A 113,843-nucleotide genomic window follows, 5' to 3' on the forward strand; every position below is an offset into this window, starting at 1 on the left:
ATCAGCCGCAGCCAGTCCGGCCGCAGCTCCCACAGCGTGGTGCGCTCCAGGGCCCCGCGGAGCCGCTCGTCCGCCGTGACGAACGGGAAACGCTCGGTGTAGAGCCGCCAGCCGGCCGCCCGTTCCGCCTCGGCCAGCGGCCGGCAGTCTCCGCGTCCCTGCAAGCCGGTCAGCGCGCTCCACTCCTGGCCGTCGCGCTGCGCGGTGAACGCCACCCGCGCACCGGGCCCGGCCAGCGCCCGGCCGTGCCGGGTCGTGGTCGCCGTGACGAAGTACAGCGCGGGCCCGTCCGCCGCAGCCGGCGCCCGCGCGTCACTGGCGTACAGCACCGCGCACGCCTGCGGCCCGTCCTCGTCCGTATAGGCGAGGGTCATCGTCGAGTGCGCGGCCAGTGCCCGCCGGATCCCGTCCGGGCAGTTCATCCCAGTCATCCGGGCATCCTCACCCGTCACCGTCGCGGCACACACACCGGCCCGCCCGGGGCCGCGCATGTCCGTGCGGGAACCCGCCCTGAGGCTCGGACGGCCTCCGAACGGGCCGCGTACGGCGCGTCGCGGGCCGCGCCACGCCGTCGGCGTGCGGCGAAAACCCGCTTTTTGCCGTGCTCCGCCGCCGCGCCGGGGTGCTGCGGCCGCCCGCCAGCGCCCGCCCGCAGGTCAGGGGCACGACACCGGTCGCCGTCCGGGGCCGCGGCGTACCGCCGGTAGCCGCCACCCGTAGGTACCCGGCCGTGCTGCGAGCGGGTGGGCGTGCGGCGGCGCGGGCCCGGTACGTTTCCCGGGCGCTCCTCCTCGTGCCAGGATCGGTGTGCCATGACTTCGACGCCTGCCCTCCCCACTGCCACGACCGCCGCCGCCGAGATCGCCTCCTCCGCCGCATCCGCCGTGGAGGCCGCCGACGGGACCGGCCTGCACGGCCCGGTCACCGACTGGTTCGACGAGCATGCCCGCGATCTGCCCTGGCGCCGCCCCGAGGCCGGCGCCTGGGGCGTGATGGTCAGCGAGTTCATGCTCCAGCAGACGCCGGTCAGCAGAGTGCTGCCGGTGTACGAGCAGTGGCTGGCCCGCTGGCCGCGCCCCGCCGACCTGGCCGCCGAGGCGCCGGGCGAGGCAGTGCGCGCCTGGGGCCGGCTCGGCTACCCACGGCGCGCGCTGCGCCTGCACGCCGCCGCGTCCGCCATACAGGAGCGCCACGGCGGTGACGTACCGCGTGAGCACGGCCAGTTGCTGGCGCTGCCCGGTGTCGGCGAGTACACCGCCGCGGCCGTCGCGTCGTTCGCCTACGGGCAGCGGCACGCGGTGCTGGACACCAATGTGCGCCGGGTCTTCGCCCGCGCGGTCGTCGGCCGCCAGTACCCGCCGAACGCCACCACCGCCGCCGAACGCAAGCTCGCCCGCGCGCTACTGCCCGAGGACGAGACCCTCGCGGCGCGCTGGGCGGCGGCCACGATGGAGCTGGGCGCGCTGGTGTGCACGGCGCGCTCACCGGAGTGCGGACGCTGCCCGATCGCCTCGCAGTGCGCCTGGCGGGTGGCCGGATCCCCGGTGCACGAGGGCCCGCCGCGCCGCGTGCAGACGTACGCCGGCACCGACCGGCAGGTACGCGGCAAGCTGCTGGCCGTCCTGCGCGAGGCCGTCTCGCCGGTGCCGCAGGTCGTACTGGACTCGGTGTGGGACGAGCCGGTGCAGCGCGCCCGTGCGCTGGACGGGCTGGTCTCCGACGGCCTGGTGGAGCCGCTGGCCGGCGGCCGCTACCGACTGCCGCTGACCTGACGCAAGGGGCGCGCCCGGCCCGTATGCAGGCCACGCACCGACCGACCGGACGGGGCACGCCGCATGGAGCGTGCCGCCCTCCCATGGGCCGGCCCCTTCACTCCGGGGCCGGCCGGTCGCGGGGTCCGGGGCACGTCTCGGGGTCCGCTGATGACGGATCAGCCGCCGGGCGGGGAGCGTCCACGAGGCCCGGACGGTCCTTCGACTCCGGCCGCCACCAGGCCGGTAGCCCTTGCGACGGGGAGCCTTGTCCGTCCGGAGGATGACCCACCAAGGCCCTGCGTCCGTCCGAGGTATGACCCCCGGCGGGCTGTTACACAACCGAGGGTTTTCCGTGCACTCGCTGTGGGGCCGACGCACATTACGCCGCAACACCCCCTCCGTAGCGTCTTCCTCGTGCTGGAGATGACCACCAGCGCGGTCAACGTGGGGAACGCAAGCGGATCGGAGGCGTCGGAATGGCGACCAGCGGCGGCAAGGTACTGGACTTCGAGGAATACGTACGTACGCGGCAGGAGGCCCTGCTGCGCAGCGCGCGACGGCTGGTACCCGACCCGGTCGACGCCCAGGACCTGCTGCAGACGGCCCTGGTCCGCACGTACGGGCGCTGGGACGGTATAGCGGACAAGTCACTGGCGGACGCCTACCTCCGCCGCGTCATGATCAACACCAGGACCGAGTGGTGGCGCGCCCGCAAGCTGGAGGAAGTGCCCACCGAGCAGCTTCCGGACGCCAGCGTCGACGACGGCACCGAGCAGCGCGCCGACCGCGCCCTGCTGATGGACATCCTCGGCGTACTGGCTCCCAAACAGCGCAGTGTGGTCGTCCTGCGACACTGGGAGCAGATGAGCACCGAGGAGACCGCGGCGGCGCTCGGCATGTCCACGGGTACGGTCAAGAGCACCCTGCACCGCGCGCTGGCGCGGCTGCGTCAGGAGCTGGAGAACCGCGACATCGACGCGCGGATGCTGGAGCGCGGGGAGCAGGAGAGGGACCGGTGCGCGGCCTGAGCGGCGGCTTACGGCACCGGGTACCGGGTGCCTCCCGGCGCACAGCTCGGCGCGCGACAATCACCAGAGGAACAGCGGCGGAATCGGCGGCTGTGCGAGCAGCACGGTGAGCAGGAGCGGATTGACCAGGAACAGGTTGACCAGAAGCGGGTTGACCAAGGGCGGCGCGGCCACGGCGGGGGTGGCCGCCGTCGGCCTTTTGCTGGCCGGATGCAATCCGGGCGGCGAGGGCGTCCGTGCCGAGGGGACGGCGAGCAGCACGCCCGCGCCCAAGGGAGCGGTGTCCTCTCCCGCCCCGACCTCCAGCGCCCAGTACAAGAAGGTCGACGCGGTCGCGCTGGTGAAGTCCGACCCGGAAGTCGGCGCCGATGTGAAGAAGTCCCTCGCCGAGCCCTGCGCGGCCGACGAGTACCCGGTCGAGGTGTCCCACGCGTCACTGACCGGCGGAAAGTCGCCTGACATCATCGTCAACGTCATGACCTGCGCGGACTCCGTCGGCATCGGCGCGTACGTCTACCGCAGGGACGGCGGTTCGCGCAGCGGGTACGACAACGTGTACGCCAATGAGCAGCCCTCGGTCTCCGCCGGGGCCACCAACGGCTACCTGGAGGTCTCGCTGCAGACCTATGACACGGATGACAAGGTGTGCTGTCCTTCCGGTGAGGATGTGATGACCTACCGGTGGGCGGGCGGCCGCTTCACCGAGAACACCGAGCGCCACACCGACTACAGCAAGACCACCACCGACGGCAGCGAGCCGGAGGACAGCACCCAACGGGAGGGTTGAGACAACCGCATGGCCGACACCCATGTGCTCTTCGTCGAGGACGACGACGTCATCCGCGAGGCCACCCAACTCGCGCTGGAGCGGGACGGCTTCGTCGTCACGGCGATGCCCGACGGCCTGGCCGGCCTGGAGGCGTTCCGCGCCGACCGCCCCGACATCGCGCTGCTGGACGTGATGGTGCCCGGGCTCGACGGGGTCAGCCTGTGCCGGCGGATCCGTGACGAGTCCACGGTTCCCGTGATCATGCTGTCGGCCCGCGCCGACTCCATCGACGTGGTGCTCGGCCTGGAAGCCGGTGCCGACGACTACGTCACCAAGCCGTTCGACGGCGCGGTGCTGGTCGCCCGGATCCGCGCGGTGCTGCGCCGCTTCGGGCACGCCGGCGGCGCGGACCGCGCGGCCTCCCCGGGCGCGGCGCCCGCCGAGGCCGTCCTGCGCTTCGGTGACCTGGAGGTGGACACCGAGGGCATGGAGGTCCGCAAGGGCGGCGAGAACGTCGCGCTGACGCCCACCGAGATGCGCCTGCTGCTGGAGTTCTCCGACGCGCCCGGTACGGTCCTCTCCCGCGACCGGCTGCTGGAGCGGGTGTGGGACTACGGCTGGGGCGGGGACACCCGGGTCGTGGACGTCCACGTCCAGCGGCTGCGCGGAAAGATCGGCCAGGACCGGATCGAGACGGTCCGCGGCTTCGGATACAAGCTGAGAGGCTGAGCCCCGCGGTGGTCAGGCTGGCCCTGCGGACGGGTCTGAGATGGAAGCTCAGCGCCGCGATCGCGCTCGTCGGAGCGCTGGTCGCGATCGCGCTGAGCATTGTCGTGCACAACGCCGCCCGCGTCTCGATGCTCGACAACAGCCGCGATGTGCAGGTCGAGCGGCTCAACTTCACCGAGAAGATCTTCGAGTCGACGAACCGGCTGCAGTTCGGCGCGAAGATCGACGACCCCGCCCTGCCGCAGGAGCTGCGCGACGAGGTCGCCAAGAACACCCGGGCCACCTACCTCCAGGACACCGGGCAGACCGCCCCCGAGGTATGGGCCGCCGCGCCGATCGGCAACGGCCGGGTGCTGTCCATGCACGACAGCTTCCCCGACCGGTTCGCCGTGCTGGACGACCTCGACCGCGCGCTGCTCGTCGGCTCCACCGCGGTCGTGGTCGGCGGCTGCGCGCTGGGTGTGCTGGTCGGCGGCCGGCTCTCCCAGCGGCTGCGCAAGGCGGCGGCCGCCGCCGGGAAGCTCGCCGACGGCGACACCTCGGTCCGCATCCGCGACGAGGTCGGCGGCCGGGTCCGGGACGAGACCGACGACCTGGCCTGGGCGGTCGACGCCATGTCCGACGCCCTCCAGCAGCGCATCGAGGCGGAGCGCCGGGTCACCGCCGACATCGCCCATGAACTGCGCACCCCGGTCACCGGCCTGCTGACCGCCGCCGAACTGCTGCCCCCCGGCCGCCCCTCCGAGCTGGTGCGCGACCGGGCGCAAGCGCTGCGCACGCTCGTCGAGGACGTGCTGGAAGTGGCCCGGCTGGACGGCTACGCGGAGCGGGCCGAGCTCCAGGGCGTCACGCTCGGCGAATTCGTCTCCCGCCGGGTCCGGGCCCTCGACCCGGACATCCACATCGATGTCGTACGGGACGCGGAGGTCACCACCGACCCGCGCCGCCTGGAGCGCATCCTGGGCAACCTCATCGCCAACGCCGCCCGGCACGGCAAACCCCCGATCGAGGTCACCGTCGAGGGCCGGGTGCTGCGGGTCCGCGACCACGGGCCGGGCTTCCCCGAGGCGCTGCTGCGGGAAGGGCCGAGCCGCTTCAGGACCGGCAGCAGCGACCGGGCGGGCCGGGGCCACGGCCTGGGCCTGACCATCGCGGCCGGCCAGGCGCGGGTCCTCGGCGCGCGGCTGACATTCCGCAACGCCGACGCGGTCACCGACGGCTCGACAGGCGCCGTCTCCGTGCTGTGGCTGCCGGAGAACGCGCCGACCGATACCGGCAGCTTCCCCGTCCTCCACCTCCCCGACCGCTGAGGGCCGGGCCCGCCGCGCGGGTCAGACCTCGGTCCACTTCTCGTCGACGCAGTCGACCCAGCCCCGGTCCAGGTCGAGCTGCTCGCGCCGCTGGACCAGCGCGAACCGGTTGCCGGAGTCGTCGCGGAAGAGCGCCTCGGTGCCGTACGGCCGCTCCTGCGGCTCCTGGAGGAACTCCACTCCCCTGGCCCTGAGCTCGGTGTACTCGCCGTACACATCGTCGGTGGCCAGCACGCCCGCGCCCAGCACCCCCTTGCCGACCAGCTGCTTGAGGGAGGCGGCGGACTCCGCATCCATGCCGGGCGGCCCAGGCACCATCAGCGTCAGTTCGACCTCGGGCTGGCTCTTGGCGCCGACCGTGAGCAGGCGCGGGCCGCCCGCGCCGCCCATCCGCAGGTCCGTACGGACCTCCATGCCGAGCTTCTCGGTGTAGAACTCCTTGGCCCGGTTCTGGTCGAGCACCCAGACGGTGCTGATGGCGATGCCCTTGATCATGGTCTGCTCCTCACGGTGTCCCGCCCGTGACGGTCCCGGGCTGCGTGCGGACTTCTGCCATGTGCACGTGTGCCCGTTCACCGTAGGCAGGACCGCCCCCGCGGCGCTTCTCCGGCGGGACGTGTTTCCGCGGCGCCGCGCCCCTCCCACCGACAACGCGAGCGGCCCCCGGCGCGTACGCCGGGGGCCGCTCGGCCGTCATGCGGGGAGGCGGGGTCAGACAGACTCCGCCAGCGCCGGACGGTCCACCTGAGTGGTGCCCTCCTCGGGGCTCTCGGCCGGAGTGGCCGGGCCGCCGCGCAGCGGCACCTCCTTGAGGAACCAGGCCGCGGCGAAACCGATGACGCTGACGGCCGCGCCCCACAGGAAGACCTGGTGGGTGCCGGTGGCGACCGCGTGCAGGTAGGCGTCCTTGACCATGGGCGGCAGCTGGGCCAGGCCCTTGGGGTCCATCTGGGCCCCGCCGCTGGTCGCCTTCTCGCCGGCCCGGCCGATCCGCTCGGTCATCGCGGACTGCACCTGGTTGGTGAAGATCGCCCCGAAGATCGCGACGCCGAAGGAGCCGCCGATCGTGCGGAAGAGGGTCGCGGAGGAGGATCCGACGCCCATGTCCTTCATCTCGACGCTGTTCTGCGCGATCAGCATCGTGGTCTGCATCAGGAAGCCCATACCGGCGCCGAGCACCGCCATGTAGGCACCCGAGGTGAAGCGCGTGGTGTCGGTGTCCATCAGCGACAGCAGGGCGAGGCCCGCGGTGATCAGCCCGCCGCCCACCACGACGAAGATCTTGTACCTGCCGGACTGGGTGGTCACCCGGCCCGCGAACAGCGACACCACCATCATCGCCAGCAGCATCGGCAGCAGCAGCAACCCGGAGTTGGTGGCCGAGGCGCCCTGCACGGTCTGCTGGAACAGCGGCAGGAACGTCATCGACCCGAACATCACGAAGCCGACGAGGAAACCGATGAGGGTGACGAGCGAGAAGTTGCCGTTACGGAAGATGTGCAGCGGCAGCACCGGCTCGCTGACCTTGCGCTCCACCAGGACGAACAGCAGCAGCGCGACCACGCCGAGGATGCCGAGCCCGACGATCTGGGTCGAGAGCCAGTCGTACTCGGTGCCGCCCCAGGTGGTGATCAGCACCAGCGAGGTGATCCCGACGGTGAGCAGCGCGGCGCCGACGTAGTCGATCCGGGCCTGCGCCCGCTTCTTCGGCAGATGCAGCACCGCGGTCACCATGACCAGCGCGATCGCCCCGAGCGGGAGGTTGATGTAGAAGCTCCAGCGCCAGCCGAGGTGGTCGGTGATGGTGCCGCCGACCAGCGGTCCGCCGATCATCGCGACGGCCATCACACCGGCCATCATGCCCTGGTACTTACCGCGCTCCCGCGGCGGAATCAGATCGCCGATGATCGCCATGACGCCGACCATCAGACCGCCCGCGCCCAGGCCCTGGACCGCGCGGAAGCCGATCAGCTGGCCCATGTCCTGGGCCATTCCGGACAGCACCGAGCCGATCAGGAAGAGCACGATGGACGTCAGGAAGACGCCCTTGCGCCCGTACATGTCGCCGAGCTTGCCCCAGATCGGGGTCGAAGCGGCGGTGGCGAGCGTGTAGGCGGTGACCACCCATGACAGGTGCTCCAGACCGCCCAGCTCACCGACGATGGTCGGCATCGCGGTGCCGACGATCATGTTGTCCAGCATGGCCAGCAGCATCGCGATCATCAGCGCGAAGAGCACCACCCGCACGCTGGCGGGCTGCTTCCCCGAGGCCGCCGGTTTCTGCTGTTCCCCCGCTGGCGTCGCTTGTTTCTGCGACATCCCCCATCACTCCCACTTACTTGCCGCCCGGCTAGTTCAGTACAGTGATGAAGGTAAGCCGCCAACTAGCCGGTCGTCAAGTAAGTTAATTTGCGTCGCGCCGGACCGGCCACGACAACCGCAGGAGAGCAGCAATGGGCACACCGCAGGCGCGCAGGGGCAACACCCGACAGCGCATCCAGGACGTCGCCCTGGAGCTGTTCTCCGAGCACGGCTACGACAAGACCTCGCTGCGGGAGATCGCCGAGCAGCTGGATGTCACCAAGGCGGCGCTCTACTACCACTTCAAGACCAAGGAAGACATCGTCATCAGCCTGTTCCAGGACCTGGTCAGGCCCATCGACGAGCTGATCACCTGGGCCGAGGGGCAGCCGCGCACCCTGGAGACGAAGCAGGAGGTGATCCGCCGCTACAGCGAGTCGCTGCGGGCGGGCGAGCCCCTCTTCCGCTTCATGCAGGAGAACCAGGCCGCCGTCCGCGACCTCAGCATCGGCGAGACCTTCAAACGGCGGATGCTCTCGCTCTTCGACCTGCTCAAGGAGCCGGAGTCCGAGCTGACGGATCAGGTGCGCTGCATCACGGCGCTGTTCTCGCTGCACGCGGGCATGTTCGCGATGCAGAACGTGGAAGGCGACCCCGAGGAGAAGCGAGATGCACTCCTCGAGGTCGCCACAGAACTGGTCACGGCGGCCAACCCGCCGAGCCGCCGGCCAGCCCGGCCGGACTCAGCTCAGACAGAGTCGCCGTGAGCCCGCAGGAATCCGGTCGGCTCGACGCCCGTCCCGTAGTCGGGACCGGTGCGGACCTCGAAGTGCAGGTGCGGGCCGGAGGAGTTACCGGTGCTGCCGGACAGACCGATCTCCTGACCGGTACCGACCTGCTGCCCCACCTGGACCTTTATCGATGACAGGTGGGCGTACTGGGTGTACGTGCCGCCGTCGTGCTTGATCACGATGGCGTTGCCGTACGCGGGGCCGTCGCCGCCGCCGTTGGGACCGGCCTTGACGACGGTGCCCTTGTGCACGGCCTTGACCGCGGTGCCGCTGGGCACGACGAAGTCCTGGCCGCTGTGCTTGCTCGACCACATGTTGCCGGCCAGGCCGAAGGTCGAGCCCAGCGTGTACTTGTCGACCGGCTTGACCCAGCCGTTGGCCTTCTTCGCGGCGGCGGCCTTGGCCTTCGCCGCGGCCTGCTTGGCCTCGACGGCCGCCTTCGCCTGTGCGTCGGCCTGCGCGGTGACGGCCGAACCGACACCCGAGGTGAGGTTCATCAGGCCGCCGTCGGCCGCGGTGGCGACACCGGCGCCGAGCGCGACGGTGACGCCGACACCGGCGGCCACAACGACGCTGCGATTGCGCAGAGCGGACTTCTTGGCGTTAAAGAGAGTGGCGAACTTCGACATGCGGGTTTACCTCCGATGAGAAATGAACTTTCCGGCTGCGGACCGGGATAGCCATTCCTTGGTAACCCCTCGGCGCCACCTCGCCAAGGCCCCTTTCTACTAACCAATGCCGTACCGGAGGGTCGGGAAATAGACCCACGCCGGTACCGCCACCACCCCCTCACCAAACACCCGAAAACGGGCATACCGACCTGCTGCGGGCACCCCCCATACCCCAATTGAACTGGGCATTTACGCATACGCCCCGCAGACCCAGCCCGCCCGGACGCAACCCGTGCGCCACCCTTGTGCGCCAGGGGTACGGAACACCCCGCCACCTGGCGCCGCATTCTGCTAATTCCTTTAGTAGGGCCCAAATCGCCTGTGCGGCAAGTCACGAATACCTAAGATCCAATCCCTTTTCGCGGGCCTTTTGGGCGTCCGTTTCGGGACCTAAGACCTTTGTGACGTGGGTTACCGAAAGGCCCTGGGCCTTTGTGACGTGGGTTACCGAAAGGCGGAATCCTTTGTGACCCGGGTAACTCGAAAGGCCGAGAAATGTCCAAATTGGTAGGAAATGCGGGCCTCGGCGCCGCGGTCCGGCGTACGTGACCGGATCCGCCCGGCCGGACACCCCCCGGCGGATCCCACACACCCCCGGCGGGCCCGCACGGACACCCGCCCCCACCAGCACCGGCGCACGCCCGCCCCCGGCTCCCGCCCGCCGTACCCACCGGGCCCGGGCGCCCGCCCGGGCCCGTCCACACCTGCCCGCAGGCCCCGCCCTCGCCTAGGCTGAACCCTCAACGACCGTGTCCTGAAAAGCAGTTACGGGGAACGCATGGATCCCACGACCGTCGCCGCCCGCCTCAGCCCGCATGTCATCGATCCACTGATCCGCAAGCTCTTCGCCGAGGACGGCCCCCCGGCCGACCTCGTCGACCGCCCCGTACGCATCTCCCGCCTGGTCTCCTTCGCCGGTGAGAAGCGCACCCTGACCGAGCGGGACCTGGATCACATCGCCGCGGTCCTCGTCGAGCGGGCGCTGGACGGCGACGGGCCCGGCGAGCGCCTCATCGGCGCGCACGAGGACCGTGCCGTCACCGCAGCCCTGGCCCGCACCCTGCGGGCGCTGGACGAGATCGAGATGGACGACCTCCAGGCCGCCCGGCTGCTGCCCGCCGCGTTCGCCGGCCGCCTCCGCGAGACGGTGCCAGGCGTGACGGAAGGGCTCACCGAGCGCGGCGCGCGCCTCTACGGGCTGCTCCTGGACACCGCGGCCCTGCACATCCTGCACTTCTTCACCCGGCGCTCGGCGTTCGTCGCCCGCACCCTCACCGAGCAGAGCCGCACCCTCGCCGAGCTGCTCCACGGCCATGGGGCCCTCACCCCGGCGCCGTCCCGCTGCACCGAGGACGCCGCCTTCGAGGAGCGCTACGCCCACGCCACCGCCGTCCTCCACAACCACCTCACGATCTTCGGCATCGACCTCGCCCACTCCCCCGACAGCTGGCCGCTGGACACCGCCTACCTGGGGCTTCAGTGCGAGCCCGGCGCCCTCGACGACTCCGGCGGCACCGCACCCTGCGCCGACGGCACCCCACGGGACGCCGCCGGACAGGACGAGCCCCCGGTCCCCGCCGAGCAGGCGCTCTCCGGCCGCAGCAAGGTCATGGTCCGCGGCGTCGCCGGATCCGGTAAGACGACCCTGCTGCAGTGGCTGACGGTCGCCACCGCCCGCGACGAGCTGCCCGAGGCGCTGTCCGACCTCCGCGGAAAGATCCCGTTCCTGCTGCCGGTACGCCGCTTCGCCCGCGACGGCTTCCCCTCCCCCGCGACGTTCCTGACCGCCGTCGGCTACCCGCACGCCTCCTCCCAGCCGCCCGGCTGGGCCGAGCGCGTACTGACCGCGGGCCGCGCCCTGCTGCTGATCGACGGCATCGACGAGGCCCCGGAGAGCGACCGCGAGCAGGTACGCCGCAAGCTGCGCGACTGGACCGCCCGCTACCCGGGCAACGTCTGGATCGTCACGTCCCGGCCCTCCGCCGTACGCGACAACTGGCTCGCCGCCGAGGGCTTCACCGAGCTGGCCCTGGCGCCGATGAGCCGCGACGACATCGCCGCGTTCATCCAGCGCTGGCACCGCGCCGCCGCCCAGGAGAACCCCGCCGACCTCGACCGCCTCGGCCAGTACGAGCACACCCTGCTCAATGCCGTCCGCATCACCCGCGACCTCGGCCGGCTCGCCACCAACCCGTTGATGTGCGGCCTGCTGTGCGCCCTGCACCGCGACCGCCGCGGCTACCTCCCCAACGGCCGCAAGGAGCTCTACGACGCCGCGCTGTCGATGCTGCTGGAGCGCCGGGACCGCGAGCGCGCCATGGTCGCCACCGACGGCGTCGACCTGACCCGCCAGCCCAAGATCCAGCTGCTCCAGAAGCTGGCGCAGTGGATGCTGCTCAACGGCCGCTCCGAGATGGACAAGGACGTCGCGATCGCGACGCTCGCGGAGCATCTGCCCGCCATCCCCGACGCGGCCCGCCAGGGCGGACCCGAGGACGTCTTCCGCCACCTCCTCAACCGCACCGGGCTGCTGCGCGAGCCCACCCCCGGCACCGTCGACTTCGTGCACCGGACCTTCCAGGACTACCTCTCCGCCCGCGCCACGGTGCAGCGGCACGACTTCGGGCTGCTCCTGAAGCACGCCCACCACGACGACTGGGAGGACGTCATCCGGATGGCCGTGGCACTCGCCCGCCCGGACGAGTGCGCGGCCCTCCTGGACGGCCTGCTCGCCCCGTACGCCGGCGTACGCGCCGCCGAGGCCAGGCACCGCAAGCTGCTGGCCGCCGCCTGTCTGGAGCACGCCACCGAGCTGGACCCCGCGGTCCGCGCCCGCGTCCAGCGCTTCACCCGCGACATGGTGCGCCCCAGCACACCGTCCGCCGCCCGCGCCCTCGGCTGGATCGGGCCGATCGTGCTGGAAATGCTCCCCGACCCCACCGGCGTCCCCGACGACGAGGCCCATCTCCTCGCCATCACCGCGACCTCCATCGCCGACGACATGGCCATCGACTATCTGACCGGGCTGCGCGACCGGGCGCACCATGACATCCGGGCGCAGCTCGCGGGGGCCTGGCGCCGCTACGACACCGCCCGCTACGCCCGCGAGATCATCGCCCACCTGGAGCCGGCCGAACTGTACTTCCCGGTCTCCGACCTGGAGGAACTGCACGCGCTGCGCCGCCTGGGCGGCCGCCCGCACCTGCGGATCGCCGGGGCCTTCACCCCCGACCAGCTCATCGAGGGCATCGCCCCGGCCGACGGGCTGACCCGGCTGTGGCTCGGCTACGACCTGGGGGTCTCCATGGAGTGGCTGGCCGCCTTCCCCCGGCTGGAGATCCTCATGATCGGCAACCGCATCCGCCCGGTGACCGGCGTCCCCGAAGGCATCCGCGTCATCCAGCTCTAGCGCGCAGCGGCACTCCCCGGCCCGGCAGCCCCGTCAGCCCCTCCTGCCACACAGAACCGCCCCGGAACCGTAGGAAACGGTTCCGGGGCGGTTTCTGTCGTGCGGTGCGCGGACGCGGGTCAGGCGTCCTTGCTCAGGTTCGGACCCGAACCGCCGGCCGCGGACTCGATCGGCGGGGCGTCCGGCAGAGCCGACTTCTCCTCGCCGCGGAAGGTGAACTTGGCGGTGTCACCCTCGCCCTCGACATCGACGACCACGATGTGGCCCGGACGCAGCTCGCTGAAGAGGATCTTCTCCGAGAGGGCGTCCTCGATCTCGCGCTGGATCGTCCGGCGCAGCGGCCGGGCGCCGAGCACCGGGTCGTACCCGCGCTTGGCCAGCAGCGACTTCGCCTCACTGCTGAGCTCCAGACCCATGTCCCGGTCCTTGAGCCGCTCGTCCACCTTGGCGATCATGAGGTCGACGATCTGGATGATGTCTTCCTCGGTCAGCTGGTGGAAGACCACGGTGTCGTCGACACGGTTGAGGAACTCGGGGCGGAAGTGCTGCTTGAGCTCTTCGTTGACCTTGTTCTTCATCCGCTCGTAGGAGGACTTGGTGTCGCCCTGGGCCGCGAAGCCCAGGTTGAAGCCCTTGGAGATGTCCCGGGTGCCGAGGTTGGTCGTCATGATGATGACCGTGTTCTTGAAGTCCACGACCCGGCCCTGCGAGTCGGTCAGGCGACCGTCCTCCAGGATCTGCAGCAGCGAGTTGAAGATGTCCGGGTGGGCCTTCTCGACCTCGTCGAAGAGCACGACGGAGAACGGCTTGCGGCGCACCTTCTCGGTGAGCTGGCCGCCCTCTTCGTAGCCGACGTAGCCGGGAGGCGAACCGAACAGCCGGGAGACCGTGTGCTTCTCGCTGAACTCCGACATGTCGAGGGAGATCAGCGCGTCCTCGTCGCCGAAGAGGAACTCCGCCAGCGTCTTGGACAGCTCGGTCTTACCGACACCGGACGGGCCGGCGAAGATGAACGAGCCACCGGGACGCTTGGGGTCCTTCAGCCCGGCGCGGGTACGGCGGATGGCCTGGGAGAGCGCCTTGATGGCGTCCTTCTGGCCGATGACGCGCTTGTGCAGCTCGTCTTCCATCCGCAGCAGACGCGAGGACTCCTCCTCGGTGAGCTTGAAGACCGGGATGCCGGTGGCCGTCGCCAGAACCTCGGCGATCAGCTCCTCGTCCACCTCGGCGACGACATCCATGTCGCCGGCCTTCCACTCCTTCTCCCGCTTCGCCTTCGCGGCCAGGAGCTGCTTCTCCTTGTCGCGCAGGCCCGCGGCCATCTCGAAGTCCTGCGAATCGATCGCGGACTCCTTCTCCCGGCGCACGTCGGCGATCTTCTCGTCGAACTCGCGCAGGTCCGGCGGCGCGGTCATCCGGCGGATCCGCATCCGGGAGCCGGCCTCGTCGATCAGGTCGATCGCCTTGTCCGGCAGGAAGCGATCGGAGATGTAGCGGTCGGCCAGGGTGGCGGCGGCGACCAGGGCGGAGTCCGTGATGGAGACGCGGTGGTGCGCCTCGTAGCGGTCCCGCAGGCCCTTGAGGATCTCGATGGTGTGCGGCAGCGACGGCTCCGCGACCTGGATCGGCTGGAAGCGGCGCTCGAGAGCCGCGTCCTTCTCCAGGTGCTTGCGGTACTCGTCGAGCGTGGTGGCACCGATGGTCTGCAGCTCGCCTCGCGCCAGCATGGGCTTGAGGATGCTCGCGGCGTCGATCGCGCCCTCGGCGGCACCCGCACCCACCAGGGTGTGGAGCTCGTCGATGAACAGGATGATGTCGCCGCGGGTGCGGATCTCCTTGAGGACCTTCTTCAGGCGCTCCTCGAAGTCACCGCGGTAGCGGGAACCGGCGACCAGGGCACCGAGGTCGAGGGTGTAGAGGTGCTTGTCCTTGAGAGTCTCGGGCACCTCGCCCTTGACGATGGCCTGCGCCAGGCCCTCGACGACCGCCGTCTTGCCGACGCCGGGCTCGCCGATGAGGACCGGGTTGTTCTTGGTACGGCGGGACAGCACCTGCATGACCCGCTCGATCTCCTTCTCGCGCCCGATGACCGGGTCGAGCTTGGTTTCACGAGCGGCCTGGGTGAGGTTGCGGCCGAACTGGTCCAGGACGAGCGAGGTCGAGGGCGTGCCCTCGGCCGGGCCGCCTGCGGTGGCGGCTTCCTTGCCCTGGTAGCCGGAGAGCAGCTGGATGACCTGCTGCCGCACCCGGTTGAGATCGGCGCCCAGCTTCACGAGAACCTGGGCGGCGACGCCCTCACCCTCGCGGATCAGGCCGAGCAGGATGTGCTCCGTACCGATGTAGTTGTGGCCGAGCTGGAGGGCCTCGCGGAGCGAAAGCTCCAGGACCTTCTTGGCACGGGGGGTGAAGGGAATGTGCCCGGACGGAGCCTGCTGGCCCTGCCCGATGATCTCCTCCACCTGCTGGCGGACCGCCTCGAGCGAAATCCCGAGGCTCTCCAGGGCCTTAGCGGCGACACCCTCACCCTCATGGATCAGGCCCAGGAGAATGTGCTCGGTGCCGATGTAGTTGTGGTTGAGCATCCGGGCTTCTTCCTGAGCCAGGACGACAACCCGCCGCGCGCGGTCGGTGAACCTCTCGAACATCGTTAATCGCTCCTCAGAGCGGTCAGGCAGTTAGGGGTCGGTCCCCTCCCTGTCCTTCCGCATGCTAGTCCCGCAGGGCGGGACAGCTCATTCCAACTGCCGACACCCGTCCTTGGCCTCCTGCCCCGAACAGCCGACATCTGCTCCAACCCGATGGTGCGAGACGATGTTCCCGCAGGCCAGGCATATACGCCCTCCGCCACTACGCCCGTGGCGAACGCACCCTTTGTCGACACGCCCGTCGACCCGCCCGCCCTCGGCGCGGGCCCGGCGCATTGCACGCGGTCACACCGTTTCTTCCCACTGGGAATGTCTTACCCGCCGTCACTGACACTCCATGCGGCGTGGGGCCGTTCCATCCGCTACGGGCGAACAACCGCACGCCACTGAATGCGCCACCACACCCCCCTCTACCAGCACGTTACGTATTCAGCCGTCAACCCAGCGTAACTTCCCGGGTATTCGGCAGTTGCACCGGGCATGGCCCGCGCGCTTCCGCGACCCCGCAGCCCTCTCTCCGCCGTACGCCGGTGGTACGAGGAGGAGCTGGGCTGGGCGACCACCGGCACGGAGCCGGTGGAGCTGCTCACGGGGCTGCGCTTCGACGCCCTGGAGATGCCGGCCGACGCGGGCGCCGGCGTACTGCGCAGGCTGCCGCGCACCGGCCCGGTGGCGCTGCTGCGTGACCCGCGCGGCTCCCGCGGTCCGCACGGCCCCCGCCGCGCGGAATGCGGCGGCTGGTGCGCGCGATGCGGACGCGACGGGAAACGCCATGCTGATCGGCCGAAATTACTCATCCTCATCGCGGCGGGTGGCGCGGAGGAACTCCCGGGAATCCTGGAATGGCTGGAGTGGGGCGACCTCGTACCAGATCTCACGGCACGCGGGGCCGGAGACCGGATGCCCGCCCCCTCGCTCCCCAGTCCCGCGTTACGTGCGGCCGGCCCGCCGTCCTGCGGATTCGGCACGCGGGAGGCCGCGGGGTGGCTGCGACCTCCCGAGCCAGGCTGCGAGGCCGGTAATTCCCTGCCCATCACGGGGTTCGGGGCAGGAATCGGGGACGTTGGGGGCGCCCCCGACCTCGTACGACTCGTGGGCGCGGCGGCGACGGAATGCCACCGGGCCCGGTTGCTGCGTGCTCGTAAAGCCCAATCGGATCGCGCGTGCGGCGATCAGCCGTTGGCCTTCTCGTATGCCTCACGAATGTCGGCGGGGACACGGCCACGGTCATTGACGTTGTAGCCGTTCTCCTTCGCCCAGGCGCGCACCTTGGCGGTGTCCTGCGTGCCACCGGCGGCCGCACGGGCCTTGCCGCGGCCCGAGGAGGCACGACCACCGGTACGGCGACCGGCCTTGACGAAGTCGGCGAGCGACTCGCGCAGCTTGGCAGCGTTGGCGGTGGTGAGGTCGATCTCGTAGGACTTGCCGTCGAGAGAGAACGTGACGGTCTCGTCGGCTTCGCCGCCGTCGAGGTCGTCGACAAGAAGAACCTGAACCTTCTGTGCCACCGGGTTTCCCTTTCATCGAATGTGGATTACGACGGAAAGCAAACCGCTTTTCCCGGAAAAACACAAACCCTTGGGTAGGGTTCAGTTGCCCGCAGAGCGGGGAACGCATCCTTCCGTAGCCATGAGATAGGGGAGCGATTCGGACATAGAACACTGTTCACAGGTGCAGAAGCATCCGACTGTTACCCAGGGTGTTCGGCTTCACTCGTTCGAGACCGAGGAACTCGGCAACGCCCTCGTCATAGGAACGCAGCAGCTCGCTGTAGACATCACCGTCAACGGGAGTCTCGCCGATCTCCACGAAGCCGTGCTTGACGAAGAAGTCGACTTCGAAGGTGAGACAGAAAATTCGGCGTACTCCGAGCCAGCTCGCGGTGCTCAGCAGCTTGTCGAGGACTTGGTGTCCCACACCGGAGCCCTTCAGCTGCGGGTCCACGGCGAGAGTGCGCACCTCTGCCAGGTCTTCCCACATCACATGGAGCGCCCCGCAACCGACCACGGCGGCATCTTCGTCCCGCTCGGCCACCCAGAACTCCTGGATGTCCTCGTAAAGGGTCACGGTGGCTTTGTCGAGCAGGATCCCGTCCCGCGAGTAGGAGTCGATGAGGCGGCGTACGGCCGGTACATCGCTGGTCCTGGCGCGGCGGACGGTGAGGCCTTTTGAATGCGGAGGCATGCGGGGACGCTATCGCCCCTTGCCGGCATCGCCCGCTTCGGGTTCATCGCCTTCGGCCGGTGGTCCTTCTTCCGGCGCTTGCGCGGCTTCCGGAGCCGCGGGTTCAACGGGTGCCACGACTTCTGCCGCTTCGGGTGGCTCATCGACCTGGACCATGCGTACGGCATCGCGCAGAGCATGCCGTTGTTCCGGCGACATCATGCCGAAGAAGGCCACGAGAGCGGCCGCCGGGTTGTCACTCGCGGACCATGCTTCGTTCATCAGTGCGGCCGAGTAGGCGGCGCGGGTCGAGACCGCCTCATAGCGATAGGCGCGGCCTTCCGCTTCGCGGCGCACCCAGCCCTTCTGATGGAGGTTGTCCAATACGGTCATGACCGTCGTGTACGCGATCGACCGTTCCTTCTGGAGATCTTCCAGGACTTCTCGAACGGTGACCGGGCGGTTCCACTCCCAGACCCGCGTCATCACCGCGTCTTCCAGATCACCCAAGCGTCTCGGCACACAAGAAGAATAGTGGGAAATGTCGCGAATGACGGTTGATCTCGCAGCGTTGTGCGGGAAAAAGGATGTACGACCCGGGACGATCAATCCCGGGCCGTACGGTGTGTGCGGGCCGCCCGAAAGGCGGCGGGGCGTCAGGCGCCGTGTGCCGTGGGGCCCTGGTGGGCGGCTTCGGCGCGGGTGAGCGCGGCGTCCACGGCGGCGTCTTCCTTGGATTTGTTCGCGCCACCCTGGCTCTTGACGATCGTGACGATCAGCCCGGTGAAGGCCGCCGCCATCACCACGGGCGGAAGCAGCGCTGAGACGTAATCCATGGCGTGGGCCTCCTTGAGACGTGAGGTTTCCAGGGTACGCAGCGCTCAGGCGGTCCGGGTCTCGGGGGGCGGGGCGGGCTTGCGCCGGGGCGGGAAGACCTCTCCCGGCGTGGGGATGGGGCGGCCCGGCTTCGGGGGCTGCGACTGCGGCTTCGGCGCGGGACGCGGCTCCGGCTCGTCGTCGGGGCGCTTCTCGGGCTCGTCGCCCGACCGGCCGCCGGGCAGCGCCCGCAGCCGGGCGCGCACGGAGCGCTCGGCCAGCCGCTCGCAGTGGCGCAGCAGCGCGGTACGGCGCTCGCTCTCCACCGCTCCGGTGCGCCGGGCGTTCAAGGCGCGCAGGGCGGCGAGGTCGTCGGGACCGGGGATGTAACCGGTCGCCAGGACCTCTTGGAGCTGGGCCAGATAGCCGGCCGCGGAGCCCGGCAGGGCTTCGCGGTAGCGGGCGAGGTCGGCGAGCAGAAAGGCGCGCAGCCGGCCGCCTTCGTGGACCGCCTCGTCCACCGCCTCGGCCAGCCGGAGATATTCCTGGATGTCCTCCGTCCGGTCCGGGGCGAAGGCGCCGAACGGGGCGGAGGGGGACGTCGACTGCAGGACATGGGCGAGGGCGCGACGGAGCACACGCAACTCATCGGCACCGAACGCCATGCCGCCGCGGGATCCGTAGGGCATAGGCATGCCGTGACTTTACGGCTGTTTCGGACAAATGCCGCTTAATTCGCATGCTGTGGCGCGGCCGCGAGCCGCGCCACATCGCACGTGGCGGAGGTGCCGGTCGTGCTCCTTCAGATCCTGCCGGTCACGACCGGGCGATGTTCCGTTCGTAGACCAGCCGCAGGCCGATGAGGGTGAGCCATGGCTCGTGCTCGTCGATCACCGAGGACTCGCCCAGCACCATCGGCGCCAGACCGCCGGTGGCGATGACCGTCACCTCGTCCGGATCCTCGGCCAGCTCCCGGGCCATCCGCTGCACGACGCCGTCGACCTGGCCCGCGAAGCCGTAGAGGATGCCGGACTGCATCGCCTCGACGGTGTTCTTGCCGATGACGCTGCGCGGCCGGGCCAGCTCGATCTTGCGCAGCTGGGCGCCCTTGACCCCCAGCGCGTCCACCGAGATCTCGATGCCCGGCGCGATCACCCCGCCGACGTATTCGCCGCGGGCACTGACCGCGTCGAACGTGGTGGCGGTACCGAAGTCGACGACCACTGCGGGCCCGCCGAACAGCTCGACCGCCGCCAGGGCGTTGATGATGCGGTCGGCGCCGACCTCCTTGGGGTTGTCCATGAGGATCGGCACGCCCGTCTTGACGCCCGGCTCCACCAGGACCGCGGGGACGTCGCCGTAGTAGCGGCGGGTGACCTCGCGCAGCTCGTGCAGCACGGAGGGCACCGTGGAGCAGATGGCGATGCCCTCGATGCCGTCGCCCAGCTCCTCGCCGAGGAGCGGGTGCATGCCCATCAGGCCCTGGAGCAGCACCGCGAGTTCGTCGGCGGTGCGCCGGGCGTCGGTGGAGATCCGCCAGTGCTCGACGATCTCCTCGCCGTCGAAGAGGCCCAGAACGGTGTGGGTGTTGCCCACGTCAATGGTCAGCAGCATGGCGGTCAGGCATCCTCGGGCAGGTCGTCGTCGCCCTCGCGCAGGTCGAGGCCGATGTCGAGGATCCGGGAGGAGTGCGTGAGCGCGCCCACCGCGAGGTAGTCGACACCGGTCTCGGCGTACGCCCGGGCGTTGTCCAGGTTCAGCCGGCCCGACGACTCCAGCATCGCGCGGCCCTTGACGAGGGCCACCGCCTCCCGGGTCTCCTCGGGGGTGAAGTTGTCCAGCAGGATCAGATCGGCGCCCTCGGCGAGGATCGGCGGGATCTGGTCGAGGCGGTCGACCTCCACCTCGATCGCCAGACCGGGGAACTCCGACCGTACGGCGGTGAACGCCGCGGCGACGCCGCCCGCCGCGACGACGTGGTTGTCCTTGATCAGTGCCGCGTCCGACAGCGACATCCGGTGGTTGACGCCACCGCCGCAGCGCACCGCGAACTTCTCCAGGGCACGCAGCCCCGGGGTGGTCTTGCGGGTGTCACGGACCTTGGCCCCGGTGCCTTCGAGGGTGTCCGCCCAGGCCCGGGTGGCGGTCGCGATACCCGAGAGCCGGCACAGGATGTTCAGCGCGCTGCGCTCGGCGGTGAGCAGGTCGCGGGTGCGGGTGGTGACGCTCAGCAGGCGGGTGCCGGCCTCCACCCGGTCGCCGTCCTCGACGTGCCGCTCCACCGCGAACTCGTCGGTGCAGACGATGGACAGGACCGCCTCGGCGATGCGCAGCCCGGAGACCGTACCGGCCTCACGGGCGGCGAAGTCGCCGGTGGCCACCGCGTCCTCGGGGACGGTCGCCACGGTCGTGACGTCCACCCCCTGGTCGAGGTCCTCCTCGACGGCCATATGCGCGATGTCCTCGACCTGGACGGGGTCGAGTCCGGCGGCCACCAGGAGGGCGGCCAGGTCGGGGTCGAGGCCGCAGGTGAGCGGGTCCAGCTCGTAGGCGCCGTCGTCGGCGCCGCCGCCGCAGCCGCAGGCGTCGCCGCAGCCGCCACCGGTGGGGGCGCTGCTCGCCTGCCCGCCGATCTGGAGGAGAGGGAGGTCGTCGGGGGTGCTGCTCACGGGGTGGGCTCCGAATCGGGGGAGGTGGTGGGCTGAGGGGTGGTGCGGAGCGGCTGCCGGGCGAGGGTCGCCGGGAAGCCCGCGGTGTCCGTCGTACGGATCGTCAGCGCACGGTCCGCGTCGAGGGTGATGCGGAAGTGGCGGCGCCAGGAGACATCGTCCCGGTCGGGGTGGTCCTCGCGCCAATGGCAGCCGCGGGTCTCCTCGCGGCGCTGCGCGGCGGCGACCAACACCCGGGCCACGCACAGCAGGTTGGTGGCCTCCCACGCCTCCACGCCGGGCGTGGGCGGCTTGCCGACGGCTCCGTCGGCCCCCTGCGCCGCCCCGGCCGCCGCACGGTGGATGCGGTCGAGCGATTCCGCGGCCCGCGCGAGGCTCTCGGCGCTGCGCAGCACGCCGGCGCCCGTCGTCATGATCCGCTGCACCGCGATACGGGTCTCCGGCGGGAGGAGCCGCAGCGTGGCGGGCTCCGGGGCTGGCGCGGACGCCGGGGCGGCGGCCGGCTGCGCGGCGATGTCCGCGGCGATCCGCTCGGCGAAGACCAGGCCCTCCAGAAGGGAGTTGGAGGCGAGACGGTTGGCGCCGTGCACGCCGGTGCACGCCACCTCGCCGCAGGCGTAGAGGCCGGGCACGGTCGTACGGCCGTACAGGTCGGTGCGGACACCACCGGAGGCGTAATGGGCGGCGGGGGCCACCGGTATGGGGTCGGTGACGGGGTCGATGCCGTGGCTGCGGCAGGCGGCGAGGATGGTCGGGAAGCGGCTCTCCCACATCGCGGCGCCGAAGTGGCGGGCGTCCAAGTACATGTGGTCGGCGCCCTGTTCGTGCGCCCGCCGCATGATCTCCTTGGCGACGATGTCGCGCGGCGCCAGCTCGGCGAGTTCGTGCCGGCCGACCATGAAACGGGTGCCGTCGGCGTCGACGAGGTAGGCGCCCTCGCCGCGCACCGCCTCGGAGATGAGCGGCTGCTGGCCCTCGGCGTCCGGCCCCAAATACAGGACGGTGGGGTGGAATTGGACGAATTCGAGGTCGGACACCTCGGCGCCGGCCCGGAGCGCGAGCGCCACCCCGTCGCCGGTGGAGACGGCCGGGTTGGTGGTCGCGGAGAACACCTGCCCCATGCCGCCGGTGGCCAGGACGACCGCCGGGGCGTGCACGGCGCCCACGCCGTCGTGCTGCCCCTCCCCCATGACGTGCAGGGTCACGCCGGACGTACGGCCCTCGGCGTCGGTGAGGAGGTCCAGCACGAGCGCGTTCTCGATGGTGCGCAGCCCGGCGTCGCGGACGGCCTCGACGAGCGCGCGGGAGATCTCGGCCCCGGTGGCGTCGCCTCCGGCGTGCGCGATACGGCGGCGGTGATGGCCGCCTTCACGGGTCAGCGCGATCTCGTCGGTGCCCGGGGCGGTGTCGAAGCGCGCGCCGGTGGTGATCAGTCGCTGGACGGCGTCGGGCCCCTCGGTGACCAGGGCCCGGACGGCTGACTCGTCGCACAGGCCGGCCCCGGCGACGAGGGTGTCGGCGAGGTGCTGCTCGGGGGTGTCGCCCTCCCCGAGCGCAGCGGCGATGCCGCCCTGGGCCCAGCGGGTGGAGCCGTCGTCCAGGCGGGCCTTGGTGACGACGACGGTCCGGCGGCCGGCGGCGGCACAGCGCAGCGCGGCGGTCAGACCCGCCACTCCGGATCCCACGACGACGACATCCGCGGCGATGGACCACCCGGGGGCGGGGGCATTGAGGCGTATGCCGGGGCCGGTGCCTGTTCCGGTGGCGGTCATCGGGTCGCTCCGAGGGGTCCTGGTGTGGTGGTCGGTGACGCGGCGGGATCGCCGGTCCCGGGTGTGCGGTGGTGCGCCGGGGCGGTGCCTGGGGCCGTTCCGGCGGCCTGCTCGGGGTCCTGCTCCGGGGTGGCCTTGCCGAAAGTGAGGCGGATGTTGTCGATGAGGCGGGTGGTACCGACCTTGGCGGCGATCGCGAGCACCGCCTCGCCCTCGTAGCCCTCCGGGACCTCGGTGAAGTCGGACGGGTCGACCAGGGCCACGTAGTCCGGCACGAGCGGCGGGTCGAGGCGGGCCGCGTCCTCCAGGACGGCGCGGGCCGCGGCCAGCGCGACGGACGGGCCGTGCGGCGGCCCCGACGCGGCGTAGGCGACGGCGTGCGCGTCGGCGGCGGCCCGGTCCTCGCCCAGCGCCGCCAGCGCCGCGGACCGGTCCGGTGCGGGGTGACCTGCGAGGGCGGCGCGGACTCGCAGCGCCTCCTCGGCGGCGAGCCGGTCGCGGGCCGCGAAGAGCGCGGCGGACAGCGCCAGCGCGGTGCGCCGCTCCTCGGCGGAGAGGTAGCGGTTGCGGCTGGAGAGGGCCAGGCCGTCGTCCTCGCGGACCGTGGGGACACCGACGATCTCGACGGGGAAGTTGAGGTCGGCCGCCATCCGCGTGATCACCGCGAGCTGCTGGGCGTCCTTCTGCCCGAAGAACGCCACATCCGGGGCGGAGAGGTGCAGCAGCTTGGCGACGACCGTCAGCACGCCGTCGAAGTGCCCGGGGCGGCTGGCGCCCTCCAGAGGGGTGCCCATAGGGCCCGCGGTGATCCGGATCTGCGGCTCGCCGCCCGGATAGACCTCGTCGGCGGACGGCGCGAAGACCACGTCCGCACCCGCCCGGCCGGCCAGCACGACATCGGCGTCAAGGGTGCGCGGATAGCGGTCGAGATCCTCGCCCGCGCCGAACTGCAGCGGGTTGACGAAGACCGTCACCACGACCTGGCCGTCCGCGCCGACGCGCTCGCGGGCCGCGCGGATCAGGGTGCCGTGCCCTTCGTGCAGGGCCCCCATCGTCATCACGACGGCACGCCGGCCACTGCGACGCGGCAGCTCGCGGAGATCCGCGGCGGTGTGCACGAGCCGGGTACGCGGGTCCGGAGCGTCGCCGGTGCCCGGCCGGGCGGCGGTCATCGGTCGTCTCCCTCGGGGGCGTGGCCCGGGGACCCGGGGCCTTCGTCGGAGCCGGGCCCGTCGTCGGCACCGGGGGTGTGCGGGGGGCCGTTCGGGCTCTCGCCGGACGTGGACGTGTCGGGGCCGGGCTCCTGGACGCCGGAGCCCCGGCCGCCCTCGGCGAGCACCTCCAGCAGGTCCTGGGCCAGCTCCGGCTTGAGCAGACCGTGGTCCAGCGCCCGGTCGGCCGTCATACGGGCCATCGCGAGGTATCCGGCGACGCTCTGCGGCGCGTGCGCGCGCAGCTCCTCGACGTGGGCGGCGACGGTGCCGGCGTCACCGCGGGCGACCGGCCCGGTCAGTGCCGCGTCACCGGAGCGCAGGGCGTTGTCCAGGGCCGCGCCGAGCAGCGGGCCGAGCATCCGGTCCGGGGCCGCCACACCCGCCAGGCTCAGCAGCTCCATGGATTGGGCGACCAGCGTGACCAGGTGGTTCGCGCCGATGGCGAGGGCGGCGTGGTAGAGCGGACGGGCCGATTCCGCGATCCACTCGGGCTCGCCGCCCATCTCGATGACCAGGGCCTCGGCGGCCATCCGCAGCTCGACGGGCGAGGTCACGCCGAACGAGCAGCCGGCCAGCCGCTGGACGTCCACGGTGGTGCCGGTGAACGTCATGGCCGGATGCAGGGCCAGCGGCAGCGCACCGGCGCGGGTGGCCGGATCGAGCACCGCCGTGCCGAACCGGCCCGATGTGTGCACCAGCAGCTGGCCCGGCCGGACCGCACCGGTCTCGGCGAGGCCGCTCACCAGGCCGGGGAGGGCGTCGTCGGGGACGGTCAGCAGCACGAGGTCCGCGCGGGCGAGGACCTCGGCGGGGCTGACCAGGGGGACGTCGGGCAGCAGGGCCGCGGCACGTCGTACGGAGGCGTCGGAGACCCCGGACACGGCGACCGGGTGGTGCCCTGCGAGCTGCAGCGACGCGGCGAGGGCGGGACCGACGCGGCCGGCGCCGACGACTCCTACGGAGAGTCGGGCGGGGCGGTCCTGGGCCTCGGTGGGTGGGATTGCATTCACGCGGCGATGGCCTTCCGTTCCAGTCCGCGGGGGGTACCGGACGATTCGTGGCCATGCTACGCGAGTGTTTCGGGCGGACTTCAGAGCTGTACGGAGGGTGAGACGGGCGTTCTCGTCCGGCGGTTATCCACAGGGGTCGCGGAGGCGTGCGGGGGTGGGCCATGCTCGATGCGACGGAGCGAACGGAACGGCAGGTGGGGGCCATGCGGGTAGGGGACGGGCAGGTAGGGGTCGGACGGGTGGGGGTCGGACAGGTGGCGGAGATGAGCGAGAGCGGTCGGGCGCGGGGGCAAGGGCACGGCGGCGGGGCCGCGGAGGGGGCCGACGGCGGAGCGGGAATCCGGCGGCCGGGCGCGCACAGCCCGGACGTGGAGGCGCGGGCCGAGAGCGCGGGGACGCGAGCGGGCCGGGCGGGACCGGCGGGCGGTGCGGAACCAGTAGGCACTGCGGAACCAGCAGGCCCTCCGGGAGCCCTGGGTCGTGACGGCGGCCGGTCGGAGCGGGACCGGTTCCTTGCCGCGCTGCACGGCTCGGAGCGGGTGCTGGCCGACGGCCCCACGGGCGAGACGGTCCGCGAGCGCCTCAGCCGCCTGGTGGCCGAGGCTCCCGCCGCATACGACCTCGACGACTGGACCGATGTCTACGGCAACGACGACGGCGTGGTCGGAGAGCTGGAGCGCAGGACCGCCGAGGCCCTGGGCACCGAGGACGCCGCCTTCTTCCCCACCGGCACGATGGCGCAACAGGTGGCGCTGCGCTGCTGGGCGGGACGGACGGGCAACACCACCGTCGCAGGCCACCCGATGTCCCACATGGAGGTCCATGAACGCGACGCATTCGCGGTGGTCAGCGGGCTGCGCATGGTGCATCCGACGGGCGAGCCACGGCTGCCGACCGCCGCGGAGGTCTACGACCTCCAGGAGCCGTTCGGCACCCTCGCCCTCGAACTGCCGCTGCGCGACGCGGGGTTCGTGCTTCCGGAATGGGGCGAGCTGACCGGGGTGGTCCAGGCGGCGCGCGACCGTGATGCGGTGGTGCACTTCGACGGCGCCCGCCTGTGGGAGTGCACCGCACACTTCGGTCGGCCCCTCCCCGAGATCGCCGCGCTGGCGGACAGCGTCTACGTCTCCTTCTACAAGTCGCTGGACGGCATCTCCGGTGCCGCGCTGGCCGGCTCGGAGGACTTCGTCGAGGAGGCCCGGGCCTGGCGGCACCGGTACGGCGGGCAGCTGTTCCAGCAGTGGCCGGCCGCGCTGGCCGCTCTCGTCGGGCTGGATCGCGAGCTGCCCCGGCTGCCGGAGTACGTCGCGCACGCCAGGGTCGTCGCGCACGCCCTGCGCGACGGTCTGGCCGAAGCCGGTGTGCCGTGGTTCCGGGTGCACCCCGAAGTGCCGCACACCCACCAGTTCCAGATATGGCTGCCGCACCCGGCCCGGATACTCAACGAGGCCGGACTCCGGCAGGCGGAGGAGACAAAGACGACGCTCTTCCGGAAGTGGTTCGAGGCGGGCCCGCCCGGGGTGTCGATGACCGAGGTGACGGTCGCGTCATCCGCAGCGCACTGGCCGACCGGAGAGGTGCGCACCGCTCTCGACGACTTCCTGAGGCGCGTGGGCGGCCAGCCGTGAGTTGGCGGGGTCCGGTGCGCCCGGGGTGGCGGGATCTCCGGAGGGGTTCGATGCGCCCGAGGTGACCGGATCTCCGGAGGGGTTCGATGCGGCAGAGAGGTTCGAAGGGGCAGCGGGGTTCGATGGGGCAGAGGGGTGCGGACCGGTGTGGGGCAGGTCGGTGGGGCGTCCGGTCGGAAGGGGGGAGGTCGGGTCGGTCGGAAGGGCGGCAAGGCGGCCGGTCAGCAGGCGGGCCGTTGCGGTTGCCGCGGCGCGCAGGGCGCGTCGGGTGCGGGCGGGAAGCCGGTCGGCCGGGTCGGTGACAACGGCGTGGAAGCGGCGCCACTCGCGGATGTCGCGGACAGCGCGGACGGTGCCGGCTCCCGGGAGAACAGGCGCCTCCTCGCCTCGTCGGGCGGCGCGGTAGGCATCGAGCAGGTGCTGCTGGCTGGCGTTCATGTCCCTCACTCTGCGGCCGCCGCCCAGCTGTCGGCGCGTCGATTGACGGGAGCCGTCAATCGATAACCGTGCAGGTCCCGGCCTCGCGCATGATGGGCACATGGCCAACGTCATCGACATCACCGGGCTGCCGCCTGAGCGCATCGTCTTCGCCCCTTCCCCCTTGGCGGAGCTGGGCGCCGCGCTGCACGCGCTGTCCGAGCCGGGGCACCACCCCGGGCTGCACGGCTGGGTCACGGCGACCGCCGCGTCGCTGAAGACCGACCTCGCCGACCGGCTGTGCGAGGCGGACTTCCTGTGGCGGTCCGCCCGCTCCGACCTGCTGGTCCCGTCCCGGCCCGAAGCGACGCTGGCCCAGGAACTCGACGCGATGGACACCATCGACGACGAACGCTTCGTGGCCGCCGCGTTCGAGATCACCTGCTCGGCGAGTTACACCCGCTGCACACCCTCTCCCCTGGTCGACGCGGGCGAGCGGGCGAGGGTACGGGAAATGGCCGCCGCTCGCGGGCCACGGCAGGCGGCGTTCACCGACCGGATGCTCACCGACCCGGACGGCATGCGGGTGTGGCTCCGCAGGCTGCTGGAGGACTGCGAGGAGGCGTTCTTCGGGGACATCTGGCAGCGGGTGGGCATCCAACTGGCCGCCGACGCCCGCCACAAGACCGAGCTGCTGCGCCACAAGGGCCTGGCCGAGACACTGTCCGCGACGTCGAGGGCACTGGCCCTGGAGGAGGCCCCGGACGGCGGAAGTCGCATTCTGGTGGACAAGCTCGCCGGAGGACGCACCACGGCCTTCGCGAACCCCGCGGACCCCGGGATCACCTTCCTGCCGACCTCGTTCGGCTGGCCGCACCTGGTGGTCAGCTACGCGCCCGGGTGGCGCCCGGTACTGCAATACCCGGTCGCCGGCCAGGAGTTGCCGGCGCCGGCCGAGCTGGAACTCGTACAACAGCGGTTGGAGGCGCTGGGCCACCCCATGCGGATGCAACTGTGCCGGTCGCTGTCGCGGGGGCCGCACACCACGGGGGAGCTGGCGACGGCCTTCGGGATCACCTCACCCGAGGTGTCCCGTCACATCGCGACCCTGAAGAAGGCGGGCCTCATCCAGACCCGGCGACGGGGACGCTACGTGCTCCACCAGCTGGACCTCCAGGTGGTGGCCCGCCTGGGCAGCGACTTCCTGGAGGGCGTGCTGCGCTGAGGTGGGGGCGGGGAGGGGTGGAGGTGGTGGGCGGGGGGGGGAAGGGCCCCGGGGGAGGAGAAGGGGGGACGGGGCGATGTGCGGCTGGCGGCTGGCGGCTGGCGGCTGGCGGCTGGCGGCTGGCGGCTGGCGGCTGGCCGGATTTACTCCGTCCGTGCTCCCCGCTCGCCGTGCCCGCCGCCCGCGTTCACCCCGTCCCCCGACCGGACTCCTTACGCGCCCGCGCTCCCGGCCCGCACCAGGCCCGTCTCGTAGGCGAGCACCACGGCCTGGACCCGGTCCCGCAGGCTCAACTTGGTGAGGATGCGGCCCACATGGGTCTTGACGGTGGCCTCGGACAGCACCAGCTTCGCCGCGATCTCGCCGTTCGACAGCCCCTGCGCGACCAGCAGCAGCACCTCGCGCTCACGGTCCGTCAGCCGGGCGAGTTCGGGGCGCGCCGGCTCGGCGGACGTCGCGGGCAGCATCGGCGTGAAGCGGTCCAGCAGGCGGCGCGTGGTGGACGGCGCGACCACGGCATCGCCGCTGTGCACCGCCCGGATGGCGGCGAGCAGCTCACTCGGCGGCACATCCTTGAGCATGAAGCCGCTGGCCCCGGCCTTCAGCGCGGAGAAGGCGTACTCGTCCAGGTCGAAGGTGGTCAGGATGAGGACCTTCGGTGCCTCCTCCTTGCGCCCGTCCTCACAGACCCGACGGGTCGCCTCCACACCGTCCAGATGCGGCATCCGCACGTCCATGAGGATCACGTCGACATGGACGGAGCGCAGCACCTCCAGAGCTTGCAACCCGTCGCCCGCTTCGGCGACGACCTCCATGTCGGGCTGCGCGGCCAGCACCATCCGGAAGCCGGTGCGCAGCAGCGCCTGGTCGTCGACGAGCATCACGCGGATCGTCATGGCAGGGGGTCCCTTCGGGAGTCTGACTACAGCGTACGGAGCGGAGGCAACGGGCTGGTCGGGAGAGGAGTGGGGTGAGGTGGGATGCGGGGTGGGGTGGGGGAAGCGGGGGCGATGCGGTTCACTCGCTCGCAGCCGTCACCTCGCCGGCTCCCGGCGCGTCCACACCCATCGGGTCCCGCCCCCCATCAGGACCGCCCCATTCGGTCCGCCCCATCGGGTCCGCCCCATCGGGTCCGCCTGGCCGCATTGACGCCCATCGTGCCCACTTCCGCCCCGGCCCCTTGGCCCCGTCCGCTTGCCTCGTACGCGCTCACCGCGTCCGCGCTCATCCCACCCACGCTCACCCGTCCCGTCCCCACTCACCGCGTCGGTTTCAGGGGCAGTACGGCGCTGACCCGGAAGCCGCCGCCCTGCCGGGGGCCCGCCTCCAGCCTGCCGCCGACCATGCCGACGCGCTCACGCATGCCGATCAGGCCGTGGCCGAGGCCGTCGGCGCCGCCCTCTTCGTACAGCTCGTGCTGCGCGCCCCGCCCGTCGTCCTCGACCAGCAGATCGAGATCTTCGTCCTTGTATTCGAGGCGGACCGTGGCACCGACGTCCGGCCCGCCGTGCTTGCGGGTGTTGGTGAGCGCCTCCTGCACGATGCGGTACGCGGTCAGTTCGACGCTGCTCGGCAGCGGCTGCGGCTCGCCCTCCACCCGGAAATCGACCGGCAGGCCCGCGCCCCGCACCTGGTCGATCAGGTCGGAGAGCTGCTCGACGCCCGGCTGCGGCACGTATTCGCCGCCCTCGGACTTCTCCCCCGTGCGCAGCACCCCCAGCAGCCGGCGCATCTCGGCCAGGGCCTGCCGTCCCGTACCGGAAATCGTCTCCAGTGCCTGTCGGGCCTGTTCGGGCGCGGCGTCGAGAACATAGGCGGCGCCGTCCGCCTGCACCACCATCACCGACACGTTGTGCGCGACGACGTCGTGCAGCTCGCGGGCGATCCGGGCCCGCTCCGCCGCGACCGCGATCCGGGACTGCGCCTCGCGCTCCTTCTCCAACCGGGCCGCCTTCTCCTCCAGTTGCGCCCAGTAGGCGCGGCGGGTGCGGATGGAGTCGCCCAGCACCCACGCGAGGACGAACGGCACGGTCAGCAGGGCGGTATAGGCGCCGACCTCCCAGAGGGGCCTGTCCACGGGGGTGTTGTCGAAGCGCCAGATGGACAGTGCGGGGCCGGTGAGGGCGCCGGCGAGGGCGAAGCGGGAGGCCCAGCGGGTGGCGGAGGTGCCGGATGCGACGGTGTAGATGATCACGAGCATCGCGAAGTCGGCGGGGTTCGTCTCGATGTTGAAGATCAACTGCCCGATGCCGATGGCGGCCGTCAGCAGCAGCATCTTCTCCGGCGCCCGGCGGCGCAGCGCGATGACGAGGCACAGTCCGACGGTGCAGACAGCGCCGTAGATCTGCTGAGCGCTTTCGAGGTCGGAAGCGATCCACAGGCAGTTGAACCCGAGGAGGAGGAGGGCCCAGAAGGAGTCCACTCCTGTCGGGTGCCTGCGAAGGAAATCGTAGAGGCGCTGCACGTAACCCAGCGTAGGCACTCGGATAGGTGTACGGGTCAACCGCTGGAGCGATCCTGCGCGCCGGGACTACTCCCCAAGGTGGAGACGGAGTACGCCGAGCTGCGGGCGGCGCGAGCTGCGGATCAGGGCATGTCGGTGCCGTGCCCCTCCCCGCTTCCCTCCCCGTGCCGGGACCCGTACGGGCGCGCGCCCCGTCCGCCCGTACCGTGGAGCGCGTGACGAACGAGTGGTGCGGCTGGCTGGATGCGACGGAGCGGGCGCTGTACGGCCCGGAGGGTTTCTACACCCGTCCCGGCGGCCGGGGCCCCGCCGACCACTTCCGCACCTCCGTGCACGCCTCCCCTCGCTATGCCGACGCCGTCGCCCAGCTCCTCTGCCGCGTCGACGAGGCCTTGGGCCGGCCGGACGAGCTGGCCCTGCTCGATGTGGGCGCGGGCCGTGGCGAGCTGCTGAAAGGTGTCCTCGGCGCGCTGCCCGACGCGGTGGGCGCGCGCGTCCGCCCGTACGCCGTCGAGCGCGCCGCGCGCCCCGCCGGTCTGGACGCACGTATCGAGTGGCGGGCGGAGCTGCCCGCCCCTGGCTCGCTCACCGGCCTGCTGTTCGCGAACGAGTGGCTGGACAACGTGCCGGTGGACGTCGTCGAGACGGACGCCGAAGGGGTGCCGCGCCGTGTACTGGTCCGCGCCGACGGCACGGAGCGGCTGGGCGAACCCGTCGACGGGCCGGACGCGGAGTGGCTGAACCGCTGGTGGACATCGTCCAAGGCCCCTGGCGCCGCATCCGACACGGCCGGCTCCCCCGGGCTGCGGGCCGAGATCGGCCGGCCTCGCGACGCGGCGTGGGCGCGGGCGGTCCGCACCCTGCGCTCCGGGCTGGCGGTCGCCGTCGATTACGCGCACGACCGGTCCGACCGCCCGCTCTTCGGCACCCTGACCGGCTTCCGGGAAGGCCGCGAGGTGACGCCGGTCCCGGACGGCGGCTGCGACATCACGGCGCATGTCGCGCTGGACGCCTGCGCCGGGCCGACAGCCGAGCTGCTGACCCAGCGCGAGGCGCTGCACGCCCTCGGCGTGGACGGCCGGCGCCCGCCGCTCGCCCTCGCCTCCACGGACCCGGCCGCCTACGTGCGGGCCCTCGGCGCGGCCGGAGCGGCGGCGGAACTGACCGATCCGGCGGGCCTGGGCGCCTTCGGGTGGCTCCTGGAGCCGGTGGGCGGGACGTGCACGGGGCTGCTCACGACGTAAGGCGGCGAACCGGCCGTCGGGCGGCGTCTGGTGCGTACGGCGTGAACGGGGCCCTGCCACCGGACGGCCCCCGGTGCGTACGGCATAAGCGGAGCCCGGCCGTCGGGCTGCCTCTGGTGCGTACGGCGTGAGCGTGACCCGGCCGCCGGGCGGGCGGCTTGAGGTCCGTACGGCGGTGGCGGGACCCGTCCACCTGCCGCGAGCCCGAGTCTCACGACCGCGCCCCGGCCTCCACCCACCACCCGGCCCATGACCACCGGCTTGGCCACCAGCCTCGGCCACCCGTCTTAACCACCAGCCCTCATCCACCCGCCCGCAGCGAACTGCGAGACTGTTCCCATGACGGAGACGACGGTCGGCATCGGCGGCGCGGCGGAGAGCACCGACATGGTGCTGAACATCGGCCCGCAGCACCCCTCCACGCACGGCGTGCTGCGGCTGCGCCTCGTCCTGGACGGCGAGCGCATCGAGCATGCGGAGCCGGTGATCGGCTATATGCACCGCGGCGCCGAGAAGCTCTTCGAGGCGCGCGACTACCGGCAGATCATCATGCTCGCCAACCGTCACGACTGGCTGTCGGCCTTCTCCAACGAGCTGGGCGTGGTGATGGGCGTCGAGCGGATGCTGGGCATGGAGGTCCCTGAGCGTGCGGTGTGGACCCGGACGCTCCTCGCCGAGCTGAACCGCGTCCTCAACCACCTCATGTTCCTCGGCTCGTACCCGCTCGAACTGGGCGGAATCACCCCCGTCTTCCACGCCTTCCGCGAGCGGGAGGAGCTGCAGACCGTCATGGAGGAGATCTCCGGCGGACGCATGCACTACATGTTCAACCGCGTCGGCGGCCTGAAGGAGGACCTGCCGGCCGGCTGGTTGGGCCGTGCCCGGCACGCCATCGCCGAGGTCCGCTCCCGGATGGACGTCTTCGACAACCTGGTCCTCGGCAACGAGATCTTCCGCGGCCGCACCAGGGGCATCGGAGTCCTGTCCCGCGAGGCGGTGCACGCCTACGGCGTCTCCGGGCCCATCGCGCGCGCGTCGGGCGTCGACTTCGATCTTCGCCGTGACGAGCCGTACCTCGCGTACGGCGAGCTGGCCTCCACCCTCAAGGTCGTCACCCGCGAGGAAGGCGACTGCCTGGCGCGGTTCGAGTGCCTGCTGGACCAGAGCCACAACGCCCTCGATCTCGCCGACGCCTGCCTGGACCGCATCGCGGACCTGCCGCCGGGGCCGATCAACCAGCGGCTGCCGAAGGTGCTGAAGGCCCCGGAGGGCACGACCTACGCGTGGACCGAGAACCCCCTCGGCATCAACGGCTACTACCTCGTCTCCAAGGGCGAGAAGACCCCGTACCGCCTCAAGCTGCGGTCGGCGTCCTTCAACAACATCCAGGCGCTGACGGAACTGCTGCCGGGCACGCTGGTCGCCGACATGGTCGCCATCCTCGGCTCGCTGTTCTTCGTCGTCGGCGACATCGACAAGTAGATCGACAAGCGGGCCGAACTCCGGCGGCGCGCAGCGGCGGGCGAGGGGCTGAGCACCCGAGCCGGCCTTGGGCTGCCCATGACTGCCGAGCGGGGCGATGGCGCACACCTCCGCGCCCATGACATCCATCGGGGTCTGGCGACGATTCTCGCGTTCACGCAGTAGCGCGCCGCTGAGGGCGGGGTGGAGTCGCGAGGCCATCCCATCCACACCCTGTGGATAACTTTTCGTCTGTACGCAGCCCCATGGGCGGGCGGCATTGCACATATGGGTCCTCGCCACCTGGACGCCCCCGTCCGCCCCAGGCGGGGCCCCACCACCGCAGCCTCTAACGCGGCGACCGCAACGCATGACACGACCACCGCGTGGTGCGGCAGAGGTGATGGGCGGCCGGCGCACGGGCACGCACCGGCAGAGATACCACCGGTGAGGCGTGCAGTCGGCGAACGCGTGCGGTCGGCACAGCAGCGTCACCCTTCAAGCGGCTCATCCCTGCAAGCGGCCCTGCACGACGCCTCAACCGCCCCTGCGCGACATCGCGGCCCTGCCACGCGAGAACTGCGTAGATCGGTGTAGGTCGGTGTAGGTCGGGACAGATCGGCGTAGAAGGCGCGCGCCGCCGGCCATGGCCCGCCCTGGACCAGGCGCCGCGGTGGGTGTCGGCCGTCGCGCGAAGATCCTCGGGAAACCAGCCCGCCGCCAACTTCAGACGCCCTACGGCTCCTCCGGCTCGACCGGGGCCCTCGGCTCCTCCGGCTCGACCGGGCCTCGCCCCTGCCCCCGCCCTCGTCCCCGCCTCCCGAAGGGGACCGCGATCAAGCGGCCCTCACCTGTCGCCCCTCACCTGTCGCCGAGAGCGCGCATGGGATGCCCTTCGCTTCGTCCGCCGGGCCGGCCGGGCCCGGCATGGACACACGGTCCTTCTGCGCCGCCGCGCCGGGTCCACACCCCGAGCGCCCCTCGTGGTCGTCGAGGCACCTCGTGGACGACGACAGGGCCCTCGTAGCCGTCGACGGGCTGATCGAACCCGAACAACCGGCGAGCGGGACACCGGCGGCGAGCGCCACACGGGGGGCACGGCGACGGGTTCAGCCGATGCCCCACCGCTCCCCGGAACGCACTCGGCCGGGGCGGGGGCCACGCCCTCATCGGACCCGGCCCCGGCACCCCGGCCTGCGCCTAGGAAATCGCGCTGCGCAGCTCGGCGACGTCGAACTGCTCGGTCTCGTCGTGCGCGGTCAGGTCGATGACCGCTCCGACACCGTCGACTCGCCGGCTGTCGCCCGGCTCACCGTCGCCTGCCTCACCGTCCGCTGCCCCACCGTCAGCACCAGCGCCCTCATCTGCAGCACCGCCGACCGCAGCACCATCAGTCGCAGCACCGCCGACCGCAGCACCATCAGTCGCAGCACCGCCGGCCGCAGCTCCGCCGTCGGCATCACCGCCGTTCGCGGCGGCAGCGCTCACCGCGGCATCCTGACGCGGCGCCTCGGGGCTGTTCTCCGTGCGCCCCTGGGCAGAGGCTTCCGCCGCCAGGTGGGCGCGGGCCTGGGCGCGCGCCGACTGCTCGGCGAGGGCCTCGTCGCCGACGACATCGGCCAGATCGTCCTCCAGCGGGGACGTCAGCTGCCGCGGCTGCGAAGCCGCCACCGTGCCGAAGAAGTCGAAGCCGCCCAGGGCGCGGGAGGCAGTGGGGCGGTAGGGCGCGACGGCTGTCGCGGCGGCCGGGACCGGGCGCAGCGCGGGTGCCGCCTCGATGGCCCGACGGGCGTGACGAGCACCGCCCTGGGCGGGTGCGGCGGCCGCGTCGGCATTCCCCCGGTGCCTGTCCCCGTCCTGGCTGCCCTGCTCGTCGCCCGCCGCCTGGCTGCCCTGGGAACCGTCCCGCGGCGCCCGTGCGGCGTTGCGGGCGGTCTCACGCTGCTTGGCGGCGTTACGGGCCAGCTGCCGCAGGGCCTGATCCGCCTGCGCAAACGTGGCGTTCGCCGAAGCCGGCCCGCCGGTCGTCGGGCGCGCGCCCCGCGGAGCGGCGGAGTCGGCCGGAGCCCGTCCGCCCGGAACCCGGTCGGCCGAAGCTCCGTCGGCCGAAGGCCCGTCGGCCGGTGCGCCGCCCGTCTTGGTGGTCGTCGCGGTCGCCGTCGCGGTGGGTTCGTGCCGCGCCGGGCGGTGACCACCGGCGGCCGGCAGCGCCGCCCTTGCCGGGGCCGCGGCCTCGATCGCGAGGAGCCGGCGGCCTTCCAGGGCGGTGGCCCGCTCGGTCTCCGCGGTGGCGTAGCGGCGCAGCAGTTCGGCGTGCTCGCTGCGCAGCCGGGCCAATTCGGCGCGCTTGGCACGCAGTTTGGTGTCCAGCGCGGTACGGATCTCGCGGGATTCCTCGACGTCCGTTTCGAGCTCGGCTATCCGTTCCTCGGTGCGCCACTCGTCGCGCACCCGCGCGCGGGTGAGTTCGGCTACCCGCTTACCGGCCTTACGGTCCCAGGCCCGCAGAAGAACCGCGCCGGTGACCGCGGCACCCGCGGCGCCGGCAGCGAGCACGCGTTGCACCAGGTCGTCGCCGACGAGCCACGTGCTCGCGGCGCACGCGATCGACGCACCGGCGACCGTCGACGGAGGAAGCAGCCGGTGGAGGGGTGGTGAATGGCGGTGGCGTCCTCGTGGCATGGCCAGAAACTTACCGTGCGTGCGGGACCTATGGGGCCCCGCCCGCCAATCCGTTTCTCGGTGGTTACTTCTTCAGCAGCCCCTTGGACTCCAAATATGTCTGCGCGACATCCGCGGGCTTGAGGCGCTCGGCATCGACCTTGCGGTTCAAGTTGATCAAGTCCTGGGTCGTGAGCGTACGCGTGAGCCCGGCGAGGGCGGTCTCGATCTCCTTGTCACCGGCGCTCTTGGCATTCACCACCGGCAGCACATTGTCGGCGTTCTGCAGGTTCTTGTCGTCCTCCAGAAGCACCAGGCCGAAGCTGTCGAGGGTGGCGTCCGTGGTGGTGGTCAGCACCAGTTGGTCGGTGCCGTCCTTGACCGCCTGCTTCGCCGGCGGGGTGCCCACACCCTTCGGGTCGATGGCGGTGATGTCGATGCCGTATGTCTTCTCCAGGCCAGGCTTGCAGAACACCCGTGTCTCGCACTCCTCGCCCGAAGCGAGCCTGATCTTCTCCTTCGACCTGCCGAGGTCGGAGAGCGTCTTCAGCTTGTGCTGAGCGGCGAATTCCTTGGTGACCGCGAAGGCGTTCTGGTCCGTCGCCTCCCCCACCGCCAGCACCTTCAGACCGCGCGGTTCCGCCAGCTTCTTCAGCTCCGTCACCGTCTTGTCGATGTCGCTGGACGCCACCGGCTTCGCCTTGGCGCCGTTCTTCTTGGCGTTGAGAAATTCGGCGAGGGTGGAGGCGTATTCCGGAACGACATCGATCTGCCCCTTCTCCAGGGCCGGTTCATACAGCTCCCGATTGGCGAGCGTCTGCACACGCGCTTCGTAACCGGCGTTGTCGAGGAGCCTGGAATAGATCTCCGCGAGCACCTTCGACTCGGTGAAACCTGCCGAGCCGATGACGATCTCACCCTTCCCGCCGCCCTTGTTCTTGCCACCGCCCTTGGCTTCCAGGCTCTCGCCGCCGCATGCGGCAAGCCCGGCCGCCAGTGCGACGACTGTCCCCGCGACAAGCGCGGTGCGTGCCGCGCGCCTCTTGCTGCTCATGGAATTCACCAATCAGTTCGTTCGGATGGGGTCACGTGCTGGTGTGGGGCGGTTCCGCCGGCGGCTTCCGGGCCCGGAATCCCGAAGCCCGGGTCCAGTGGAAGAGTTGGGGGGTGAGTTGACGTATCCGATGGCGGTCTGTGGTCAGCCCTGCCGCACGGCGCACCGGCACCCGCGCCGTGCGGGCCACGACCGGGTGCCATGGCCGGTGGAGGACTGTGCGAGGCCCCTGCGTGATGTAGCTCGGCGTGATGCAGTTCAGTGCGATGAAGCTCGGTGCGTAAAAGTGCCGGTTCGTGACGATCGTGCTCGAAGGGCTCTGGTACGTGGCGCTCGTGCGTGAAGGGCTCGGTACGTGGCGCCGCGAGGGCTGCGTCCGGGCCGGGGCCTGTGGTCCGCCACGCAGCTTGGCAAGAGCCGCGGTGCCCCGTCAGCTCCGTTTCCCTAACGCGACCGCCTCGTCATCGCGCCCTGACCCCCCGGCCCCGAAGGCACCCGCCTCGGAAGCACCTGATCCGGTTCCGTTCGTGGCTTTCGCCCCCGGCCCCGCCCCGTCCGCTCGCCCCTCCCCCGGCCGCGCGCCCTTCGCCGTACGGGGGCTTCCCCGCCGCCCGCGCATCGGGTCGAACAGCCGGTCGGCCAGGACGAGGAGACCTTCGACCGTCAGCGCGAGCACGGCCACCAATACCGCGCCGGCAACCACCTGCGCGGTGTCGTAGTTGCCGAAGCCCGCGGTGATGATCCGCCCCAGTCCGCCGCCACCCGCGAGGGCGGCAAGCGTCGCCGTCGCCACGACCTGGACCGTCGCCGAACGCACCCCGGTCATGATCAGCGGATAGGCCAGGGGTATCTCGACACGCAGCAGGAGTTGGGGCCCCGACATGCCCATCCCGCGCGCCGCCTCGACCACATCGCGGTCCGCCTCCCGCATGCCCAGATAGGCGTTGGTCAGCAGCGGCGGCACCGCGAACAGCACCAGAGCGATGACCGTCGGCAGGTCCCCCTGCGTCCCCAGCGGGCTGAGCGTCAGCAGCACCAGGACCGCGAAGGTCGGAACGGCACGGCCCACGTTGGAGATGTTGACGGCCAGTGCTCCGCCCTTGCCCAGGTGCCCCAGCCAGAGCGCCGGCGGCAGGGCTATGAGGCAGGAGATGACCAGGCACAACGCGCTCAACTGGATATGTTCGCCGAGGCGGTGCCACACCCCCTTCTCGCCGGCCCAGTTGGCGGCGGTCGTCAGCCACTGCCAGGCACCCGTGATCGCGTCCATCCCTCAGGCCACCACCTTCGCCGTGCGGCCCTCGCGTCGCGCACGTGGCCCTGACCGCGACCGGCCCCGCGTCCAGGGCGTCAGCAGCCGCTGGAGCCCCATCAGCAGCAGGTCGGCCGCCAGGGCCAGCAGCACGCACAGCACGGACGCCGTGAGCACCTCGGCCTTGAAGAAGCCCTCCATGCCGCTGGCTATCAGATTTCCCAGACCGCCGTAGCCGACCACCGAGCCGATGGTCGTCATCGCCACCGTCGAGACCGTCGCGATCCGCAGCCCGGCAACCAACGCGGGCAGCGCGAGCGGGAGTTCCACCTCGAACAGCAGGCGCGCGGTGCCGTAGCCCATCCCCCGGGCCGCCTCCCGCACCTCGGTGGGCACCGCCTCCAGCCCGGCGAGGATGTTGCGCACCAGGATGGTCAGCGAATACATCACCAGGCCGGTGACCACCACCGAGGCCGAGACCCCGAAGAGCGGTGTCAGCAGCGCGAACATCGCCAGCGACGGCACGGTGTAGAGAACCGTCGTCAGCCCGAGGACCGCTCCCGCCGCGCCCCGCCAGCGCCGGGCGACCAGCGCGAGCGGAAAGGCGATCAGCAGCCCGATGACGACGGACACGGCCGTGATGCCGATGTGCTGGATGGTGGCGTCGACCAACTCCGTGCCGCGGGTGCGGACATACTCGGCGCAGATCCAGTCATTGGCCTGCAGACAGCCGGGCCCCGACACCTGCCCGCCGGCCTGCGCCTGCACCGCGACCGCCGCATCCGACACCGCCCGAACGGCGTCCGGCCCGCCCATCGATGCGCTCACCGTCCTCACTTCCCCCGCCCCGGTCGCTCACGATTTCGGTAACTCTCTGCGACCCTAACCCCCAGCACTGACAATCGACCCGGCCCGCAATCCACGCGCAACACCGCGTTCACGGCGGCCCGTCCACAATGGGGAACCATGATCCGCTTCGAGCACGTCACCAAGAGCTACCCCGACGGCACCACAGCCGTCGACGACCTCTCCTTCGAGGTCGCGAAGGGCGAACTGGTCACGCTCGTCGGTCCTTCGGGCTGTGGCAAGACCACGACCATGAAAATGGTGAACCGGCTCATCGAGCCGACCAGCGGCAGCATCCACCTCGACGGCGAGGACATATCCACCCTCGACCCCGTCGCACTGCGCCGCCGCATCGGCTACGTCATCCAGCAGGTCGGGCTGTTCCCGCACAAGACCGTGCTGGACAACACCGCCACGGTTCCGCACCTCCTGGGCCGGCGCCGCGACAAGGCCCGCGCCCGCGCCGCCGAACTCCTCGACCTGGTCGGCCTCGACCCGTCGACGTACGGCGACCGCTACCCCGACCAGCTCTCCGGAGGGCAGCGCCAACGCGTCGGTGTCGCCCGCGCGCTGGCCGCGGACCCGCCCGTGCTGCTGATGGACGAGCCGTTCGGCGCGGTCGACCCTGTCGTGCGCGAGCACCTCCAGAACGAGTTCCTGCGGCTCCAGTCCACGCTGCACAAGACGGTTCTCTTCGTCACCCACGACATCGAGGAAGCGGTCCGCCTCGGCGACCGCATCGCCGTCTACGGCGCCGGCCGCATCGAGCAGTTCGACACTCCCGCAGCGGTGCTGGGCGCCCCGGCGACCCCGTACACCGCCGCGTTCGTCGGCGCGGACCGCGGCCTCAAGAGGCTCTCCGTCACCCCCGTCGAACGCGACGACCTCGAACTGCCCCCGGTGGTCCACCTCGACGACGCCGCGAGCGACGCGGCCGCCCGGCTGTCCGCCGACGGCGCGTCCTGGGCCGTCGTCCTCGACGCCGCCGAGTCGCTCCACGGCTGGGTCTCCGCGGCCACGCTCCAAGGGGCCGGCGACGGCATCGACTCCGATACCGGCGACAACCGGGCCGAAATACCCCACAGCGCCACGAAGGGCGACCCACAAGCCGCCGCGGTCCGTGACGTCGCCCGGCGGATGGACGCTTGGCTCCCACTCGGCGCCCCGCTCAAGCAGGCATTCAGCACGCTGCTACAGCACGACGCAGGCTGGGTGGCCGTCCTCGACGAGAGCGAACGCTTCCTCGGCGTCCTCACCCCGACCCGGCTGCACGCCGCGCTACGCCGCTCCACCACCGCGGACGCGGCGAACGTCGCGCGCGGGGAGGTTTCGCTCGACACCGTCCCCGGCCTCTGACGGAGAGCCGGCCGCGGGACGAGACCACCGCGGGGCACGGAGGGGATGCCGAGCCACCGCCCGCGCCTCACCCTCCGTGGCGCTACGCCGCCGTCGCGCCCGCGTCGTCCTCGTCGTCCGGCAGCTTGCAGACCCGCTCCAGGAAGATCGCGGCGGCGACCACCGCGGCTCCGGCGAGCACCGAGAGTCCGGCATAGATCGCCTGGTCACGACGGGGTTCGACCTCGATGCCCGAGGCCAGCAGGAAGACGCCGACACCGCCGTACAGGCCGGCCACCAGCGACGCCACCAGGGCGCTCGCCTGCCCGAAGACCACCGCGCGGGCCGCCACCAGCGGATCCACGCCCTTCGCCTCCGGCCTGCGCTCGCGCTGCGCGCGCAGCCGCGACCGCATGGAGAACGCGGTGGCGGCCAGCACGGCGGCGATCACCGCCAGCACGATCGGGGCCGCCACCGGCACGCCCGGCAGGGTGCCCAGGGAGTCCCACAGCCGGGCGCCCGCCCAGGCGAGCACACCGGCCACCAGAAACAGCCCGACCAGCACCTTGATGTGTAGCTGCTTCACCGAGCGATCGCCCCTCGCACCGTCATGACTGTCCTGCCGTCCTGGGCCACTGTCCTCATGGCCGCCCTGTCCGTTCCGTACGTATCCATGCCGCAACGGACCGGTTCATAGGCATCCATGCCATACGGGACCATTCCCTACGCAGCACACCGCAGGCAACCGACCCGTACCCCTAACGACTACTCCGGCAGCCGCAGTTCCAGGTCGGCGCGCTCCGTCACACCCTCACGACCGACCGCCGCGAGCAGCTCGGCGACCTCGCCGCGCCCCGGAAGCTCGGCCTCCGGGTCGATGTCGAACCAGGGCACGAGGACGAACGCGCGCTCATGGGCACGCGGATGCGGCAGCGTCAGCTGCGGGTCGTCGGATACCACGTCCTGATAGGCCAGGATGTCGACATCGATCGTGCGCGGACCCCAGCGCTCGTCGCGCACCCGCTCGAAGGCTTCCTCGATCGCGTGCCCGCGCTCCAGGAGGGAGGCCGGCGGCAGCGTCGTCTTGATCAGCACCACGGCGTTGAAATAGGAGGGCTGCGAGCCCGCCTCGACGCCCCACGGCTCGGTCTCGTAGACCGGGGAGACCGCCTTGACCCGCAGGCCGGGCGTGTCCTCCAGCGCGTCGACGGCGCCCTGCAGCGTCTCCAGGCGGTTGCCGAGGTTGCTGCCGAGCGAGATCACGGCGCGTTTGGGGTTGGAGAGCGTCACATCCGCGGCGTCCACTCGCTCCACGACGGAGGCGGGCACCGGCTGTACGGTCGGGTCGCTGCTGGTGTTCATACTCGGCTCCGGGTGATGGTGATGGTCACGTCGTCGAAGGGCACGGTGATCGGGGCATCCGGCTTGTGCACCACCACCTCCACCTCCTGCACGCCCTCGTTCTTCAGGCACTGTGCGGCGATCCGCTCGGCGAGGGTCTCGATGAGGTCGACCGGCTCCCCCTCGACGACGGCCACCACCTCCTCGGCCACGACGCCGTAGTGCACGGTCTTCGCGAGATCGTCCGTCGCCGCTGCCGGCCGGGTGTCCAGGCCCAGCACGAGGTCCACGATGAAGGTCTGGCCCTCCTCGCGCTCACGGGGAAACACCCCGTGGTGCCCTCGGGCCTTCAGCCCGCGCAGCGCGACACGATCCACGCGAATCACTCCCACTGGTCCACTGGCACCTCTGGCGCCACTGCTGATCGGATTCCGGCGCGCGCGCCGGACTTCTCCGGCAACACCGCCCTGTCGTCGAATCTACCTGCGAGCACTGACAGTGCTCCCCCACGGGGGCTATGGACAAGCCCCCGTACTGCTGCTAGACGACCGGGGAGGTCATCCGCGCGGCCTCTTACCCCTGCCCCCGCGCCCCACCCCTACCCCCGCCGGACTTGGCTCGAACGGGTGCGCCTCGGCCACCCCGCTGACGCCCACCGTTTACGCCGGCCGGCGGCCTCCGCCGGAGACGGCCGGCGCCGGCTCCGCGCAGGTGGATCCGCTCACAGGGGCGCGCCTCGGCCTCCCCTAAAGGGGGCGGAACGGGCCGCGCTCGCGCGGCCCGCCCACGCTCAGACCCCGCCGGGCGCCCCTCCGCCTACCGGGCCGTCGTCGTCGCCGTCCTCGTCGTCATCGCCGTCTTCCTCGTCGTCGCGGTCCGCCAGCACCGGCGAGCCGTGGTGCGACCACACCCGCCAGCCGTCCTCCGTCCGCCGGAAGACATTGGTCGCCACGACCAGCTGGCCGATGAGCGGCCCCACCGAGCCGTCCTCCTCGGCCGGTCCGCCGCTGAGGATGTTCTCGGTGCAGGTCACCAGCGCCGTGTCGCCGACGACGTCGATCTCCACATCCGTCAGGAAGAACTGGATGTACTCGGTGTTCGCCATGATCAGGGCGTACGAGCGGAGTACCTCACCGCGCCCGCGCAACACCGGCCACCCCGGGTGGACGACGCTCACCTCGCCGTCCAGCCACAGCTCGGACAGCGCCTCGTGATCGCCTTGCTCGATGGTCTCGTACAGGGTCGTGTTCGCCTGCTCGACCAGCTCGATGTCCGTCCGTGGGCCCAAGCCGCTCACACCGTTCCCGTCGCGTTCGCCGTCATATCGCTCGTTTCTGCCGTATTGCCCGTGGGGCGGGAATCAGTCGTACCGGCCGTACGGCCCGCTTCCTCCACGGCGCGCGCCACCCGCACCGCATCCGCGCTCGCCCTGACCTCGTGCACCCGCACCGCCCAGGCCCCCTCTCGCGCCACCATCGCCGACACCGCTGCCGTCGCGGCGTCCCGCTCCCGGGCCGGCGGCGGGGTGGCTCCCTCGTCCCCTGCCAGCACCCTGCCCAGGAAGCGTTTCCTCGATGCGGCCACCAGCAACGGCCTGCCCAGCGCCCGCAGCCGCGCCAATTGCGCGACCAGCGCCAGATCGTGCGCGGCGCCCTTGGCGAAGCCGAGCCCCGGGTCGATGACGATCCGCGCCGGGTCGACGCCGCCGGACACGGCCCGGTCCATGCTCTGCCCGAGCTCGTCGACGACCTCCGCGACCACGTCGGCGTAGACGGCGCGGTCGTTCATGTCGACGGACTGACCGCGCCAGTGCATCACCACGAACGGCACGTGGGAGGCGGCCACCATCGGCACCATCGCCGGGTCCGCGTTGCCCGCGCTCACGTCGTTGACCAGCCGGGCCCCGGCCTCCACGGCCCGCTCGGCGACCGACGCGCGCATCGTGTCGACGGAGACCACGACACCGGCCGCGGCCAGCTCGCGCACCACCGGGACGACCCGGCGCAGCTCCTCGGCCTCGTCCACCCGTGCGGCGCCCGGGCGGGTCGACTCACCGCCCACGTCCACCACGTCGGCCCCCTGGGCCACGAGGTCGAGCCCGTGCTTGACGGCCAGCTCGGTGTCGAACCACTGACCCCCGTCGGAGAACGAATCAGGCGTGACGTTCACCACGCCCATCACCGCGCAGCGGTCCCAGTCCGGCAGTCCGGCCACCCGGCCACGCAAGGTACTCATGGCACCAGCCTAGGCCGTGTTCCGACTGGCCGGATTGCGGCCACCTGCAGCGGCGAGGCGCCCCCGTACCGGACGGCGGCCGGCGGGCCGGTCCGGGCACGGCGGCCCGCCACGGGGGCCGGACGGGCCGCTGGGTCGGCAGGCTTCGCGGCAGGCTTCCGGGGCGCGTACGACACTCCTTCCCCGGCCCTCAGGCGGCCTTCTCGATCGCTGTCGCCCTGGGGTCCACGGGTGCCGGGCCGTGCGCGCACGGCCGGAGTTCGGCGGGGCGCCCGCGGCGCAGCACGCGCGGCAGACGCAGCTCCAGATAGCCCTCCGCCTGCAGTGCGGCCAGGCCGATCCGCGGGATGTCGCGGCTGTTGCGGAAGACGACGAAGCGGGGCTCCCAACGTGGCCGGAACTTGTCGTTGAACTTGTACAGCGACTCGATCTGGTACCAGCGGGAGAGGAAGATCAGCATGCCGCGCCAGACCCGGAGGACCGGTCCCGCGCCGAGCTTCTCGCCGCGCTCCAGCGAGGAGCGGAACACCGCGAAGTTCAGCGACACCTGTTTGACACTCAGATCCGGAGCCGCCTGCAGAGCGGCCACGATCAGCAGTTCGTTCATCCCCGGGTCGGCGGCACGGTCGCGGCGCATCAGCTCCAGGGAGATCCCGGTATCGCCCCACGGCACGAAGTGCTGCATCGCCTTCAAGTCCCCGTAGGGTCCGGCCTCCTCCCCCTCGGCGGGCGCACGATGCGCCGTCGCGATCACCGCGTCGCCGTCGTCCACGGCGTCGATGCGGCCCAGCGCCATGGAGAAGCCGCGTTCGGTGTCGGTGTCCCGCCAGGCGTTCGCGGCCTGCTGGATCAGCTCCAGCTCCGCGGGCTCCAGATCGCGCACCCGCCGCACCCGGGTCACGTACCCGTTGCGTTCGATGCGCTTGACCATCTGCCGTACGTTGCGCATCGCCCGGCCGGAGAGGGTGAAGTCGGCGACCTCCACGATCGCCTCGTCGCCCAGCTCCAGCGCGTCCATGCCGGTCTCCCGGGTCCACACCTGGCCACCGGTCTCACTGCAGCCGGTCACCGCCGGCGTCCAGGAGTGCGCCCGGGCCTCCTCCATGAAGCGCTCGATGGCCCCAGGCCAGGCCTCGACGTCACCGATCGGATCGCCGCTGGCCAGCATCACACCGGAGATCACCCGGTAGCAGACGGCGGCCTTGCCGGTCGGCGAGAAGACCACGCCCTTGTCGCGGCGGAGCGCGAAATAGCCGAGCGAATCCCGGGCGCCGTGCCTGTCGAGCAGCTCCCGCAGCCGCCGCTCGTCGTCGTCGGTCAGCCGGGCCGCCGGGTGTTCCGGCCGGAAGGCGAGGTAGGCGGTGGTGGCGACGGTCAGCAGGCCGAGCGCGCCGAGGGAGTAGCCGACGGTGTAGTCGACGCGGTGGGTGTAGCCGACCGGGCCCTCGAAGCCGAACAGGCCCCACAGCACGTGCTGCGCCCGGGCCCAGACGGACGGCGAGCCGATGGTCTTGTGGGGGTGGGAGCTGACGACGACCATGCCGATGACGAAGCTCACACCGCCGAGGACGACGAGATTCGCCACCGCCTTCCAGCGGCTCCGGGGGTCCGGGAGGGCGGCGAACTCACGGCGGTGCCACACCAGGAACACCAGCAGCCCGAGCGAGAGCGCCGCCCCGAGAACGGAGTGGCGGTAGACGAGCTGAGCGGCGATACCCACCGGCAGCAGCGCCACCGCCGCCACCCACGCGCGCCGCTTGCGCCGCTTCAGACCGTGGGCCAGCAGCAGAAGCAGGATGCCGACGACGATGGAGGCGGCCGCCGCCAGCGGGCTCACGGCGCCGGGCAGCACCTCCGCCATGGCATGCATGCGGCTGTGCCGGAATCGCGGGAAGACACCGGCCGCGAGGTTCAGCAGGCCGACGACCGCGCCGGCCGTCCCGACGCGCCGCGGCACCGATTCCGGCCGCGGACCACGGAGCCGGCGTGGCGTTCGCCACGCAACCCGCTCCGGCTTTTCGTCATCTTGCCTGTCAGACATCACTTTCCCGTCGCCCCGGTCGAGAGAACATGCGAGCCTTGTCGCAACATCTGGACTTTTTGCGCCCTGTATGACGGCGTTTCAGGGCTCGGGGTTCCCTTAGCGGCACGGATGGGCCGGCCGCCCGGAAGAAAGCACCACATGGGTCTCACCAGCAAGAAAGTGCTGCTTCTTGCCGTCGTCATCGCAGTAGCACTGTTCATCCTCACCATTTGGCTCTGGCCTCGCCTGTCCAAGGGAAACTGGCGCGCCGTTCTGGGCCGGATCGGTCTGCTGCTGGCCACCCAGATCTCCCTTTTCGCTTCGATCGGCCTTTTCGCCAACCATTCCTTCGGGTTCTACGCCTCCTGGGCCGACCTGTTCGGTCAGGAACAGGCGCCCGGCGTGGTCACCGACTACGAGAGCGGCCCGAACGGCACCAAGCTGAAGATGCTGGGCACCCAGCGCGTCAGCGTTCAGGGCGGCTCCGAGCCCGAGGTCGGCGGGCGGATCGACAAGGTCCTGGTCCGCGGCGAGACGTCGAAGATCAACAGCCCGGCGTATGTCTACCTGCCGCCGCAGTACTTCCAGCCGGAGTACGCGCACCGGAAGTTCCCGGCAGCCGTGGTCCTCACCGGCTACCCCGGCACCGCCGAGGCCCTCTACAAGAAGCTGCACTTCCCGCAGACGCAGCACGAGCTCGTCAAGCAGCACAAGACCCAGCCGACCGTGCTGGTGATGATGCGCCCGACCGTCGCACCGCCCCGTGACACGGAGTGCATGGACATACCGCGCGGTCCGCAGACCGAGACCTTCTTCACCCGTGACCTGCGCACGGACATTTCCACGCACTACCGCATAGGGACCGAGGCCAAGAGCTGGGGCATCATCGGCGACTCCACCGGCGGCTACTGCGCGCTGAAGATGACCATGCGCCACCCCGAGGCGTACTCCACCGCCGTCGGCCTCTCCGCCAACTACCGGGCGCCGCTCGACGCCACCACCGGCGATCTGTTCGGCGGTGACCGGCAGCTGGAGCGCGAGAACAACCTGCTGTGGCGCCAGCAGCACCTGCCCGCTCCGCCGGTGAACCTCCTGGTCACGAGCAGCAAGCAGGGGGAGCCGAACTACCGGCACACGCTGAGGTTCATCGAGCAGACGAAGTCGCCCTCGCGCGTCGCGTCGATCATCCTCGACAGCGGCGGCCACAACTTCAACACCTGGCGCCGGGAGATCCCCGCCGCCATGGACTGGCTCGGAGACCACCTCAAGGTCTGACAAGGGCCTCCCGAGGGCCCACGCGGCGGCTCTGAGGGCCTGTGCACGTCCCGGAAGGCCCGGAGCGCGCCCTGCCGGCAACACGCCCCCGCACGGCGACGCGCCCTCTCACAGCGATACGGCGCACGAGCACTCCCGCACGCCGTATTCAGTCCTTCCCGTCGCCGCACCGCCTCCCTGGGCAGGTGCGGCGCCATGGCTCAGCGGCCGATGATCAGGCTCATCGCCTCGGAACGGGTCGCGGCGTCCCGCAGCTGACCGCGGACCGCCGAGGTCAGGGTCTTGGCGCCGGGCTTGCGGATACCGCGCATCGACATGCACATGTGCTCGCACTCGATGACGACGATCACGCCGCGGGGCTCCAGGATCTGCATCAGGGAGTCGGCGATCTGCGTGGTGAGCCGCTCCTGGACCTGCGGGCGGCGGGCGTAGACGTCCACCAGGCGGGCGAGCTTCGACAGGCCGGTGATCTTTCCGTCGGTGGACGGGATGTAGCCGACATGCGCGACGCCGTGGAACGGGACCAGGTGGTGCTCACAGGTGGAGTACACCTCGATGTCCCTGACCAGCACCATTTCGTCATGGCCTATGTCGAATGTGGTGGTCAGGACGTCCTTCGGCTCCTGCCAGAGGCCCGAGAAGATCTCCTTGTACGCCCTCGCCACCCGGGCCGGCGTCTCCTGCAGCCCTTCGCGGTCCGGGTCCTCACCGACGGCGAGGAGCAGCTCGCGCACGGCTTTCTCGGCGCGCTTCTCGTCGAATACGCCGATGGTGCCGTCGCCGGCCAGCGTCACAGGGTCCGTCATGAGGTGCCTCGTTCCTTCTGCGCCCGCACGAATCGCGGAATGCCGCGCCCCCCAGGCTAAAACCTGGGGGGCGCGGCATTCATTCCGGGGCCGGGAAGAACTCCGGGATCAGCTCTCCGAGCGAGGTTCCTCGGGGGCTTCCGTCTTCTCCGTGGAGACGGTCGCGGTCGTCACGGAGCCATTGGCAGGAGCCAGCTCCTTGGGCGACAGCACCGGCGGCCGGGTCGACGGGGTACGACGCGAGGAGCCGGTCCACGCCGGGCGGGCCGGGCGCTTCACGATGTGCTTGAAGACCTCGGCGATCTCTTCCTTGCCCAGGGTCTCCTTCTCCAGGAGCGTCAGCACGAGGTTGTCGAGGACATCGCGGTTCTCGACCAGGATCTCCCACGCCTCGTTGTGCGCGGTCTCGATGAGGGCCTTGACCTCCTCATCGACCAGCGCGGCGACCTCTTCCGAGTAGTCGCGCTGGTGACCCATCTCGCGGCCCAGGAAGGGCTCGGAGTTGTCGGTGCCGAACTTGATCGCGCCGAGCCGCTCCGTCATGCCGTACTGCGTGACCATCGCGCGGGCCGTTGCGGTGGCCTTCTCGATGTCGTTCGCAGCGCCCGTGGTCGGGTCGTGGAAGACCAGCTCCTCCGCCGCGCGCCCGCCCAGCATGTATGCCAGCTGGTCGAGCATCTCGTTGCGGGTGGTGGAGTACTTGTCCTCGTCGGGCAGGACCATGGTGTAGCCCAGGGCCCGGCCGCGGGACAAGATCGTGATCTTGTGCACCGGGTCGGAGTTCGGTGAAGCCGCCGCGACCAGGGCGTGTCCGCCCTCGTGGTACGCGGTGATCTTCTTCTCCTTCTCGGACATGATCCGGGTCCGCTTCTGCGGTCCGGCCACGACACGGTCGATCGCCTCGTCCAGGAAGTGATTGTTGATCAGCTTCGCGTCGCTACGAGCCGTCAGCAGAGCGGCTTCGTTGAGGACGTTGGACAGGTCGGCACCGGTGAAGCCGGGGGTGCGCTTGGCGACGGCCGTGAGGTCGACGTCCGGGGCGACCGGCTTGCCCTTCTGGTGGACCTTGAGGATCTCCAGACGGCCCTGCATGTCCGGGCGGTCGACGGCGATCTGCCGGTCGAAGCGGCCGGGGCGCAGCAGCGCCGGGTCGAGGATGTCCGGACGGTTCGTGGCGGCGATGAGGATCACGCCGCCCTTCACGTCGAAGCCGTCCATCTCGACCAGGAGCTGGTTGAGGGTCTGCTCACGCTCGTCGTGGCCACCACCGAGACCGGCACCGCGGTGCCGGCCGACGGCGTCGATCTCGTCGACGAAGACGATGGCCGGGGCGTTCGCCTTGGCCTGCTCGAAGAGGTCACGCACGCGGGAGGCACCGACACCGACGAACATCTCGACGAAGTCGGAACCGGAGATCGAGTAGAACGGGACGCCGGCCTCACCGGCGACGGCGCGGGCGAGCAGCGTCTTACCCGTTCCGGGCGGGCCGTACAGCAGCACGCCCTTGGGAATCTTGGCGCCGACGGCCTGGAACTTCGCCGGCTCCTGGAGGAACTCCTTGATCTCGTGGAGTTCCTCGACCGCCTCGTCGGCCCCCGCGACGTCGGTGAACGTCGTCTTGGGGGTGTCCTTGGTGATCAGCTTCGCCTTCGACTTCCCGAAGTTCATCACCCGGGAGCCGCCGCCCTGCATCTGATTCATCAGGAACAGGAAGACGACCACGATGAGGACGAAGGGGAGCAGCGACAGCAGCACACCGACGAACGGGTTCTGCTTCGACGGGGAGACGGTGTACCCGTCCTTGATCTCGCCGGTCTGGTATTTGGCCTGCAGGTTCTTCGCCAGATCGACGCCTTGGTCGCCGATGTAGCTCGCCTGGATCTTGTTGGAACCATCGATCTTGTTGTCGCCCGACAACTCGACCTTGATCTTGTTCTCGTCACCGGTCGTCAGCTCGGCGGATTTCACCTTGTTGTCAGCGATCGCCTTGACGACCTGACCGGTGTCCACCGTCTTGTAGCCGCCGGACGAGCCGACGACCTGCATCAACACGACCACGGCGAGGACGGCCAGCACGATCCACATGACCGGCCCACGGAAGTATCGCTTCACGTCCATCCATACGGAGCCGCTGAGGCCCCGTCCCTCCTGCCACAGTGAGGCACAACAGCCCTGTGGAGAGCTGGTCGTGCGTACGGTGTATTACTGGCCCGAAAAAGGACTGCCTTCGGACGGTACCCCAGCATTGTCACCCGACGACGCCGCCCACGGTTAACAATCCCGCGTTCCCCTGCTCCAACGGCGGGAAACCCCGGTGGGTTCCCGTCCGGAGCAGGAGTTCGGTCCGGGCCCTCGTCCGGCCACGGCGGCCGGCGAGCGGGTGGTGCTCCTCAGCCGCCGTAGACGTGCGGCGCGAGGGTGCCGACGAACGGCAGATTGCGGTACTTCTCCGCGAAGTCCAGGCCGTAGCCGACGACGAACTCGTTGGGGATGTCGAAGCCGATCCACTTCACGTCGATGGCGACCTTGGCCGCCTCCGGCTTGCGCAGCAGGGTGCAGACCTCAAGGGAGGCCGGCTCGCGCGAGCCGAGGTTGGACAGCAGCCACGACAGCGTCAGGCCGGAGTCGATGATGTCCTCGACGATCAGGACGTGCTTGCCCTTGATGTCGGTGTCGAGGTCCTTGAGGATGCGGACCACGCCGGAGGACTGGGTGCCCGCGCCATAGGAGGACACGGCCATCCAGTCCATCGTGACGGGGGTGGACAGCGCGCGCGCCAGATCCGCCATCACCATCACGGCGCCCTTCAGGACGCCGACGATGAGCAGGTCCTTGCCCGCGTACTCCGCGTCGATCTTCGCGGCCAGCTCGCCCAGCTTCGCGTCGATCTCTTCTTTGGTGATGAGTACCGACTGAAGGTCGGAGCCCATGTCCTTGTCGTCCACCCGTGCCACTCTCACTCGGTTCGGTGTTCATGTCAGTCGTGAGACTCATGAAGCGGGGCGTCGCCTCGGTGTCCCGCGACTCAGCCCTGCCGAATGACCAGTCTGCCACCCTGCCGTCGCACACCTACTCGCCCGGGGAGGTTGATGGCTCCCTGCCCCCGCCAGGCGGTGATCAGCCGGTCGACTTCTTCGATGTGGCGGGCGAAGAGCGAACCGGCCGGCGCGCCCGCACTGATGGCGGCCCTGCGCAGCACCCGGCGGCGCACCGCGGGGGGCAGTGCGAAGAGCGCGGCGACGTCGAGGGAGCCGCTGTCGTCGAGCACGTTGCCCTCGGCGTCGGCCGCCCAGGCGTCCAGGGCGTCGGCGTCGTCACGGGAGAGCTGGGCGGTGCGGGCGAGCGCCTCGACGACCCCTTTGCCGAGCGCTTTCTCCAGTGCGGGCAGCCCTTCGTGGCGCAGGCGCGAGCGGGTGTAGGCGGGGTCGGTGTTGTGCGGGTCGTCCCAGACGGGCAGCGCCTGGATGAGACATGCCTTGCGGGCGGTCTGGCGGTCCACGTCCAGGAAGGGGCGGCGGTAGCGGCCGTCCCGTCCGGCGGTCGCGGCCATACCGGAGAGCGAGCGGGTGCCGGAACCGCGGGCGAGACCGAGCAGGACGGTCTCCGCCTGGTCGTCGCGGGTGTGGCCGAGCAGGACCGCGGCGGCGCCGTGCTGTTCGGCCACGGCGTCGAGGGCGGCGTAGCGGGCGTCGCGGGCCGCGGCTTCCGGGCCGCCGTCCCGGCCGACGCGTACGGCGACGGTCTCGACGGGGTCCAGCCGCAGGGCCCGCAGCCGGAGCGCGACCTCGGCGGCACGGAGGTCGGAGCCCTCCTGGAGGCCGTGGTCGATGGTGACGCCCCCGGCGCGGACGCCCAGCTTCGGGGCCTCGAAGGCGAGGGCGGAGGCGAGCGCCATGGAGTCGGCGCCGCCGGAGCAGGCGACGAGCACGAGGGGGGAGTCGTGCCGGTCCTGCGCACAGTGGTGGTTCAGTACGTCGTGGAGTACGCGGCGGACCGCCAGGCGTATCGCGGCGACCGCTGGATGGGGACCCATGTCCGTTTCCAATCGTTCAGCTGGGGAGCCTCGGGCCGTGGACGGAAATCGTCACACAGAGTGCCTAGATGGTGACAGAGGCGAGCGGTTCCCCGAGCATTGCACGCCTATCCATGGGCCACGGTCCCTCAGACGGGTGATAGAAGGGGCGCGCTTCTGCCGAGCGGCGTGCCCAGCACACGCCGCTCGCCTACGGTGCCTACTCCGCCTTGCGGTGCACCCGCGCGACCCAGTCCGCCGGTTTGGCGATCTCCTGTTTGGTGGGGAGGGTGTTCGGCGACGTCCAGACGCGGTTGAAACCGTCCATGCCGACCTCGTCGACGACGGCGCTGACGAACCGCTCGCCGTCGCGGTACTGGCGCAGCTTGGCGTCCAGGCCGAGCAGTTTGCGCAGGGCCTGGTCGAGCCGGCCCGCGCCGCTGGCCCGGCGCTTTTGGAACTTCTCGCGGATCTCGGCGACGGACGGCACGACGTCGGGCCCGACGCCGTCCATCACGAAGTCGGCATGGCCTTCGAGCAGCGACATCACGGCGGTGAGGCGGCCGAGGATCTCGCGCTGGGCGGGCGTCTGGACGATGTCGACGAGCGAGCGGCCGCCCTCTTCGCCCTCCTCGCCCTCCGGCTTGGCACCGGCCAGCGACTGGGCGGCCTCGCGCAGCCGCTCCAGCAGGGTGCCGGGGTCGATGTCGGTCTCGCCGAGGAACGACTGGATCTCGCCCTCGATGTGGTCGCGCAGCCACGGGACGGCGGTGAACTGGGTGCGGTGGGTCTCCTCGTGCAGGCACACCCACAGCCGGAAGTCGTGCGGGTCGACCTCCAGTTCCCGCTCGACGTGCACGACGTTCGGCGCGACGAGCAGCAGGCGGCCGCCCTGGGCCGCGGCGGGCAGATCCCGGGAGGCGGGGGCGAACGTCTCGTACTGGCCGAGTACCCGGGAGGACAGGAACGACAGCAGCATGCCCAGTTCGACGCCGGTCACCTTGCCGCCGACCGCGCCGAGCACGGCGCCACCGGGGGTGGAGGAGCGACGGTCCTCCATCTTGGCCAGCAGCGGCTTGAGGACGGCCCGGAAGCCGGCGACATTGGCCTTGATCCAGCCGGGCCGGTCCACGACGAGGACCGGTGTGTCATGCGGCGCCTCGCCCTCCGTGCCGGGCTGCGCCATCCGCGTGAACGCGCGGACGTGTTCCTCGGAGGACTTGGCGTGCTTGCGCAGCTCGGCGACGATCGCCCGCGCCTCGTCCCGGCTCACCTCTGGACCCGGCCGTACAAACCGGGTCGCGGTCGCAACCGCGAGATTCCAGTCGACCATCTCCGCACCACCGATGCTCGTCATGAGTTCACGGTACGTGGGCGGTCCGCTCGGGGGTAGCCGACCAGGCGGATCGCGCACGGTCCGCGTACGACACCGGCGCGGCGTGGCGCGCGCCGCCCGGCCGGAACCCTGCGGACACGGCCTAGCGGCACCCGCAGTTCGCCACCGCCGAGGCGAGCTTGTCGAGGGCCCGTTGGGCGCCCTGCGGGTCCGTGGTGCCGCTCGTCATGAAGGCGAAGACCAGCAGCCGACCGTCGGCGTCGACGACGCTCCCGGCCAGCGTGTTCACGCCGGTGAGGGTGCCGGTCTTGGCGCGCACCGCGCCCGCGCCCGCCGTCTCGTCGGCATAACGGCCCCGGAGCGTGCCCGTGAAGGCGGCCACCGGCAGGCCGGTGACGACCGGTCGCAGGCCGGGGTGGTCCGGTGCGGAGGCGCGCAGCAGGAGCTGCGAGAGCAGGGCCGCGGAGACCCGGTCGTCGCGGTCCAGGCCGCTGCCGTCGTCGAAGACGGCGCCGTCAAGCGGCAGCTGCTGCGCCGCGAGAGCCTTGTGGACGGCCTCGCCCGCGCCGGCGAAGCTGGCCGGCTTCCCGGTGGCGAGCGCCGTCTGCCGGGCGAGCCCTTCGGCGATGTCGTTGTCGCTGTAGGTGAGCATCCGTTCGACGAGGGCGGAGAGCGGCAGGGAGCGGACCCGGGCGACGCGGTCGGCCTTCTTCTGGGCCTTGGCTCCCTCGGGCTTACCGTCGACGTCGATGCCGCGCTCGCGCAGCAGTCCGGCGAAGGCGCGGGCGGCGGCTCCCGCCGGGTCGGCGTCGCGCGGCGCGGTGCCGTGCTCGCTGTCGTCGAGGCGGGCCTCGTCGGCCATCAGGGCGCTGACGGGAGCGATGTTCTCGTTCACGCCGATGGGGTGCCGGGCCGGCCCCGAGTACGCCGAGTTGTCGAACCCGAGCGTGATCTTGGTGTTCCGGCTCTTCTTGAGGACGCGGGCGGTGTCGTCGGCCAGGGCGCGCAGGCTCGCGGGCTGCTCTCCGGCTCCCGGTTGCGTCGCGCGGGCGGTGAGGGTCGGGTCCCCGCCACCGACCAGGACGACGCGGTCCTCGCCGTCGCGTACGACCGTGGTGTCGATGCGGTGGTCCGCGCCGAGGACGGACAGAGCGGCCACGGCGGTGGCGAGCTTGACCGTCGACGCGGGGGTGGCGGCCTCCTTCTGCTTGGCCCCGAAGACCTCGCGCCCTGCCGCGACGTCCACGACGGACGCGGTGCGCAGGGGGCCTAGCGCGGGGTCCTTGAGCAGCGGCGCGAGGGCGTCGGCCAGGCCGGCTCCGGTGGGGACGGGCGCGGCGCCACGGCCGGAGGCACCGTGCCCCGGCCCGCCGAGCGCGGGCAGCACGGGCGGTGCGCTGGGCACGGGCCCTGCGCGACCCGGGCTCCCCGGGCTGCCGTGATGCTCACCACCTGTGCCCGCTTCCGCGGCCGCTCGGGCTCGCTCGGCCGTACGCTGACCCGAGTCCCACGGACCGGTCGCCGCCACCGCGACGACCGCGACCGTCAGCCCGGTGGCGGCGGACACCGCTGTCAGCCGCCAGGTCTGCCTCGTACTGCCCGGTGCGGACCGCCACGCGAGCAGCGCAGCATCCGCCGCCGCCCGCGCGGATTGCTGCGCCGACTGCCATCTGACCTGCCATGTTCTGGTCTCCGGCACCTCGGACCAGCCCCTTTCGCCACCACACACCTGCGTGGGGGACACTTAATCACCAGACGTATGTGTTGATCATGGAGGAGCCACCCGTGGAGTTCGACGTCACCATCGAGATCCCGAAGGGTTCGCGGAACAAGTACGAGGTGGACCACGAGACCGGTCGGATCCGCCTGGACCGTCGACTCTTCACCTCGACCAGTTACCCGGCCGACTACGGTTTTGTCGAGAACACCCTGGGCGAGGACGGCGACCCGCTGGACGCCCTGGTCATCCTGGACGAGCCGACTTTCCCCGGCTGCCTCATCAAGTGCCGCGCCATCGGCATGTTCCGGATGACGGACGAGGCCGGCGGCGACGACAAGCTGCTGTGCGTGCCGGCGTCCGACCCGCGTGTGGAGCACCTTCGGGACATCCACCACGTGTCGGAGTTCGACCGCCTGGAGATCCAGCACTTCTTCGAGGTCTACAAGGACCTGGAGCCCGGCAAGTCCGTCGAGGGCGCCAACTGGGTCGGCCGCACCGAGGCCGAGGCCGAGATCGAGGCCTCGTACAAGCGCCTCGAGGCGCAGGGCGGCGCGCACTGACCCAGCGGTTCCGCGGCGGTCCGCACTGATCGCCGCGCGCTGAGTCGCGCACACCTCGCGCACTACGATTTTCGTACGCGAACGGGCGGCACCCACTTGGGGGTGCCGCCCGTTCGCGTGTCGCGGCCGGTGGGCCGGGCGGGTGTCGGTGCGGACACCCCCTAGAACCCTCGGGTGCGCTTGGCGGCGCGGCGACCGCCGGCCAACTCGACGCCCGGAGCCCGCAGGAACAGCCGTGCGACCTCGCTTCCGAGGTTGACCCCGACGGCGATGGCGAGCGCCAGCGAGACCGCCTTGATCAGCGACGAGATGCCGTCGAGCAGGTTGCCCTGGGCGAAGTTGAGCAGCCCGAAGTACGTGGCACTACCCGGCAGCAGCGGGCCGATGGCCGCGGTGACGTAGGGCAGCGCCGAGGCGTAGCGGTAGCGGGAGAGCAACTGGCCGAAGAGGCCGACCAGGCCGGCCGCGATGGCGGTGGCGGGCACCGCGTTGAGCCCGGCGACGTTGTCGAGGGCGCCGTAGACGACCCAGGCGACACCGCCGTTCAACGTCGCGAAGGCCACGGTGTGACGTTCCTGCTGGAGCAGTACGCAGAACGCCAGCGCCAGCAGCATCGAGGCGCCGATCTGCACCAGCGGCTCGTTGTACGCCGCCAGCGCCTGCTCCGGGTTGAGCCGCTGCAGCCCGGGATTCAGCTGGAGGCCGATGTAGAGCACGCTGAGCACGCCGACGACGATGCCGACGATGAGGTAGCCGACCTCCAGCAGACGGGCGGCCGCGGTGATGTAGTAGCCGGTCAGGCCGTCCTGGACGCCGGCGACCAGCGCCCGCCCCGGGATCAGGGCGAACAGCCCACCGGTGATCACCGCGGACGCCTGCACATTGGCGTGCAGCAGGCCGAAGGCGACGCCCATCGCGGCCGGCGGCATCGCCGCGACCACGAACTGGTAGAACTCCGGCAGCCCGCGGCCGGACGCGAGCCAGGCGAGCCGGTCGCCCAGCATCGAGCCGACCGCCGCGGCGATGAAGACCAGCAGCCCGCCGCCGACCAGCATGCTCGCGCCGCCGGAGAGGAGCCCGGAGGCGAGCGTCAGCCCCCAGCTGGGGTACGGGTGACGGTTACGGCGGATCTCGGCGAGACCGCGGTAGGCCTCTTCGAGGGTGATGCCCTCGGAGGTGATCTCGTCGACGAGCCGGAACACCGCGGAGAGGCGGTTGTAGTCGACGCCGCGGCGCCGGACGGTCCTGCTGGCCGTGACCGGGTCGTCGACCAGCGACGGCTGGTAGGAGATCGAGAGCAGCGTGAAGGTGACGGTCGGCTCGACCCGCTCCAGCGCGTAGGCGTGCGCGACACCGAACATCGCGGCCTCGACGTCCTCGGCCCCCTCACCGCCGGCCAGCAGGATCTCGCCGATACGCAGGGTGAGGTCGAGCACGCGCGGTACCGCGGGCCCCGACTCGTCGGTGCGCTCGACCCGCTCGGGAACCGGCCGCTCCCCGATCGGCATCCGGAGCATGGTGCGCATCCGGTCCTGCCAGGGGACTTCCTTGGTGAGACTGACGATCGGGATGCCGTGCGGCGGGGTGAAGGCGAAGCCCGCGGTGGTCGAGCCGGTCTGGCTCGGCTGCGGCGTCTGGCCCGTGGTGCCCGCGGGGGCCGTGAACGCCGAGCCCTCCTGCTCGGTCGACGTCTCCGGGCGCAGCCCTTCGGGCAGCGCGAATTCGGAGGTGGGGTGCTCTTCCTCGGGCACGGGGGGATACGGCACGCCCAGTGGCGGGGTGAAGGCGCTGTGGGCCTCGTCCGACTGGGACTTGCGTTCTTCGGGGGTGCCGGCCGGGTCCGAGGAACCCTCGCCGGGCTTACCGGTGTTGCTGATGGCGCTGCTGCCGTTCTTCGCGCTCTTCGAGCCTTTGCTGGGGGACTTCTGGTCGTTCGTGCCGTTGGTGCCGCGCTGGCCGCGCTTTGGATCCGACGCCACGTCTCCTCGCTCCTCGTACGCCTCCTGCCGACCGTCAAGGACACGATGCCCGATGACCGATCGCCGCGCTTGCTCGGGGCGCGCGTTTTCCGGTGCGGCGTTCTGCCGCCCGAGCCGGGCGGGGAACACCGATGACACGGTCCGTCGTGTGCCCTGGAGAGACGCCTGTGACACGCGGCCGCAGGCGGGGCGGAGACAGGGGGGTGACGGTGAGGGTGGTGAGAGGCAGGGAGCGCGGGAGGCGGGCCCCGGCGTCAGCGCTTGGCGTGCCGCCCGCGGCGGCCGTCGGCAGGGCTCTGCGGCCGCTCGACCGCCGGGTCCACCGGGCGGGCCGCGGCCTCCTTCTTGGACTTGCCGCGCGATCGGAGGTACTCGATGGCGATCGGCACCACGGAGATCAGCACGATCAGGATCAGGATGGCTTCGATGTTCTTGTGGACGAACTCGATGTTGCCCAGAGACGCGCCGAGCAGCGTCACACCGGCGCCCCACAGGGTGCCGCCGATGACGTTGAAGGTGATGAAGGAGCGGTAGTTCATCCGGCTCACGCCCGCGATGATCGGCGTGAACGTCCGCACGATCGGGACGAAGCGGGCCAGGATCAGCGACTTCGGGCCGTGCTTCTCGAAGAACTCGTGCGCCTTCTCGACGTTCTCCTGCTTGAAGAGCTTGGAGTCCGGGCGGGTGAAGAGCGCGGGGCCCACCTTGCGGCCGAAGAGATAGCCCGCCTGGTCGCCCAGGACCGCGGCCAGCACGATCAGGGCGCACACCAGCCACAGCGGCTTGTCCAGCTTGTTCGTCGTCACCAGCAGACCGGTGGTGAACAGGAGCGAGTCGCCCGGCAGGAAGAATCCGATCAGCAGGCCGGACTCCGCGAAGACGATGACCAGCACGCCGATCAGGCCGAACGTCGCGATCAGGTAGTCCGGGTCCAGCCACTGGGGGCCGAGCGCGAGAGTATTCACGGGGTGAAGGCTCCTGGGTCGAGGGCGCCGGATCGTGCGGTGCGACGGGTGCAGGCGCAGTGTGCGGCCCAAAGCTATCAACGCCGGGCGACGCGCCATGGTTCCAGTCGGCTCCCGCGCCGTGGCAGCTGCGCGGGTGTCGTACGCCACTCGGGCGTGCCCCGGCCCGCTCCCCGCCTGCCGGGCGACGCCACCCGCTCGCCGCCGGCCGCTGGCCGGGCCCGCCGGTCCGGGTGATCCTGGCGCCAAGGAGGTGCGCCATGAGCATCGAGGACTACGGCGGCGGGCAGTCCCGGTCCGACGTCCTGGTGGTGACCACGAACGACGTACCCGGCCATGCGGTCCAGCAGGTGATCGGAGAGGTCTTCGGCCTCACGGTGCGCTCCCGGCACGTCGGCAGCCAGATCGGCGCGGGCCTGAAGTCGATGATCGGCGGGGAGCTGAAGGGCCTGACCAAGACGCTGGTGGAGACCCGCAACCAGGCGATGGACCGGCTCGTCGAGCAGGCCCGCTCGCGCGGTGCGAACGCGGTGCTGATGTTCCGCTTCGACGTCACCGAGGCGGCCGACATCGGCACCGAGGTGTGCGCCTACGGCACGGCCGTGGTGATCGCCCCCAAGAGCTGAGCCGTCCCGGCGCGGCGGTACGGGCCGAAGGCGCGCCCCCGGCCCGTACCGGATCACACACGGCGCACGGCATTGGCCAGGATCGCGTCGCGCAGGTAGCCGGCCAGGCCCGTCCTGATCTCCTCGTAGGTGGCCGTGAACCGCTCGTCCGCGACGTACATCTCGCCGAGCCCGGTGTGCATCTCGTAGGTGCAGTCGTAGTAGGCGCCGCAGAGGAACCGCCGGTGCTCCTCGGCGACGTCCGTCGCCGCCTCGGAGTCCGCCGCCACGCCCTGATCGAGCAGGTCCGCCATGCGGTGGTGGATGGCCTCGAGTTCCGCCGTCAGCCGCTGCCAGTCCTCCTTGCGGTACCCCGCCGTGCGGCGCTGCGACTCCTGGTAGGCGTCGGTGCCGCCCCAGCGGCGCTCGGCCTCCTCCGCGTACTGGTCGGGGTCGAAGTCGCCGAAGACCTCGAACTTCTCCTCGGGTGTGAGCCGAACCTTCATCCTTCGTGCCTCCATCGCTCGTTCGACGGCGGCGGCCATCTCCTGGAGCCTGCCGATCCGGGCGCTCAGCAGCTCGTGCTGATGCCGCAGGTGCTCCTGCGGGTCCGCGTCGGGGTCGTCCAGAAGTGCCGCGACCTCATCGAGCGGAAAGCCCAGCTCCCGGTAGAACAGGATCTGCTGCAGCCGGTCCAGATCGGCCTCGGCGTAGCGCCGGTGACCTGCGTGGTTGCGTGCGCCGGGCGCCAGCAGCCCGATCTCGTCGTAGTGGTGCAGGGTGCGCACCGTGACGCCGGAGAACCCGGCGACCTGCCCTACCGAATAGCTCACTTCCGCTCCTTCCGGTACGCACGCCACGATGTGTCCTCACGTCACGTGAGGTGCAAGTCCGGATGCTGAAAGCCCGGTGAAGGGGGCGGGCCCGGGATGACATCCTGCCGCCCATGCTGGGAATAACCGATCTGTCCACCTACCTGGTGGGGCTCGCGCTGATCATTCTGCTGCCGGGCCCGAACTCGCTGTATGTCGTCTCGGTGGCCGCGCGGCGCGGTCCGCGGGTGGCGTACCGGGCGGCGGCGGGTGTGCTGTGCGGTGACACCGTGCTCATGACGCTCTCCGCGGGCGGGGTGGCGTCGCTGCTGCAGACCAGCCCGGTTCTCTTCGCGATCGTGAAGTTTGCCGGGGCGGGTTATCTGACGTGGCTGGCGGTCGGGATGCTGCGCGGCGCCTGGGCGCTGTGGCGCGGCCGCGAGGCGCGCCGGGCCGCTCGCGACGGCGAGGACGCCGCCGCGGAGGCGAAGGAGACCGTCGAGCGGCCCTACCGCAGGGCGCTGGTGGTCTCGCTGCTCAACCCGAAGGCGATCCTCTTCTTCATCTCGTTCTTCGTGCAGTTCGTGGACCCGTCCTACGCGCACCCGGTGCTGTCGTTCCTGACGCTGGGCGCCTGGGCGCAGCTGTTCAGCCTCACGTACCTGTCGATCCTGATCTTCAGCGGGACGTTCCTGGCGGCGACCTTCCGGCGCCGCCGCCGGCTGTCGGCCGGCCTGTCGGCGGGCGCCGGCGCGGCGTTCCTCGGTTTCGCGGCGAAGCTGTCGATGGCCGGACCGGGCTGAGCCCGACCCGTCGGTCGCCCACGGGCGGGGACGCGCGGCCCCATGGGCCCGCTCCCCGCCCGTTTGCCTTCCCCCGGCCGCCCTCTGGAGGCTCCACCCTCTTTGTCCCCTTATCGTCGGGATCCAGGAGGTGTGCCGATGCCCGTGCATGACGTGAACGTCGCCGTCATCTACTACTCGTCGACGGGCACCGTGGCCGAGCTCGCCCGGCTCATCGCGGACACCGCCGAGCACGCGGGCGCCGACGTACGGCTGCGCAGGACCGCAGAACTCGCTCCGCAGGCCGTCGTCGACGCCTATCCGGCCTGGGCCGCGAACGCCGCCGCGACCGCCGACATCATGGAGGCCGTCCCGGAGGACATGCTCTGGGCGGACGCCGTGATCTTCGGCTCCCCCACCCGCTTCGGCAATGTGTCCGCCCAGCTCAAGCAGTTCCTCGACACCCTGGGCGGCCTCTGGAGGCACGGCCAACTGGCCGACAAGGTCTACAGCGGCTTCACCGCGAGCGCCACCGCGCACGGCGGCCAGGAGTCCACCCTGCTGGCGCTCTACCAGACGATCCACCACTTCGGCGGCATCCTCGTCACGCCCGGCTACACCGACCCGGCGAAGTACACCGACGGCAATCCCTACGGCACCTCGCACACCGGCGGCCCCGACGCGCCGGTCGACGACGACGCGCGCACCGCTGCCCGCATCCAGGCGGCACGCGTGGTGAAGTTCACCAAAGCCATCAAATCCGGCCTCACGCAGGTCGGCTGAGGAGTAGGCGGCCAGATGACTCTCCACAAAGGCGGTTCCGGCGCCGGCCGGCCGGGCACCGGACGCTCGGTCAATCCCTTCTACGGCGAGGCCGATCCGGTATCCGGCATGACCGAGGCGCCCCCGTGGCACAAGCTGCCCGACGGCCCGGTCTCCCCGCACACCGCCTATCAGTTCGTGCACGACGAGCTGATGCTCGACGGCAACTCCCGGCTCAACCTGGCGACCTTCGTCACCACCTGGATGGAGCCGCAGGCGGGCGTCGTGATGGCCGAGTGCCGGGACAAGAACATGATCGACAAGGACGAGTACCCGCGCACCGCGGAGCTGGAGAAGCGCTGCGTGTCGATGCTCGCCGACCTGTGGCACGCGCCCGACCCGGCAACGACCGTCGGCTGCTCCACCACCGGCTCCAGCGAGGCGTGCATGCTCGCGGGGATGGCGCTCAAGCGCCGCTGGACGCAGCGCAACCAGGACCGCTATCCCGCGACCGCCCGGCCGAATCTCGTGATGGGCGCCAACGTCCAGGTCTGCTGGGAGAAGTTCTGCAACTTCTGGGAGGTCGAGGCACGCCAGGTCCCGATGGACGGCGACCGCTTCCACCTCGACGCGGCGACCGCCGCCGAGCTGTGCGACGAGAACACCATCGGCGTGGTGGCGATCCTCGGCTCGACCTTCGACGGCTCCTACGAGCCGGTGGCCGAGATCTGCGCGGCCCTGGACGAGATCCAGGAGCGCAGCGGCTGGGACATCCCCGTCCACGTCGACGGCGCGTCCGGCGCCATGATCGCGCCGTTCCTCGACCCCGATCTGGAGTGGGACTTCCGGCTGCCGCGGGTCGCCTCCATCAACACCTCGGGGCACAAGTACGGCCTGGTCTACCCGGGAGTCGGCTGGGCCCTGTGGCGCGACCAGGAGGCGCTGCCCGAGGAGCTGGTCTTCCGCGTCAACTACCTGGGCGGCGACATGCCGACCTTCGCGCTCAACTTCTCCCGCCCCGGCGCCCAGGTCGCCGCCCAGTACTACACCTTCCTGCGGCTGGGCCGGGACGGCTACCGGGCCGTCCAGCAGGTCACCCGTGACGTGGCTCGCTCGATGGCCGAGCGGATCGCCGCCCTGGGTGACTTCCGGCTGCTCACCCACGGCGATCAGCTGCCGGTCTTCGCCTTCACCACCGCGGACGACGTCACCGCCTTCGACGTCTTCGACGTGTCCCGGCGGATGAAGGAGCGGGGCTGGCTGATTCCCGCCTACACCTTCCCGCCGCACCGCGAGGACCTGTCCGTGCTGCGGGTGGTCTGCCGCAACGGCTTCTCCCACGACCTCGCCGACATGTTCTTGAAGGACCTGGAGGAGCTGCTGACGGAACTCCGGCGCCAGACCGGTCCGTTGGAGCGTCCGGCGAACGTGGCCACCGCCTTCCACCACTGACCTCCCGCCGCAACCGCGCGCGTGCGCGGAGCCGTACGCATTCCCAGATCCCGCGCGGCCCGGACCTCAGCGCCCCGGCCGTCGGTCCTGCGCCGCGCCGCGGCTCAACGCGCCTGCTCACCGGGCTCGGCGCCCGCCTCCGCGCGGCCGTTCCGTTCCTCGCAGGTCTGCTCACCGTCCGGCGAACCGGAACGCCGCGGCGCGTACGGGTTCGCCACCCCGTCCGGGAGCACGCCGACGAACGGCTCCCCCTCGCCCGCGAAGACGTACGCCCCGCCCTCGATCCGCTCGATCAGGCCACGCGTCCACGCGGCTCCGCTGTCCGCGGAGTGCACCCACATGTCCATGATCTCGCCGATGTGACCGAGCTGCCCCGGCCCGCCCTCGGGCGTGTAGTACTCGGTGACCGTGCCCCGCCACTCCTCGAATGCCCGCACCCGCTCCCTGAGCAGCGCGACCGCCTCGGCGCGCGGCAGGTCGACCAGGAAGCCGATGCCCGCGCTGAGCACATCGACCTTCTGGTCGTGCTGGGAGAGCGCCGCGCGCAGCAGCGTGAAGAACTCGGCCTCCCCCGCCGCGGTCAGCTCGTACTCGGTGCGCGGCGGACCGCCGGCCGTGCTCGGCGCGATGTCGTGGGCGAGCAGCAGGCCGTGCTTCGCCATCTGCTTGAGCGCGTGGTAGATCGAACCCGGCTTGGCGTTGGACCATTCGTCGGCGCCCCAGTACTCCAGGTCGTTGCGCACCTGGTAGCCGTGCGCCCGCCCGTGCTGCCGCACGGCACCGAGGACCAACAGCCGGATCGCCGACATCGTCCGCTCAACCCCTCACGCGCGCCGCCGCACCCGTTTGCGGCCGGTGCCGTCAGCCTAGACGGGTGCGGCTATTCAACTTTGACCAAGCCCCGCCCGGCATCCCGGTCCGGCAGCGGGAAGCCCCTGCGGGACCGGGATGTCGGGCGGCCGCCCGCGCGACGCCGGCCGCGCGCCCTACTCCTGCCCGCCCTGCCGCGCCTGCTGCTCCTCGTCGACCAGGGCGAACGCGGTCTTGCCGTCCAGCGACTCGCGGATGATGTCGCCGTGCCCGGCGTGCCGGGCCGTCTCCTCGATCAGGTGCAGGACCAGCCAGCGCATCGACTGCTGCGCCTCCGGCGGGTACCAGGGCGCCGATGGGAGCGGGAAGGTGTCGTTCAGGCTGGGCACGGACCGCACGAACTTCTCGGTCCGCCGGGCGACGGCCTCGTAGAACTCCAGCACGCTGCCCAGCGTCTCGCCGTCCTCCAGCCGGAAGCTCAGGTGCCAGGTGTCCTCGTCCCGCGCGATGGAGTGCGGCAGCTCCTGCGCGGTCTCCACCCAGCCCTGCTCGGTCTCCGCGACGTGCTTGACGAGGCCCGCGAGCGACAGCTCGCTGGCGCTCGGCCGCTGCGCCGCCTGCTCGTCGGTCAGTCCGAGCACCGCGCGCCGCAGGCCGCCCCGCTGCGCCTCCAGGAAGGCCAGGAGCGCGCCGCGCTCGTCGCCATGGGCCTCTGCAACAACGTGAGTGGGCATGGGTCCACCTTTCGTGACATCCCCGGGCGGACCGGCTTCGCGCCACCCGCCTTCCGACATCACTCAACGTACGAGCCCTTGCGGTCAGATCCTGTCCTCAACGGCCGCGCGGCAGGCTGATCCTGAAGTTCTCAGAACGGGAAGGTCGACCGCCCGTGCTGAATGGAGATCCACTTGGTGGTGGTGAAGGCCTCCACCATGGCGTCGCCGTTCAGCCGGCCGACCCCGGAGCTCTTCTCGCCGCCGAACGGCACGATCGGCTCGTCGTGCACCGTGCCGTCGTTGATGTGAATCATCCCGGTCTCGATGCGCTTGGCGAACCGCACCCCGCGCTCGATGTCCCCGGTGTGCACCGCGCCGCTGAGTCCGTACGGCGTGGCGTTGGTGAGCCGTACCGCCTCGTCGTCGCCGTCAAAGGGGATCAGCAGCACCACCGGGCCGAAGATCTCCTGGGTGAGGATCGAGGAGTCCTCCGCCAGCCCGCTCAGCACGCTCGGCGCGACGAGCGTGCCCCGGGTCTCGCCGTGCAGGAGCGCGCTGGCCCCCTCGGCGAGGGCCCGGTCCACCACCGAGGAGACGGCCTCGGCCTGGCCTTCGTTGATCAGCGGGCCGATGTGGGTCTGCGGGTCCGCGGGATCGCCGACCTTCAGGGACGCGACCTTGGCGACGAACTTCTCGGTGAACTCGCGCTCCACCGCGCGGTCCACGAGCACCCGGTTCGCGGCCATGCAGACCTGGCCCTGGTGCACGAATCGGCTGAAGACCGCGGCGTCCACGGCGTAGTCGATATCGGCGTCCTCCAGCACGACGAGCGCGCTGTTCCCGCCCAGCTCCAGCACCGCGTGCTTGAAGTGCGAGGCGGCGACGGTCGCGACATGCCGGCCGACCTTCTCCGACCCGGTGAAGGAGATCGTCTTGGGCACCGGGTGCTCGATGAGCGCGTCGCCGATCTCGGCGATGTCGGTGACGACGACGTTGAGGACGCCCGGCGGCAGCCCGGCCTCCTCGAAGATCTTGGCGACCAGCCCACCGCCGCAGATCGGGGTGTTCTGGTGCGGCTTGAGGACCACGGCGTTACCGAGCGCGATGGCCGGCGCGACGGACTTCATCGACAGCAGGAACGGGAAGTTGAAGGGGCTGATGACGCCGACGACACCGACCGGCAGGCGGTAGAGACGGTTCTCCTTGCCGTCCACCGGCGACGGCAGGATACGGCCCTCGGCGCGCAGCGCCAGCTGGATCGCCTCCCGCAGGAACTCCCTGGCGAGATGCAGTTCGAAGCCCACCTTGGCGCGCGTCCCGCCGACCTCCGCGGCGATCGCCTCGCCCAGCTCCGCCTCGCGGTCGTCGATGATCCGCAGCGCGCGCTCGAAGACGAGCCGCCGGCTGTAGGGGTTGACGGCACCCCACTCGCGCTGCGCCCGCTCGGCGGCGCGGTATGCCTGGTCTATCTCCTCGACGGTGGCGACGGGTATGGACGTCAGCTTCTCGCCGTTGTACGGATTGAAATCGACGATGTCCCACGAGCCACTGCCGGATCGCCACTCGCCGTCGATGAACTGATACGCCAACTCGTCGAAGTAGGACATGCCATCCCGATCTGGAGAACAGGGCACACAGGGCGCCGCGTTGGGGGGTGCTGACTCCTGATGGCTGGTCATCCTACCGGTGCGTCACATCAGTTGGAGTAGACCACGCAAGAGGTCCCGGCTCTCGGCCGGATTCGGCCCCTCCTCCTGGAGGCGGTCCATCGCCCGCGCGTACAGGGCCACCTCTTCGGGCTTGTCCACATACAGCGCGCTGGTCAGCTGCTCCAGATAGACGACGTCCGGCAGACCCGTCTCCGGGAAGCCCAGCATGGTGAAGGCGCCGCTTTCTGCCGCGTGCCCGCCATAGCTGAACGGCATGACCTGCAGGCGCACGTTCGGCCGCTCGGACATCTCGATCAGATGCCGCAGCTGGTCGCGCATGACCTCGCGCTCGCCGTACGGACGGCGCAGCGCGGACTCGTCCAGCACGCAGTGGAACTGCGGCGGGCGCTCCGCGAGCAGCAGCTTCTGGCGCTCCACGCGCAGCGCGACGCGGCGCTCCACATCGGCGGTCGTGGCGTCGGGCATGCCGCGTCTGACCACGGCGTGGGCATAGCTCTCGGTCTGCAACAGGCCGTGCACGAACTGCACTTCATAGGTGCGGATGGCGGAAGTGGCGCCTTCCAGGCCGACATAGGTCTGGAACCAGCCGGGCAGGACATCGGTGTAACTGTGCCACCACCCCGTGACGTTGGCCTCGCGCGCGAGGGAGAGGAGGGCTTCGCGCTCCTGCTGGTCGCCGACCCCGTACAGCGTGAGCAGGTCCTCGACGTCCCGCGCCTTGAAGCTCACCCTGCCCAGCTCCATGCGGCTGATCTTCGACTCCGACGCGCGGATCGAGTAGCCGGCCGCTTCCCGGGTTATGCCACGGGATTCACGCAGCCGGCGAAGCTGCGATCCGAGCAGGATGCGCCGTACCACCGACCCGCTCGACTCGTTAGCGGACACCTCTCGGACCTTCCTGTGACCACACCCCGTCCAACAACGCGCCGCAGTCTGCCACGTTCGCGCTTCGTTGAGTGCTCATCCGGTTACTGATATGTGAGGCCACCGCAAGCTCTCCACAGAAAGCCACGAGAAGAATTGCCCGCGAATCCGTCCGTCCTGGCGCAATCACGGCACGTGCACGTGCATCTGCCCTTGCATCTGTCGTGCCCATTGGGAACCATGGGCGTCGCACGCATGCACGCTCGTGAAAGATCCGCCAGATCCGGCTGACCGGCCAGGGTCATGACGTCCGCGAACGCCAGGAGTGCCTCGCATGGGGACCAAGGTTTTGACCATGCTCGAGCCGTTATGGCAGGGCCTTCCTCCCGTCGACCCCTTGGCCGTCTCCGGATCCGCGTCCTGCACGCTCCCGCCGCGGTACGAATCGGTCGGCGGTGCACGGAAGTTCACCCGCGACACCCTGCACGGCTGGGAGCTGGACGAGCTCTTCGACGGAGTCGCCCTGGTGGTCTCCGAACTCGTCACCAACGCCCTGCGGCACGCGATCCTCGCCGCTCCCGAACGCGCCGATGACACCCCGCCGGCCCGCCTGCACCTGATGCGCTGGTCCTCCCGGCTGATCTGCGCCGTCCGGGACCCCAGCGACTGCTCCCCGGTCGCCGGCGAGGCCGACGAGGCCGCGGAGTCGGGGCGCGGGCTGTATCTCGTGGAAGCCTTCAGCGACAGCTGGGGCTGGCAGCCGCTGTCCGGCGCCGCCCCCGGCAAGATCGTGTGGGCCCTCTTCCGGCTGCCGTAACGGGCTTCATCCCACCGGGCTTCGCCCGCCCTCAGGGCGGCGGGCCCGGCCGTCCGCGTGCGCGCACACCGGTGCGGCGCAGGCGCCGCGGCCGCCCTTCGCGCTCTAGTCGGCCACGAGGTGGTCGAACTCCCCGCCCTTGACGCCGATGAGCATCGACTCGATCTCGGCCGGCGTGTAGACCAGCGCCGGGCCGTCCGGGAAGCGGGAGTTGCGCACCGCGATCTCGCCCCCGGGCAGCTTCGCGAACTCCACGCACGAGCCCTGCGAGTTGCTGTGCCGGCTCTTCTGCCAGACCACGTCACGGAGATCCGTTGCGGCCATGCCGTTGTGTGCGTGAGGCACAGAGGTCTCCCGGGGATAACAGATGGCAACTGCCCGGGATCATAGCTGCGTTCATATGCAGATGCATGCGCAGATGCACGTGCACGACAGCCGGTGCCGAAACGGTCACAGCTCGTCGCATACCGGCCCCACGCCCCGCCGCCGTCGGCCCCCGATGCGGGAGAGCGCGGGCAGGCCCCCTCGGGACCGGCCGCTCCACGCAGCTGGGACGGCCGCCGCGGCGTTCGGGTTCCACCGCGAGCGACCGCCCCGTTCGGCCCCCGCCCTCACCGCGAGGCATACGGCAGCAGCGCCATCTCCCTCGCGTTCTTGACGGCGCGGGCCAGCTGCCGCTGCTGCTGCGCCGTGACGCGGGTGATCCTCCGGCTGCGGATCTTGCCCCGGTCGGAGAGGAACTTCCGCAGCAGAGTGGTGTCCTTGTAGTCGATATAGGTGATCCCGGCCGCATCGAGCGGATTGGGGCGGGGTGCGGGCTTACGACGAGGGTCGTGCCGACGGGTCATGGTGGGGGTTTTCCTTACGGGGTACGGGCAAGGCCGGCCGCTGCCGACGGGGCGCGCCTCGGCGGGCCGCCCCGGTGCGGGAGGCGACCGGGCTACGAAACGGGATCGAGGAGCGCGTCGAAGGCGGGCGGCAGGCTCTTCCATGCCTCCGGTCCGCCCGCGTACTCGGCGTCGGTGAGCACACAGGACCGCAGCAGGGACGCGAGCCCCTCACGGTCCAGGCCGGGCGAGGTGAAGACCAGATGCTGGGCGCGGTCACCGTGCTCTGGGTGCCAGTCCAGCGCGGCGGCGGCCCGCCGCACCGGCGGGACCATCTCCCAGGCGGCGTCCGGCAGCGAAGCCAGCCAGGGACCGGCGTTCTCCACGCAGAGCGCGCCGCCGGCGGCGTCCCAGGACAGCAGGGTGTCCGGGCGGTCGGCCAGCCAGAAGCGGCCCCGGCTGCGCGCGGCCGCACAGGTGAGGTCCTCCAGCGCCGCGTAGAGCCGCTCGGGGTGGAAGGGCCGGGTGTGCTGCCAGACGAGCGTGGCGACGCCCTCCGCATCGGCGTCCTGCGGCAGGAGAGCGCAGGCCGGGTGCTGTCGCGCCGCGGCCGCCTCGACATCGAAGCCGGCCATCGCGACGGGGGCCAACTCGCCCGAATCCACCGCGACCTGATGCGCCGTGGGGTGCAGTTGCGCGAGCAGCGCCAGATCGGCGCCGTCCGCCTCCTCCTCCCCCGGGGCGAGCGCCAGCACCGGCGCGTACTCCAGCTGGCGGGCCCAGGTGTCGGCGACGGTGCGCTGGTCGGAGGCCGCGGCGGCGAGCCCCGCCTCGGCGAGGTCGTCGCCGCAGCCGAGGTAGGGCAGCAGCAGCGCGGGGTCGACGGCGGTGATCACTCCGGTCAGCGCCAGGTTGTCGCTGCCGCAGCCGGTGACCACCTCGGCCATCGCCTTCGGCTCGACCGAGTCCCACAGCTCCACGATCGCCAGCCGGCAGGTGCGGCCCGCGGCCAGCCGCTCCAGCTCGGGCACCAGGTCCTCGCGCAGCGCGCAGCAGGCGCAGTCGTTCACCAGCGGCGCCTCGCCGGTGTCGAGGACACCGCCGCCGTCGCGGACCGTGCGCCGGACGGTGCCGTCCGCGGCCGAGGCGAGGTCGTGGTGGAGGGCGACGCTGCCGGGGACGGTGCGCAGCAGCCGCTCGACGGCGGCCTGCCGCGCCGTTGCGTGCAGGCCGCCCACCAGCACGACGTTGAGCCGCTCCATCAGCGGGCCTCGCGATTGCCGTAGCGGCGCTCGAACCGCTCGACGCGTCCCGCGGTGTCCAGCACCCGGGCGGTGCCGGTGTAGAAGGGGTGGCTCGCCGAGGAGATCTCGACGTCGATGACGGGGTAGGTCCGGCCGTCCTCCCACTCGACGGTCTTGTCACCAGTGGCGGTCGAGCGGGTCAGGAAGGCGAAGCCGGCGGCCCGGTCGCGGAAGACGACGGGCCCGTACGCGGGGTGGATTCCAGGTTTCACGGTGCTCAGCGCTCCTCTCGGAAGGCGACGTGACGGCCGGCGACGGGGTCGTACTTGCGCAGCACGAGGCGGTCGGGGTCGTTACGGCGGTTCTTGCGGGTGACGTACGTGTAGCCGGTACCGGCGGTGGACCGGAGCTTGACGACCGGGCGTAGTTCGTTGCGGGCCATGTGGTTAGTATACGGAAATGGTTTCCATTTTCAATAGGCCCTCCAGGGCCGCGACCGAAGGGACCGCACCTTGTCCGCCCACTGCCAGCTGACCGGACGCAAGCCCGGCTTCGGCAACGCCGTCTCCCACTCGCACCGCCGCACCGCGCGCCGGTTCGACCCGAACATCCAGCGCAAGCGCTACTGGCTGCAGAGCGAGGGCCGGCACATCCGGCTGACGCTGAGCGCCAAGGGCATCAAGACCGTGAGCACGATCGGGATCGAGGCGGCCGTCGCCCGCATCCGGGCACGAGGGGGGAAGGTCTGATGGCGAAGCAGAGCAAGATCGTCAAGAACGAGAAGCGGCGGGCGACCGTCGCGCGCTACGCGGCCCGGCGGGCCCTCCTGAAGGCCGTCATCCGCAATCCGCAGACCCCGCAGGCGGAGCGCGACGCCGCCCGGCACGAGCTGGCCCGCCAGCCCCGGGACGCCAGCCCCACCCGGGTCCGCAACCGCGACAGCGTCGACGGCCGCCCGCGCGGCTACCTCCGCGCCTTCGGCCTCTCCCGCGTACGGCTGCGCGAGCAGGCCCACGCGGGCTACCTGCCGGGCGTACGCAAGTCCAGCTGGTAGGGCCGGCGAGCCACTGCCCGGGCCGGGGCACCCCCGGCCCGGGCAGTGGGACCGTTCGGGTGATACTGGACAGAACGTCCACAGCCACCCCCCGACGAAAGCGAGCCCGCGATGCTCCGGAACGCCTTCGAACCCTGGCACCTGGTCCTGATCATCCTGGCCTTCGTGCTGCTCTTCGGCTCGAAGAAACTGCCCGACATGGCACGCGGCCTCGGCCGCTCGATGCGCATCCTCAAGTCCGAGGCCAAGGCCCTCCAGGACGACGGCCCCGCGGACGCGCCCGGCCAGGAAACCGCCGCGAAGCCCGCCACGGAGCCGCACCCGGAGCCCTCCGCCCGGCACTGACGCCGGGACACCCGGCCCGTCGGCAGCCGCCGGCGCGGCCTAGTGGTCGCCGCCCTCGTCGATCAGCCGCCGTACCTCGCGGTCGATCAGCCCGAGCCTCGCCTCGGCCACCAGCGGCACGGCACGGCGCTGCCGGCGTGCCTCCGCCAGATCGATGTCGACGGTGACCAGCGCGGGCTCCCACTTCGGCGCCTGCGCCACCACCGCGCCCCGCGGATCCACCACCCGCGAGCCGCCCCAGAAGGCCGCGCCGTGCTCGTTGCCGACCCGGTTCACGAAGACCACCCAGCACTGCAGCATCCGCGCCGTGTACGACAGCAGCGTGTCCCAGTAGAGCCCGGTGTCCATCGCCTCCGGGTCCAGACTCGCCGCACTGTTCGTCGGCACGAACAGCACCTCTGCGCCGTCCTGCACCGCCAGCCACGGCAGCACCGGCTGCCATGCGTCATTGCACACCAGCGTCGCGCCCCGGCCCCCGCTCGCCGACTTGCTGAGGTCGTACGCCCGCAGCGACTGCCCGGGGCTGACGTGCTTGCGTTCCTCCCACGCAAGGTAGTTGGGGAGGTAGAGCTTGCGGTGCGCGTGCAGCAGCGCACCGGCCGAGTAGTGCCCCGCGGTGTTGTACGCGCGCAGGCTGGTGTACTCGTGGAAGCCGACCACCACGTCGGGGCCGAGGATGCTCAGTTCCAGCAGCCGGGGGTCGCGTACCTCGACCGAGGAGTCCCGTTCGAGCGCACCCAAGTGGTAGCCGTGCAGGCTGAGTTCGGGGAAGACGACGAGGTCGGCGCTCTGCGCCGCGGCCTGCTCGATCTGCTCGCGGGCCACATCGAGGTTCTCCGCCACATCGCCCAGCACACAGTCCGTCTGCGCCAGCGCCACGCGCATCGCCCACACCTCCCCGATTCATCACCATTTGCGGCTTTCATCAAGTCTGCCAGAGCCGACGCCGCACCGAGCGATGGCGGCCGAGCAGTGACCTTCGGACACCCCCCACGGGTACCCGCCACCCGGTTCGGCGGCGCACACCCCCGCCACTCGGCGCGAACGGAGATCCCGTCGGCGGTCCACCCGGAGCGCCCGGCGTTCGCACCGTCCCAGCGATGCATTCCGGCCGAGTTCAAACCCCCGGAGTGGCAGGTACCACCAATGAGCGAAAGAACGATCCTTCCCGTGCCGCACACCGTTTTCGCGCGTTGATCCCCACGATCCGCCAGACGCCCCGCCGGACGGCTTCCAGCCGCAGCCCCCCGGCGGCAGGGGCGCAGCGGTACACGGTGGAGTCGTCCGGCGATGCCGACGGCCGGCTCGACCGGGTGGTCAAGGCCGAGCGGCCCGCCGGACCCGCTCGGCCGGCCGCCGAGACCACTCCGCGGGCCACGACCGAGCGCGACCGTTGCCGGCCGCCCCGGCACACAACTGCCGCCCACCCCAGGCCCGGCAGCCGTCTCCCCTCCCCCGCGTACGGGTGCCGCACAACACCCGTCGCCCGCCGAGGGCCATCCTCCGGCGCCACGGCCGGACTCCCCTCTCCTTACCGGCACTTGCGCCCTCCCCACCGGGAGAATGGGCACGAAGAGAAACAGAAGACCCCTGAAGACATCGGACACCCGCGGAAAGTTTCGAGTGCGTCGGCACACCTGCATATGCGGCCGGAATTATCGGTAGGGATCGAGTGGCCGGTCAGTTGTGCGTGTGGCTCATAACCGGGCTCGAATATCGGTCGACACCGACGTGCTCACCGGTTCTCAATCATGACCTGCATGCCAATGCCCGGGCAACCCCATCAATTTCGCCGGGGCATTGGCATGCATCCCTCCACACACTCTGCTAACGACCGATTCCACCCGCAGCAGTCACAACCGAATAACAATGCCGTGCACGGAAGGCAAAGGCCCGGGCCACCCAGAAGAAGGAGGTCTGGGTGACCCGGGCTTCGAAAGGCCGCTACACGTCTGCCGACGCCGGTACCGAATCCGGAGAGGACCCGGATGTCGTCCCGAATGCGCGAGGCGACAAGGAGCGGGCCGAGGTTCGCCACCCTCGCTCGGGGGCACCTGGATATCGGCCAAAGGGCGAAAGTGACGCGACACCAGGTGTCTCACTGCCGGGCGGCTTCGCGATCCGCCGCCCGGCAGGAGATTTCACACACCGGGAATTACTGCCCGATCTGCACCCCGCCGAGCAGCGGCGACTTCTTGGTGGCCCCCGTGGTGCCACCGAGAAGCCGATCGGGGTCGGACTTCGCCTTGTCGGCGGCACCCTTGACGGTGTCGACCAGCGGCGCGATCTGGTGGCCGTCCAGGTCCTTGCTCTTCAGCGCGTCCGTCAGTCCGCCGTTGACGCTCATCTTCGAGCCAGTGGCACCGGCGGGACGGGCCGGGCCCGCGGCGAAGGAGGGTGCGGCCGCTCCCAGCGCCATGACCGAACCGACAACAATCGCGGCAGACTTCGCGTACTTCACTTCAACTGTCCCTTCTCGGGCGGTGCTTGAGGGATCCGCGACACCAGATCCGCATGAGCATTCACATCGCTGCTCGGATCACCGCATTCCCTCTGACTAACGAGTACCGCCCCGCGGGGAAACTCCGCCGGGCCCGGTTCCTGGACGCGCCGCTCAAAAAAGATTCCCGGAGTCAACACCCCGCTCCGGACCACCCGGACGCCGATCGGCCCCGGCGCACAAGCTGTGCACCGGGGCCGATCAGAAAGAATTGACTCAGCTGGTGGTGAGTCAGTCGTTGACGCACTTGTTGCCGAACGCGGGGTTCAGCAGCGCGAGGGCGTTCACGGTGTTGCCGCAAACGTTGACCGGCACGTGGACCGGCACCTGGACGACGTTGCCGGAGATGACACCGGGCGACTTCTTCGCAGAAGCCTTGGCACCCGAGTCGGCGAACGCCGGCGCAGCGGCACCCACTGCCATGAGCGTGCCAGCAGTGACCGCAGCGACCTTTGCGTACTTCACTTTCAGCCCTTCCTGCAGCGGGTCCGTAGCGAACACGACCATCGTGCCGCACGGGCGTCGTGACTGCTCGCCCGTAACTCCGCTGCCATGATTGGTAACGACGTCCCGTCGCCCGCGAAACTATTGCGGGGCGGACTTTGTGAAGGATCACCCGAATGACGCAAGGCCATCTCCGGGGGATTTGCCATCTGCCTACGGCTCGGGATAACCACCACCCGCCCGAACGGAGGGCGGCCCCGCCGAATGCGAATTCTCATCCGAGGGGAAACGCAGAATGCGCGAGATGCTGCCGCTGCGCCCGATACGGAGGATCCGTAGGCAAGTACCACTACTTGACGGTGCCGACCGCCCGCGAGCGGTCGCGGGCACGGCAAGGGCCGGTGCGGAGAACCCGTACCGGCCCTGGAGGCCTACCGGACAGCAGACGGCCTCGATCGCTGAAGGAGAATCAGCGGTTGGTGCACTTGTTGCCGAACGCCGGGTTGAGGGCCCCGACGAGGTTGGCGGTGTTGCCGCAGACGTTGACCGGCACCGAGATCGGGACCTGGACGACGTTGCCGGAGATCACACCAGGAGAGTGCGAAGCACCGCCCACCGCGCTGGCACCGCTTTTGCCGGTGGTGGCGCCGGCGATGCCCGCCCCGCCCACGACAGCGATGCCCGCGACGGCGGACATGACGACGGCCTTGGAGACAAACTTCACGGCGAACCTCTTCACTGAGCAGCTTCAGGGTCTGTACATGCCGCTTGGAGCGACGATCTGCCCAACGCATGAATCAGTAGGAGGTAGCGGTTGCATTCGGGTGAACATGCTTCTCGTGTGCTGGAAGGGGCAAAAGGCTCTTTTGTCGTGACCTTGCCGCCTACACGTTCCACGCCGCTCGCGTGAATTCGGACGAGCGCTCGCCTCATGTGTCAGTCGTGTGCTGTGCAATGACGCCATGAAAGACGTCGTGAAGGTGACGCACGCACAGGTGCTGGCCTGGCGGCTGCGGCAGCAGAGCCTGGTGCCGCGTACGGCCGCCTCGACCGAGCGGCTGGTGGGACAGCTGGCCGGTGTGCAGGCACAGGTCGCCTCGGCCGCCGAACTGGCCGTCGGGACACGGCGGAAGAGTCCGTCCGCCGATGCCGTGCGGCGTGCCCTGGAGGCGCGTTCCGTGGTCAAGACCTGGGCCATGCGCGGCACCCTGCATGTGCTGCCTGCCGACGGGGTGGCCGCGTACCTCGCGCTCCTGGGAGCCGCGCGGAGCTGGGAGAAGCCGTCCTGGCAGAAGACCTTCGGGGTGAGCCCGCGGAAGATGGAGGCGCTCGGCGAGGCTGTGGACGGCATCCTGGACGGCCGCGTCCTGACCCGTCAGGAGCTGATCGACGCGGTGGCCGCGCACCGCGGTCTGGAGGGGCTCGGAGAACAGCTGGCCTCCGGGTGGAGCGCCGTGCTGAAGCCGCTGGCGTGGAACGGGAGGCTGTGCCAGGGGCCGCCCCAGGGGCAGAAGGTGACCTTCACCTCGCCGCGATCGTGGGTCCCCGGGTGGCGTGGCGTTCCGGACGCGGAGGAGGCGGCGGCCGACGTGATCGGCGCCTATCTCGGGGCGCACGGCCCTGCCGATCCGTTGGCGTTCGACGCCTGGCTGCTGCGCGGCGCGACCCGTAAGGCCACGCTGCGCGGCTGGTTCGCGTCGCTCGGGGACCGGCTGACGCCGGTCGAGGTCGACGGCGTGAGCGGCGCGTTCGTGCGGAGCGAGGATGCCGAGGCGCTGGCGCTGGCGAAACCGTCGCGGGAGGTACGGCTGTTGGCCGGCTTCGATCAGTACGTCCTGGGGCCCGGCACGGGCGACACCCGGCTGATCGCGGCCGGGCGGCGCGCGGCGGTGAGCCGGACGGGGGGCTGGATCTCGCCGGTGGTGGTGCACAAGGGCCGAGTGGCCGGAGTGTGGGAGTTCACCGAGGAGAGCGTCGCGGTGACGTTGTTCGCCGAGCACGGCGCGGTGCCGCGGGCCGGCCTGGAGGCGGAGGCCGCGCATCTGGCCCGCTGTACGGGGCGGGAGCGGTCGCTCGCCGTACGAACGGAGTGAGATCGGGGTGGGGCGCGGCCCCGGCGCCGGGGCCGCGGAGGCGTGTCGAAGGTGCTGGTCAGGGGCATTGTCAGACCCTGGTGGAAGACTCAGGGACATGAGATGGGCGGTGGCGGAGACGGGCGACGGGGGTGCCCGTCTCTGCCCGCTCGCCCCGGACGGCCGGCCCGCGGGACCGGTGCTGGAGGAACCGTCGCTCGCCGAGGCCGTCCGGGCGCGCCCGGAGGTCGAGCGGTGGGTGTGGCGGTCCACCGCGGAGATCTACCGGCGGCTGCTGGCTGCGGGGGTGCGCGTCGAGCGCTGCTACGACGTCGAGGCCGCCGAGTCGCTGCTGATCGGACACGAGGAGGGGCAGTCGGGTCAGCCGCGGTCGCTGGCCGCCGCCTGGGCGCGGCTCCACTCGCTGCCCGTGCCGCAGGACGCTCCCGCGCGGGCCGCCGAGACCCAGCCGTCGCTGTTCGCGCCCGGTCCTGTGCCGCTGCCGCCGGGTACGGACGAACTCACGGCCCTGCTGGAGGTGTACGCCGGGCAGTTGGCCCGCACAGCCGGGACGGAGCACCCCGAGCGGATGCGACTGCTGCTGGCCTCCGAGTCGGCGGGGATGCTGGTAGCGGCGGAGATGAACCGGTCCGGGGTGCCGTGGCGGGCGGATGTGCACCGCAAGCTGCTGGACGGGCTGCTGGGTGAGCGCTATCCGGGCGGTCTGGAGCCGCGGAGGATGGCGGAGCTCGCCGAGAGGGTGTCCCGGGCCTTCGGGCCGGGCGCGCGGGTGCGTCCCGATCTGCCGAACGACATCATCAGGGCCTTCGCCGGCGCCGGCTTTTCTCTCGCCTCGACGCGGAAATGGGAACTGCAGCAGATCGACCACCCGGCGGTGGCACCGCTGCTGGAGTACAAGACGCTCTACCGTCTGCACACCGCCCATGGGTGGGCGTGGCTCCAGCAGTGGGTGCACGACGGCCGGTTCCGCCCCGAGTACCTCCCCGGCGGCACGGTCTCCGGCCGCTGGACGACGAACGGCGGCGGCGCGCTGCAGATCCCGAAGGTGATCCGGCAGGCCGTGCTCGCCGACCCGGGGTGGCGGCTGGTGGTCGCGGACGCCGATCAGATGGAGCCGCGGGTGCTGGCGGCCGTGTCCCGCGACCGTGGCCTGATGGACGTCGCGGGCAGCGGCGAGGACCTCTACGCGGATCTGGCGGCCCGTGCCTTCGGCGGCGACCGCGCCCAGGCCAAACTCGCGCTGCTCGGTGCGATTTACGGCCAGACCTCGGGCGACGCCCTCAAGCACATGGCGGATCTGCGCCGCCGCTATCCGGCCGCGGTGGCCTACGTGGACGACGCGGCGCGGGCAGGCGAGGAGGGGCGGCTGGTGCGCACCTGGCTGGGGCGCACCTGCCCGCCGGCGTCCGTGGCGGCACCCGACGAGGCCGGCCTGCCGCAGGAGGAGGACCCTCCGACGGGATACGGCAGCAGTTCGGCGGCCCGGGCCCGCGGGCGCTTCACCCGCAACTTCGTCGTCCAGGGCAGTGCGGCCGACTGGGCACTGCTGGTGCTGGCGGCGCTGCGTCGCTCGCTGTCCGAGTCCGGTCTCCGTGCCGAGCTGGTCTTCTTCCAGCACGACGAGGTGATCGTGCACTGCCCCGAGGAGGAGGCGGAGACGGTGTCCGAGGCGATCGGGGCGGCGGCCGCGACCGCGGGCCGGATCGCCTTCGGGGAAACGCCGGTCCGGTTCCCGTTCACCACCGCGGTGGTGGGCTGTTACGCGGAGGCGAAGTGAGGCGGGTGGGGGCGGTTGAGGGCTGGTTGGGGTCGGTGCGGGGGCGCCATCGGGGCTTCGCGTTGCCGGGGCGCGTTGGCTGTCGGCGTCCTTGGCCGGTCGCGGTGCGCGGCGCCCAGGGGCGTCGTGTGGCAGCTCGGGGCGGCCGGCCCTCCGCGTGGCGGGGGACACAGGAGAGGAGTCTGTGCCTGGTGGTGCTTGTGCGACGCGGGGGTACGCGTCAGGAGACACCGACGGGCCACGCGTCCTCGGTGCACACCGACGGGGACGGTGGGGGTAGCGGTAGCGGTGGGGACAGCGGAAGCGGTAATGCCGTGGAAGCGACGCCTCACGCGCGACCGGCACCGCACCGGCACGGCACCACGCCGGCACCCCTGATGACCAGGAGGGGATTCGCATGACCAACCCGCCCGCACGGCAGGTGCATCCCGAACTCGCCGAGATCTTCGAGGCGTTGCCGCCGTCCGCCGATCCTTATGAGGACATCGAGGGGACCCGCGAGGGGTTCAGAGCGATGCTCGCCGCGCACCCGGCGGACCGTACCGGCGTGCGCAGCGAGCGGTTCGACATTCCACGGGCGGACGGCAGCGCGCTGACGGTCGAGGTGTACCGGCCGGACGTGGCCTCCTCTCCAGGGGAGCCGTTGCCCGCCGTGCTGCACTTCCACGGCGGCGGGTATGCGATCGGGCGTTCGCTGCCGGGCCAGGACCGTGCGGCCATCGCGCTCTGCCGTCAACTGCCCGCCGTCGCCATCGCGGTGGAATACCGGCTCGCGCCCGAGCACCGCTACCCGGCCGGCTTGGAGGACTGCTATCTCGCCCTCGAATGGACCGCGCGGCGGGCGGACGCCCTCGGTATCGACCCCGAGCGGATCGCCGTCACGGGGAAGTCCGCGGGCGGCGGCCTCAGCGCGGCCGTCGCCCTGATGGCCCGCGATCACGGCGGCCCGGCACTCGCCTATCAGTCGCTGTGCGTCCCCGACCTGGACGACCGCGTGGGCGCCGAGGCGGCGACGGAGCAGCCGGGGGCGGACTCCGCGCAGGAATCGGCAGCGGGCCCGGAGCCGGATTCGCGGGTGTCGAGTCCGCGGAGCGTTCAGGCGGTGTGGGAGCACTACCTTCCCGAGGGCGTCAAGGCGGACGCGTACGCCGCGCCGTCCCGGGCCACCGATCTGTCGGGCCTGCCGCCGGCCTATGTCCTGGTCTGCGATCTCGATCCGCTGCGCGATGCCGGACTGGCCTACGCCCGGCGCCTGATGGACGCGGGCGTCGCCGTCACGGTCCGCAATGTGCCCGGCGCCTGGCACGGCTTCGAGCTGTACGCCCCCGACACCCGGGTGGCGAGGGAGATGACGGCGCACTGGACGGGGCAGCTGCGGACGGCGCTGTACCCGGCGGCAGCCGAACAGGAGGTGGAGTAGCGGGCGGGGCGGAGGGCGCGGCCCGGTGCACCCCAGGAGGGTGATGGGGAGTGTGCGGTGATGACCGGTCACGCGAACGGCTCCGCGAAGCCGCGGGCCGCGCCGGGCTGCCGGGCGCTCCAGGAACCGGCATCGCCGACGGGCTCCGATCCCGTCATCTCCGGCGAACCGCTTCCCCGGGAGGATCAGGACACGCTTGAATCCCTCGGAGTGCGATACGACTTGGCGACAGAGGGGACTCATCGGCCATGAGCACGCAGAACGGCGCGGGGAACACGGGCCACCCGGGCGGCACCGGCGGGACGCCTGCCGGGCAGAGCGCGCCCGACGACCACGGCGGCCCCGAGGGCTCCCGGCCGGGCACCGGCACTCCCCCGGGCCCGCACCCCGCTCTGGAGCGCATCAACCCGCCCCATCTGGCGCCGCCGACGGGGTTCAGCCACGCCGTGCGCGCCACCTCCGGCACCATGGTCCTCCTCGCCGGTCAGACGGCCCTCGACGGATCAGGCCGGATCGTCGGCGCAGGCATCGTCGAGCAGTTCGAGCGGGCCCTGAGCAACCTCTTGGACGTGGCGGCCGCCTCCGGCGCCGGCCCCTCCGACCTCGCCAAACTCACCGTCTTCGCCGTGGATATCGCCGACTACCGCCGGCACGCGGCGGACATCGGCCGGGTGTGGAAGCGCCTGGTCGGCGGTGACTATCCGGCCATGGCCGTCATCGGTGCGACGCGGCTGTGGGACGAGACGGCACTCGTCGAACTCGAAGGGATCGCCGTCGTCCGCTGAGGCCGTCCGGCGGGCCGACGCACGAACGACCAGGGGCACTCGCTCCACCGGCTCCCCGGTGGGGCGAGTGCCCCTGGCACTGCTCGAACGCTCACTCACGCGCGCATGGGATTCAGCTCCGGCCGCGTGCCGCCCCGACCGGGTCCTTCTTGAACGCCCAGGTCATCTTGGGTTCCATCGCGAACCGGAAGGCGCGCTGCACCGGTGGTGTGCACAACACCGTGACGACGGTGCCCGCGATCAGCGTCAGCAGGACCGCGCCCCAGGGCGTGTGCATCCACGGGTTGTCGTACCAGTCCCAGAAGCGGGAGCCCTTGGCGAGGAAGCCGTGCAGCAGGTAGCCGTAGAGGGTGCCCGCGCCGAGCGCCGTGCACCACATCGTGCGGCCCGGGATCCAGGCGAAGAAGCAGGCCACCAGCACCAGGGAGCAGCCGAACATGGCGAGGGTCATCACCGCGCCGCTCCACCAGGGAGCAGCCAGCTCCTGCGCGCTGTCGCGGTGATAGAACCACGCGGCGTTCATCCGCGGCGCGGCCCAGTACGCGAAGAGCAGGGCGAGAGCGAAGACCGGCACCGCCAGGATCCGCGCCTTGCGGCGGCGGACCAGCTTGAAGTGCTCCGGCCGCAGGCACAGGCCGATCACGAAGAACGGCAGGAACTGCAGCGTGCGCTGGAGGTCCATGTCGTCCCCGATGTCGGGTGACACGGAGGCGAGTACCGCGATGGCCAGCGCCAGCGGAACCGGCCAGCGCACGATCTTCCACAGCGGGGTGGTCAGCCGCCAGACGAACAGCGCCAGCAGGAACCACGTGAGGTACCAGGGGTCGGTGAGACTGATGGGGTAGCCCGGATCGTCGTCCGCCCACCTCTTGAAGAGCGTGTAGGCCACTTCGAAGAGGACGTACGGGACGGCGACGCCGGTGACCAGCCGCTGCAACCGGTCCTTGCGCATATCGAAACTGCGCGAGAAATATCCGGAGATGATGATGAACGCCGGCATGTGGAAGGCGTAGACGGTGATGTAGAGCGCCGCCGCCGACCGGCTGCCGTCGCGCAGCGGCTCCCAGCTGTGCCCCATCGCCACCAGCACGATGGCCAGGTACTTGGCGTTGTCGAAGAACGCGTCGCGGGGCTTGGCCTTGGCGTCGGTCCCGGCGGCCGCCTTGGCGCGTCCTCTGCCGTGGCCCTTGGGCTTGGCGTGGGAAGCGCCGCCCCGGTTCGCCTGCGCCGGTGGCCGGTCGGCCTTGGTGACGTCCGCGGCCACGGCCGTCATCGTGGCCGTCGCGGTCGCCCCGGCCGGCTGCTGCGCGCCGGGCATCGCGCCCGACGGACTCAATGCGTCATGGGGTACCTGCCGCGGCGGGGGAAGGGGCACCCGCCGCTCGCCGTACGCCGGAAAATCGTTCTTCACGGACCCTCCCGGAACGAACCCAGGGGAGGGGCTGAGCGCGGGCCCGCACCGGGCCTCAAAACGGAACCCAAAAGCCAAATCCTGCGTCTTAGTTCTTCTACGGGGAGTGTGGCGGCGTCGAACATCTCAGGCACCTTAGCCCCGCCACGGGAATCCCGTAAATCCCCGCCCTGCGGAGCCCACACGCCACTCGTGTGGCGCACACACATCCTTCACGCGGCGCGTCCCGGAAACGAAGTACGGGTCAATATGCCTGTCCGAAACACGTGACCCGCGAGATCTAGACAATCAGTCCTTCGATACCCCGGCCCAACGCCAGCCGCGTGCCGGCACGGTTGCCGACGTCCCACGCGTAGACCTCCAACGGCCTTCCGTGGGGCCCCCGCAGCCGGTGCACGGCCGCGATCCAGCGCGAACTCACCTTCGACAGAGGCGGGTTGATCTGGTCGGCGAACCGCGCGTAGCGAGGCAGGCGGTCCACGGACGGGGCGCCGAGAATCCCGGTACGGACCTGTGGCGCCAGTCTGTGCACGGTTTCCACGCAGCGCACGCAGAAGCTCTGGACCACCAGCCGGTTTCTCACATGGGTACGATCAAGCCACCCGGTCCGCCGCAGTTCACGGACGACCTGGGCCTCCATTCCCGGGTACCGGCGGGGCGTTTTCAGTTCCAGCAACAACCGCTGACGGTTGTGATCCATCCGGCGCAAAAAAGCCGTCATCGTCGGCACCCGCTCCCCCGCGAACCGCTTCCCGAACCAGCTGCCCGCGTCCAGTCGGGCGATCTCCGCGGCCGTGAAATCAGCCACTCGCCAGGGCGCCCGGCGCGGGAACAGCTTTTCGACGTTCGTGGTCCGCGCCAGCGTCGCGTCGTGCATCACGACCAGAGCGCCGTCCTTGGTGCGCTGCACGTCGTTCTCGACCCAGAGGAGCTTGCGGGCGTGCGCCGCGTCGACCGCGGCGAGGGTGTTCTCCGGCGCGTACCGGGACGCGCCGCGGTGCGCGATCATCCGGGGCGTCCCCACCGCCGGGCGGTATCCCTCGCCGCTCATCACGCCGGCGAAGGCGCCGTCCTCCGCGGCCGCGACGGCCGAGGACGGCACCGCGGCGGCGACGAGGAACGCGACCCCTGCAGCGGCGCACCGCATCGACCCTCGAACCATGCGGCAGCCTCCTGGTCGCTCCACGGCAGACGCGGCGGCCTGCGTCCCGTACGTCTCCTCAGGCCCTTCCCGCGTCCAGGAGTGCGCTGTCAGCTCACGATGCCTCCATCCAGCCGCCCCCGCCACGCGGACATGCCCCGGCCGGCGGTCCGCCGAACGCCTCAGCTGCCGCTTCTTCGCAGGTCAGCGCGGTCTGGTGGCGAGCGCGGCGGCTGCCGCCCATCCGAGTACGCCGTGTCCGGGCGTCGCGACGGGGCACAGGCGGACACTGTCGGTAAATTGTCGCTATCGCTGCGTCACCGGCGAGGACCGGTCGCCCCTTCGCCGGTGACGCACGGCCATGCCAGGAGAACCGATGGTCTGTCCTTCCGTACGCCCCTTCCGCCCCGGTGACGGACCCTCGCTGCTGACCGCCTGGTGCCGCAGCGCCCCGGGCGATCCGATCACCGCGGCCCGCTTCCGCGCCCAGGTGCTGCTCGACCCCAATTTCGACCCGGACGGGCTGCGGGTGGCCGTCCACGACGGGCGGGTGGTGGGCGCCGCCTACGCCGTCCGCCGCCTCGTCCCGATGGCGGGGACCGATCTGGAGCCGGACCAGGGCTGGCTCCCGTTCTTCTTCGTGGACCCGTCGGTGCGCGGCAACGGCGTCGGCCGCCGTCTGCTCACCGACGCCCTCGACTGGCTGCGCGGGCACGGCCGCCGCCGCGTCGACTTCGCCGCCTACGCCCCTCATTACGTGCTGCCCGGCCTGGACCGCGAGGCGTACCCGCAGGCGGCCGGGCTCCTGGAGAGCCTCGGCTTCACGGTCCACTACGAGGCGGCCGCCATGGACCGCACCCTGGTCGGCTACCGCGTCCCGGAGGAAGTGCGGCGGCACGAGGAGAGCCTGGTGGCGCGGGGCTACCGCTTCGGCACACCCTCCGACGACGACCTGGTGGACCTGGTCCGCCTGGCGGCCACCGAGTTCAACCCCGACTGGGCGCGCACGATCCGACGGTGCCTGTCCACCGGGACGCCGCTCGACCACGTGGTCATCGCGCGTGAGCCGGGCGGCCAGCTGGCGGGCTGGGCCATGCACGGCGCGTACGACGCGCTGGCCGAGCGGTTCGGCCCGTTCGGAGTACGGCCGGAGCAGCGCGGTACGGGACTGGGAAAGGTCCTTCTGCACCGGACGCTGGAGCGGATGCGGGCGCACGGCGCCCACGGGGCGTGGTTTCTGTGGACCGGCGAGCAGAGTCCCGCGGGCCACCTCTACCGCGCGGCCGGATTCCGTACGACCCGCACGTTCGAGGTGATGAGGCGTGAGGCCACGTGAGACCACATGAGGCGGCCCGGGACGAGGACGCGGCCCCGGGCGACGGGCAGGGCGCGGCGGGCGGCGCGTTGAGGCGCCGGACGTTCGCCGCGGGCGCCGCGGGCGGGCTGCTTGCCGCGGCCGGGTGCGGTGCGCCGGACGACTCCGCGTCGGGTGCCGGCGGCGGCTTCGGGCGCGCCGCGCACGGCAGGACCGGCAAGCCGGTCGTGCTGACGGTCCTTTCGCACTACGCGAGCGATCCGCTGAAGTCGGCCCTGCAAGGGGCGGTCGACGCATGGAACGCCACGCACGACCGGGTGAAGGTCCGGACCACCGCGGTGAAATTCACCGACCTGCTGACCACGTACATGGTCCGTCAGGCCGCGGGCCAGGGGGCCGACATCCTTCATCCGTACTGCCTGTGGACGGGGCAGCTGGCACAGGCGCGGGTGCTGCGGCCGGCACCGCCCGACGCCGCGCGGCAGATCCGCCGGGAGTTCTCCCCGGCCGCCGTCACGGCCTCGTCGGTGAACGGCACGGTCTACGGCTATCCCACCGAGGTGCAGACGTACGCGCTCTACTACAACAAGCGGCTGCTGCGGAAGGCCGGTCTCCACGGGCCGCCGCGCACGTTGCGGGAGCTGGAGGAGATGGCGTACCGCACCGCCCGGCGGGACCGCCACGGCAACACCCTGGTGCAGGGCTTCGGGCTGTCCCGGGCCGACGACTCGACGGTCGTGGGGCAGACGCTGGCGATGCTGGCCGCCCGCGGGGGCACCTTCCTCACCCCGGACGGCAGGCGGGCCGCCATCGGCTCCGTGGTCGGGCGGGAGGTGCTCGACCTGGAGCGGCGGCTGATCGCCCGTCGGGCCAGTGACTCCGCCATCGCGCTCTTCAAGGCGTTCCCGTCCGGGCAGGTGGCGATGGCGATCAACGGGGGCTGGTGGACGGGCAGCCTGCGCAGCGTGATGGGCGACGGGTACCGCGACATCGGGACCGCCCCGGTGCCGGGCCGCACCCCGGCGGACCGAGGCACCCTCGCCACCGGCTTCCTGCTCGGCGTGAACACCCGGAGCAGGCACCCGGACGAGGCCTGGGAGTTCCTGCGCTGGCTCAACACCGGCACCGCGCCCGCCCGGGCCGGCGGTGGCACGTCCCGGCACGTCGCGGTGACGCGGATGAGCGCGCTCCAGGTGTCGGTGGGCTCGATGACCGGGCGCGCGGACGACATGCAGGCCCTGCTGGGGAAGGGCAGCGGCAGCGACCCGAACCTCGCGCCGTTCCTGGACGCGCTGCACTACGCCGTCCCGGAGCCGAACGGCCCGCGCGCGCAGAAGGCGAAATCGCTGCTGCGGAAGAACATCGAGGCGGTGTGGACGGGCCACCGGTCCGTCGACGAGGCCCTGCGGATCACCTCCCGGCAGGTCGACCAGGAGCTTTCCCGGCCCGGCTGACCGGTGCCGCACGGCTGTCGGCTGTCGGCTGTCGGCCGAGACATCCTGCTGGTGCCCGCCCCGCCCCGGCCCCGACCTCACCACCCGCGAACACCGACGCTCCAGAGAGGTGATGCCGTATGGCTTCCGCCGAAGGCGGTCCGGTCCGGGCGGCACGGCGGCGGCAGACCGTCGTCGCCTACCTGTTCCTGACTCCGACCCTGCTGTTCTTCACGGTCTTCCTCGCCCTGCCGCTGCTGTTCGCCGTCCTGCTCTCGCAGTCGCGGTGGGCCGGCTTCGACCTCACCGACATCGACCCCGTCGGCCTGGACAACTTCACCGACCTCTTCGCCCGCGGCTCGACCTTCCTCACGCCCATCCTGACCAACACCCTGCTGTACGCGCTCGGCACCGTGACGATCGCCCTCTCCGGCTCGCTCCTGGTCGCCAACTGCATCAACAACCTGCGTTTCCAGGGGCTGTGGCGCACCCTGTATTTCCTGCCGATCGTGACGACGGTGGTCGCCGTCGGAAACGTGTGGAAGTACATGTACGAACCCGGCGGGCTCATCAACGGCGTACTCAACGGGCTCGGCATGCCGTCCTTCGCCTTTCTGCAGGACCCCGACACCGCCCTGCCGTCCGTCGTCGTGGTCCAGGCGTGGGCGTCCATCGGCACCGCGATCCTCATTCTCACCGCGGGCCTGAAATCGATTCCCGAGGTCTATTACGAGGCCGCGGAGCTGGACGGCGCGGACAAGTTCACGCTCTTCCGGAAGATCACGCTACCGCTGCTCCGCCCGTCGCTGCTGTTCGTGTGCATCACCCAATTCATCACCGGATTGCAGTCGTTCGCCCTGATCAACGTCATGACCGGGGACGGCGGACCGGGAGATGCCACCAACGTCGCGGCGCTGGAGATGTATCAGCAGGCATTCCAGTACGGCGACTGGGGACTGGCCGGCGCGGCGGCGTTCGTCCTGTTCCTGGTGATCGCGGTCAGCACCGTGGTGCAACTGTGGCTGTTCCGCCGGAAAGGGGCGGAGGCATGAGCCCGCGAACGGCCCGGGTGCGCTTCCCCTGGGCGTCCTACACGCTGGTGGCCATCGGCGCGGTGCTGACCGTCGTGCCGTTCCTGGACATGCTGCTGACCTCCTTCAAAGGCCCGGGAGAATACGGCAGGCTGCCCTACCGATTCCTCCCCGAAGCCTTCGAATTCTCCAACTACCGGGCCGCCATGCGGCAATTGAACCTGCCGCTGCTGTTCCGCAACAGCGTCATCGCCACCGCGCTGATCACCGGCTCCATCCTCATGACGTCCTCACTCGCCGGATACGCCCTGGCCAAGCTGCGCTTTCCGGGCCGTGAGCTGATCTTCCGGGTGGTCCTGTCGACGATGATGTTTCCGCCGTTCATCTTCTTCATCCCGCATTTCCTGATCCTGGTGCACTGGCCGGGAGCCGGCGGGAACGACGTGCTCGGCCGCGGCGGCGCGGGACTCACCGTCAGCCTCGCCGCACTCGTCATGCCCTTTCTGGTCTCCGGATTCGGGATCTTCCTGATGCGGCAGTTCATGATCTCCATTCCGGACGAGATGCTGGAGGCGGCCCGGATCGACGGCGCCGGGGAATTCGCCGTGTGGTGGCGGATTGTCGCCCCGCAGACCAAACCCGTCGCCGTCACCCTCGCGCTGCTCACCTTCGTCAACGCCTGGAACGAATACATCTGGGCGCTGCTGGTCTCCACCGCGAACCCGCAGCTGATGACGCTGCCCGTCGGCATCCAGATGCTGCAGAGCTACCTCGACCCCGATCGCATGGTGCCGGTCATGATGGCCGGGCTCGTGCTGAGCATCCTGCCGATCCTGATGCTCTTCCTGCTGCTTCAGAAGCACTACATCCGGGGGGTCATGCTCAGCGGGCTCAAGTGATCCCGGGGCGCCGCGTCCGCACGCCCCGGGAGGGCTCAGCGCGGCACCCGCCAGCGGTTGCCGCGCGCCGTCGACACCAGCTGGCGGACCGTGGCCAGTTTGACGCGCGGGCGGCCGTCGCTGCGTCCTCGAGCCACCTCGGCCCGGTTGATCGCGGCCAGGCCACGGGCGTCGACGAGACGGCGGTTGCGGCGCCGCGCGAGCCGGCGGAACGCGTTCGACGCGCCGGTCGGCGCGGGCAGCGAGCCCGCGACGGCGTCGGCGAGCAACGTGCCGACCGTCTCGGCGGCGCAGGTCCGGTTGGCACCGATGCCGCCCGAGGGACCACGCTTGATCCAGCCCACGACGTACGTCCCGGGCCGGCCGGTCACCCGGCCCCGCTCGTGCGGGACGGTGCCGGTGGCCTCGTCGAACGGCAACCCGGCCACCGGCGCGCCGCGGTACCCGATCGCCCGCAGCAGCAGGCCGGTCGGCAGCTCCACCTCCCCCGCGGCGCCCGTGACGCGTACGGCACTCACGGGTCCTGCGCCGAGCACCTCGACGGGCGTGGAATGGAAGCGGAACACGATGCGCCGCCCGGACTCGGGGGGCTCGGCCGACCAGTTCGACCGGGCACGCGTCACACCTTGCAGGACCGCGGCTTTGTCCTTCGGCCCGGCCGCGTCGATCGCCGCACCGATCCGCGGATCGTGGTCGTCCACGACCAGTTGCACGCCGGCCAGGTGCTTGAGGGCGAGGAGTTCGGGCCTGGTGTACGCCGCGTCCTCGGGGCCGCGCCGGCCGAGCAGCACCACCTCGCGCACCTTGCTCGCGCGCAGCGCCGCCAGGGCGTGGTCGGCGATGTCGGTGCCGGCCAGGGTCTCGGGGTCCGAGACCAGGATGCGGGCGACGTCGAGAGCGACGTTGCCGTTGCCGACCACGACCACCCGCTCCGTCGACAGGTCGATCGCGTCCGGCGCGACCTCCGGGTGGGCGTTGTACCAGGAGACGAACGCCGTCGCCGAGATGCTGCCGGCCAGGCCCTCCCCCGGAATCCCGAGCCGGCGGTCCGCGGAGGCACCCACGGCGTAGATGACCGCGTCATGATGCGCGGAGAGCTCCTCGGCGGTGATGTCCCGGCCCACCTCCAGCCCCAGATGCATCCGCACCCGGGGATGCGTGTGGAACCGCGCGAAGGTGTCACCGACCTTCTTGGTCGCCGGATGGTCCGGCGCCACGCCGTACCGTACGAGACCGCCCGCCACCGGCAGCCGGTCGACCAGCGTCACCTCGGCGTTGGTGTGCAGCAGCAGATCCTCCGCGGCGTACATGCCGGCCGGGCCGGTACCGACCACCGCGACCCTGATCGGTGCGAAGTCGGACGGCAGGCTGCGCTCGAACGTCGGCTCACTCCAGGTGTGGAAGTTCGGGCCGTCTTCGACCGGCTCGGGTTCCGCGTCGTCGAAATACGCCGCGTTGATCTCGGCGTACTCCTTCTGCGCGCCGAACAGGCTGTCGACCGGGAAGATCGCGTCCACCGGGCAGGCATCCGCGCAGGCCCCGCAGTCGATGCAGGTCTTCGGGTCGACGTAGAGCATCTCCGTACTGCCGAACGCCCGCTCCTGCGGCGTCGGGTGGATGCAGTTCACCGGGCAGACGGAGACGCAGGTGGCGTCGCTGCAGCAGGTCTGGGTGATGGCGTAGGTCATGGCCCCGGCTCAGATCAGGTTCGCGCGCTTGTAGAACAGCAGCGCGGGCTTGGTCAGCAGACGGGCCGAGGCCAGGAAGTCCATCAGGCCCGAACAGCTCGACCGCATCATCGACTTGTGGTGTTCGTTGGTCCGCGCCTCGTCGAGGGCGCGCCTGCGGTCGAGACCGGCGTTGGCGTAGACGCCCTTGTTCACCATGCTGGTGACGATGACGTACGAGGCGATCGCGACCACGAAGGCGTGGATCTGACGGCGCACCCAGCCGGCCTTCTTCAGCCGCTTGAGCGTCTCGTCGCGGGCGAACTTCATGTGCCGGGACTCCTCGACGACATGAATGTTGTTGATGGTGCGGACGAAGGGCACGACCCGGTCGTCGCGCATCCAGTCGCGCTGCATCACGTCGAGGACCTCCTCGGCGACCAGGATCGCCGCGTAGGCGGCCTCGCCGAACGCAACTGTCTTGAAGGCACGGCCGAGTTCGATCGCGAAGCGGTGCGGGCGGTAGGCCGGCGCGCCGAGCTTCCGGGCACCCCGGGCGAACATGATCGAGTGCCGGCACTCCTCGGCGACCTCCGTGAGCGCCCACTGGAACTCGGCCTCGGTCGGGTCCTTCGCGTAGATGTCACGCAGCACCATCTGCTGGAGGATCATCTCGAACCAGATACCGGTGCTGGCGACCGAAGCGGCCTCCTGACGCGTCAGCTCCTTGCGCTGCGCCTCGGTCAGCTCACCCCAGTACGCCGTGCCGTACAGCGTGCTCCACTCCGGGCTCGCGCCGTGGAAGTCCTTGTCCAGCGGCGTCTCCCAGTCCACCTCGGTGGCCGGGTCGTACGACAGCGTGGCGGCCGAGTCGAGCAACCGCTGGGCGACGACGTGCTCGTGAAGCCGGTCCTGCGTCTCCGGCCGAACGGGGCTGCTTGCCATGGTGCGGCTCCTCGAATCGAGTGGGATGATCCTTGTTCTCTGTGCGGTGTGCTTTGTGTTGCGCGCTGTGTGCGTTGTGCCGGTGCGCTGAAGCAGTGCGCCGTTGCGTGGGGGGTGTGTTGCGGGGCGCGCCTTGCTCGGGGGTGTGCTGCGGCGCCCGGCGGTCGCGACCCGGAAGGTGGACGGCTCGTGGCCGCGGCCGTCAGGCTTTTTGTGCCCGCCCGACCGGATCGACGCCGGCCGCGCTCGTCACGACGCGCGGCGGCATCAGGCCACGGTCAGGGCGTACCGGGCCTCACGGGTGCTGCGAACAGACGTGGTGGAGCATCCTCATCCGCCGTAACGCTGCAGGTCAGCGCAGGCGTCTTCGTGACCGCCATGATCGACACCTCCGGTGGATCACTGAGAGGCCAACCACCCGCCCTCTCTTGTTAGACGGACCGTATAACAAGCGCCCCGGGTGGGCCTACCCCTCAGTAAGAATTTCGCGTTCCACTCCACGGTCTCCGCGCGTTGAACGGCGGTTCGGAGGCCCGCGGGGCCCGTATCGGCCTCAGATCGGCAGGTGCGGGCGCAGGCGGCGCGCCCCGGCGGACACGGCGGCCCCGACCGCGAGCACGGCGCTGCCCATCAGCAGGAAGTAGAGGGGCAGGGGGAGCACCGCGGTCAGTCGGTAGAGCTGGCCGCCCAGGACCACGCCGACCGCCGCGAACATCCCGTTGAGTCCGAGGAATCGGCTCGTGAAACCTGCCGGGGCGACCGCCGCGGCGAGGGCGAGCCCGGCCGGGGCAAGGACGATCTCGCCGAGCGAGTAGAGCAGATAGACCGCGATCAACCACGCCGTGGAGACCGGTCCTTCCTGGGCCCGCAGAGCCGCTGCGGCCATGATGACGAAGCTCAGGCCCGCCACACCCAGCGCGCCCGCGACCTTCGTGACCACAGCGGCACGCAACCGCGTCACGAACGGGGCCAGCAGCAACACGAACAGGGGGTGGACCGACTGGAGCCAGCTCGCCGGCACGTCGAAGCCGAGGACATGGCGATCGGTATGGCGCTCCGCGAAGAGAGCGAGCGCGGAACCGCTCTGGGCGAAGATCATCCAGAAGGCGGCCGAGGCGGCCATCACGATCATGAACGCGGAGAGCGGCTTGCCGTCGACGGGCATGCGGCGACGCAGCGTGCGCAGGTAGACGAACGGCATGGTGAGGGTGGCCAGGCCCAGCAGCGCCAGCACGGCGGTCAGCGGCAGCACCCCGAGGGCGACGGTGGTGGACGCGAGGACCACGACCGCCAGGACCCCGGCCGCTCGGTTGACCGCGATCCGGACCTCGGTACGGGCGAGCGGGCGTATCGGGGCACGGCCGACACGCTCGAAGGCACGCAGACCGACGGCGAACTGCGCCAGGCCGGCCGCCATACCGAACGCGGCCGCGGCGAAGCCCAGATGCCAGGCGACCTTCTCGGCGAGCAGCCCGGTGACGAGGGGGGCGAGCAGCGCGGAGACCTGAATGCACATGTAGAAGCGGCGGAACGCCTCTTCGCGCTTCTCACCGCCGCTCACCGCGGCCACCATCGCGGCCAGCGACGGCTTGGCCAGACCCGTGCCCATGACGACGAGTCCGAGCCCGGCGTAGAGCGCCGGCACGGACGCGAGGGAGAGAACCACGTGCCCCACCGCGATGAGCGCACCGCCGAAGAGCACGGCCCGACGCGCGCCGAGAACCCGGTCGGCCAGCCAGCCGCCGGGCAGTCCGGCCATGAAGGTCAGGGACATGTACGTGGCGAACAGCGCGGTGGCCGTCCCTGGGGCCATCCCCAGACCGCCGTCGGCCGGGGCCGCGGTGAGGTACAGGACCAGGATCGCGCTCATCCCGAAGAAGCTGAACCGCTCCCAGAGATCGACGCCGAGCAAGGTGAGGAACCCGCGCCGCGGCCCCGGGCCCGGAGCGTCACCGCCCAGCGGTGGCGGCACGTTCGTCCCCCCACCGGACCGCTTCTCCCCGGTCTGCAGGCGCAGCACGGCGTCACCGCCGCGGTCATGCGGTTGGCTCGGGGCGTCCACGCCCGTCTCCTTCGTAGGGCCCTGGTGGAGCAGGGGTCAGACGGCGGCTATGTCGTGGACGCGCAGCGGCTCCCACCAGGCCCTGTTCTCGCGGTACCAGGCGACGGTCTCGGCCAGGGCCTCGTCGAAGTCCCGCTCCGGGCGGTAACCGAGCTCCGTGCGGATCTTGGTGAAGTCGACGGAGTAGCGCCTGTCGTGCCCCTTGCGGTCCGGGACGAAATCGACCCTCTCCCAGTCGACGCCGCAGGCGGTGAGCAGCCGCTGGGTCAGCTCGCGGTTCGACAGCTCCGTGCCGCCGCCGATGTTGTAGGTCTCGCCCGGCCTGCCCTGGGCCCGCACGAGTTCGATGCCTCGTACGTGGTCATCGATGTGCAGCCATTCCCGGACGTTGAGCCCGTCACCGTAGAGCGGCACCTTGCGGCGCTGGAGGAGGTTGGTGATGAAGAGCGGGATGACCTTCTCCGGGAACTGGTGGTGCCCGAAGTTGTTGGTGCAGCGCAGGATCCGCGTGTCCAGGCCGTGGGTGTGGTGGTAGGCGAGGACGAGCAGATCGGCGGCGGCCTTCGAGGCCGAGTACGGGGACGTCGGGTGCAGCGGCTCCGTTTCGAGGCAGGCGTGGTCCACGGAGCCGTACACCTCGTCCGTGGAGATGTGGACGAAGGTGCTGCCGTGTCGGGCGGCCGCGTCGAGGAGGACTTGCGTGCCCACGGCGTTCGTCCGCACGAAGGGGTCGGCTCCGGTGATCGACCGGTCCACGTGGGTCTCGGCCGCGAAGTGGACGATCTGGTCGTGTCCGGCGACCAGATCGTCCACAAGGACGCCGTCGCAGATGTCGCCGTGCCGGAAGGTGAACCCGGAGTGGTCGCGCACCGCGTCGAGATTGGCCGGGTTCCCCGCGTAGGTGAGCTTGTCGAGAACGGTGACGCGGACGTCGCCGGGGCCGGTCGCGCCGAGCAGCGTGCGGACGTAGTGCGAGCCGATGAAGCCGGCTCCTCCGGTTACCAGGATCCTGTTCGTCATGAGGAGATCTGCACCTTGCTGTTGTCGCCGAGGATGAGACGGTGCGCCGCACGGGTCCGAGGCGCCGGGGTGACCTGCACGTTCCTGCCCACGAGGGAGGACTCCAGTCGGCGGACACCGGTGATGGAGGAGTCGCCCAGCACGATCGAGAACTCGATTTCGCTGTCCTCCACACGGCAGTTGTCGGAGATCGAGGTGAACGGGCCGACGTAGGAGTTGATGATCGAGGTGCCGGCTCCGATCACGGCGGGTCCGACGATGCGCGAGCCTCGGACCACGGCGCCTTCGGCGATCTCCACCCGCCCGGTGATCTCGCTGGTGTCATCCAGGTCGCCGTCGATCCGGGTGGCCAGGGTCTCCAGAACGGTCCGGTTGGCCTCCAGCATGTCCTCGACCCCGCCGGTGTCCTTCCAGTAGCCGGAGATCGTCGTGGAACGTATCTCCTTGCCCCGGGCCATCAGCCACTCGATGGCATGGGTGATCTCCAGCTCGTCGCGCCATGAGGGCTTGATCGCCCGGACCGCCTCGTGGACGGCCGGGGTGAAGAGGTAGACGCCGACCAGGGCGAGGTCGCTCTTGGGGTGTGTCGGCTTCTCCTCCAGGCCGATCACCCGGCCGGCAGCGTCGAGTTCGGCCACCCCGAAGGCCCGCGGGTCGGGGACCTGGGTCAGGAGAATCTGCACGTCGGGCCGCTCCCGGCGGAACGCGTCGACGAGCCCGGTGATGCCGCCGAGGATGAAGTTGTCGCCGAGGTACATCACGAAATCGTCGTCGCCGAGGAACTCCCGCGCGATCAGCACCGCGTGGGCGAGACCGAGCGGCTGCTCCTGAGGGATGTAGGTGACGCGAAGCCCCATCTTCGAGCCGTCCCCCACCGCTTCCTGGATCTCCTTGGCGGTGTCCCCGACGATGATGCCGACCTCTTCGATGCCGGCGTCGGCGATGGCTTCCAGGCCGTAGAAGAGGACCGGCTTGTTCGCCACCGGGACCATCTGCTTCGCCGAGGTGTGGGTGATCGGCCTGAGCCGCGTCCCCGAACCTCCGGACAGCACGAGTGCCTTCACGTGTTCGCTCCGTGGGTTTGCGGCGCTACGCCGGCAGGTGGGTGGGAGAGGCTCGGGCTCACCGTGCGCGGTGCTGGGCGGTGAGGCGTTCGAGGATCGGGACCGTCTCGTTCGGGGAGGGCTCGGCCAGCGCTTCGCGGCGCAGGCGCTCCGCCGCGTCACGGAAGGACGGCTCCTCCAGCACCCGGACGAGCTTCTCCCGCAGTCGGTCCGGCTTCAGCTCCCCCGCCGGGATGTAGAGTCCCGCGCCGACTCGCTCCAGGTGTTGGCCCTTGACCGGAGTGTCCCAGGTCGCGGCGATCACGATCTGGGGGACGCCGCACAGCATGGCCGTGCCCCAGGTGCCGGAACCGCCGTGGTGCACGATCGCCGAGCAGCTCGGCAGGAGGGCCTGCAGCGGAATGAAGTCCACCAGCCGGGCGTTGTCCGGCACGCTCCGGAGATTCTCGCGCTGGAGGCTGTCCATCGTGGCGACGATGTCGATGTCGAGGTCGGCCACCGCATCGAGCAGGTCGGCCTGCGAGATGTAGTCCAGGCCGCGCTCCCGCCCGGCCACCCCGAGCGTGAGGCAGACACGGGGGCGCTCGACGGGTTCGAACACCCACTCCGGCACGACCGAGGGGCCGTTGTACGGCACGTACCGGCTGGGGACGATCTTGAGGCCGGACTTCAGCCGTGCGCTCTCGGGCAGCAGGTCCACCGTCCACTGACCGGTGACGAGTTCCTCGTCGAAGGTGTCGCCGAAGCGGGCGGCGACACCGCCCAGCCAGTCGGCGAGCGGATCACTCTGCTGGTCCGCCGGGCGCGCCCGGTTGAGCGCGAGGAACTCCTCCCGCGCCCGCATCGTCACGTCCTGGCCCCAGACGATGCGGGCGTGCGCCGCGCCGACAGCCCGCGCGGCGATGGCGCCGGCGTAGGTGCCGAGCTCCCACAGCACCAGCTCGGGCTGCCAGGTACGGGCGAAGTTCACCATCCCGTCCACGAAGGTGTCGTTGTTCAGCGTGGTGTGGAACCGGTCGACCAGCGATTCATGCAGTTCGTGGAGGTAGTCCCAGGTCAGGGTCTCCGGGGTGGAGAAGGTGAAGTCCCACTCGCGGCTGTAGGAGGTCGCGCCGGTCGGTGAGGGGGCGAACATGGCGTGATCGGTGCCGACGGCGACGGCGGGCAGGCCGGCCTGGATGACGTCGTCGACCAGCACCGGATGGCCGGCGACCAGCACCTCGTGCCCCGCGTTCTGCAGCGCCCAGGCGGTGCTGACCACCTTGTAGAAGTGCGTCTTGATGCCGACGCAGGCCAGGAGTACTCGCATGATCAACCTCTCGATTCAACGGCCCGGTCGGCCATCAGTTGCAATACGCCGACAAGGGTGGCTGCCGCCACGAGCTGCCGTTTCGCGATCAGCTCCGGCATGTCCCGCAGCGGGATCCACGCCAGCGAGTCGGATTCGTGGGGGTCGGTGGGCGGGCCCACGTGGGTGGCCCCGGTGGCCCGGAAGACATGCTGCTCGGCGTTGGAGATGCCGGTGATCGGCTGCACGTAGCCGAGCGGGCGCACCTCGGTCGGACGCCAGCCGGTCTCCTCCACCGCCTCACGCACCGCGGCCCCCGCGGGGGTCTCACCCGCTTCCACCGCGCCACCGGGCAGCTCCCAGCTCCAGGTGTCCGTGGTGAAGCGATGCCGCCAGAGCATCAGCACCCGGTCGCTGTCGTCCGTCATCGCCACGGCCACGGACGGCGGGATCCTGACGAGGTGGTGCTCCCGCCGCGTACGGTCGGGGAATTCGATGTCGGCGAGCAGCAGATCCACCCACTCGCTTTCGTAGAGCGGGCGTGTGCCGTGCACGGTCCATCTCATCGGATCCCCTCACACCCGGCCGGGCGGCGTGCGGGCGGCCACCTCGGCGACCAGGGCGGGCAGCGCGACGGATCGGTCCGCGACCGGCCGCCAGCCGGTGATCCGGGTGAAGGCGGACGCGTCCACCTCCATGCCCTGCAGGTCGGTGGCCTCGGCCTCGGCCGGCGGCGGGACCTCGACGACCGGAACGGCGGCCGTCTCCTGATGGTCCGCCACGGCCGCGGCGATCGCGGTGAACATGTCGCCGAGCGGCTCGCTCTGCCCGGTACCGATGAGCCAGTGGTGGCCGCCGAGCGCGCCGACGTGGTCGAGCGCGGCGGCGAAGGCCCGGGCGACGTCCGTCACATGGATCATCTCCCGGCGCACGGTCCGGTCCCACAGCTCCAGTCGCCTGCCTTCCAGGGCCCGCCGGATCATGGTGACGACCACGCCGCGGTCGGCGCCCGTCTCCTGCGGTCCCGGGCCGAAGATGGTCGGCATTCGCAGGGAGACGGCCGTGAGCAGGCCCTCGTCGTGGGCGGCCTTCAGCGCGAGCTCGGCTTCGAGTTTCTGCCGGGGGTAGGCGCTCTTGGGGGCATCCGGCTCCGACCCGTCGATACGGACCTTGCCGGGGACACCGACCGACGCCACGGAGCCGGCGAACAGCACAGCGGGGCGACGGCCGGGCACGGCGTCCTTCCGCAGCGCGTCGACGAGGTCGTGCACCAGGCCGACGTTGACCCGCTCGACGAGCGGATCGACACCCGCACCACGCCACGAGGTCGCACTGGCGATCCTCGCGACCAGGTGGACGATGACGTCCGCGCCCTCGACAGCGGCCGCGAGCTGCTCCGGTCGCATCAGGTCGGCGGTCACCGGCTCCACCACGGCACGGGTGCCTTCGGGTACGGACGCCGGGCGGCGGGAGACCAGGCGCAGCCGGATGTCACGCCCGGCGAGCTCGCGGGTGACGGCGGTGCCCAGGTAGCCGGACGCCCCGAGGACAACGACCAGCGGCCTGCCGGCGGGGGCCGTCACAGCGCCGCGTCCAGGGCGAGACTGGCCTGGTAGTCGGGCAGGATGCCCAGTTCGAGCGCCTGGGCCAGGGTGGGGGCCACGACGTCGCGCTCGGACAGGACCGGTTCGATGCCGTCCAGCGTGACGGGCAGCCCGAGTGCCGGGTCGAGCGGGGAAATGGCGTGCTCGTTCTCCGTCACGAACGGCCCGGACATCAGGTAGACCATCGCGGTGTCGTCCTCCAGCGCGACGAACGCGTGGCCCACGCCTACGGGCAGATACGTCGACCGGAAGTGCTCCTGGTCGAGCAGGACCGAGTCCCATCGGCCGAAGGTCGGCGATCCGACCCTGAGGTCGACGACGAGGTCGAGTGCCCGGCCCCGCGCGCAGTAGACGTACTTCGCCGTGCCCGGCGGGGTCGAGGTGAAGTGCACACCTCGTACGACGCCCTGGCGGGAGTGACTCTGGCTGGCCTGGAAGACCGGAAAGGGGTGCCCGGTCGCGTCGGCGAACAACGGCCGCTGATACGTGGCCACGAACAGGCCACGGTCGTCCGGGAACACCTTCGGGGTGAACTCGAAGGCGCCCTCGACGGCGAGTTCGCGGGCGGTCGCGGCTGTCGTCCTGCCGGTCTGTTGGGTCGTCATCAATGGGTCCCTGGGTCGTCACAACTCGACGGCGTGTGAATTGAGAAGGGCCATGAGCGTGCGGGCCTGCACGTTCACGTAGCGGCCGTAACGCAGCAACGTGTTCAGCTGACCGGCCGTGAACCACCGGTAGCCCGGCGGCGGTTCATCGGGCGCCTCCGCCTCGTCTGCCTCGACGATCAGGTAGCGCGCCTGCGCGTTGAGGAAGCGCCCGCCTTCCTCCGAGTGAACGGCCTCGTAGCGGATCCGGTCGGGGCCGGCAGCGAGCACCGCGTCGAGGAAGGGGGGCCGCGCGTCCCCGGTGAGGTGGGCGTAGTGCCGGGGTGTGTACTGGACGGTCGGCGCGAGCTCGATCGAGTCGATGAAGCCGGCCTCCACCCGGGCGTGCGCCAGCAGGTGCGGGACACCGCCGATCTTCCGGGTGACGAACGCGATCACGCCGGAGTCCCGGGGCTCGAACAGTGGCTGCGTCCACGCGCCGACCTCGCGGTTCGACGCCTGGACCCGGACGGCGACCACACGGAAGTACCAGTCCAGATCGTGGTCGATGGAGTCCTCGCCGCACCGCCAGCCGGACACCCCGACCAGCGGGATGCGGCGCACGTCGACGGAGTGCCGGGAGCGCTCCGCCGCGTACCAGGACAGCAGCTCGGCATCGGAGTGCAGGGCACCGCGCTCCTCGAAGGGGACGGGCAGGCAGGCGAGCACGGTCCGTGAGTCCATGTTGACCACGTCGTCGCGGCGCAGCAGCTCGCCGATCTGGCCGAGCGTCAGCCAGCAGAAGTCGTCGTCGAGCACGACGTCCCCTGTCGTCTCGACGACCACGTTGCGGTTGAACTTCCGGTAGAACCAGGCGCCGTGCTCGGACTGCAGCACATCGACCAGAACGGTCGCACCGGCCGCACCGGTGAAGTAGTCGAGGTACTTCACATCGGCGCCCTTGTGCGCCTTGGTGTAGTTGCTGCGGGTGGCCTGCACCGTCGGCGACAGCTGGATCAGATTGGTGTTGCCGGGCTCCATCTTGGCCTGCATCAGGAAATGCAGGACGCCGTCGAACTCCTTGGCGAGAATGCCGAGGATGCCGATCTCGGGCTGGTTGATGATCGGTTGCTGCCACTCCGGGAAGGGGCCCTCCCCCACGGTGACCTGCAGACCTTCGACACTGAAGAACCGGCGCGTGTCATGGAGCAGGTTTCCCGTCTCCGGGTCGAACGACCAGGCGTCCATGTCCGCGAACGGGATCCGCTCCACCCGGAAGCTGTTCGCGGCGGTCCGGTGGGCGAGCCAGCCCGTGAAGTCGGCGACGGACATCCACGATCCGTCGCCGGCGGCGGCTGACCGTGCCAGCCGCGCCGGCAGCCCGACATCCTCACGTGCGCTGAGCGTTGCTGTGGTCGGCATCAGCTCGTCCTCGTCCGTCGTCCGCTCACTCGCCCCACTTCATGTAGATGACCGGCGGCTCGCGGCCGGGCAGCTGACGGAGCGGGGCGTGGTCGAGGCCGAAGACCTCGCGCAGGGCCGTGGTCTCACCGGGCCACTTGGGGTGGGCCAGCTCGTCGAACGCGAGGACGCTTCCCTTGGTCAGATGCGGCCGTATCGCCTCGAGGAGTTCCTTGGTCGGCTGATAGAGGTCCAGGTCGAAGTAGGCCATCGCGATGACCGTCTCCGGGTTGTCCTCCAGATACTGCGGAACGGTCTCGCGGACGTCGCCCTGGACGACGAAGGACCGCTGTGTGTGCCCGAACGGCTCGGATGCCTCGTGCGCCGCGAGGACCTCGCGCAGGTGGTCGACCTCACCCTCCGGCGTCGCGAACCGGCCCGGGACGGCGCTGGTGCTGACCTTGTCGACGTCCTTGATGTCCTCGGGGAAGCCGGTGAAGGTGTCGAAGCCGATGATGCGGCGCAGCGAGTTGTACGGCTCGTAGATGCTGCGCAGGGCCGTGAGAGTGGCCAGATGGCGGCCGTGCAGCACGCCGAACTCCATGATGACGCCCGGGACTTCGGGCAGCATGCGGTACAGCGCGTCCATGGAGAGCAGGTCCGCGAGCTGGTGGCGCCGCATGTAGACCGGCAGGTTGTCGATCAGGTACTGGGGCGGGATGGGGGTTTCGACGAGAAGCTTCGTCAGCCGCTCACGCGCGTCGCGTTCCTGGTCCGACTCGTGAGGAACGATGCGCGGGTCGGTGAATCCGTCCTTGGCCATGAGAAGGCCGGTCCTTTCGTCGGTGAGTCAGGAAAGCCAGGCGTCGGGTGCCGGTCCGCCGCGGCCGACCGGGGGAAAGAGACGGTCGAGCAGTTCCAGTACGTCCTGGGGCAGTGGTGAGTCCAGGGCGGCGAGGGCCCCGTCGACATGCGCCTCGGTGCGTGGCCCGATGACGAGCCCGGTCACCCCGGGACGCGACAGGGCCCAGGCCATGCCGACCTCGGCGGGGTCACGGCCCAGGTCGGCGCAGAGCTTCTCGTACGCCGCGATCGTGTCCTGGTGGCGCTCCAGGGCCTCCAGCGCCCGCCCCTGGCCCGATTTGACCGCGGTGTTCTCGCGCAGTTTGCGCAGTACGCCGCTGAGCAGGCCGCCGTGCAACGGGGACCAGACGAGGACGCCCAGTCCGTAGCTCCGCGCCGCGGGGATCACCTCGAGTTCCGCGTGGCGGGTCACGAGGTTGTACACACACTGCTCGGAGGCGAGACCGAGGAAGTGGCGCCGGCCGGCGGCCTCCTGCGCCGAGGCGATGTCCCAGCCGGCGAAGTTGGAGGAGCCGACGTAGCGGACCTTGCCCTGGGCCACGAGGATCTCCATGGCCTGCCAGACCTCGTCCCAGCGCACGCTCCGGTCCACGTGGTGGATCTGGTAGAGGTCGATCCAGTCCGTGCCCAGTCGCCTCAGGGAGGCGTCACAGGCGGAGATGATGTTCCGTGTGGACAGGCCCTGCCGGTTCGGTCCCTCCCCCATGGGATCGCCCACCTTGGTCGCGAGGACGATCTCGTCGCGGCGGGAGGGGCGAGCGGTCAGCCAGGAGCCGATGACCTCCTCGGCGTAGCCCTTGTGGACGCGCCAGCCGTAGGTGTTGGCGGTGTCGAGGAAGGTCACACCCTGCGCGACCGAGTGGTCGAGCAGCCGGTGCGCGCCGGACTCGTCGAGCCGGCCGCCGAAGTTGACGGTGCCGAAGGCGAGCCTGCTGATCTCCAGCCCCGTCCGGCCCAGCCTGGTGTGGAGCGGGCTGCGGGTCATGGGTCGTACTCCCCCCTGCGTCGACGGACCTTGCGCTGTGTTTCTCAGCATGGACAGGCCCTCTCGAACGGACCTGGTGTTCAGCTGGACCCGCCGAGGAGGCCGCGACGACGTGGGGCCGGTGTGCCCGGGACGTCCCGGGCACACCGGCCCCACTTGGTGCGCGCGTCGGCTCAGCCGAAGATGTGGATGTTCTCGTCGACCCAGTCGCGCAGGGTCAGCGGCGCCTTGCCGGTGATCTTCTCGACGGCGTCGGAGATCTTCCAGTCCCAGGCGACCGACTGGCGCTTGAGCTCCAGCAGGGCTTCGAGGCGGGGGCCGCCCCAGCCCAGGCGGTCGAACTCGGCCTGCGTCTCGGCCTTGGTGCGCTCGACGACCTTGATCTCCTGGCCGAGGGCCTCGCCGACGATCTCACCCTGGCGCTGCGAGCTGAGAGCCTCACCGCCGGTGAGTGTGTAGGCCTGGCCCTCGTGACCGGAGGTGGTGAGGACCTTGGCGGCGACGGAGGCGATGTCGCGCGGGTGGATCATGGCGGAGACCGGGTCGCCCTCGGTGACGTACATGGTCCGCTCCTTGCCGATGGTGCCGGCGTAGCCGTAGAGGTAGACCATGAAGGTGCCGGGGCGCAGGATGGTCCACTCCAGACCTGACTCCTGGACGACCTGCTCGCCCTGGCGGTGGCCGGAGGTCAGCGGGTCGGTGGCGCCGAAGCCGACGCCGCTGGTGGAGAGCTTGACCAGGTGCTTGACGCCGGCCTCACGGGCCGCGGCGACGAGGGTGCGCTCCTGGACGGGGCCCTCGGGGCCGTAGCCCGGCGGGACGACGAAGACGCGCTCGATGCCGGCCAGGGCCGCGGGCAGCGTCTCGGGCTTGTCGAAGTCGCCGGCGACCACCTCGACGCCGGCGGGGAACTTGGCCTTCTCGGGCGAGCGGGTCATGGCCCGCACGGGTACGCCGTCCGCGGCGAGCTGGGCGACGAGTTCGCTGCCGACATTGCCGGTGGCGCCGGTTACCAGAATCATGCGTGGATCTCCTTGGGATGGGCGGCACGGCGGACGCCGTGCCGGTAGGTCCGCTGGGTGAGAGAGGTGTGTCAGGATTCGCCGCGAGCGGCGGACGGGGAGTCGCCGACGGCGTCGTCACCGGACTGCTCCGGCTCGGCGTCGCCATGGCCGTGACCGCCGGAGAGCTTGACGTCCTTGAGGAAGAGCGCCGTCACCAGTCCGGCGAGGACGATCGGGATCACCGCGTAGAAGACGGCACGGAGCGAGTCCGCGTAGATCTCGGCGACTTCGAGGCGAACGGACGCGGAGAGGCGGCCGAGCACCTCGGGCGCGAGCGAGCCGTCCTTGTCGATCTGCACGCCGGATTCGTTGCCGAGGCGCTCCGTGAGGCCGTTGCCCAGGCGTGCGTTCATCAAAGCGGCGAAGAACGAGACACCGAGCCCGGTGCCCAGTTGCCGCATGAGGGTGGCGGTGCCCTGCACGGAACCGATGTCCTGCATGCTCGCGGTGTTGCGTGCGGCGAGGCTCAGCGCCTGGGAGTTGAGACCGCCGGCGATCCCGAAGAGCAGGACGTACACGATCGCGAGGACGACGCTCGTCTCGGGACCTGCCGTGGAGAACAGCACGGCGGCGACGGCGAACACGACCATGCTGAGGACCGGGAACCAGCGGTAGGAGGCGGTGTGCCCGATGACCTTGGCGCTGATCCACGAGGTCACCACGACGCCGAGCATCATCGCGGTGAGGATGTAGCCGGACTTCTGCACATCGAGGCCGAGGACGCTCTGCAGCCACAGGACCAGGTAGTTGATCAGGCCCAGGCCGACGAAGCCGGCGATGAAGCCGAGGATGACGACGATGGTGAAGGTCTGGTTGGCGAAGAGCCGCAGCGGGATGACGGGGTCCACCGCACGGCGCTGCGACAGGATGAACAGCGCCACCGCGACGACGGATCCGACGGCGAGGCCGAGGATGACCGGCGAGCTCCAGGAGTACTTGACGCCTGCCCAGCCGGTGAGGAGGTTCAGGGCGACGATCGCGACGACGAGCAGGAAGACGCCCGCGTAGTCGATGTGGGCCTTCTTCTTGGCCTGGGCGGGAAGGCGCAGCATCGAGGAGACGATGACCAGGACCACGGCGCCGAGCGGCAGGTTGACGAAGAACACCCAGCGCCAGCTGGCGAGATCGGTCAGCACACCGCCGAGGGTGGGGCCGGCGAGCGAGGCGGCGCCGAAGGTGATGGAGAACCAGCCGTAGTAGCGCGCTCCCTCACGGGGCGAGAACATCTCGCCGATGAGGGCGAGGACGCAGATGAACAGACCGCCGCTGCCCACGCCCTGGATGACGCGGAAGGTGATGAGCTGACTCATCGTCTGGGCAAGTCCGCAGAGCGCCGATCCGACGAGGAACACGACGATGGAGGCCATGAAGACGCGCTTGCGTCCGAACAGGTCACCGAGCTTGCCGTAGACGGGGACGGCCGCGCTGCCCCCGATGAGGTAGCCCGTGGTGACCCAGGCGAACTGGTCGAGTCCGCCCAGGTCACTGACGACGCGGGGCAGTGCGGTGGCGACGATCTGGGTGTCGAGCAGGGAGAGGAAGACCGCCACCATGAGGGTGAGGACCACCGCGTTGGTCCTGGCGGACGGAGGAGCCGGTGCCGCGGGCGCGCCGATGGCAGGCTCGGCCGAAGGGGAAGCCATGAGGAATCCTTGTAATCGAGGAGCGATGCCGAGATACCGAGATCGGGGCATCACCCGAAGTGTGAGTACACAAAGCGAAGTCGATGAAGAACGCTGCCTGTCATCAGCAGCGGAGAATGGGGTGGTCGGATCTCGTCCGACTCCGGCCTCTTTCGGCCCTCTCAACCGTTGATCAGACGCCAGCACATGTGCTGATCACGGTTCCTCGTGATTCGTCTTTGCTACTCGTCACTTCCTCTGTGTCGATTACAGATGCCGAACACGGTAGCGGAGGGCCCGCGTGCGGCGCAACCACGGCCGGACAGACCGAGCGTTTGCCGACGTGCGATCAGGGAGTGAGGACGACCTTGCCCGTGTGGAGGCGGGACTCCATCAGCTGATGCGCCTTGGCGGCCTCCTCCAGCGGGAGCCGGCTGTGCACGACAGGAGTGACCTGACCGGACTCCACATAGCCGAGGAGTTCCTTGCGCCCGGCGGCGACCGTCTCGGGCCGGTCCTGGAAGAGCGCATAGAGATTGAAGCCGTGCAGCGACTTCATGTCGACGAAGTCCCAGGGCGAGATGGCCGGGGGACGCTCGCCCGACGCGCCGCCGTAGCAGACGATGCGCCCGAAGCGGGCGGCCAGTTCGATGCTGTGCTTCAGGACGTCGTTGCCGACGGTCTCCAGCACAAGGTCGGCGCCCTTGTCACCGGTTGCCGCGCGGACCTCGTCCACCCAGTCCGCGTGCCCGTAGCACACCGCGACATCCGCGCCGATGGAGCGGACGAAGTCGAGCTTGGCCGGCGAGCCGACCGTCCCGATGATGCGGCCCGCACCGCGGGCGCGGGCCAGCTGCACGAGGAGGTGGCCGATGCCGCCGGAAGCGGCGTTGATCAGGACGGTCTCGCCGGGCTTGAGCTGCCCGACCGTCGTGAGCACGTGGTAGGCGGTCTCCCCCGGGCTGGGAAGCGCGGTGGCCTGCGCGGCGTCGATGCCCTCGGGGATCGGGAACACGGTCGCGGCATACGCGGTCGCGTATTCCGCATAAGCGCCGTAGCGGACCGGGGCGACGACACGGTCCCCCTCGGACACGTGGGTCACGCCCGCCCCGACCGCCTCGACGACACCGGCGACGTCACCGGCGGGAGCGGCGGGCAGGGTGACGGGGCCGCCGATCGGCAGGCCCTGGCGCTTTTGGACGTCGGCATAGTTGACGCCGATCGCCTCGGCACGGATCAGCACCTCACCGGGACCGGGCTCCGGCCGGGGTGCCTCCTCCAGGCGCAGCACGCTCGGGTCGCCGTGCTCGTGGTAGCGGACAACGCGCATGGTTCCTCCACGGAATCGGGGTTGGGGGGTCACCAGGTGACGGGGACGGTGCGGAAGCCGCTGAGCAACCGCCCGGGCATCCATTCGAGTTCGTCCTCCGTGCACGCGAGCTTCAGCGTGGGGAAACGGTCGAACAGATTGGTCAGCGCGATCTGCATCTCCATGCGCACCAGCGGGGCGCCGAGGCAGTGGTGAATGCCGTGGCCGAGGGTGAGATGGCGCGGGTCCTCCCGTCGGATGTCGAGACGGTCGGCGCTCGGGAAGCGCTCTTCGTCGCGGTTCGCGGCGCTGATCGCGGCGAGGACACCGCTGCCCTCGGGGATGGTGACGTCCCCGAAGGTCATGTCCTCCAGCAGGATCCGGTAGGCGGCGCCGTCACCGGGCCCCTGGTAGCGCATGAGTTCCTCGACCGCGTTGGGCATCAGCTCGGGGTGCTCGCGCAGGTCGGCCAGCTGCTCCGGGTGCAGCAGCAGCGTCGCGACGCACAGCCCGATCTGCAGGAACGTCGTCTCGTGGCCGGCCATGAGCAGCTGGGTCGCCGTGGACACCAACTCGCCCTCGCTGAGCTGGTCCTCGACGTCACGCGCCGCGACGAGCGCGCTGAGCACGTCGTCGCCCGGGGCGCGCCGCTTGTCGGCGACGAGCGAGCCGAGGTACTCGCGAAGTTCCTCGGCGGCGGCCTGGATCTCCTCGGCCGGATTGTTCTCCAGGACGAGGAATGCCTCCGACCACTTCCGGAACTGGGACCGGTCGCCCCGCGGGACTCCCAGCAGGTCGCAGATCATGTTGATCGGCAGCGGATGCGCGTACGCCTCGACGATGTCGGCCGCGTTGCCGCCCTGCTCCATCTCGTCGAGCAGTTCGTTCGTGAGCTGGTGGATACGCGGACGGAAGCTCTCCACCAGTTCGGGCGTGAACGCCTTGGCGACGAGCCGGCGCAGCCGGGTGTGCTGCGGCGGATCGGTGAAGTTGAGGCTCTCCAGGGGCGGCCAGTTGGTCATCAGCGGCACACCGGGGCGGTGCAGATCCGCGCTGCAGCGGGGGTCGAGCAGGACCCTGCGGACATCCTCGTACCGGCCGACCATGTAGCCGGGCGAGCCGCTGGGCATCGTCAGCTGCGCCACGCGCTCCTCGCGCAGCGCGGCGAAGTCGACCGGGCAGCGGGTCGGGTGGTCCCGGTGGAAGGGAAAGGTGAACTTCGGTGCTTCTTCGGTCATCGGAGCCTCTTCGTTTCTGATGGTCGAGGTTCACCGGCCCGGCTACCGGGGGCACAGCCGGGCCGCCGCGCCCACGGAGCGGTCGCGGCGGCGGCGGGCCGGCCGGCGGGCGTCACGCTCCGCCGGTGACCCGGATGGTCTGGCCGTTGATGTTGCCGTTGGCGCGGGAGCCCAGGAACACGATCGTGTTGGCCACGTCCTGGGGAACCGAGAGGTGACCGGACGGCAGGGTCTTCGCCTTGGCCTCCAGCGCGGCGGCCGGGGCGATCCGGCGCACGTTCTCGGTCATGGTCTGGCCGGGGGCGACCACGTTGACCAGGATGTTCTCCGGGGCGAGCTCCCAGGTCAGGCTCCGCGCGATGCCCAGCAGACCGGCCTTGGCAGCGCCGTAGGCCGCGCCTCCGACCATGCCGTAGTCGGCGAGGCCCGAGGAGACCATGACGATGCGGCCCCACTCACGGCCGCGCATGGCCGGCAGCGCGGCGGCGATGGTGTGGAAGGTCGCGTCGACGGTGGTGCGCAGCACCTCCTGCCACAGCTTCGGGTCGGCGTTCTCGAAGTCCGGCATCACCCGGCCCGGCCGCGGGATGCCCTCGGACCACACCACGGCATTGCTGACCAGGACGTCGATCCCGCCCCAGGTGTCGGCGACGGTCTTGACCGCGTCCCGGATGACGGAGGTGTCCGCCAGGTCGTAGCGGACCGTCAGGGTGTCGGAGGCGCCGGCCTCGCGGGCGAGCCGGGCCGTCTCCTCCGCGCCCTCCTTGTTGCTGTGATAGGTGATCGCCACCCGGGCGCCGTCCGCGCCGTAGGCGACGGCCGTCGCCCGTCCGATGCCCGAGGAACCCCCCGTCACCAGCACTGCCTTGTTACGGAGATCGGTCTCCATCAGTCACTCCATTCCCGCGAGATTGTCGGTTCGATCGCCTGCGGACGTCCGGCGGCTCAGACCTTCTTCGCCACACCGGCCAGCGCGTGGGCCTCCGCGCCGAAGCCCTCGGGGTCGCCCTCCGGGCCGATGCGCCACAGCGGGACCGGCACCACTCCGGGGTCGATGAGTTCGAGGCCCTCGAACAGCGCGTTGACCTCTTCGATGTCGCGCCAGTAGACCTCGCTGACGTTCTCCTGGTAGGTCTGCGAGGCGGAGGCGGGAACGTCCTCGGGAGCCGGCTTCTTCTCCATTCCGGCGTGCGAGATGACGACGTAGCTGCCCGGGGCGAGCTTGTCGGTGAACTGGCGCAGCATGGCCTTCGGGTCGTCCGCGTCGCTGATGAAGTGCAGGACCGCGGCGAGTATCAGCCCGACGGGGCGTGAGAAGTCGATCAGGTCCTTGGTCTCCTGCGCGGCAAAGATGTCGCCGGGCTTGCGCAGGTCGCCCAGCAGGGACGCGGCCTGCGGGTTGCCCGCCAGGATGGCCTTGCCGTGGGCCACGGCGACCGGGTCGATGTCCACGTACAGCACGCGGCTGTCGGGGTTGTTCTCCAAGGCCACCTCGTGCACGTTGCCCTCGGTCGGAATGCCTGATCCGACATCGAGGAACTGGCCGATGCCGAGCTTGGTCAGCTCGTCGACGGCACGGCGCAGAAAGGCGCGGTTGGAGCGCAGGGTGCGCGGCAGGAGGGGGTTCTTGTCGGCGATGGACTTGGCGACGGCGACATCGGCCGGGAAGTTGTGGGTGCCGCCGACCCAGTAGTCGTAGACGCGGGCGATGCTCGGCTTCTCGATGTCGACCTCGGGCGGTGCCCAGGACGGACGGTTCACGGAAATCTCCTCGGTAAGGACGGAATTCGGCCGGCGTGACGGGACGTCGCGGGCACGGACCGCGCGGGTCAGCGCAGACGGACCGGCAGGGAGGCCAGTCCGCGCAGGTTGAAGCTGGGCCGCCAGGGCAGCTCGTCCGCGGGCGTCGCGAGGCTCAGCCCCGGGAAGCGGCGGAACAGCTCGCCGAGGACGATGCGGCCTTCGAGCCGGGCCAGGGGCGCGCCGATGCAGTGATGGATGCCGTGGCCGAACGCCAGGTGCCCGGAAGCCTTGCGGGTGATGTCGACGCGGTCGGGATCGTCGTAGCGCTTCGGATCGCGGCCCGCGGCGCTCAGCGAGATCGTGATGAACTCGCCCTTGGGGATGGTGACATCGCCCAGCCGGATCGGTTCCAGGGTGAACCGCCAGGTAGCGTTGGCCAGCGGCGCGTCGATGCGCAGGAACTCGTCGATCGCGCCGTCCCACAGGCTCGGGTCGGCCTCCAGCAGCGCACGCTGGTCGGGATTGGTCAGCAGCGCCAGGGCGCCTGTGTTGAGCAGGTTGACCGTGGTCTCGTGGCCGGCGACGAGCAGGAGGAAGGCCATCGAGATCAGTTCGACCTCGTCGAGCTTCTCGCCTTCGTCGGTCGCCTCGATGAGGGCGCTCAGCATGTCGTCGGACGGCTGCGCGCGCTTGGCGGCGATGAGGCCGCGCAGGTAGGCGACCATGTCCTGGCTGGCGTCGAGAGCCTCCTCGGTGCCCTGGCCCGAGGTGAGCAGGTTGGACCAGCGGCGGAACCGGTCGCGGTCCTCCGGGGGCACGCCGAGCAGCCAGCAGATCACGGTGAAGGGAACCGGGAAGCTGAGTGCTTCCATGAGGTCCGCCTCGTCCTGGCAGTCCAGGGCGTCCAGCAGCTCGGTGACCAGCTCGGTGATCCGCGGGCGCAGCGCCTCCACCTGGCGCATGGTGAACGCCTTGGCGACGAGCTTGCGCAGGCGCGTGTGGTCCGGCGGGTCGCTGTCCAGCATGGTGGTGCTCAGTTCGGTCGCGAACTGCTTGCGGGTTCCCCGCTGCGCCTGGAAGTGCGCCTGCTTCTCGGGGTCCACGAAGTTCTGCGGGACCAGGCCGTAGCCGACGCGCATGTCCTTGCTCACCCGCGAGTCGGTCAACAGCGCCTTGGCGTCCTCGTAACGGGTGACCAGCCATGTCTTGAGACCGTTGGGCGTGGCCACGAGGTGCGCGGGCGACTCCTCGCGCAGTGACGCGAGAGTGGGGTGGGGGTTGCGTATGAAATCGGAGTCGAACAGCTCGAGCACTTCACTCTTCGTCGCGGCACTGGCCACGTGGGCTCCTCGGAATTGCGGCGGACTTTTGGGTTCGGTTCGCGCACTGAAGCTTTTCTCGGGACTCATTCAGCCACAGGAATTCGGGAGTTCCCACCCCGGTCCAGGCGGCTTCGACCCGGCTTCAAGCGGAATTCCAACACCGGCTTCATCACCTGGGAAACCGCGTTCGGGAATTGCGCTTCCGCACAGGAATGGTCGGGTTCCTGCCGGGCCGGCGGCGGCCGGCCCGGCAGGGGCGCCGTGTGAGGGCGCTCAGTAGCGCGCGAGCACCTGGTAGATCTCGAAGGGCCGCTCGCGTTCGGTGTCGCGGAACTCGCGCAGCGGGGCCGTCTGGTCCTTGTGGTCCGCGCCGGACTCCCACGACTCGAAGGACTCCCAGCTCTCCCAGCGGCTGACCACGACGTAGCTGTCGGGCCTGCCCACCTGGTGCATCAGCTGGTTGCCGAGGAGGCCCGGGGTCCCGGCCATACGGCTGCTGGCCTCGTGGTACGCGGCCAGGATGTCCGGCCCCCGGTCGGTGAGGTGGTAGAGCACCACCTCCACCGCCGGGGTGGTGGCGGCGCTCACGCCGCCGCGCCGGCCAGGCTCGCGACGACGTGCATGGTCGTCATGGATCCGCCGCTGCGGTACGGGTGGAGCTTGGTGCGGTGCTGAAGGTGGCGTGCGCTGTTCTCGAACGCGCGGAACTGTCCCTCGTCGAGCCAGTCGCTCACGATGTAGTAGACGTCGTCCTCGCCCTGTTCCGCACCGCGGGAGAGCCACTGACCGAGGTTGGCCGGGTGGCTGGTGACGGATTCACCGACTTCCTTCCACACCCGCTCGAATTCGTCGCCCATACCGGGCTTGATCTGCATACGCAGCATGACTCTGAATATGGGCCGGTCCACCTCAGATTCCCCCGTCGACGTTGATCGTCTCGCCGGTGACATACGCGGAGAGGTCGCTGAGCAGGAAGAGCACCGGCGCGGCCAGTTCCTGGACGGTGCCGAGGCGGGCGAGCGCCGTCTTCTGGGCGTAGGTGGCACGCAGCCCCTCGGCGCGCTCGGCCGGCATGGCGGCGAACGCCTCCGTTTCGATGACACCGGGCGCGACGACGTTGACGCGGACGCCCTTGCCGCCGAGCTCCTTGGACAGCGAGCGGGTCAGGCCGATCATCGCGGACTTCGCGGCGGTGTAGTGGGCGCGCAGCGGGATGCCTGCCGCGGCCCCGCGCGAGCCGATGTTGACGATCGAGCTACCGGGGCCGAGCAGGGGCAGGGCCTGCTGGATGACCCGGTACGAGGCGGTGAGGTTGGTGTCGATGACCCGCGACCACTCCTCGACCGGCAGCTCGCCGAAGGGTATGTGGGTAATCGTTCCGGCGTTGTTGACGACGCCGTCGAGCCGCCCGTAGCGGTTCCCTGCCTCCTGGACGAGGCCGTCGACCTCGGCGATCTCGCCGACGTCGGCGCGGACGATGTGGTGGTCCCCGCCGGTCTCCTTCAGTTCACGGCGCAGGCTCTCGACGTATTCGCTCTCCTGGCGGTAGCAGGTGAGCACATCGGCGCCCGCGCGGGCTGCGGCCAGCACGATGCCCCGGCCGATGCCCCGGGTGCCTCCGGTGACGAGCAACTTCTTGCCACGCAGTGCGAATTCCACGGTATTTCCCTCCTGGGGTGCGTCTGCGGATTCAGCCGGCGAGGGCGGCGCGTGCGGCGGCCTCGAGCTTTTCCTTGATCAGGTTCATCTGGACCGCCGTGTTGCGGTTGAGGCGGTCGGTCATGCCCGCGTCGTCGAGCGGCGCCCCGTCCTTCATGTGGAAGTCCTGGGTCCACTGCATCCGGACGCCGTCGTCCTCCTGGGTGTAGGCCCAGCGGATGTTCATGTACTCGAACGGTCCGGTCTCCACACGGTGGGCGCGGACGGTTCGGGTCGCCACGTCGGGGGTGCGCTGCGAGACCCAGCTCCACACCTTGCCGTTCTCGTCCGGGTGCAGGGCGAGGCGGAAGGTGACGGTCGGGCCGTCCTGCTCCAGGATCTCGGCGAGGGAGTACTCGCTGAACAGCTCGGTCCAGGACGCCACATCGTTCGTGCGTTGCCAGACGAGGTCCATCGGGGCGTCGATGACGATGGAGTTGGAGGTGTGGCCTGCCATCAGACTCCGTCCTCCGCGATCCGTGCGGCGGTGCGTACGCTCATGACTTCCTGCCTTTCGCTCAGCGGGGTCACTTGATGTGGTCGGTGCGGTCCCCGGCGTCCACGACCAGCGCGGACGCGTATCCGCCGTGGCCGCGGGCCAGGACCACGGCCGTCCGGGGCGCGGTGTGGCGCGGGCGGTCGACGACCAGGTCGATGCCCAGGGACGGGGCGGGGCAGCCGGTGCCCGGGGTGTGCGGGATCAGGCCGGAGCTCAGGCTGAGCAGGGCGGTCGCCACATCCAGGGCCGCGCCGCCCGCGTAGAGCCGGCCGGTGAGGGTCTTGGGCGCCGTCACGGGCACGCGGCCGGCACCGAACACCTCGTTGATCGCGGCGGCTTCGGCGGCGTCGAGGTGCGGCACGCCGGCGGCGTCCGCGAAGACGACGTCCACGGCGTCCGCGGCGAGCCCGGCGTCGGCGAGTGCCCGGCGGATCACCGAGGCGAGCACGGGCGGCCGCTCGGAGCCGGCCGGCGGGTCGAACCCGGCCGCGTAGCCGAGGATGCGGCCGTAGTGCCGGGCGCCTCGCTCGCGGGCGGCCGCCTCCGTCTCGACGACGAGCATGGCGCCCCCTTCGCCCGGCACGTAGCCACCGGCCGCCTCGTCGAAGGGCAGGTAGGCGCGGGTCGGGTCGTCCTCGGTGGACAGCGACCCGGTGGACAGCTGGGCGGTCAGGCCGTACGGGCAGAGCGAGGCGTCCGTACCGCCGGTCAGGACCAGTTGGGAGCCGCTGTCCAGCAGCCGCCGGGCCTGGCCCAGCGCGTCGAGGCCCCCGGCCTGCTCGGCGCAGATGACCCCGCAGGGGCCGCGCATCCCGTGGCGGATGGAGACCTGGCCCGTGGTCGCGGCGTAGAACCAGGCGATCGACTGGTAGGCGCCCACCCACGCCGGGCCCTGCTGGTAGAGCTGCTCCATCTCGTGCTGGCCGAATTCGGTACCGCCGGAGGAGCTCGCGGTGACCACGGCCATCTCGTATTCGGGCAGTCGCGCCGGATCGGCGCGCGCGTCGGCGAGCGCCGCCTCGGCGGCGGCCAGGGCGAAGTGGGTGTACCGGTCGGTGCGGGCGATGAGGGTCTTGGGGACGTGCTCACGCGCCTCGAAACCGGGCACCTCCCCGGCCACCTTCACCGGGTACGTGGTCGGGTCGAAGCGTGTGATGCGGCCCAGCGCGCTCTTGCCGGCCAGTACGGACTCCCAGTGGTCGCGGACTCCGATGCCGGTGGGAGCGATGACTCCGAGGCCGGTGACGACCGCGGGACGCCGTGGCCCTTCGGGTGTGCCGAGCGCACTCATGCTGCCTCCCTTCCGCTCCCGGCGCCGGGGCGGCCGAGAATCATGGCGCTCTGGAATCCGCCGAATCCGCTGCCGACGCTGAGGACGTGGTCCATGCGGTGCTCACGAGCGGTGACCGGCACGTAGTCGAGGTCGCACTGCGGGTCGGGCACCGACAGGTTGGCCGTCGGCGGCACCACCTGATGGCGCAGGGCCAGAGCGCAGGCCGCCACCTCCAGCGAGCCGATCGCTCCCAGGGAGTGGCCGATCATCGACTTGAGGGAGCTGACCGGCACGTCGTAGGCGCGCTGCCCCAGGCTCCGCTTGAACGCGGCGGTCTCATGGCGGTCGTTCTGCTTGGTGCCCGAGCCGTGCGCGTTGATGTAGTCGATGTCCTGCGGGTCGAGCCGGGCGCGGTCCAGGGCGACGCCGATGGCCTCGGCCATCTCACGGCCGTCGGGCTTGAGCCCGGTCATGTGGAAGGCGTTGGAGCGGTTGGCGAAGCCGAGCACCTCGGCGTAGGCGGTGGCGCCACGGCGGCGGGCCGATTCGGCGGACTCGATCACCATGACGGCGGAGCCCTCGCCGAGCACGAAGCCGTCGCGCCTGCCGTCGAAGGGCCGGGAGGCGGCGGCCGGTTCGCCGTCGGTGTTGGGCGTGGTGGCCTTGATGGCGTCGAAGCAGGCGGAGGTGAT

Annotated in this window: 108 protein-coding genes (2 of these 108 running past the window's edge); 31 read left to right on the top strand and 77 right to left on the bottom strand. The window is 70.8% G+C overall.

Annotation, left to right across the window (positions count from 1 at the left end; all coding sequences use genetic code 11):
• A protein-coding gene (locus QOM21_RS16065) for a pyridoxamine 5'-phosphate oxidase family protein (RefSeq protein ID WP_407550768.1) crosses the window boundary here: on the bottom strand, positions 1-431 show its 5' portion. It extends 58 nt beyond the left edge of the window; the window shows 431 of its 489 coding nt (coding positions 1-431); it begins with the start codon at positions 429-431; its stop codon lies beyond the left edge, outside the window.
• Positions 432-812: 381 nt separating this feature from the next.
• Here QOM21_RS16065 and QOM21_RS16070 point away from each other — a divergent pair, with 381 nt between their 5' ends.
• Together QOM21_RS16070 and QOM21_RS16075 are read left to right on the top strand one after the other, a co-directional pair.
• Entirely contained in the window at positions 813-1,772 is a 960-nt protein-coding gene (locus QOM21_RS16070) for an A/G-specific adenine glycosylase (protein WP_407550770.1), read from the top strand.
• A gap of 458 nt (positions 1,773-2,230) precedes the next feature.
• Complete coding sequence (locus tag QOM21_RS16075) at positions 2,231-2,782, top strand: SigE family RNA polymerase sigma factor (protein WP_393896442.1); 552 nt, start codon at positions 2,231-2,233, stop codon at positions 2,780-2,782.
• A 60-nt stretch (positions 2,783-2,842) separates the two neighbouring features.
• On the opposite strand, the gene QOM21_RS16080 is transcribed toward QOM21_RS16075, so the two are convergent.
• Positions 2,843-3,043 (bottom strand): hypothetical protein, encoded by a 201-nt coding sequence (locus tag QOM21_RS16080; RefSeq protein WP_407550772.1) that lies wholly within the window; start codon positions 3,041-3,043, stop codon positions 2,843-2,845.
• 19 nt (positions 3,044-3,062) lie between these two features.
• On the opposite strand from QOM21_RS16080, the gene QOM21_RS16085 reads away from it, so the two are divergent.
• The 3 genes from QOM21_RS16085 to cseC are packed head-to-tail and all read left to right on the top strand — an operon-like array spanning position 3,063 to position 5,590.
• Complete coding sequence (locus QOM21_RS16085) at positions 3,063-3,569, top strand: hypothetical protein (protein WP_407550774.1); 507 nt, start codon at positions 3,063-3,065, stop codon at positions 3,567-3,569.
• Positions 3,570-3,578: 9 nt separating this feature from the next.
• A complete protein-coding gene (cseB, locus tag QOM21_RS16090; RefSeq protein ID WP_407550776.1) occupies positions 3,579-4,280 on the top strand; it encodes a two-component system response regulator CseB in 702 nt (233 codons plus the stop codon).
• Between the two features lie 8 nt (positions 4,281-4,288).
• On the top strand, positions 4,289-5,590 hold the full coding sequence (gene cseC / locus QOM21_RS16095; protein WP_407550778.1) for a two-component system sensor histidine kinase CseC: 1,302 nt from the start codon (positions 4,289-4,291) through the stop codon (positions 5,588-5,590).
• 21 nt (positions 5,591-5,611) lie between these two features.
• Here cseC and QOM21_RS16100 read toward each other — a convergent pair whose 3' ends face one another.
• Positions 5,612-6,085 (bottom strand): VOC family protein, encoded by a 474-nt coding sequence (locus QOM21_RS16100; protein WP_407550780.1) that lies wholly within the window; start codon positions 6,083-6,085, stop codon positions 5,612-5,614.
• A 216-nt stretch (positions 6,086-6,301) separates the two neighbouring features.
• A complete protein-coding gene (locus QOM21_RS16105) occupies positions 6,302-7,909 on the bottom strand; it encodes an MDR family MFS transporter (RefSeq protein ID WP_407550782.1) in 1,608 nt (535 codons plus the stop codon).
• Between the two features lie 134 nt (positions 7,910-8,043).
• Here QOM21_RS16105 and QOM21_RS16110 point away from each other — a divergent pair, with 134 nt between their 5' ends.
• On the top strand, positions 8,044-8,658 hold the full coding sequence (locus tag QOM21_RS16110) for a TetR/AcrR family transcriptional regulator (RefSeq protein WP_407550784.1): 615 nt from the start codon (positions 8,044-8,046) through the stop codon (positions 8,656-8,658).
• Here QOM21_RS16110 and QOM21_RS16115 read toward each other — a convergent pair.
• The gene (locus QOM21_RS16115) at positions 8,640-9,311 is read right to left on the bottom strand and encodes a M23 family metallopeptidase (RefSeq protein WP_393896450.1); all 672 of its coding nucleotides are present in this window, start codon (positions 9,309-9,311) and stop codon (positions 8,640-8,642) included. The two genes, QOM21_RS16110 and QOM21_RS16115, sit on opposite strands and share 19 nt — an antisense overlap.
• An 820-nt stretch (positions 9,312-10,131) precedes the next feature.
• On the opposite strand from QOM21_RS16115, the gene QOM21_RS16120 reads away from it, so the two are divergent.
• Complete coding sequence (locus tag QOM21_RS16120; protein WP_407550786.1) at positions 10,132-12,762, top strand: NACHT domain-containing protein; 2,631 nt, start codon at positions 10,132-10,134, stop codon at positions 12,760-12,762.
• 119 nt (positions 12,763-12,881) lie between these two features.
• Here QOM21_RS16120 and QOM21_RS16125 read toward each other — a convergent pair whose 3' ends face one another.
• Positions 12,882-15,407 (bottom strand): ATP-dependent Clp protease ATP-binding subunit, encoded by a 2,526-nt coding sequence (locus QOM21_RS16125; protein WP_393896452.1) that lies wholly within the window; start codon positions 15,405-15,407, stop codon positions 12,882-12,884.
• 615 nt (positions 15,408-16,022) lie between these two features.
• Between QOM21_RS16125 and QOM21_RS16130 the strand changes: the two genes are divergently transcribed.
• The gene (locus tag QOM21_RS16130) at positions 16,023-16,649 is read left to right on the top strand and encodes an SCO3374 family protein (protein WP_407555696.1); all 627 of its coding nucleotides are present in this window, start codon (positions 16,023-16,025) and stop codon (positions 16,647-16,649) included.
• Here the strand turns inward: QOM21_RS16130 and QOM21_RS16135 are convergent.
• The 10 genes from QOM21_RS16135 to QOM21_RS16180 all read right to left on the bottom strand — a co-directional run bounded on the left by QOM21_RS16135 (position 16,580) and on the right by QOM21_RS16180 (position 25,051).
• Positions 16,580-16,915 (bottom strand): Lsr2 family protein, encoded by a 336-nt coding sequence (locus tag QOM21_RS16135; protein WP_393896453.1) that lies wholly within the window; start codon positions 16,913-16,915, stop codon positions 16,580-16,582. The genes QOM21_RS16130 and QOM21_RS16135 overlap by 70 nt on opposite strands.
• Positions 16,916-17,072: 157 nt before the next feature.
• On the bottom strand, positions 17,073-17,591 hold the full coding sequence (locus tag QOM21_RS16140) for an amino-acid N-acetyltransferase (RefSeq protein ID WP_407550788.1): 519 nt from the start codon (positions 17,589-17,591) through the stop codon (positions 17,073-17,075).
• A gap of 9 nt (positions 17,592-17,600) precedes the next feature.
• Complete coding sequence (locus QOM21_RS16145) at positions 17,601-18,092, bottom strand: BlaI/MecI/CopY family transcriptional regulator (RefSeq protein WP_407550790.1); 492 nt, start codon at positions 18,090-18,092, stop codon at positions 17,601-17,603.
• Between the two features lie 134 nt (positions 18,093-18,226).
• Positions 18,227-18,406, bottom strand: a complete 180-nt coding sequence (locus tag QOM21_RS16150) for a hypothetical protein (RefSeq protein ID WP_407550791.1) — start codon at positions 18,404-18,406, stop codon at positions 18,227-18,229.
• Between the two features lie 45 nt (positions 18,407-18,451).
• Entirely contained in the window at positions 18,452-19,081 is a 630-nt protein-coding gene (locus tag QOM21_RS16155) for a hypothetical protein (protein WP_407550793.1), read from the bottom strand.
• Positions 19,082-19,202: 121 nt separating this feature from the next.
• Positions 19,203-20,000, bottom strand: a complete 798-nt coding sequence (locus QOM21_RS16160) for a type III pantothenate kinase (RefSeq protein WP_393896457.1) — start codon at positions 19,998-20,000, stop codon at positions 19,203-19,205.
• 5 nt (positions 20,001-20,005) lie between these two features.
• Positions 20,006-21,055, bottom strand: coding sequence for a carboxylating nicotinate-nucleotide diphosphorylase (nadC, locus tag QOM21_RS16165; protein WP_407550795.1), 1,050 nt, complete (start codon positions 21,053-21,055; stop codon positions 20,006-20,008).
• On the bottom strand, positions 21,052-22,827 hold the full coding sequence (locus QOM21_RS16170; RefSeq protein ID WP_407550797.1) for an L-aspartate oxidase: 1,776 nt from the start codon (positions 22,825-22,827) through the stop codon (positions 21,052-21,054). The genes nadC and QOM21_RS16170 overlap by 4 nt, the downstream gene beginning before the upstream one ends.
• Positions 22,824-23,999 (bottom strand): pantoate--beta-alanine ligase, encoded by a 1,176-nt coding sequence (gene panC / locus QOM21_RS16175; RefSeq protein ID WP_407550799.1) that lies wholly within the window; start codon positions 23,997-23,999, stop codon positions 22,824-22,826. The genes QOM21_RS16170 and panC overlap by 4 nt, the downstream gene beginning before the upstream one ends.
• Positions 23,996-25,051 carry a Rossmann-like and DUF2520 domain-containing protein gene (locus QOM21_RS16180; RefSeq protein ID WP_407550800.1) on the bottom strand — a complete coding sequence of 352 codons (1,056 nt, stop codon included), beginning with the start codon at positions 25,049-25,051 and terminating at the stop codon, positions 23,996-23,998. The genes panC and QOM21_RS16180 overlap by 4 nt, the downstream gene beginning before the upstream one ends.
• 263 nt (positions 25,052-25,314) lie before the next feature.
• Between QOM21_RS16180 and QOM21_RS16185 the strand changes: the two genes are divergently transcribed.
• Positions 25,315-26,679, top strand: a complete 1,365-nt coding sequence (locus tag QOM21_RS16185; RefSeq protein WP_407550802.1) for a threonine aldolase family protein — start codon at positions 25,315-25,317, stop codon at positions 26,677-26,679.
• 538 nt (positions 26,680-27,217) lie between these two features.
• Positions 27,218-28,321 carry a DUF5937 family protein gene (locus QOM21_RS16190; RefSeq protein WP_407550803.1) on the top strand — a complete coding sequence of 368 codons (1,104 nt, stop codon included), beginning with the start codon at positions 27,218-27,220 and terminating at the stop codon, positions 28,319-28,321.
• A 212-nt stretch (positions 28,322-28,533) separates the two neighbouring features.
• On the opposite strand, the gene QOM21_RS16195 is transcribed toward QOM21_RS16190, so the two are convergent.
• Both QOM21_RS16195 and QOM21_RS16200 read right to left on the bottom strand, forming a co-directional pair.
• Complete coding sequence (locus QOM21_RS16195) at positions 28,534-29,217, bottom strand: response regulator (RefSeq protein WP_407550804.1); 684 nt, start codon at positions 29,215-29,217, stop codon at positions 28,534-28,536.
• Between the two features lie 362 nt (positions 29,218-29,579).
• Positions 29,580-30,785: a sensor histidine kinase gene (locus tag QOM21_RS16200; protein WP_407550806.1), complete on the bottom strand. Its 1,206-nt coding sequence runs from the start codon at positions 30,783-30,785 to the stop codon at positions 29,580-29,582.
• Between the two features lie 215 nt (positions 30,786-31,000).
• Here QOM21_RS16200 and QOM21_RS16205 point away from each other — a divergent pair, with 215 nt between their 5' ends.
• Both QOM21_RS16205 and QOM21_RS16210 read left to right on the top strand, forming a co-directional pair.
• Entirely contained in the window at positions 31,001-32,029 is a 1,029-nt protein-coding gene (locus QOM21_RS16205) for an SAM-dependent methyltransferase (RefSeq protein ID WP_407550808.1), read from the top strand.
• A gap of 339 nt (positions 32,030-32,368) precedes the next feature.
• Positions 32,369-33,511 (top strand): NADH-quinone oxidoreductase subunit D, encoded by a 1,143-nt coding sequence (locus QOM21_RS16210; RefSeq protein ID WP_407550809.1) that lies wholly within the window; start codon positions 32,369-32,371, stop codon positions 33,509-33,511.
• A 1,179-nt stretch (positions 33,512-34,690) separates the two neighbouring features.
• On the opposite strand, the gene QOM21_RS16215 is transcribed toward QOM21_RS16210, so the two are convergent.
• The 4 genes from QOM21_RS16215 to QOM21_RS16230 all read right to left on the bottom strand — a co-directional run bounded on the left by QOM21_RS16215 (position 34,691) and on the right by QOM21_RS16230 (position 39,201).
• A complete protein-coding gene (locus QOM21_RS16215) occupies positions 34,691-36,172 on the bottom strand; it encodes a hypothetical protein (protein ID WP_407550810.1) in 1,482 nt (493 codons plus the stop codon).
• Positions 36,173-36,236: 64 nt separating this feature from the next.
• Positions 36,237-37,205, bottom strand: coding sequence for an ABC transporter substrate-binding protein (locus QOM21_RS16220; protein ID WP_407550812.1), 969 nt, complete (start codon positions 37,203-37,205; stop codon positions 36,237-36,239).
• A 430-nt stretch (positions 37,206-37,635) separates the two neighbouring features.
• Positions 37,636-38,475 (bottom strand): ABC transporter permease, encoded by an 840-nt coding sequence (locus QOM21_RS16225; protein ID WP_407550813.1) that lies wholly within the window; start codon positions 38,473-38,475, stop codon positions 37,636-37,638.
• Positions 38,476-38,478: 3 nt separating this feature from the next.
• A complete protein-coding gene (locus tag QOM21_RS16230; protein WP_407555697.1) occupies positions 38,479-39,201 on the bottom strand; it encodes an ABC transporter permease in 723 nt (240 codons plus the stop codon).
• 222 nt (positions 39,202-39,423) lie between these two features.
• On the opposite strand from QOM21_RS16230, the gene QOM21_RS16235 reads away from it, so the two are divergent.
• Complete coding sequence (locus QOM21_RS16235) at positions 39,424-40,659, top strand: ABC transporter ATP-binding protein (RefSeq protein ID WP_407550815.1); 1,236 nt, start codon at positions 39,424-39,426, stop codon at positions 40,657-40,659.
• An 82-nt stretch (positions 40,660-40,741) separates the two neighbouring features.
• Here QOM21_RS16235 and QOM21_RS16240 read toward each other — a convergent pair whose 3' ends face one another.
• The 6 genes from QOM21_RS16240 to QOM21_RS16265 form a co-directional block, all read right to left on the bottom strand.
• Positions 40,742-41,224, bottom strand: a complete 483-nt coding sequence (locus QOM21_RS16240) for a DUF3180 domain-containing protein (RefSeq protein WP_407550817.1) — start codon at positions 41,222-41,224, stop codon at positions 40,742-40,744.
• Positions 41,225-41,403: 179 nt separating this feature from the next.
• The gene (gene folK / locus QOM21_RS16245) at positions 41,404-42,000 is read right to left on the bottom strand and encodes a 2-amino-4-hydroxy-6-hydroxymethyldihydropteridine diphosphokinase (RefSeq protein ID WP_407550819.1); all 597 of its coding nucleotides are present in this window, start codon (positions 41,998-42,000) and stop codon (positions 41,404-41,406) included.
• Positions 41,997-42,356 carry a dihydroneopterin aldolase gene (gene folB, locus QOM21_RS16250; RefSeq protein ID WP_393896474.1) on the bottom strand — a complete coding sequence of 120 codons (360 nt, stop codon included), beginning with the start codon at positions 42,354-42,356 and terminating at the stop codon, positions 41,997-41,999. The genes folK and folB overlap by 4 nt, the downstream gene beginning before the upstream one ends.
• Before the next feature lie 413 nt (positions 42,357-42,769).
• Entirely contained in the window at positions 42,770-43,267 is a 498-nt protein-coding gene (locus QOM21_RS16255) for a nuclear transport factor 2 family protein (RefSeq protein ID WP_407550820.1), read from the bottom strand.
• Positions 43,268-43,272: 5 nt separating this feature from the next.
• Entirely contained in the window at positions 43,273-44,214 is a 942-nt protein-coding gene (gene folP, locus QOM21_RS16260) for a dihydropteroate synthase (RefSeq protein ID WP_407550822.1), read from the bottom strand.
• A 190-nt stretch (positions 44,215-44,404) separates the two neighbouring features.
• Positions 44,405-46,255 (bottom strand): phosphatidylglycerol lysyltransferase domain-containing protein, encoded by a 1,851-nt coding sequence (locus tag QOM21_RS16265; protein ID WP_407550824.1) that lies wholly within the window; start codon positions 46,253-46,255, stop codon positions 44,405-44,407.
• Between the two features lie 141 nt (positions 46,256-46,396).
• Between QOM21_RS16265 and QOM21_RS16270 the strand changes: the two genes are divergently transcribed.
• Positions 46,397-47,512, top strand: coding sequence for an alpha/beta hydrolase (locus tag QOM21_RS16270; RefSeq protein WP_407550825.1), 1,116 nt, complete (start codon positions 46,397-46,399; stop codon positions 47,510-47,512).
• A 200-nt stretch (positions 47,513-47,712) separates the two neighbouring features.
• On the opposite strand, the gene folE is transcribed toward QOM21_RS16270, so the two are convergent.
• From folE to dacB, 6 genes are all read right to left on the bottom strand, one after another.
• The gene (folE, locus tag QOM21_RS16275; RefSeq protein WP_393896479.1) at positions 47,713-48,318 is read right to left on the bottom strand and encodes a GTP cyclohydrolase I FolE; all 606 of its coding nucleotides are present in this window, start codon (positions 48,316-48,318) and stop codon (positions 47,713-47,715) included.
• A gap of 108 nt (positions 48,319-48,426) precedes the next feature.
• The gene (ftsH, locus tag QOM21_RS16280; protein WP_407550827.1) at positions 48,427-50,436 is read right to left on the bottom strand and encodes an ATP-dependent zinc metalloprotease FtsH; all 2,010 of its coding nucleotides are present in this window, start codon (positions 50,434-50,436) and stop codon (positions 48,427-48,429) included.
• A gap of 272 nt (positions 50,437-50,708) precedes the next feature.
• Positions 50,709-51,248 carry a hypoxanthine phosphoribosyltransferase gene (gene hpt / locus QOM21_RS16285; protein WP_393896572.1) on the bottom strand — a complete coding sequence of 180 codons (540 nt, stop codon included), beginning with the start codon at positions 51,246-51,248 and terminating at the stop codon, positions 50,709-50,711.
• Positions 51,249-51,343: 95 nt separating this feature from the next.
• On the bottom strand, positions 51,344-52,351 hold the full coding sequence (tilS, locus tag QOM21_RS16290; protein ID WP_407550829.1) for a tRNA lysidine(34) synthetase TilS: 1,008 nt from the start codon (positions 52,349-52,351) through the stop codon (positions 51,344-51,346).
• A 199-nt stretch (positions 52,352-52,550) separates the two neighbouring features.
• A complete protein-coding gene (locus tag QOM21_RS16295) occupies positions 52,551-53,687 on the bottom strand; it encodes a zinc-dependent metalloprotease (RefSeq protein WP_393896482.1) in 1,137 nt (378 codons plus the stop codon).
• A gap of 121 nt (positions 53,688-53,808) precedes the next feature.
• Positions 53,809-55,365: a D-alanyl-D-alanine carboxypeptidase/D-alanyl-D-alanine-endopeptidase gene (gene dacB, locus QOM21_RS16300; protein WP_407550831.1), complete on the bottom strand. Its 1,557-nt coding sequence runs from the start codon at positions 55,363-55,365 to the stop codon at positions 53,809-53,811.
• 86 nt (positions 55,366-55,451) lie between these two features.
• On the opposite strand from dacB, the gene QOM21_RS16305 reads away from it, so the two are divergent.
• On the top strand, positions 55,452-55,946 hold the full coding sequence (locus QOM21_RS16305) for an inorganic diphosphatase (protein ID WP_108151010.1): 495 nt from the start codon (positions 55,452-55,454) through the stop codon (positions 55,944-55,946).
• Positions 55,947-56,107: 161 nt separating this feature from the next.
• Here QOM21_RS16305 and QOM21_RS16310 read toward each other — a convergent pair whose 3' ends face one another.
• Both QOM21_RS16310 and QOM21_RS16315 read right to left on the bottom strand, forming a co-directional pair.
• Positions 56,108-57,823, bottom strand: coding sequence for a threonine/serine exporter ThrE family protein (locus tag QOM21_RS16310; protein WP_407555698.1), 1,716 nt, complete (start codon positions 57,821-57,823; stop codon positions 56,108-56,110).
• A gap of 356 nt (positions 57,824-58,179) precedes the next feature.
• A complete protein-coding gene (locus QOM21_RS16315) occupies positions 58,180-58,890 on the bottom strand; it encodes a DedA family protein (RefSeq protein WP_407550833.1) in 711 nt (236 codons plus the stop codon).
• Positions 58,891-59,150: 260 nt separating this feature from the next.
• Between QOM21_RS16315 and QOM21_RS16320 the strand changes: the two genes are divergently transcribed.
• Complete coding sequence (locus QOM21_RS16320; protein WP_407550835.1) at positions 59,151-59,516, top strand: YbjQ family protein; 366 nt, start codon at positions 59,151-59,153, stop codon at positions 59,514-59,516.
• 53 nt (positions 59,517-59,569) lie between these two features.
• On the opposite strand, the gene QOM21_RS16325 is transcribed toward QOM21_RS16320, so the two are convergent.
• Positions 59,570-60,328, bottom strand: coding sequence for a MerR family transcriptional regulator (locus tag QOM21_RS16325; RefSeq protein ID WP_407550836.1), 759 nt, complete (start codon positions 60,326-60,328; stop codon positions 59,570-59,572).
• 113 nt (positions 60,329-60,441) lie between these two features.
• Between QOM21_RS16325 and leuE the strand changes: the two genes are divergently transcribed.
• The 3 genes from leuE (at position 60,442) to QOM21_RS16340 (ending at position 63,303) form a co-directional block, all read left to right on the top strand.
• Entirely contained in the window at positions 60,442-61,110 is a 669-nt protein-coding gene (leuE, locus tag QOM21_RS16330) for a leucine efflux protein LeuE (protein ID WP_407550838.1), read from the top strand.
• Positions 61,111-61,248: 138 nt separating this feature from the next.
• Positions 61,249-61,872, top strand: a complete 624-nt coding sequence (gene wrbA, locus QOM21_RS16335) for an NAD(P)H:quinone oxidoreductase (protein ID WP_407550839.1) — start codon at positions 61,249-61,251, stop codon at positions 61,870-61,872.
• A gap of 15 nt (positions 61,873-61,887) precedes the next feature.
• Entirely contained in the window at positions 61,888-63,303 is a 1,416-nt protein-coding gene (locus QOM21_RS16340; RefSeq protein WP_407550841.1) for a glutamate decarboxylase, read from the top strand.
• A 104-nt stretch (positions 63,304-63,407) separates the two neighbouring features.
• Here the strand turns inward: QOM21_RS16340 and QOM21_RS16345 are convergent, their stop codons facing one another.
• The 4 genes from QOM21_RS16345 to QOM21_RS16360 form a co-directional block, all read right to left on the bottom strand.
• Entirely contained in the window at positions 63,408-64,112 is a 705-nt protein-coding gene (locus QOM21_RS16345; RefSeq protein WP_407550843.1) for a PadR family transcriptional regulator, read from the bottom strand.
• Between the two features lie 177 nt (positions 64,113-64,289).
• Positions 64,290-64,847: a DinB family protein gene (locus QOM21_RS16350; RefSeq protein WP_407550845.1), complete on the bottom strand. Its 558-nt coding sequence runs from the start codon at positions 64,845-64,847 to the stop codon at positions 64,290-64,292.
• Between the two features lie 131 nt (positions 64,848-64,978).
• On the bottom strand, positions 64,979-66,436 hold the full coding sequence (locus QOM21_RS16355; RefSeq protein ID WP_407550846.1) for an aldehyde dehydrogenase family protein: 1,458 nt from the start codon (positions 66,434-66,436) through the stop codon (positions 64,979-64,981).
• An 84-nt stretch (positions 66,437-66,520) separates the two neighbouring features.
• A complete protein-coding gene (locus QOM21_RS16360; protein WP_407550848.1) occupies positions 66,521-67,384 on the bottom strand; it encodes a helix-turn-helix domain-containing protein in 864 nt (287 codons plus the stop codon).
• Between the two features lie 313 nt (positions 67,385-67,697).
• Between QOM21_RS16360 and QOM21_RS16365 the strand changes: the two genes are divergently transcribed.
• The gene (locus QOM21_RS16365; RefSeq protein ID WP_407550849.1) at positions 67,698-68,180 is read left to right on the top strand and encodes an ATP-binding protein; all 483 of its coding nucleotides are present in this window, start codon (positions 67,698-67,700) and stop codon (positions 68,178-68,180) included.
• A 105-nt stretch (positions 68,181-68,285) separates the two neighbouring features.
• On the opposite strand, the gene QOM21_RS16370 is transcribed toward QOM21_RS16365, so the two are convergent.
• The 5 genes from QOM21_RS16370 to rpmG all read right to left on the bottom strand — a co-directional run bounded on the left by QOM21_RS16370 (position 68,286) and on the right by rpmG (position 70,693).
• The gene (locus QOM21_RS16370) at positions 68,286-68,525 is read right to left on the bottom strand and encodes a DUF397 domain-containing protein (RefSeq protein ID WP_407550851.1); all 240 of its coding nucleotides are present in this window, start codon (positions 68,523-68,525) and stop codon (positions 68,286-68,288) included.
• A gap of 266 nt (positions 68,526-68,791) precedes the next feature.
• Positions 68,792-69,028 (bottom strand): 30S ribosomal protein S18, encoded by a 237-nt coding sequence (rpsR, locus tag QOM21_RS16375; RefSeq protein ID WP_407550852.1) that lies wholly within the window; start codon positions 69,026-69,028, stop codon positions 68,792-68,794.
• Positions 69,029-69,120: 92 nt separating this feature from the next.
• Positions 69,121-70,269, bottom strand: a complete 1,149-nt coding sequence (locus QOM21_RS16380; RefSeq protein ID WP_407550854.1) for a CobW family GTP-binding protein — start codon at positions 70,267-70,269, stop codon at positions 69,121-69,123.
• A complete protein-coding gene (locus QOM21_RS16385) occupies positions 70,269-70,523 on the bottom strand; it encodes a type B 50S ribosomal protein L31 (protein WP_407550856.1) in 255 nt (84 codons plus the stop codon). The genes QOM21_RS16380 and QOM21_RS16385 overlap by 1 nt, the downstream gene beginning before the upstream one ends.
• Positions 70,524-70,528: 5 nt before the next feature.
• Positions 70,529-70,693 carry a 50S ribosomal protein L33 gene (rpmG, locus tag QOM21_RS16390; RefSeq protein WP_407550858.1) on the bottom strand — a complete coding sequence of 55 codons (165 nt, stop codon included), beginning with the start codon at positions 70,691-70,693 and terminating at the stop codon, positions 70,529-70,531.
• A gap of 70 nt (positions 70,694-70,763) precedes the next feature.
• On the opposite strand from rpmG, the gene rpmB reads away from it, so the two are divergent.
• The 3 genes from rpmB to tatA all read left to right on the top strand — a co-directional run bounded on the left by rpmB (position 70,764) and on the right by tatA (position 71,650).
• Positions 70,764-71,000 carry a 50S ribosomal protein L28 gene (gene rpmB / locus QOM21_RS16395; RefSeq protein WP_407550860.1) on the top strand — a complete coding sequence of 79 codons (237 nt, stop codon included), beginning with the start codon at positions 70,764-70,766 and terminating at the stop codon, positions 70,998-71,000.
• Complete coding sequence (gene rpsN, locus QOM21_RS16400) at positions 71,000-71,305, top strand: 30S ribosomal protein S14 (protein ID WP_407550862.1); 306 nt, start codon at positions 71,000-71,002, stop codon at positions 71,303-71,305. Before rpmB ends, rpsN begins: the two co-directional genes overlap by 1 nt.
• Before the next feature lie 111 nt (positions 71,306-71,416).
• Complete coding sequence (tatA, locus tag QOM21_RS16405) at positions 71,417-71,650, top strand: Sec-independent protein translocase subunit TatA (protein WP_407550864.1); 234 nt, start codon at positions 71,417-71,419, stop codon at positions 71,648-71,650.
• A 39-nt stretch (positions 71,651-71,689) separates the two neighbouring features.
• Here tatA and QOM21_RS16410 read toward each other — a convergent pair whose 3' ends face one another.
• The 4 genes from QOM21_RS16410 to QOM21_RS16425 form a co-directional block, all read right to left on the bottom strand.
• Entirely contained in the window at positions 71,690-72,535 is an 846-nt protein-coding gene (locus tag QOM21_RS16410) for a nitrilase-related carbon-nitrogen hydrolase (protein ID WP_407550865.1), read from the bottom strand.
• A gap of 1,270 nt (positions 72,536-73,805) precedes the next feature.
• Positions 73,806-74,111 carry a hypothetical protein gene (locus QOM21_RS16415; RefSeq protein ID WP_407550867.1) on the bottom strand — a complete coding sequence of 102 codons (306 nt, stop codon included), beginning with the start codon at positions 74,109-74,111 and terminating at the stop codon, positions 73,806-73,808.
• A 270-nt stretch (positions 74,112-74,381) separates the two neighbouring features.
• A complete protein-coding gene (locus tag QOM21_RS16420) occupies positions 74,382-74,615 on the bottom strand; it encodes a chaplin (protein ID WP_407555699.1) in 234 nt (77 codons plus the stop codon).
• Between the two features lie 448 nt (positions 74,616-75,063).
• A complete protein-coding gene (locus tag QOM21_RS16425) occupies positions 75,064-75,318 on the bottom strand; it encodes a chaplin (protein ID WP_398558136.1) in 255 nt (84 codons plus the stop codon).
• Between the two features lie 238 nt (positions 75,319-75,556).
• Between QOM21_RS16425 and QOM21_RS16430 the strand changes: the two genes are divergently transcribed.
• From QOM21_RS16430 to QOM21_RS16445, 4 genes are all read left to right on the top strand, one after another.
• Positions 75,557-76,687 (top strand): winged helix DNA-binding domain-containing protein, encoded by a 1,131-nt coding sequence (locus QOM21_RS16430; protein ID WP_407550869.1) that lies wholly within the window; start codon positions 75,557-75,559, stop codon positions 76,685-76,687.
• A gap of 97 nt (positions 76,688-76,784) precedes the next feature.
• Positions 76,785-78,464, top strand: coding sequence for a bifunctional 3'-5' exonuclease/DNA polymerase (locus tag QOM21_RS16435; protein ID WP_407550871.1), 1,680 nt, complete (start codon positions 76,785-76,787; stop codon positions 78,462-78,464).
• A gap of 397 nt (positions 78,465-78,861) precedes the next feature.
• Complete coding sequence (locus tag QOM21_RS16440; protein WP_407550873.1) at positions 78,862-79,884, top strand: alpha/beta hydrolase; 1,023 nt, start codon at positions 78,862-78,864, stop codon at positions 79,882-79,884.
• Positions 79,885-80,276: 392 nt separating this feature from the next.
• Positions 80,277-80,669 (top strand): RidA family protein, encoded by a 393-nt coding sequence (locus tag QOM21_RS16445; protein ID WP_407555700.1) that lies wholly within the window; start codon positions 80,277-80,279, stop codon positions 80,667-80,669.
• A 112-nt stretch (positions 80,670-80,781) separates the two neighbouring features.
• Here QOM21_RS16445 and QOM21_RS16450 read toward each other — a convergent pair whose 3' ends face one another.
• Together QOM21_RS16450 and QOM21_RS16455 are read right to left on the bottom strand one after the other, a co-directional pair.
• Positions 80,782-82,080 (bottom strand): acyltransferase family protein, encoded by a 1,299-nt coding sequence (locus QOM21_RS16450; RefSeq protein WP_407550875.1) that lies wholly within the window; start codon positions 82,078-82,080, stop codon positions 80,782-80,784.
• Positions 82,081-82,360: 280 nt separating this feature from the next.
• Positions 82,361-83,242, bottom strand: coding sequence for a glycerophosphodiester phosphodiesterase (locus tag QOM21_RS16455; protein ID WP_407550876.1), 882 nt, complete (start codon positions 83,240-83,242; stop codon positions 82,361-82,363).
• A 355-nt stretch (positions 83,243-83,597) separates the two neighbouring features.
• Between QOM21_RS16455 and QOM21_RS16460 the strand changes: the two genes are divergently transcribed.
• The 4 genes from QOM21_RS16460 (at position 83,598) to QOM21_RS16475 (ending at position 87,899) form a co-directional block, all read left to right on the top strand.
• A complete protein-coding gene (locus QOM21_RS16460) occupies positions 83,598-84,557 on the top strand; it encodes a GNAT family N-acetyltransferase (RefSeq protein WP_407550878.1) in 960 nt (319 codons plus the stop codon).
• Positions 84,554-85,990, top strand: a complete 1,437-nt coding sequence (locus QOM21_RS16465; RefSeq protein ID WP_407550880.1) for an ABC transporter substrate-binding protein — start codon at positions 84,554-84,556, stop codon at positions 85,988-85,990. Before QOM21_RS16460 ends, QOM21_RS16465 begins: the two co-directional genes overlap by 4 nt.
• Positions 85,991-86,109: 119 nt before the next feature.
• Positions 86,110-87,021: a carbohydrate ABC transporter permease gene (locus tag QOM21_RS16470; RefSeq protein ID WP_407550881.1), complete on the top strand. Its 912-nt coding sequence runs from the start codon at positions 86,110-86,112 to the stop codon at positions 87,019-87,021.
• Complete coding sequence (locus tag QOM21_RS16475; protein WP_393896514.1) at positions 87,018-87,899, top strand: carbohydrate ABC transporter permease; 882 nt, start codon at positions 87,018-87,020, stop codon at positions 87,897-87,899. The genes QOM21_RS16470 and QOM21_RS16475 overlap by 4 nt, the downstream gene beginning before the upstream one ends.
• 35 nt (positions 87,900-87,934) lie before the next feature.
• On the opposite strand, the gene QOM21_RS16480 is transcribed toward QOM21_RS16475, so the two are convergent.
• The 25 genes from QOM21_RS16480 to QOM21_RS16600 form a co-directional block, all read right to left on the bottom strand.
• Positions 87,935-89,587: an FAD-dependent oxidoreductase gene (locus QOM21_RS16480; protein ID WP_407550883.1), complete on the bottom strand. Its 1,653-nt coding sequence runs from the start codon at positions 89,585-89,587 to the stop codon at positions 87,935-87,937.
• Positions 89,588-89,596: 9 nt separating this feature from the next.
• Positions 89,597-90,511 (bottom strand): AurF N-oxygenase family protein, encoded by a 915-nt coding sequence (locus QOM21_RS16485; protein ID WP_407550884.1) that lies wholly within the window; start codon positions 90,509-90,511, stop codon positions 89,597-89,599.
• A 553-nt stretch (positions 90,512-91,064) separates the two neighbouring features.
• Positions 91,065-92,573 (bottom strand): peptide MFS transporter, encoded by a 1,509-nt coding sequence (locus tag QOM21_RS16490; protein WP_407550886.1) that lies wholly within the window; start codon positions 92,571-92,573, stop codon positions 91,065-91,067.
• A gap of 36 nt (positions 92,574-92,609) precedes the next feature.
• Complete coding sequence (rfbB, locus tag QOM21_RS16495; RefSeq protein WP_407550887.1) at positions 92,610-93,593, bottom strand: dTDP-glucose 4,6-dehydratase; 984 nt, start codon at positions 93,591-93,593, stop codon at positions 92,610-92,612.
• Complete coding sequence (locus QOM21_RS16500) at positions 93,590-94,657, bottom strand: glucose-1-phosphate thymidylyltransferase (RefSeq protein ID WP_407550888.1); 1,068 nt, start codon at positions 94,655-94,657, stop codon at positions 93,590-93,592. Before QOM21_RS16500 ends, rfbB begins: the two co-directional genes overlap by 4 nt.
• A 58-nt stretch (positions 94,658-94,715) precedes the next feature.
• Positions 94,716-95,966 (bottom strand): activator-dependent family glycosyltransferase, encoded by a 1,251-nt coding sequence (locus tag QOM21_RS16505; protein ID WP_407550890.1) that lies wholly within the window; start codon positions 95,964-95,966, stop codon positions 94,716-94,718.
• Positions 95,967-95,968: 2 nt separating this feature from the next.
• On the bottom strand, positions 95,969-96,511 hold the full coding sequence (locus QOM21_RS16510) for an NUDIX hydrolase (protein ID WP_407550892.1): 543 nt from the start codon (positions 96,509-96,511) through the stop codon (positions 95,969-95,971).
• A gap of 9 nt (positions 96,512-96,520) precedes the next feature.
• A complete protein-coding gene (locus QOM21_RS16515) occupies positions 96,521-97,528 on the bottom strand; it encodes an NAD-dependent epimerase/dehydratase family protein (RefSeq protein ID WP_407550893.1) in 1,008 nt (335 codons plus the stop codon).
• Positions 97,525-98,154 (bottom strand): dTDP-4-dehydrorhamnose 3,5-epimerase family protein, encoded by a 630-nt coding sequence (locus tag QOM21_RS16520; protein WP_407550895.1) that lies wholly within the window; start codon positions 98,152-98,154, stop codon positions 97,525-97,527. Before QOM21_RS16520 ends, QOM21_RS16515 begins: the two co-directional genes overlap by 4 nt.
• An 18-nt stretch (positions 98,155-98,172) precedes the next feature.
• Complete coding sequence (locus QOM21_RS16525; RefSeq protein WP_407550897.1) at positions 98,173-99,555, bottom strand: NDP-hexose 2,3-dehydratase family protein; 1,383 nt, start codon at positions 99,553-99,555, stop codon at positions 98,173-98,175.
• A gap of 25 nt (positions 99,556-99,580) precedes the next feature.
• Positions 99,581-100,357 carry a class I SAM-dependent methyltransferase gene (locus QOM21_RS16530; RefSeq protein ID WP_407550898.1) on the bottom strand — a complete coding sequence of 259 codons (777 nt, stop codon included), beginning with the start codon at positions 100,355-100,357 and terminating at the stop codon, positions 99,581-99,583.
• Between the two features lie 27 nt (positions 100,358-100,384).
• The gene (locus QOM21_RS16535) at positions 100,385-101,383 is read right to left on the bottom strand and encodes an aldo/keto reductase (RefSeq protein ID WP_407550900.1); all 999 of its coding nucleotides are present in this window, start codon (positions 101,381-101,383) and stop codon (positions 100,385-100,387) included.
• A gap of 173 nt (positions 101,384-101,556) precedes the next feature.
• Positions 101,557-102,405 (bottom strand): SDR family oxidoreductase, encoded by an 849-nt coding sequence (locus tag QOM21_RS16540; RefSeq protein ID WP_407550902.1) that lies wholly within the window; start codon positions 102,403-102,405, stop codon positions 101,557-101,559.
• 71 nt (positions 102,406-102,476) lie between these two features.
• Positions 102,477-104,090 (bottom strand): MDR family MFS transporter, encoded by a 1,614-nt coding sequence (locus QOM21_RS16545; RefSeq protein WP_407550904.1) that lies wholly within the window; start codon positions 104,088-104,090, stop codon positions 102,477-102,479.
• A gap of 328 nt (positions 104,091-104,418) precedes the next feature.
• Positions 104,419-105,399 (bottom strand): zinc-binding alcohol dehydrogenase family protein, encoded by a 981-nt coding sequence (locus QOM21_RS16550; protein ID WP_407550906.1) that lies wholly within the window; start codon positions 105,397-105,399, stop codon positions 104,419-104,421.
• A 29-nt stretch (positions 105,400-105,428) separates the two neighbouring features.
• Entirely contained in the window at positions 105,429-106,616 is a 1,188-nt protein-coding gene (locus QOM21_RS16555) for a cytochrome P450 (RefSeq protein ID WP_407550908.1), read from the bottom strand.
• A 112-nt stretch (positions 106,617-106,728) separates the two neighbouring features.
• Positions 106,729-107,505 (bottom strand): SDR family NAD(P)-dependent oxidoreductase, encoded by a 777-nt coding sequence (locus tag QOM21_RS16560; RefSeq protein WP_407550910.1) that lies wholly within the window; start codon positions 107,503-107,505, stop codon positions 106,729-106,731.
• Positions 107,506-107,561: 56 nt separating this feature from the next.
• Complete coding sequence (locus QOM21_RS16565; protein ID WP_407550911.1) at positions 107,562-108,377, bottom strand: SAM-dependent methyltransferase; 816 nt, start codon at positions 108,375-108,377, stop codon at positions 107,562-107,564.
• A 68-nt stretch (positions 108,378-108,445) separates the two neighbouring features.
• Positions 108,446-109,699, bottom strand: coding sequence for a cytochrome P450 (locus tag QOM21_RS16570; RefSeq protein ID WP_407550912.1), 1,254 nt, complete (start codon positions 109,697-109,699; stop codon positions 108,446-108,448).
• Between the two features lie 255 nt (positions 109,700-109,954).
• Complete coding sequence (locus QOM21_RS16575) at positions 109,955-110,269, bottom strand: antibiotic biosynthesis monooxygenase family protein (RefSeq protein WP_407550913.1); 315 nt, start codon at positions 110,267-110,269, stop codon at positions 109,955-109,957.
• The gene (locus QOM21_RS16580) at positions 110,266-110,565 is read right to left on the bottom strand and encodes an antibiotic biosynthesis monooxygenase family protein (RefSeq protein ID WP_407550915.1); all 300 of its coding nucleotides are present in this window, start codon (positions 110,563-110,565) and stop codon (positions 110,266-110,268) included. The genes QOM21_RS16575 and QOM21_RS16580 overlap by 4 nt, the downstream gene beginning before the upstream one ends.
• Positions 110,566-110,590: 25 nt before the next feature.
• Positions 110,591-111,340 (bottom strand): SDR family NAD(P)-dependent oxidoreductase, encoded by a 750-nt coding sequence (locus QOM21_RS16585; protein ID WP_407550916.1) that lies wholly within the window; start codon positions 111,338-111,340, stop codon positions 110,591-110,593.
• A 31-nt stretch (positions 111,341-111,371) separates the two neighbouring features.
• Positions 111,372-111,836: an SRPBCC family protein gene (locus tag QOM21_RS16590; RefSeq protein WP_407550918.1), complete on the bottom strand. Its 465-nt coding sequence runs from the start codon at positions 111,834-111,836 to the stop codon at positions 111,372-111,374.
• Positions 111,837-111,906: 70 nt separating this feature from the next.
• Positions 111,907-113,169: a ketosynthase chain-length factor gene (locus tag QOM21_RS16595; protein WP_407550920.1), complete on the bottom strand. Its 1,263-nt coding sequence runs from the start codon at positions 113,167-113,169 to the stop codon at positions 111,907-111,909.
• Positions 113,166-113,843, bottom strand: the 3' portion of a protein-coding gene (locus tag QOM21_RS16600; RefSeq protein ID WP_407550922.1) for a beta-ketoacyl-[acyl-carrier-protein] synthase family protein. Its footprint extends 606 nt past the window's final position; 678 of the gene's 1,284 nt are visible here — the last part of the coding sequence; the start codon falls outside the window, past its right edge; it ends in the stop codon at positions 113,166-113,168. The genes QOM21_RS16595 and QOM21_RS16600 overlap by 4 nt, the downstream gene beginning before the upstream one ends.

It is taken from the genome of Streptomyces sp. Pv4-95, assembly GCF_045782725.1.
Taxonomy (GTDB): Bacteria; Actinomycetota; Actinomycetes; order Streptomycetales; family Streptomycetaceae; genus Streptomyces.

Coding starts and splice junctions, on each gene's coding strand:
- QOM21_RS16070 (WP_407550770.1), top strand. CDS start 813: ATGACTTCGACGCCTGCCCTCCCCACTGCCACGACCGCCGCCGCCGAG.
- QOM21_RS16075 (WP_393896442.1), top strand. CDS start 2,231: ATGGCGACCAGCGGCGGCAAGGTACTGGACTTCGAGGAATACGTACGT.
- cseB (WP_407550776.1), top strand. CDS start 3,579: ATGGCCGACACCCATGTGCTCTTCGTCGAGGACGACGACGTCATCCGC.
- QOM21_RS16100 (WP_407550780.1), bottom strand. CDS start 6,085: ATGATCAAGGGCATCGCCATCAGCACCGTCTGGGTGCTCGACCAGAAC.
- QOM21_RS16105 (WP_407550782.1), bottom strand. CDS start 7,909: ATGTCGCAGAAACAAGCGACGCCAGCGGGGGAACAGCAGAAACCGGCG.
- QOM21_RS16110 (WP_407550784.1), top strand. CDS start 8,044: ATGGGCACACCGCAGGCGCGCAGGGGCAACACCCGACAGCGCATCCAG.
- QOM21_RS16115 (WP_393896450.1), bottom strand. CDS start 9,311: ATGTCGAAGTTCGCCACTCTCTTTAACGCCAAGAAGTCCGCTCTGCGC.
- QOM21_RS16120 (WP_407550786.1), top strand. CDS start 10,132: ATGGATCCCACGACCGTCGCCGCCCGCCTCAGCCCGCATGTCATCGAT.
- QOM21_RS16125 (WP_393896452.1), bottom strand. CDS start 15,407: ATGTTCGAGAGGTTCACCGACCGCGCGCGGCGGGTTGTCGTCCTGGCT.
- QOM21_RS16130 (WP_407555696.1), top strand. CDS start 16,023: ATGCCGGCCGACGCGGGCGCCGGCGTACTGCGCAGGCTGCCGCGCACC.
- QOM21_RS16140 (WP_407550788.1), bottom strand. CDS start 17,591: ATGCCTCCGCATTCAAAAGGCCTCACCGTCCGCCGCGCCAGGACCAGC.
- QOM21_RS16150 (WP_407550791.1), bottom strand. CDS start 18,406: ATGGATTACGTCTCAGCGCTGCTTCCGCCCGTGGTGATGGCGGCGGCC.
- QOM21_RS16155 (WP_407550793.1), bottom strand. CDS start 19,081: ATGCCTATGCCCTACGGATCCCGCGGCGGCATGGCGTTCGGTGCCGAT.
- QOM21_RS16160 (WP_393896457.1), bottom strand. CDS start 20,000: ATGCTGCTGACCATTGACGTGGGCAACACCCACACCGTTCTGGGCCTC.
- QOM21_RS16170 (WP_407550797.1), bottom strand. CDS start 22,827: ATGACCGCCACCGGAACAGGCACCGGCCCCGGCATACGCCTCAATGCC.
- panC (WP_407550799.1), bottom strand. CDS start 23,999: ATGACCGCCGCCCGGCCGGGCACCGGCGACGCTCCGGACCCGCGTACC.
- QOM21_RS16185 (WP_407550802.1), top strand. CDS start 25,315: ATGAGCGAGAGCGGTCGGGCGCGGGGGCAAGGGCACGGCGGCGGGGCC.
- QOM21_RS16190 (WP_407550803.1), top strand. CDS start 27,218: ATGGCCAACGTCATCGACATCACCGGGCTGCCGCCTGAGCGCATCGTC.
- QOM21_RS16195 (WP_407550804.1), bottom strand. CDS start 29,217: ATGACGATCCGCGTGATGCTCGTCGACGACCAGGCGCTGCTGCGCACC.
- QOM21_RS16210 (WP_407550809.1), top strand. CDS start 32,369: ATGACGGAGACGACGGTCGGCATCGGCGGCGCGGCGGAGAGCACCGAC.
- QOM21_RS16215 (WP_407550810.1), bottom strand. CDS start 36,172: ATGCCACGAGGACGCCACCGCCATTCACCACCCCTCCACCGGCTGCTT.
- QOM21_RS16220 (WP_407550812.1), bottom strand. CDS start 37,205: ATGAGCAGCAAGAGGCGCGCGGCACGCACCGCGCTTGTCGCGGGGACA.
- QOM21_RS16225 (WP_407550813.1), bottom strand. CDS start 38,475: ATGGACGCGATCACGGGTGCCTGGCAGTGGCTGACGACCGCCGCCAAC.
- QOM21_RS16235 (WP_407550815.1), top strand. CDS start 39,424: ATGATCCGCTTCGAGCACGTCACCAAGAGCTACCCCGACGGCACCACA.
- folK (WP_407550819.1), bottom strand. CDS start 42,000: ATGAACACCAGCAGCGACCCGACCGTACAGCCGGTGCCCGCCTCCGTC.
- folP (WP_407550822.1), bottom strand. CDS start 44,214: ATGAGTACCTTGCGTGGCCGGGTGGCCGGACTGCCGGACTGGGACCGC.
- QOM21_RS16265 (WP_407550824.1), bottom strand. CDS start 46,255: ATGTCTGACAGGCAAGATGACGAAAAGCCGGAGCGGGTTGCGTGGCGA.
- QOM21_RS16270 (WP_407550825.1), top strand. CDS start 46,397: ATGGGTCTCACCAGCAAGAAAGTGCTGCTTCTTGCCGTCGTCATCGCA.
- folE (WP_393896479.1), bottom strand. CDS start 48,318: ATGACGGACCCTGTGACGCTGGCCGGCGACGGCACCATCGGCGTATTC.
- ftsH (WP_407550827.1), bottom strand. CDS start 50,436: ATGGACGTGAAGCGATACTTCCGTGGGCCGGTCATGTGGATCGTGCTG.
- hpt (WP_393896572.1), bottom strand. CDS start 51,248: ATGGGCTCCGACCTTCAGTCGGTACTCATCACCAAAGAAGAGATCGAC.
- tilS (WP_407550829.1), bottom strand. CDS start 52,351: ATGGGTCCCCATCCAGCGGTCGCCGCGATACGCCTGGCGGTCCGCCGC.
- QOM21_RS16295 (WP_393896482.1), bottom strand. CDS start 53,687: ATGACGAGCATCGGTGGTGCGGAGATGGTCGACTGGAATCTCGCGGTT.
- QOM21_RS16320 (WP_407550835.1), top strand. CDS start 59,151: ATGAGCATCGAGGACTACGGCGGCGGGCAGTCCCGGTCCGACGTCCTG.
- leuE (WP_407550838.1), top strand. CDS start 60,442: ATGCTGGGAATAACCGATCTGTCCACCTACCTGGTGGGGCTCGCGCTG.
- wrbA (WP_407550839.1), top strand. CDS start 61,249: ATGCCCGTGCATGACGTGAACGTCGCCGTCATCTACTACTCGTCGACG.
- QOM21_RS16340 (WP_407550841.1), top strand. CDS start 61,888: ATGACTCTCCACAAAGGCGGTTCCGGCGCCGGCCGGCCGGGCACCGGA.
- QOM21_RS16345 (WP_407550843.1), bottom strand. CDS start 64,112: ATGTCGGCGATCCGGCTGTTGGTCCTCGGTGCCGTGCGGCAGCACGGG.
- QOM21_RS16350 (WP_407550845.1), bottom strand. CDS start 64,847: ATGCCCACTCACGTTGTTGCAGAGGCCCATGGCGACGAGCGCGGCGCG.
- QOM21_RS16355 (WP_407550846.1), bottom strand. CDS start 66,436: ATGTCCTACTTCGACGAGTTGGCGTATCAGTTCATCGACGGCGAGTGG.
- QOM21_RS16365 (WP_407550849.1), top strand. CDS start 67,698: ATGGGGACCAAGGTTTTGACCATGCTCGAGCCGTTATGGCAGGGCCTT.
- rpsR (WP_407550852.1), bottom strand. CDS start 69,028: ATGACCCGTCGGCACGACCCTCGTCGTAAGCCCGCACCCCGCCCCAAT.
- QOM21_RS16380 (WP_407550854.1), bottom strand. CDS start 70,269: ATGGAGCGGCTCAACGTCGTGCTGGTGGGCGGCCTGCACGCAACGGCG.
- rpmG (WP_407550858.1), bottom strand. CDS start 70,693: ATGGCCCGCAACGAACTACGCCCGGTCGTCAAGCTCCGGTCCACCGCC.
- rpsN (WP_407550862.1), top strand. CDS start 71,000: ATGGCGAAGCAGAGCAAGATCGTCAAGAACGAGAAGCGGCGGGCGACC.
- tatA (WP_407550864.1), top strand. CDS start 71,417: ATGCTCCGGAACGCCTTCGAACCCTGGCACCTGGTCCTGATCATCCTG.
- QOM21_RS16410 (WP_407550865.1), bottom strand. CDS start 72,535: ATGCGCGTGGCGCTGGCGCAGACGGACTGTGTGCTGGGCGATGTGGCG.
- QOM21_RS16430 (WP_407550869.1), top strand. CDS start 75,557: ATGAAAGACGTCGTGAAGGTGACGCACGCACAGGTGCTGGCCTGGCGG.
- QOM21_RS16435 (WP_407550871.1), top strand. CDS start 76,785: ATGAGATGGGCGGTGGCGGAGACGGGCGACGGGGGTGCCCGTCTCTGC.
- QOM21_RS16440 (WP_407550873.1), top strand. CDS start 78,862: ATGACCAACCCGCCCGCACGGCAGGTGCATCCCGAACTCGCCGAGATC.
- QOM21_RS16455 (WP_407550876.1), bottom strand. CDS start 83,242: ATGGTTCGAGGGTCGATGCGGTGCGCCGCTGCAGGGGTCGCGTTCCTC.
- QOM21_RS16460 (WP_407550878.1), top strand. CDS start 83,598: ATGGTCTGTCCTTCCGTACGCCCCTTCCGCCCCGGTGACGGACCCTCG.
- QOM21_RS16470 (WP_407550881.1), top strand. CDS start 86,110: ATGGCTTCCGCCGAAGGCGGTCCGGTCCGGGCGGCACGGCGGCGGCAG.
- QOM21_RS16475 (WP_393896514.1), top strand. CDS start 87,018: ATGAGCCCGCGAACGGCCCGGGTGCGCTTCCCCTGGGCGTCCTACACG.
- QOM21_RS16480 (WP_407550883.1), bottom strand. CDS start 89,587: ATGACCTACGCCATCACCCAGACCTGCTGCAGCGACGCCACCTGCGTC.
- QOM21_RS16485 (WP_407550884.1), bottom strand. CDS start 90,511: ATGGCAAGCAGCCCCGTTCGGCCGGAGACGCAGGACCGGCTTCACGAG.
- rfbB (WP_407550887.1), bottom strand. CDS start 93,593: ATGACGAACAGGATCCTGGTAACCGGAGGAGCCGGCTTCATCGGCTCG.
- QOM21_RS16505 (WP_407550890.1), bottom strand. CDS start 95,966: ATGCGAGTACTCCTGGCCTGCGTCGGCATCAAGACGCACTTCTACAAG.
- QOM21_RS16510 (WP_407550892.1), bottom strand. CDS start 96,511: ATGAGATGGACCGTGCACGGCACACGCCCGCTCTACGAAAGCGAGTGG.
- QOM21_RS16520 (WP_407550895.1), bottom strand. CDS start 98,154: ATGACGACCCAACAGACCGGCAGGACGACAGCCGCGACCGCCCGCGAA.
- QOM21_RS16525 (WP_407550897.1), bottom strand. CDS start 99,555: ATGCCGACCACAGCAACGCTCAGCGCACGTGAGGATGTCGGGCTGCCG.
- QOM21_RS16530 (WP_407550898.1), bottom strand. CDS start 100,357: ATGGCCAAGGACGGATTCACCGACCCGCGCATCGTTCCTCACGAGTCG.
- QOM21_RS16535 (WP_407550900.1), bottom strand. CDS start 101,383: ATGACCCGCAGCCCGCTCCACACCAGGCTGGGCCGGACGGGGCTGGAG.
- QOM21_RS16540 (WP_407550902.1), bottom strand. CDS start 102,405: ATGATTCTGGTAACCGGCGCCACCGGCAATGTCGGCAGCGAACTCGTC.
- QOM21_RS16545 (WP_407550904.1), bottom strand. CDS start 104,090: ATGGCTTCCCCTTCGGCCGAGCCTGCCATCGGCGCGCCCGCGGCACCG.
- QOM21_RS16550 (WP_407550906.1), bottom strand. CDS start 105,399: ATGCGCGTTGTCCGCTACCACGAGCACGGCGACCCGAGCGTGCTGCGC.
- QOM21_RS16555 (WP_407550908.1), bottom strand. CDS start 106,616: ATGACCGAAGAAGCACCGAAGTTCACCTTTCCCTTCCACCGGGACCAC.
- QOM21_RS16560 (WP_407550910.1), bottom strand. CDS start 107,505: ATGGAGACCGATCTCCGTAACAAGGCAGTGCTGGTGACGGGGGGTTCC.
- QOM21_RS16580 (WP_407550915.1), bottom strand. CDS start 110,565: ATGCTGCGTATGCAGATCAAGCCCGGTATGGGCGACGAATTCGAGCGG.
- QOM21_RS16590 (WP_407550918.1), bottom strand. CDS start 111,836: ATGGCAGGCCACACCTCCAACTCCATCGTCATCGACGCCCCGATGGAC.
- QOM21_RS16595 (WP_407550920.1), bottom strand. CDS start 113,169: ATGAGTGCGCTCGGCACACCCGAAGGGCCACGGCGTCCCGCGGTCGTC.